The sequence below is a fragment of the Vibrio sp. Hal054 genome (assembly GCF_037162405.1).
Taxonomy (GTDB): domain Bacteria; phylum Pseudomonadota; class Gammaproteobacteria; order Enterobacterales; family Vibrionaceae; genus Vibrio; species Vibrio diazotrophicus.
Genome location: NZ_JARLUT010000001.1, coordinates 1,153,431 through 1,268,773 on the forward strand (window position 1 = coordinate 1,153,431; position 115,343 = coordinate 1,268,773).

Below are 115,343 nucleotides of genomic sequence, written 5' to 3' on the forward strand. Positions count from 1 at the left end.
TTCTAGCTTGTAGGTTCTGAATAACAAAGTCTAAAGAAGAAGGGCTCGGTGCTATACCGAGCCCTTCTTCTTTATAAAGAGAGTTTATTCTGCGCTCACTTCGACTTCATAAGAGGTGAACTTACGAATGTTGATAACACCCGTATCCAAAATGAGGTACTGGCCCTTTATACCTTGCAGTACGCCGCGAACAACCGGTTCTTTATCAAAGTTATGCGAGGTGATCTTGCTTGGAAACACTTCTACAGGGTATTGAATCTCGGTGATTTGAGCGTTGACCTCTTCGACGGCATCGTCACCGAATCGCTGTTTAATCTCTGCGAGCTTTTCTTCAACCAGCGGACGCAGCTTAGCAAACTGTTCCTCTAAAGGGAGCGGGGCACCATTGCCTTTTAAGAGTGTACGCCAGTTTGTTTTGTCGGCGATGTGCTTAGCCAGTTCTACTTCAACCAAGCCAGAGATGTGGCGAGTTTTAACCTTATAGATAGGCAGGCCTTGAGTCGCCCCTTGATCTATCCAGCGGGTTGGAATTTGCGTATGGCGCGTGATGCCCACCTTTATGCTTGACGTGTTTGATAAGTAAACATAATGGTCAACCATGCAATGGTCTTGTGCCCAATCTGGTTCACGGCAGGTGCCTTGATCAAAATGGCAAGTTTCCGGCTTCATAATACACATGTCGCAGCTCGCCAGTTTAGTCATACACACATAGCAATGACCTTGCGAATAGCTTTTTTTGGTTTTCTTACCGCATGAACAACAGAAAATATTGCCAGTGTGCTTTAGCGTGATGGGTTTATTGATGAACGGATTCAGGTCGACAAAACCTTCGCCGACAGGCAATTGATAGTGGACATTTTCGCCCAGTTGAGCGCGCATTTTGTTTAATACGCCCGATGCGATGACAGACATGACATTACTCGTGTTTTATTAGTTTGCGCCAACTGTAACAAAAAAAGTGGCAACAATAAATAATGGCGGGAAAAAACCAAGAATTGTCAGCTAAAAGCTATTGCGAGTCGTTGTGTGTCGGGTGTTCTGTCTGTTCTTCAACCATCTGATCTTGTGGTGTTGAGTCTGTGGTCTTTTCAGAATTTGTCGTTGCTTCTTCTAATTCAGTGGTTGGCTCTGACTCAATAATAATTGGTTCTTTAGGGCCTAAGAACTTAGGTTGAGTGTTGAAAATGTAGAGATCGAAAAATGCTTTGGTGCGCGCAAAGACTTCTCGAGTACGAGTCTTAATTCCAGAATGATTAACAGGGTCTGACACTGCAAGGCAGGTGGCATTGATGTCGTGATACTGAGCTATAAACAGAGCACGCTCACAATGGAAGCGTTGTGTGATAATCAAGAAATTATCCGTATCAAAAATACGTTTTGCGCGAACTATGGAATCTAAGGTTCTAAACCCAGCGTAATCCAAGAAAATACTGCCATCAGGTATACCCGCTTTGAGCAAATCCCGTTTCATTGTCCAAGGTTCATTGTAGGAACGGTGCGCATTGTCGCCACTGAGTAAGAAGCGATTTACTTTACCCATATCATAGAGTGAGATAGCTGCATTGATACGGTGTGAATAGTACTCGTTAAGCGTTTTGCCTAGATACTTACTGGTGCCCAAAACCACAGCTACCTGAAATTCAGGAACCTGTGTGATATCGCTGATGATATGGTCTTCACTTCTCAAGCTTACCCAGCGATCGATTCCATAAATGGAGAGTGCGCTTAAGATAATCAAGACAGAGAGAAGTCGTAGACCACGCTTAAGTAACGACATGCCTTTAAACTTATCGTTTTTACATTTACGCATGCGCATACTGAGCGAATTCGATTTTAGATGTGACGATGTTTTTGAGCCCATAATCCAATTACAACGAAACTGCCTGTGACTAAACAAAACATCATGCCCTGTTCTAAGTTTGCGAGTGTCCGAGTTAAGTAAGGGCTAGCTTTGATGATGATTAATCCGTAACCAAACGCATTGACTAAGATAAAGGCGACAGTTCTAAAAATAAAGTGCTGATTACGCATAACACGGCGTAATAAAGCATTAATCTCACCACCGAGCATCACCAGTAAGCAGGCGATTAAGGCAACGGAAATGTCACTCAGATACGGGGCAATATAATGTCCGGCAGGTGCGAAGAAACTTAACATAGGTATTTACCAAACAGAAGATTATTTATTGGGTGAATGGTTGTGTTATACAAAAAGCCCCCGCATTTGGGTTTGTGGGGGCTTAGGTCTGTCGAATTAGAACGCAGTGCGCTTGTAGCGGCGGTATGTTGGTTGCCAGAAATGGTTTTCGATAGCCAGTTCTAGAGCTTCATCCGTAATTTCTAGTGCTACACCTTGCTCAATGGCTTTTTTCGCCACCGCAAAGGCAATTTTCTTCGATACAGAATGGATAGCTTCCAAAGGCGGTAGCAATGGACCATGACCATTAATCGCTAGCGGTGAACACGTTGCTAACGCACGGCTTGATTCCATCAGCATTGCATCTGTTACACGTTTTGCGCCCACAGCAAGAACACCAAGACCAATACCTGGGAAGATGTAGCTGTTGTTACACTGTGCAATTGGGTAAGTTTTACCTTCATGAACCACAGGATCAAATGGGCTACCTGTTGCTACTAGGGCTTCACCATTTGTCCAACGAATAATGTCGTTTGGTGTCGCTTCTACGCGGCTTGTTGGATTCGAAAGCGGGAACACAATCGGACGAGGGCAGTGAAGGTGCATCTCTTTAATCACTTCTTCACTGAACAAGCCTGGTGCGCCAGAAACACCAACAAGAACAGTTGGCTTAGCATTACGAACCACTTCAAGTAATGAATAGCCGTTGTTTTCTGAAACCCAGTCTTTAGTGTTTGATTTTTTCTGAACAAGTCGTTGTTGGAAGTCCAGCAGATTAGGCATACCTTCTTCCAGTAGGCCCCAACGGTCCACCATGTAAACTTGTGAACGAGCTTGCTGATCGGAAATACCTTCAGAAACCATTTGAGCAATGATGGCTTCCGCGATGCCACAACCGGCAGAACCTGCGCCAAGGAAAGTGATACGTTGTTCACATAGTTGTGTTCCAGCCGCTTTACAAGCCGCTAGCAGAGAACCAACAGTAATGGCCGCAGTACCTTGAATATCATCATTGAAGCAGCAGATACGATTTTTATAACGCTCAAGCAGAGGCATCGCGTTTTTCTGCGCAAAATCTTCAAACTGGATAAGCGCATCAGGCCAGCGGTGTTGAACAGCCTGAATGAACTCGTCGACAAACTGATCGTATTCCGCACCCGTAATACGAGGATGACGCCAACCCATGTACATAGGGTCTGCTAAACGTTGTGGATTGTTCGTACCCACATCAAGCACGATCGGCAAAGTGTAAGCCGGACTGATACCGCCACAAGCTGTGTACAGAGATAGTTTACCGATTGGAATACCCATACCGCCGATGCCTTGGTCGCCCAAACCTAGGATACGTTCACCATCGGTAACAACGATGACTTTCACGTTGTGGTTTGCAGCGTTGTTAAGTAGGTCATCAATACGATCACGGTTAGAGTAAGAAATGAATAGGCCACGACCACGACGATAGATATTAGAGAAATTTTCACATGCAGCGCCAACGGTCGGCGTGTAGATGATTGGCATCATCTCTGAAATGTGGTTTTGCACTAAGCGGTAAAAGAGCGTCTCGTTTGTGTCTTGAATGTTGCGCAGATAGATGTGCTTATCCATATCGTTGTCAAAGCTACAATATTGCTGGTAGGCACGAACCACTTGTTCCTGTATTGTTTCGGTTGTTTCAGGCAGTAGCCCTTCTAGATTGAACTGTGCACGTTCTTCCGCTGAGAAACCGCTACCTTTATTTAGTAGAGGTGTGCTCAATAGAGCAGGCCCAGCATATGAAATATACAGAGGGCGTTTGTCGTTATTCATTTTTGGCCTATGGATTTATGTGAAAAGGTTGACACAAAAATGATAACGGCTTGGTGACTGTCTTGTAAATAGACAACCGCTAGACTTCAGAACATTATGCTGCTTTATTCGAGGACGGGATGACGCGAATCGTTATTGGTGCGTCGATGTTAAGCTGCGATTAGAATCTATATTCATCTAAATACATTCATCCATTATTTCTTTTTTCTTGTTATTTATTATGCCATTACTTCCCATTCAGCCTTTAAAATCCGCCTTTTTAACCACGCTTAGCCAATCACCTGTCATTGTTGAAGCAGAAACGGGTTCAGGCAAGTCAACGTGTTTGCCTCTTTGGGCTGCAGAACAAGGCAGAGTACTCGTTATCGAGCCACGCAGAATTGCGTGTACCTCTCTGGCGGAATATTTGGCGTTACAGCGTCAAGAGCGAATCGGGGAAAGCATTGGTTATTCCATAAAGCTGGAAAATCGCTGTAGCGAAGAATCTCAGGTGGTTTTTGTTACCCCCGGTGTGGCATTACGTTGGTTTGCTGAAGACAAGCTGGCGAGCTTTGATATTGTCATGGTGGATGAATTTCATGAAAGACGCTGGGACACAGATTTACTTGTAGCCTTACTTAAACAGCAACAAAGAATCCGATTAATTGTTACCTCGGCAACCCTAGAGGGGGAGCGTTTAGCGGATTATTTAGGTGCAGTCAGGCTAAAAGCCGAAGGGCGAGTTTATGATGTTGCGGTCGAGTACAGAGCCGCTGATTCAAGGCAGTTACCTGACGCTCGTTACCTTGCTGATCGCGTAAAGCAAGAAGTGACAGAGGTACTGACAAGAACCAGCGCAGATATTTTGGTTTTTCTTCCCGGACGTAAAGAAATTCAGCAATGCCAGCAAATGCTCAGCAATATTGAAAATATTCTGGTCGCTCCGCTGCATGCTTCTGTTTCTGATAAAGAGCGCAACCTCGCTCTCACCCCGCAAAATCAGCAAAAAGTGGTGCTGGCGACCAACGTTGCTGAAACCTCACTGACTATCCCCAATATTGGAGCCGTAATTGATAGCGGATTAGAACGCAGAAATGTGCAGCGTAACGGGCGAACCACACTCACCCTAAAACAGATTTCACAAGCAAGCGCCAAACAGAGAAGCGGTCGTGCAGGACGAGTGATGAATGGTATCTCTATTCGTCTTTATGGGCAGCATGCGGCGCTGGAGGCAGTAACACCTCCCTCTATGCAGCGAGAAGAGCTGGTGGAACCTATGCTGGCCGCAGCGAGCTGTGGTCATCGTCTATCGGATTTACATTTTCTAGAGCCGTTACCCGAAAAAACGCGAGTACAAGCAACGAATATTCTCACAGGCATGAAAGCGATCGATGAGCATGGCAACATTACGGAGCATGGTGTTCAGATAGCGCCGCTTCCGGTGGATGCCCTTTATGCCGATCTGGTTGCGCGTATAGATTCCAAGCCTTTAAAAGAGGCGATGATCGATCTCGCTGCCGCGCTTTCCGTTCCGGCTTCGGTTTATAAACTCTCTTCGAACGAAGAGGCTGTAGAAAAGCTCAATCAAGAAGAACCTCAATGCTGTGACGGTCAATTGTTGATTCAACTGGTTCGAGGAAAAGAGTATTCGGCGGTTAACCTTGATCTTGAAGCATTAAAAGAGGCTCAAGGATTGTCTGAGCAAATGAGAGAGATCTACGGACTACCGCAACTAGAAGTGGCTTCTCGATATCAACATCATGCGTTGACTCAAGCGATTGCAGCGCTTCACCCTGAGTTGGTGTTTGTGCGTAGAGAGCGACGGAAAGAAGCACTGGCTAATGGACAAATGGAAGTGCTGATCGGCCGAAATAGTCGATTTTCCTTTAAAGCCGAAGCTGCATTGGTGCTTGACCAGCACAGTTTGCCCGGGCGGGGAGTGAAGCAGACCCTGACACTAGCTACAGTGATGATGCCTGTTTCTTTTGATTTGATAGAAGAACTGCAACTTGGGCATTGGACGCAGGTGGAAGCTAGCCTTGATAATGGTGTGCTGATGTCTGAGCAACAGCTTATTTATGCTGGTCGCGTAATCAAGTCTAAAAGCGTAGAAGCCAGTGGCGAGTTTGCCATTCAATCGATCGTAAACGCCGTTATAGCTGAAAAGTGTTTTGCTGGATTTGCGAAGCAGCGTACAGCCGAGATTGAACTATGGAAAATCTATGTTGAACTGGGGTTGGATGAAAAGACGAAAAACCATGATGACCTGACTTTTACCACATGGTTTGAACAGCAATTGACGGCTTTAGGTATTTGCTCACTTGAAGAGTTGGTCATGTTCAGTGGCGACGATTTCCTGTTTGAAGGTATACCATATTGGGAAAAAGAAGAGTTCGCCGATTTATATCCGCTCGAAATAACCCTAAGTGATATCCAACTTAAGGTTGAGTATTTTGTGCAACGAAAACTGGTGTGCGTCATCTATCAAGGTGGCTTACGCAAAGGCGATCCAAAACGCTGGGAGTTACCTCGTTGGTCCGGTTATCGGGTTCAATATCGCAAAGCCAGCAGAGTCGTAGATATCCGCTGAATATATTTCAAACCTAAAATATTAATCATTAAGGCATAGGTTGTTGAACGCTATAACTACTTTTTGTTGCCAGTTTGGTTTTTATATATCAGCGGCCTTGAAAATATGGGCATAAAAGAACGTTTTTTTATATCGTATTGCTATAAAGTTAGGGATGTCTAATATTGATAACACTGTGTTGCCAATCATGTCGGGGAACAGAATGGATAAATCACAACGAATTCGCGCAGTGTTTGATTACACCACTTTTTTAGGAACCTCAAGTTCTAAGAAATGGGCCTTTTCTGAAGCGCTGAAATCGTTTGCTCCGGTTTTTGGTACGGTCTGGAATGAATCTGTAAAAGAAAGAATGAGCCCCGAAGACAGGCTTTGGGAAATAGCTCTTAATCGCTTATCGAGTAACCACAGCGATGAGTCCAATCTCATTGAGCTGGTGAAGCTAGCGAAACGCGAAGGAATTGAAGAAATTAAACTTGTTATGCCATATGCATTAGATGAACAACAGATTGAGTCTATCCAATCTCACTGTGAAGCTCATATTAAAGCGGGCAAGCAAGACGAGTTTATTATCACTCTGTGATAAATTATTCAGAAATAAAAAGGGCGCTTAACTAATTAGTTTCTTTTGGAAACTGGTAGTTAAGCGCCCTTTTTGCTGATCAGAGGACTAATCAATCAGACCATATTGCTCGTCAAGAATCTTGATGATCTCTTGCTTTGGATTGTCACTTAGCTCGATTTTGTGGCCGACAACTTTCTCAGCTATACCCAAGTAAGTGCGTGAAATATCCATTAGCGCTTCTAGTGGTAAAGCATTGTCACGTGCCAGTGCTTCACGCTCAGGCATACGATCTTTGTTGAGAAGGATATCTGGGTCAGGGAAGTAGTTTAGCAGGAACTGGCGGAAGCCTTCTTTCGAGTTTTCAACAATGTTGCCTTGCAAGTACTGCGCTTCATCCCAGATGCGTGATGAGTCTGGCGTACCCACTTCATCCATGTAGATCAGTTTTTCTGCGCCGTTAGCATCGGTGACATAACCAAATTCAAATTTGGTATCAACGAAAATCTGGCCGATTTCTTTTAGTGCCTGACTAATCACACCGAAGCCTTCTTTAAGAAGTTTTTCGTATAGTGCAATGTCTTCGGCTTTACTGAAATTGAACGCCGCGAAGTTGTCTTCGATATTTTTACGAGTGATGTTCACGTCGTCTGCTTCAGGAACTCCCGGAATGCCTTTAAGGATGCCTTTGGTTGAAGGTGTCATTAGCAGTTCAGGAAGTGCTTTGTCTTTTTCTAAACCTTCAGGAAGCTCAATACCGCAGAACTCGCGTTCGCCTTTTGCGTACGCACGCCACATGGAACCTGTGATGTATTGACGACAAATTGCTTCAATCTTAATTGGCTTAGCTTTTTGAACAATCCAAACAAATGGGTGTGGGATATCCAGAATATGGCTATCTGCTAGACCGTTGTCTTTGAAAAGTTTGAACCAGTGGTTAGAGATCGCATTCAGTGCCGCGCCTTTACCCGGAACGCCTGCAATACCGCCTTCAGCATGCCAGATACAATCGAACGCCGAGATACGGTCGCTGATCACCATGATGGCAAGTGGTGCATCTTCAGCGACATCATAGCCTTTCTCTTTGATAAGGCGACGGCTGTCTTCTTCAGTTAGCCAGTACACAGAGCGAACTTTACCGCTATGAACAGGCTGATGGGTACGAATTGGGAGATCGTCATTGACGGCAAGAACTTGGTCAGCAAGGCTCATGGAGACATTCCTATCTTATTTCAAACGTCATATACCCATCCTACTTATAGACTGGCGCAATGGCAGAGCTAAGAGATTCGGGTATAGAAAGAAGATATCTAAGCACGGTGAGATATCAATTACTGCGCGCATCATACCAGAACTATTTTATGTCGCCATATAAAAAGCAAACGTTTGCTTAAATATCTTTTTGTTCGTAGATATGGTGTAAAAATAGAGTCATACAAACATGCGCAAAATGAAATGCTAGAGAGTGGGGATGTAAAATATTCAGTGAAAAAGCAGAAAAAGCCCTCTCATCGAGAGGGCAAAAGGCAGTTATAGAGATTAGTGAAATTGTGGTGTTGCAGGTTCTAGGAAAAACACTTCACAACGGTATTCTGTTGCTATTTGTTTGAGTAGTTTCTGGCTAACGATATCGATGTTACCAGAGGCAACCACGGCACTCGCGTTACCCGATTGGATGGCCTTCATCACAATGGTGATTTCTGATTGCGATTGCGATGGCTTCATATGAATAATTCTACTGCAATGTATTTGGTGAGCTGCTAGCTCGTGATACTGAGGACGTGGGCACTCACCCGTAAACAGGATCCATTGTTTGTGCTCGGATAGACTTGAAAGGCGAACAAACATATCTGCAGCTTGCGTAGCTGAAAATGAATGATGTTTACTCGTTGGATTTCCAAAGCGAGTTACGTTTGATTCAACACCGAATGATTTGTTAACTAGCAATTCACTATTTAGCATAACACTGTCCTTTTATACATGCTGTACGTGTATACAGTAGTATTAAACCAAATACTGATCAAGAAGAAATTTGTGTTTTTGTGGGAAATTTGAGCAAAAAGTTATGATTGATTTTGTAACTTATTGATAAGTAAATGTGGTTTAAGTGAGTAGAGTTTGGCGACTGGTCAATCGTACATTCAAATTCTGCGGAAGTTAGTGACAGCTGTTAGTCTTACGAATTCTGTACAGGATTAATCGCTGGATCGCTATTTTTATCAAGAAGTTGGAGTCGCGACTATTCAGCGGTTTTATATGCTGTACAGTCATATTTCCCTGAGTCATCAAGATTTAAAGAATTTTCCTACGAGAGCCTCTATAGGCTGGCCTGCCTTGTTTCATTAAACTTGCTGTTGTAATCATTGAGTCGAAGCAGCGAATGAAAGTTGTCCAGCGTTTTTATCATCTCATCTTATTTTTATGTTTGTTGGCCAAGCTAACAGGCAATGCTGTTGCGGCTGACAAATCTACTTATAGTATCGCTATCAGTACTGAAGATATTATTGCTGAAACTCTTTTAGAAAGAGTTGCTCAGGAACTGTCTGTAAATTTCGAGCTGGTCCGTTTTGCTGAATATGCACCAAGATTAGATGCCGTTATTTCTGGTGAGGTTGATTTTGCTTCCAGCGTTACCTATACCGATGAGCGAGCAAAGAACCTGATATTTTCAGCACCAACCAACCTCGAATACACTTATCTTTTTAGTTCAACAAAAACCAATATTAAGGATATTTCAACGCTCGCTGTTCCCAGTGGAACAGTGTTTGCCGAGTTAATGCGAACGCAAAACCCAAATCTTCAGGTTGTTGAGTTCAACACGATCGCTGAAGCCAAAGATTTACTCTTCAGTGGTAAGGTGGAAGGTGTTGTCGATTCAGCGGCTCAATTGAGATTTATGGCATTAGCGGGTATGAATGCCCAACTGCTCAACTATCAATTTCCGTTAAAGCCAGTTTCTCTAGTGACAGCGAAACCTGAGAACATCGAACTGCTAAAAAAAATGGAGCAGTATTTACACCAGCCAGAACGGCAACGCCTAATCAGGACTACTGCTGAGAACTATCAGTTTGAGGTTCAACGCCAAGCGTTACGGAAACGAGTGCTATTTAGTGGTGTTGATTTAAGCCGCCCATTTAAAGTTATTGTCGAGGATTACCGCCGTTATGGCGTACAAAATGACAACGGAAAGGTCATTGGGATTGCCGCTGATGTAATCTTTGAAGCATGTCAGCTTATGCGTCTTGAGTGTGATGTTCAAACCGCTACAGAAGGCGATTGGCAATCCATGTATGAAAGCTTGCGAAGTGGAGAGATAGATATTCTATCGCCGATAGCAATAGTTCCGGGACGGGAAGAACTGGTTCATATCAGTGACCGTTTTTATAAAACAGAAAGCATTGTTGTTAAGCGTAATGGCTATAAAGACGGTGTCTATCGTACCGTTTCTGAACTCATCTCTGAAAGAATAGGGGTGATTAAAGGCGGAATGACGGCAAAGGTTCTTCACCGAAGGCTTCCACACAAGTCATTCCGCACTTATACAACCGCGAAGGAGCAACTGAAAGCGCTGTTGGCCAATGAAGTGGATTATATTGCCATGCCTCGTTTGACTTACAACGAATTGGTTCGCGACACTCGAACAATTCTCCCTATTGTAGAAGATCATACGATAGGCACTGTCTTCAGTTATGGAATTGGCATTGCTTTCAGAAAGAATGATGAAGGTGAAAAACTTTCTGAACTATTCAATGAAGCTATTCGACTCATTGATATGAATAACGTCATAAAAAAATACGATTACCAACCAGATTGGCAACAGACTCTGTTCAGTCAAAAAAAGTTCACTAAGCAGAGTCAGCAACTCTTTCTAGTAATAACGCTGACATTAGTTGTCCTTTCGTACATATGGCATAAACAGTCGATCACAGACAGTTTAACCAAGCTGAAGAATCGTTTGGCTTTATATAAAAAATACAAACATGGTTTGTACCCTGGTCAGATTTTGGTTTATTTCGATGTAAACAAATTTAAAACGGTAAATGATACCTACGGTCATACCGTAGGAGACGAGGTGCTCAAGAAAATCTCTGAAAATATACGTCATTATTGGAACTGTGACAGCTATCGTATCGGTGGTGATGAATTTATTTTAATCGGCAGAATTCGCGAACAAGATATTGAACGAATGTTGTCAAATATTGGTTGCTTTGAGTTTACTGACCATAGTTGCCGAAAATTTAATGTGACAATCTCTTACGGTTATTATTTGTCTAGCAATGATGGTTTATTACTTGATGACTGTATTCATATCGCTGACATCCAAATGTATAAAGCCAAGATGGCTTGAATCTATAAAAATAAGGCAGTCGATGTTTAAGTTTCAATATATTTTATCGCTTGTTATTTTCTTGTGTTCATTAGGAGCGTTAGCAAATAATGAAAGCAGCTATTTAGTAGCAACGGAAACCGATGATGTTATGACAAAGATATTGTTTGATTCGGTATCTAAGAAAAATAATATACATTTTGAATATATAGAATTTGAAAATTTCTCTGATGCATTAGAAGCTGTTGAGCTAGGTTATGTCGATTTTCTTTCGAATGTTACTTATATACCAGAAAGAGCTAGAGCTTTAGATTTTTCTCTGCCGATCGGTATTGAATATATTTATCTCTTTACTTTAGGTAGCGTTGAACTTGATAAAATTTCCATACTGGCTGTACCTGAAGGTACCACAATTAGGAACACCATTGCGGAAGATTTTCCCAATTTAAAATTTGTTGAATTTCATAGCATTGACGAAGCAATTGCTATGTTGCAGTCCCGACAGGTTGATGGGGTCGTTGATGCGATAAACCAGTTAGAAAAGATGATGTTGTCTGGTGTGGATGAACGATTATTCAATGATCATCTCTCTCTACATCCAGTATCAGTTGTTACCCCAAAAGGAAAACATCAGCAATTGCTGCGCCTTATTGAAGCTCATGCGCACACTACAGATTTTCAAAAACTGTTGCGAGAGTCGATTGACAACTATCAATTGTCTGTACGCAAGCAAGCTCTGCGTAAGCAAGTAATCCAAAGTGGTGTCAATGTATTAGAGCCGCTTAAAATAAAGCTAGAAAACATGCCATTATTTGCTAACTATCATACTGACGGCAACGTTGATGGTATTGCTGCTGACATATTGTTCGAAGCCTGTGATGTACTACAGATTGACTGTCAGCTTGTCAGTCAGGCTGATGAATCTTGGGCAAGTATGTACGGCAGTTTAAAAGATCAGACTATTGATGTTTTGTCACCGCTTGCAATTACAGATAAACGTAAGGAACTGTTCTATTTCAGCGAAGGGTATTACAGTCCAGAAGCGATTCTAGTTAAACGTAAACATTATAATGACGGAGTGTATCGTTCTATTTCCGAAATGTTCATTGAAAGAATCGGTGTGGTAGAAGGCAACTTTCTGGCTTCAACTCTTAATCAAATGTTGCCGGAGAAAAAGTTTATATACTATAAGACTCAAGATGACTTATTAAACGGTTTACTGAAAAATGAAGTAGACTATATTGCAATAATTAGAGCAACACTTAATGATAAGTTGCGTCGTTCGAAAAATGTTCTTTCTATTATCGAAGATAAAGATGTGGGTGTTTTCTATTCCTACAACTTGGGTTTTGGGTTCCAGAAAAATGAGAAAGGTAAAAAGTTAGCCGAGCTGTTTTCCAAAGCAATAAATTTGATCGATGTTAAAGGTACGATTGAAAAATATGATTATCCGCCAGATTGGTATACAACGATACAAACACAAAAGAAAATAAGAAGAAATAGTGTTGTTCGGTTTATTTTTATTATTTCTGTTTTAATCAGTGTGGTTTTTATTTTTCATCGACGTTCGATTACTGATGAATTAACACGATTGAGGAACAGACTGGCTCTCTACAAGAAATATGGCAACGTGTTTCCTAAGAATAAAGTTCTTGTCTACTTGGACATCAACAAGTTTAAACTCATTAACGACACTTATGGTCATAGTGTTGGCGATAAGGTACTTAAGCAGCTTGGTAGCAACATTAAACGCTTATGGAAAGGGGATGCATACCGAATCGGTGGGGATGAGTTTGTGTTGATCACCCGCGTTGATGTGCAACAGGCCGAACAAATGCTCGAGAACATTAAGCAGTTTACATTTTCTAACAGCGGTACTGGTGTTGAGTTATTAGTGAGTGTTTCAACGGGGATGGCTTTTGAATTTGAGAAAAACCTTCCCCTCGATGATGTGTTAAATATTGCAGACCAGTCTATGTATCATTCTAAGCACAAATTTCGTCATGCCAATAGAAGTTAATCATTTATAAACTCACAGGGAGTGGGGCTGTTGTCGCTCCCTCATTGCTTGTTCTGCGATGTTGAATTGTCTTACATCCATACGTGCAAAGTCATTGCAACGCTCACATGAATGATGGGCTTTGCCATCTACATATTCGTGTTTTGTCAGTAGTAAACTTGGTCTTTTGCACCAGTCACACACGCCTTCAATAGTAAACATTTCTTCTCCTTACTGGTAATTAAAAGACTCGTCACTCAACTTCTCATTAAGTATGAGAGAGAGAGGACAAGGCTCTTAGCTGTTAGGCGCTAATTTCGCGCGGATTATGCCACAGTTAATTGAATAAGGTTAATGAAATGTTGTCATATTGAGAGTGTTATCGATTGCAAAATCTAAGTATTTAAAAGGGCTGGAGATATTTCTCGATTCTAGTTGTAACTAATTGTTAACTTTATTTAGGATGGTTTTGAGAGCGCCATTTAAGCGCTTCATCTCTTCGTCGCTACCTTTCATATCTGGATGGTAGATCTTGGATAACTGCTTATAGCGAACCTTAATGGCTTTCTCATCAGGTACTTGACTCGGATGATAGCCAAACACAGCGCAGGCAAGTTGAAACTTCTGATCTTGATTTGAGTTCGCTTGGTTTTTTTGTGACCGCTTTAATTCCTGATAAAGAACTTCAAGTTGCCTTTTTTGCTTCTTAATCACGGCGATATTGTCGGCTAGCTTTTGCTCTAGCTGTTGTTGCTCTGTTAACTGGTCTGACGCATCTGCCTCATGCTTTTGTCTTTTTTGGCGCTGATAGAGTGAGGTAACAAGCATTAGTAGAGCAATCGACGCCAGTATCACGACATAAACCCAATTCAGTTTATCTAAGTCTAAACGGGAAGGCGTAGGAAGTGTTTCTTGCTGAGAATTTGCTTCGTTGTCGAGCTGATCAATCGCAGATACCTGTTTTGCTCTTTGCTGGTTGAACTTATCTTCCAATATTTGACTGTATGCTAGCTCGGCTTCAGGAAGTGATTCGGCGGCTGTACGAAACCAAATCTCTGCCATCTGTTGTGACGTCGGGGAGTTTTTTATAGCCTGATACTGATACTGATACTGATACTGCTTGCCTAACTCAAATTGCGCCTTAGCGTTCCCTTGCGTAGCCAGTTTGGTTAGCCAGTAGATGCCTTCAGCAGTATTGGTTTCAGTGCCTTGCCCTCGTAAATACATCTTAGCCAGTTGATGCATTGCTTGAGGCTGATTTCTTTCAGAGGATTGTTGAAACCAGTAAAAGGCTTCGCTTAGATTTTGAGGAATCCCTTCACCAGATTGGTAGCGAAGGGCTAACTGATATTGTGCCACCGCATCGTTATTGCTGGCTTTACTCAATAACTCAGCTATTTGAGGATCCGATGATGTATCTGCATACGAGGAGAAAGCCCAGCAGAGAGAAACAAGCCCTATTAGCAATCGATTCAAGATGACCTTCCGTGTTCTACTTCAGAGAATATACTCTTCCTACTTGAAGCTGCAGCTGTGTTGCCTACGTTCGTTCACCCCAATCACATAATTTATCTATGCTCATGGGGATTCACTCACTTGTCGCCTACCTGCAACTCCAAGTAGTTTGAGTAAAATCCCAGCCTTAAAGCTGGGATTTAAACTAAGTCTATCTTAACGCTAGTCGTTGACGAGTTAAACGGAGTTATCTTTTAAAGCAAATCAAACTCCGTTTTCTGTTGTATGGGCTCTTCAAACGACGGTTTATTTCAACGGTAGAATCTGGATCTCTACGCGGCGGTTACATGAACGACCTTGCACAGTGCTATTTGAGCAAAGCGGGTAACGCTCACCGTTTCCACGAGCAATAGCTCGACCAGTAGCAACACCTTGTGAAACTAGGAATGAACGAACAGATTCAGCACGGCGTTCAGATAGAATTTGGTTGGTATTATCACCGCCAGTGCTATCTGTGTGACCATCAATAACAAGGCTTGTATCAGGGTATTCAACAAGGATACGAGCAACACCACGAAGTGTGTTGTGGATACTTGAATCAAGTTGGTAGGAGTTGGTAGAGAAACCGATACCGTTTTCCAGACGAAGAAGCAGTTGGTTTTCGCCCACACGTTCTACTTGTACGCCTGAATTTAAAAGTTCTTGACGAAGCGCCGCTTCCTGCTGATCAAAGTAGTAACCAACACCACCACCAACAGCTGCACCGCCTGCAGCACCAATAAGTGCGTATTTGCGACGCTCTTTTGCGTCATCGCCGGTCGCTAAACCTGCAGCTGCTCCAGCTAGAGCACCGAGTAAAGCACCTTTGGTCGCAGAGTTCGTTTCTGTTTCACCGGTTGTCGCGTTTTGGCGTTGAGTTGCCTGACAGCCAGATAATGCAATTGCCACTGCTAGGGCCAATGTAATTTTTTTCAAGGTATCTACTCCATGTCTTGTTTTTTTTGCCGCATGCATCAGACGAAATTCGAAGGAGAAGATCAACTAGGAAAAGTCTGATTTGACGTAGGACTGACGAAAAACTTTCAACGAAAGGTCTACTTCAATAGTTTAGGTGCTTGTGCACCATTTATCGGGCGATTGACAGAAACTCTGCGACCTTTTTTTAAACCTACTTCATAATCCGCAGTCAGGTTTTTCATTGCCTCACGCAGCTGTTGCTTGAACGTTTCGCGGTCAACGTTCTTAAATTCCTTATCAATGTAGTCGTTGATTTTGTTTGCAGAGTCTTCATCCGGCGATATGACAGGAAGTTTTTCCAGCGCACCTTCAATCCATCCAGAAACAAAAGAACTGACACGTCTATTTACTTCAAGTGTCGATGTCCCGCTGCCGGCAAAGCTGTTGCGGAATTGTCCTGTATGTTCGTTCATTTCTCTGTAAACAATATCAAAAGCAAATGCGGCGAAGATGGCTCTATCGGCTTCACCAATGAACTCTACGCGTTTTAAACCTTTGTGATTGATAAGCACAGCTTCTACACCAAACTTAGTATTGATACCACGAATGATGCGTAATATACCTGAGCTGATAGAGGCGGGCAGTAAGTGGCTAGACTGTGTTTTACCCAGTTTAATGAATTCAATATCATCTTTATCAAGACCATATTTCAGCATTAAACGGTGCGCCATTTTTATCGCATTGGCGGCTTCGTTTACGTTTGCTGAGTTTCCAAGCTCTAAACACTTGGCAATTTTTTTCAGGGCTTTCTTTTTATCAATCGACATTCAAAAACTTTAGGGTCTGTTGACCTATTACCGAGATTAGAAAAGTCCGATATTTTAACGTTTTTGCAGCATTAGGGGAAGGGAAGAAGCCACCTTTGTGGGTGGCAACTAATACTATAAGCCTAGTTCGTCCAACAGGTCTGATGCAATGTCATCCTCTTGCTTATCTTCTTTCTTTGCCGTTAAACCTTTCTGAGTACTTTCAAGAATAGAATCTGGACTTTCGTCTTCGGCCATTTCGAAGTCTTCAAGTTGGATAAACTCTGTTTTATCCATGGCGAGTTCTAAGTAGAAAATGTTGTTTTTCTCAGTAGAGAAAGTCACTCGTCTCACTTGAGGTCTGTCGAGGTTGGTATCGACAGATAGAATAACCTGCTTATTCAAAGACAACATTTTTGGTTGGTTCTGGGTGATGTTGGTTTGTAGCTCTTTGCGGATCTTGTTGGTGAAGTCACCAACCAACTGGTTCATCAGTTCGCCCAGAACGTCACCCACTTCGTCAGAAGTGTGCAGAATAGCCAGTTCTTCTTCAGGCATACCCATGCTACGCATGTAGTTTGTGTAAACCTCAAGGGCAGCTTTTGCGGTAAAGTTGATAACGACTAGTCCCGAAAAGCCACCATCAAATAGCACAAAACAACCAAAATCTGGTTTAAGAGAGGTTTTGTTGATTTTCTGCACCATCGCCGAATAGTTGATGTTGGAGTCGGTTGCGGAAGTAAGAACTGAAGAGACGGATTGACACAGCTTTAGCAAGATATCTTCCGTGGTTACGATTTTGTTTTTTCTCATGGTGTATCCGTAAAGGCCAATCGGCCTTGGTAATGCATAACAACTTTTTAGCCCAGCTTTTTGGCAAACGTTTGCACAGCTGTAACTTTATGTTTTCAAGCGAATCGAATTTGAACAGTTAGAAAAATGTATTTGATTCGCTCTGTCAACGAGATTCTGATTTGATCACCTTTTCAAATGTTGTAAAGTGACCGAATTCATATAATTAACCTATAAACCCATAGCTGATTGGATCAGCGACTTACGGGCAGGAAGCAAATGTTACCAAGACTTCACTTTCAATCTGATGTCGATCCGGTTGTATTAACGTTTTTACATGAACTAGAAGCTGCTGGTTTTACCGGCGATATCGAAACTCAATATTCTAGCCGTTTGGCAGTAGCCACTGATAACAGTGTATACCAACAACTTCCCCAAGCTGTGATTTTGCCTAAATCTACGGAAGATGTGGCCCTAATCGGTAAGATGAGTGCTAAACCTGAATTTGAAAGAGTGACTTTTTCGCCACGTGGTGGTGGCACGGGTACTAACGGTCAGGCTCTGACTAAAGGTATCGTGGTCGATCTTTCTCGTTACATGAATCAGATTCTTGAAATCAATGCTGAAGAAGGCTGGGTTCGTGTTCAAAGCGGTGTGATTAAAGACCAGCTCAATGATGCTGTTCGTCCATACGGCTTTTTCTTCTCACCCGATCTTTCCACCAGTAACCGCGCAACGATAGGCGGTATGGTCAACACTGACGCTTCTGGTCAGGGTTCATTGAAATACGGTAAAACCTCTGATCACGTTTTGTCTCTGCAAGCGGTTTTCGCTGATGGTTCGATTCTTGAAACTGACATGTCACATGGCACGCCAGATGAAGGTAACTATGCTTATCAAGCGATGCAGGTGACGGAAGCGGTATGTCGTAATAAGCGCCAGCAGATTGTTGACAAGTTTCCTCCTCTTAACCGTTTTCTCACTGGTTATGACCTGAAAAATGCCATCGATGAAGAATCGGGAGAGTTCAATATCACTCGCGTTCTTTGTGGTGCGGAAGGTTCTTTGGCGTTCATCACTGAAGCCAAACTTAATCTGACTCGTATTCCTAAAGCACGTACCTTAGTGAACGTGAAATACGACAGCTTTGATTCTGCCTTACGTAATGCGCCTCTTATGGTCGAAGCGGATGCGTTATCTGTTGAAACGGTCGATTCTAAGGTTCTTAACCTTGCCAAAGAAGATATCGTTTGGCACAGCGTCAGTGACCTTATCACGGACGTTCCGGGTAAAGAGATGCAAGGCATCAATATCGTTGAATTCGCAGATCAGGACGAAGCAACGGTAGATTCTTTAGTGGCAAAGCTTACAGCAAGTCTTGATGAAGCTTTGGCTAATCAGCAAGGCGGCATTATCGGCTACCAAGTGTGCACGGATTTAGCCAGCATCAACCGTATCTATAACATGCGCAAGAAAGCGGTAGGTCTGTTGGGTGCAGCGAAAGGGCGAGCTAAACCAGTACCGTTTACCGAAGATACCTGTGTTCCGCCTGAAAACTTAGCGGACTTCATTGCTGAATTCAGAGAACTATTGGATTCGAAGCAACTTGCTTACGGCATGTTTGGTCACGTCGATGCGGGTGTATTACACGTTCGTCCTGCATTGGATCTTTGCGATCCGAAGCAAGAGCTGATGATGCACGAAATCTCTGATGAAGTGGTCAAGCTGGTGGCGAAATATGGCGGTTTGATGTGGGGCGAACACGGAAAAGGCTTCCGTTCTGAGTACGGTCCGGCATTCTTTGGTGAAGAACTGTTTACCGAACTGCGCCGCGTGAAAGAAGCCTTCGACCCGCACAATAAGATGAATCCGGGCAAAATCTGTACGCCGCTCAACACCAATTTTGAATTGGTCAAAGTGTCAGACAGAAAACGTGGTTATTACGATCGTCAAATTGATGTTCAAGTGCGTGACAGCTTTAAACAAGCGATGGAATGTAATGGCAACGGCTTGTGTTTCAACTACGAAACCAGCTCACCTATGTGTCCGTCAATGAAAGTCACGGCGGATCGTCGTCACTCGCCGAAAGGTCGTGCGGGTCTGGTGCGTGAATGGCTGCGTCAGCTTACAGAGCAGGGTATTGATATTCTGGATCTGGAAAATCAAACACTGTCCAAGACGGCCAGCATCAAAACCATGATTGACCGAATTCGCAATCGCATCAACCAACGTCACGAATATGACTTCTCGCACGAAGTCTATGAAGCGATGAATGGCTGTTTGGCGTGTAAAGCGTGTGCAAGCCAGTGTCCAATCAAAGTTGATGTTCCTAGTTTCCGTTCACGTTTCTTAAATATCTATCACTCACGCTATCAGCGTCCGGTGAAAGATTATTTGGTGGCAAATATCGAAACCATGTTACCGCTGATGGGCAAAGCACCAAAGCTGGTTAATGGTGTTTTGGAACAAAAATGGGTTCAAAGCCTAACCGCAAAAACGGTTGGCTATGTGGATGCGCCATTACTGACTGTTCCTACGCTTGCACAGCGTACACGTCGTCACCCAGTTGCTACTTTTGATATGCAGTATTTGGCTGGTATCTCTAAAGATGAGCGTGAGCAACATGTCATCATCGTTCAAGACCCATTCACCAGTTATTACGATGCTGAAGTGGTAGAAGACTTCATCGCATTAGCCATTAAACTGGGTAAGAAGCCGGTGTTGTTACCGTTCAAGCCAAACGGCAAAGCGCAACATATCAAGGGCTTCTTGAAGCAGTTTAAAGCAACGGCAGAAAGTACAGCGGCTTTCCTAGAGAAGGTGGCGGATCTTGAAATTCCGATGGTTGGCGTTGATCCGGCTTTGGTACTTTGCTATCGCGATGAATACGCAGAAGTGCTTGGCGACAAGCGTGGCGATTTCTCTGTGTTAACGGTTCATGAGTGGATGAAACCGCGTCTGTCTGAGTTTGCTACTACAGACAGCACCAACGGCGAAGCTTGGTATTTACTCGCGCACTGTACCGAAAAAACCAAGTTACCGAACGCTGAAAAAGAGTGGGGCGAAATTTTTGCTCACTTTGGCGGACTGTTAAAAACAGTACCTGTTGGTTGTTGTGGTATGGCGGGTACGTTTGGTCATGAGCTTGATAAGCTGCAAATGTCGAAAGATATTTACGGGCTAAGCTGGAAACCAAGTTTAGAAAAACTGCCAAAAGAACGCTGCTTGATCACGGGCTACTCTTGCCGCAGTCAGGTAAAGCGTTTTGAGCACATTAAGCCTAAACATCCGTTACAGGCGTTATTAGAGTTAATCTAGTTCTGAATATGAATAGTTAAGCCCGACATTGTCGGGCTTAACTTTATCTATCATTATTAGACGACTAAGTTTATCAATTGAATATGTGCTAATGGAGAAAACCAATGCATCGACTGGAACTCAAAATTCCGCCAGTAGCCGTGTTTTTGATTGCTATGGTACTGATTAATCGCTTTGCCCATATCTTCACATTTGCTCATATTCCATTGCCCTATGTCGGCGTAGTCTGGAGTATCTGTTTTGTGCTTTCGGGTTTTATTGGTATTGCTGGTATCTATGAGTTTCGTAAAGCGAAAACAACGGTAAACCCGACAAAACCCCATCAAGCCACGAGCATAGTAGAAAGCGGTATCTTTCACTATTCACGCAATCCTATGTATTTAGGGTTGTTGCTGCTGTTGATTGGTTTTGCTTACTGGCAACAGAATGGTTTGAGTTTGCTTACCTGTGTTGGGTTCGTTTGGTATATGAATCGCTTTCAGATAGAGCCTGAGGAGCGCACCTTGACGCAGATTTTTGGTCAGCCTTATGTTGACTATAAAACCCGTGTCCGTCGCTGGATATAAAGCCAATCTGCTTGTGAGATAAATAAAAAGCCCCACTCAATGGAGTAGGGCTCAGTTATTCTTTAGGACGATTTAAGCTGCAAGCTGAGCTAAAAAGGTCTCTTTGCGTTCGTTAAAGCGATTCACTAGATCGTCAATTTCACTTTGTTCGTAAGGTTTCAGGCCACTTGCAACCATGCGTTTCACGCCGTGACCGACAACCACACCTTCTTCTTTAAATGCGAAAGTCATTGTCACTACGCCGCGCTTACCATCCACATCGAAAGTTGCGCCAGTGTATTCTACTTCTGGGTGTGTCAGGTCTAGACGATCAAATTCTACTTCCATGCTTTCATAGATAACCAAGGGACGCTGAGGGTTAATCATCATCTGTTGTTCTTCCATCAAAGGCACCATGATATGAGGGAAGTTCATACCAGAGAACTGAACGTAATTAGTAACAACGTGTTCAATGAATGCTGGATTGTGGCTAACTTCACCTTCTCGGCTCATGTGCAGATATTCTTTACCTGCTTCATCAACCACGGCGCTCTCTTTTTCGCACTTGTTTTCAATGTGCAGAGCAATACCGTCGTTCACCATGCCAGAAAACTTAAAGCGCATCTTTTTGCTGATGCCTTCTTTTTGTAGCAACACTGCGAATAGGAGATCACCCGGTACACAGAAGCGTTTGCTGTCTTCATCGTGAATAGGGTTGTAGTCACCCGCCACTTTTTTCGCGAAATGGCTAGCTTGTTCGCGAGTGAATTGGAATTGTTTATCTTGGCTTGAGAAGTATGGTGTTAGAAACATAATTTACGCTATTTCACAAAAACTGCGTGGATTATAACTGCTAAAGTTTTTTTAATGGTCCAATCAGTCAAATTAGGTGCAGATCAGTTAAAAAAAGAGCCCCGAAGGGCTCTAGTTACCAGTTTAGATTATTGAAGACTTGGCAAAATATTTGCTGGCATCAGGTGGTTGTGAACCGCCAGTTCAAGCAACGTATTCGCTTGTTCAATATCTGGTGAGAAGTAACGGTCTTTATCGTAGAACGGTACTTTATCACGCAGGATTTGCTTCGCTTCTTCAACGCGAGCTGAAGATTTATTCGGTGCGCGGAAATCCAAACCTTGAGCCGACGATAAGTATTCAACCGCCAAGATACCGCGAGTGTTTTCACTCATATCGCGTAGGCGGCGACCAGCAAAGGTAGCCATAGAGACGTGGTCTTCTTGGTTTGCTGAGGTTGGCAAACTGTCTACAGATGCTGGGTGAGCCAGTGTTTTGTTCTCACTAGCTAGTGCTGCTGCAGTAACCTGCGCAATCATAAAGCCGGAGTTTACACCGCCGTTATCGACTAGGAACGGAGGCAGTTTGCTCAGTGCGCTGTCGATAAGCAGAGCCATACGACGTTCTGACAAGCTACCAATTTCAGCGATAGCAAGCGCTAAGTTATCTGCTGCCATTGCCACAGGCTCAGCGTGGAAGTTACCACCAGAGATGATGTCGCCATCTTCTGCAAATACCAATGGGTTGTCTGAAACAGAGTTTGCTTCCGTTTGCAGAATATCTGCCGCGTTACGGATTTGAGTTAAGCATGCACCCATCACCTGAGGCTGGCAACGCAGTGAATATGGGTCCTGAACCTTTTCACATGAAGTATGTGACTGACCAATTTCACTGGTTTCATCCAGCAAGTGACGGTATGCCGCTGCTGCGTCAATTTGACCTTGGTGACCGCGTACTTCGTGGATACGGTGATCAAAAGGACGACGGCTGCCGAGTGCGGCTTCAACTGACATCGCACCACATACGGTTGCGGAGGCAAACAAGTCTTCTGCCATAAATAGGCCTTCAAGCGCAAACGCTGTTGATGCTTGAGTACCATTGAGCAGAGCAAGACCTTCTTTTGGAGCAAGAGTGATTGGAGACAAACCAGCAAGCTTCAGTGCTTCTAAGCCCGAGATAATTTCACCATTATGACGCGCTTGACCTTCGCCAAGAAGAACTGTGCTCATATGAGCCAGAGGTGCTAGGTCACCGGATGCACCGACAGAACCTTTTTTAGGAACACATGGGTAAACTTGGTGGTTAACCAGCGTCATCAGTGCTTCTAGAACTTCTAAACGAATACCAGAAAAACCACGCGCTAAGCTGTTGATTTTCAGAACCATCATCAGGCGAACGGTTTCGTCTGACATGAATTTCCCAATACCTGCTGCGTGAGACAGAACAATACTTCTTTGTAGTGTTTCTAAATCTTCAGGGGCAATTTTGGTGTTTGCTAGCAAACCAAAACCTGTGTTGATGCCGTAAACAGTGCGACCTTCAGCAATCACTTGTTCAACCACTTTAGTGCTGCGCTCGATAGCTGGAATTGCTTCTGGATCAAGAGAAAGAATCACAGGAGAACGGCTAACGTTACGCAGTTGGTTTAGCGTTAGAGTGCCCGGTTTAATGACTAAATTTAACATTTATGATGTCCTTACTTCAGTTTAGCCAGCTCTTCATTGAGCATTGGTAGGTCAAGTTTTTGCTCTTTTGCACAGCGTTTTGCGATATCGTAACCGGCATCTGCGTGACGCATAACACCCGTTGCTGGGTCGTTGTGAAGAACGCGAGCGATACGCTCAGAAGCGTCTTGAGTACCGTCACAACAAATCACCATACCAGAATGTTGAGAGAAACCCATGCCTACGCCACCACCGTGGTGCAGAGAAACCCAAGTTGCGCCGCCTGCCGTGTTAAGCAGTGCGTTCAGTAGTGGCCAGTCAGAAACAGCATCTGAACCATCCATCATACCTTCGGTTTCACGGTTTGGACTTGCTACTGAACCTGAGTCTAGATGGTCACGACCAATGACGATAGGGGCTTTAAGTTCGCCATTCTTAACCATTTCGTTAAATGCCTGACCTAGACGCTCACGATCTTTCAGACCAACCCAACAGATACGTGCTGGTAGACCTTGGAAGCTGATGCGCTCACGAGCCATATCCAGCCAGTTGTGTAGATGAGGGTTATCTGGGATCAACTCTTTTACTTTTTGGTCTGTTTTGTAGATATCTTCTGGGTCACCAGATAGTGCCGCCCAACGGAATGGACCAATACCTTCACAGAATAGTGGGCGGATATAAGCTGGTACAAAACCTGGGAAGTCGAATGCGTTTTCTACGCCTTCTTCTAATGCCATTTGACGGATGTTGTTGCCGTAGTCCAGAGTCGCAGCGCCGCGAGCTTGTAGCTCAAGCATTGCACGTACTTGTACCGCCATTGATGCTTTTGCTGCTTTCACTACTTTTGCTTCGTCGCTGTTACGCATTTCAGCAGCGTATTCCATGCTCCAACCTTGTGGTAGGTAGCCATTTAGCGGGTCGTGTGCAGACGTTTGGTCTGTTACTACGTCTGGCGTGATGTTGCGATCAACCAACTCTTGGAAAATATCCGCAGCGTTACCTAGTAGACCGACAGATACTGGCTCATCAGATTCGTTGATGATCGCTAATGCTTCATCTAGGCTTGTTGCTTTCTTATCAACGTAACGTGTACGTAGTCGGTAATCGATACGTGATTCATCACATTCAACAGCGATCATAGAGAAACCCGCCATGGTCGCCGCTAGAGGCTGAGCGCCACCCATACCGCCAAGACCGCCAGTCAGAACCCAACGACCTTTTGCTTCGCCGTTGAAGTGCTTCTTAGCAACCGCAACGAAAGTCTCGTAAGTACCTTGGACGATGCCTTGTGAACCGATGTAGATCCAAGAACCTGCGGTCATTTGTCCGTACATCATCAAGCCTTCTTTATCCAGCTTGTTGAAGTGCTCCCAGTTTGCCCAGTGAGGAACAAGGTTTGAGTTTGCAATCAGTACGCGTGGGGCATTTTTGTGTGTAGGGAACACACCCACAGGTTTACCAGACTGAACAACCAGAGTTTGGTCTTCTTCTAGGCGCTCTAGAACTTCAACGATTTTGTCGTAACATTCCCAGTTACGCGCAGCGCGGCCGATACCACCATAAACCACAAGTGCATGTGGGTGTTCGGCTACATCTGGGTCTAAGTTGTTCATCAACATACGAAGCGGCGCTTCAGTTAACCAAGATTTTGCACGAAGTGTTGTTCCGTGTGGTGCACGAATAGTGCGGCTAGTATCAAGACGTGAACCTTGGTTTTGGTGCTGCGTCATGTGAGACTCCTTTTCATCATTAATCGATTTGGCCTTTTGAGTGCCAAACATCATTTGGTTTAAGCTCGGTTTCCGTAGAGCTTGAGTAAATCGTTTCTCTGCGTAAGCTGAGATTTAACTGCGTAGCGGTGAGGGTTTAGCCACTACGCGCAAAAAATTTGTTTAGAGTTAGTCGTTGCAGATTGCTCCATCCACGATACGAGCGTACAAGCGTGGTACGCCCACTTGGTAGCTGAGATCTGCTGGATGGTCGATGTTCCAGATGGATAGGTCAGCGTCGAAACCAACAGAAACCTGACCGCGAGAATCGCCATAACCCAGAGCTTTTGCTGCATGGCAAGTTACACCACGCAAACTCTCTTCTGGTGTTAGTCCAAACAGAGTGCAGCCCATGTTCATCATCAGAGTTAAGTCTGCAAAGGGAGAGGTGCCCGGATTGATATCCGTAGCTAAAGCCATAGGAACCTTATGTTGGCGAAGCAGTTCAATTGGTGGCTTTTGCGTTTCACGTAGGAAATAGAATGCGCCAGGAAGCAGCATTGCAACTGTCCCCGATTGTGCCAATGCCTCTACACCCTGTTCATCAAGATATTCAATATGGTCTGCAGATAAGCCGTTATAGCGAGCAGTCAACGCTGTGCCGCCGAGGTTAGAAAGCTGCTCTGTGTGACCTTTCACATTTAAGCCATGCTCGATAGCGCAGCGGAATACTTTTTCGGTCTGCTCTAGATTAAAGCCAATTGACTCACAGAACACATCCACGCTGGTGGCGAGCTCTTGCTCTGCAACCAGAGGGATTATCTTTTGGCAGATATGCTCGATGTAATCGTCTGGGCGATCTTTATATTCAGGAGGGAGTGCGTGAGCCGCTAGTAACGTTGTTGTGATTTTTACTCGACGATGCTGCTCAAGCTCTTTTGCCGCTTTCAGCATCTTAATTTCATCTTCCAGTGTCAGGCCATAGCCAGATTTCACTTCAACGGAAGTGACACCGCTTTGCAGCAGTCCGTCTAATCTTGGCAGAGCCGTTTCCACTAACTGGCAAATTGAAGCTTTACGTGTGGCGTTAACGGTAGAAAGAATACCGCCACCTTGCGCTGCGATGGTCTGGTAAGGCACGCCTTGCAGACGCATTTCGAATTCATTGGCGCGATTACCTTCAAAGATAAGGTGGGTATGAGCATCAATAAGCCCCGGAGTAACCAGCTTACCTGTGCAATCAACGACAAAGTTATGTGTGGTATCTACGCTTTGATTGGTAATGGCTTCAATACGCCCGTTCTTAATGACGATCGTTTTAGGCTGACTAGGTTGGTAGCCTTCGGTTCCAGCTTCCATGCTGACAATGCGAGCGTTAGTTAAAACGAGTTCCATAACATTCCTACTTCTTTAGACGACCGTTATCGAGTGGGTCGTAACGTATTGCAGTTTTATTTGTATGTTTAAATGTATATACAATTAATAGTGCAATTAAACGTTTTTATCAAGAAGAATGTTGTGAAAATGTGAGAATTTTATTTCTCGTTTAATAAAACCTTTGACGTGAGTTTATATTTTGAACCCGGATGGTAGAGCAGTGCAGAGCTAACCAACTTGTCTTCACTCCATGTGCGACGGTTAAGAAGTAAACATGGTTCGTTGCTGCTCAATTCCAGAGAGGCTTTGATGTGGCTATCAGGAACGATAGCTTCAACGGTGTGCTCAATAGCGCTTAACGGACAGTTCGCTGACAGGTATTGGTTAGGAGTGATTTGCGAAAAATCCTGTTCGAGATAATTCGGCGCATAACGGCTGTTTACCCAACGGATTTCAAGTTGCAATGGTGTGTCATTGGCGTAATGCAGAATTTCACTGTAGAACACATTACTACCGACCATAATACCGAGCTTTATCGCGACATTTTCATCAGCAACGATGGCACGTTGTTGTAAAACCTTACTGTGGTATTGCTTACCACGGCTCAACACTTCGTCAGCAATATTGCGGATATCTAACAGTGGCGACTCTGCTTTCTCTTCAGGCACACAAACAAAAGTACCTAGGCGAGGGCGGCGTTGCAGTTTGCCATCAGACACCAAATCTCGGATCGCTTTATTCACTGTCATACGGCTGACATTAAATTGCTCGGTCAGTTCAAGTTCAGTGCTGATGCGGTGACCAACAGGCCAGTGACCAGAATTAATCTTGTCGAGAATATAGTGTTTGATCTGTGTATAAAGTGGTGATGAAGACATGCTGCGCTCAAAGTTTAATTGAATATACAAATACTTTACGACTTAAAAGAAAAATGCAATGGCAGATTTTCTCTTTATGCAATTGAAGTAAATAAATTTTTATTTATGTGATAGGGCACAAAGTATCATCTAATTGTATACTCCTTCAATTGTTTGTTTTTGTTGCCGTCCTGCTTAACTTTGTTCTATCAAGCTGGATGAGTCACTCCTTTTGCGCTAGAGATAAGTTATGCAATTTCCTACAACAATGACATTTTTCGCCCGTTTTGAAGCCGATATTCTCTCAGGCAAAAAAGTGATTACTATTCGTGATGAAAGTGAAAAAGACTATCAACCCGGCTCAGTGGTTGACGTAAGCACATTGGAAGAGGGGCGTTGGTTCTGCCGTTTAAAGATTCAGTCTGTGGAACCCGTACTGTTTTCTGATCTCAATGAATTTCATGCTGAGCAGGAGAACATGACTTTGCCTCAGTTAAAGCAAGTGATTAACGATATCTATCCGGGCATTGAATCGCTGTACGTGATCCAGTATGAGCTAGTGGCATAATGCGCTCACTGTTACAGAGATAAAAAAACGCCAACCCTAGGGTTGGCGTTTGACACTTGAAGATACGGATATTGCGATTAATCGCGTTTCCACATCATATGACAAGCTTTATGGTCTGGATCGAGGCTGATGAGCATTCGTGCGAATACGTCATCCAGTTCATCATTGTCTTCATTGACGAGGCCAATACGGACTTCCGCGTAAGTTTCTTTATCAAATTCAAAACCTACTTGTTCTACCCAGTCGTCGCCAATTTCTACGACTTCTGCTGCACCGCGATCATCAAATTGAGCGGTGAACAGAATCACATCAACGGGTTCCAGATTGTCTGGAGCCATCTCTAAGAAAATGTCGTATGCAGCTTCGATTGCGTCGTCTAATGAGATCAATTCAGACATATTACGCTCGGCTCATGAACTTACGTTCAGTCGTGTTGATAACAACGCGCTCGCCACTAGCGATGTATTCTGGAACTTGAACAGTTAAACCAGTAGCAAAACGTGCTGGTTTAGAACGAGCTGAAGCTGAAGCACCTTTGATTGAAGGGTCAGTTTCTTCGATAACCATTTCAACAGAAGAAGGCAGTTCGATAGCAACAGGTTTGCCATCAACAAGCACAACTTGCATACCTTGAATTTCTTCAGTGATGAACAAGCACTCTTCTTCGATGTCTGCTTTCTTGAAGTTGAATTGAGAGTAATCTTCATTGTCCATGAAGATGTACTCGTCGCCATCAACGTAAGAGAAAGAGATGTTACGTTTGTTCATATCAACGGTATCTAGGAAGTCGTCTGACTTGTAACGCTCATCAACACGAGCGCCAGTGTTTAGATCTGTACAACGTAGTTTGTAGATCTTAGAACCACCACGGCCACCCGGTGTTGTTACTTCGATATCTTTGATTAGTAATGTTTTGCCGTTTGATACGATCGCAAAACCTTTTTTAAGTTCACTTGCCTTTGGCATGGAGTCTTATCCTTCGTTTTTCGTTTCGGCGCATTATACATATAGCCAAGCTAGAAAAGGAATATCTGACGGCAACTTGAGATGAGAATAATGCATTAAATTTGTATTTCACGCTTCACAAAGTGTCTAAGCTATTGATTCACGCCCGTGCTTAAGGGAACATAAACGGCCTCTTCACTCTATGGAGCTAACACTCGTTCATGACGCTTATGGTTATTGACCCTAAACAGCCTTTTCAACCAGAGTTCCAACCCGCTGTTGACGACTTAGTTCGTTTCTTACGCGCGGGAGTGGGGGACGCATTGCACAGTATCTACCTGTACGGCAGTGTTGCGAGGAAAACAGCAGTGGCGGGTCAGTCAAATATGGACGTGGTGATTGTTACCAAACGACCTTTTGAAGATCGCAAAGTGACTCTGCTTAATACGATTCGCTGGCGATTCCAAAAGAGCTTCCCATTTATAAGCGATGTCAATATCAAGACGGCTCTGGTCGATGAGATTGCCACCTTAGACAGCATTTTTACTTGGGGTTTTATGCTCAGACATTGCTGTGTCTGTGTTTACGGCGACAACTTGGCAGAATGTTTTGGCGATTTTGAACCGAGCTGGGAAATCGCCAAGCACTGGAATATGGATATCTCGGATTGGGTTCCTGCACTTCGCGCCAAAATAGTGAAAGCCAATACACCTCAAGAGCAGTTAAAAGCACAAAAGCAGATGGCGAAAAAACTGCTGAGAGCCAGCTACTCTCTTGTTATGTACAAAGATAAGAAGTGGTTTGATGATCCTGTCGAGTGTGGTCAGAACTTCCTCCGCTACCATCCCGAAATGAAGCTAGAAGTTGACCGCTTAGGTCTGCTATTGAAAGATCGAGTTATTCCTAAACGATCGGTGATTGGCTTGCTGGATAGCTTTGGACCTTGGTTGGTTCAGCAGTATCAAAAAACCGAATTTCGCATCGGTTAGTGATTCGATTAAAAATAAATTTCTCAATATAACGAACTAATACGATAGTTAATTTTTTGCTGTGCTAACTTTAGAGAGTAGGGGTTGGTGGAGCAGTTGTATGCCAGTTAGTCTCAAAGAAAAGCCAAGTTATCTGTTCGGTCGTGTACTGAAATATGGGCATTCTTCTATGCATGCCATCCGACAAGGTATGATTTGGTTAATTCCCTGTTTGATGCTCTCTTCGCTCGCTCTTTTTGTCGCTTGTATCGCTGAGTTCTACATCGGAAGTCGTCCGTCATGGGTACAAGCTTTCTATGACATGAACAGCGCGGTCGGTGATGTCTTTCCCTATCTGATGACGGCAACGATATCTTACTTGCTTGCAATGCAGTGGCGAATTCCCAGACCACCGATGGCTTTGTTGAGCATTCTTTATCTGGTGATTAGCGCTTCGTTGATCAAAACCGATAGCACGCTTGAAATGCTCTATATTGTTATGGCAATCGTGACGCCGCTATACGCTATCCCTTTGATTGCCTATCTGTTTTCTCTCAAAGCTTTGCATGTTACTTCATCAGAAAGCGCTGGTGCCATGGTGAAGGAATCGCTAAACCTTGTGCTGCCTGCAATCATTACCTTGGCGATGGTGATACTGGTGAACTTTGTCATTCTCAAAGGACTGTCGCTTTTTTCTTTCGATCATCTGCTTACCTTCGATTATGCCAATAATCCTTATATCTTTGGCTCCGTGTTTGCAGTGTTAAATTCAACCTTGTGGTTTTTGGGTATTCATGGCTATTACGCCTTACTGCCCATGGTTGAGTTGTTACAACAAGCCAGCGACTTAACTTATTCCACGGTAGCGGCAGGAGGCACTGCGCCTTATGTGATGAACCTGTCGTTTATGGGCACATTTGTATTTATTGGCGGAAGTGGCTCGACCTTGTCTTTGGTGGTTGCTCTACTGTTGTTTTCCAGACAAAAAACACTGCGTCTTATCGCAATAGCGAGCATCCCCATAGGTTTAATCAACGTGAATGAGATTCTGCTATTTGGTTTACCCATCACCTTTAACCCTCGTCTGTTTTTACCATTTTTATTAGCGCCGTTGGCGAATGTCATCATTGGTTTAACCGCGGTTAACCTTGGTTGGGTACCAATTCCTTCGGTCTCTGTACCTTTTAATGCTCCAGTTTTGGTCAATGCACTGATCGCCACTCACGGTGATTGGCACTCTGTGGCTTTACAGGCCCTTAATCTTGCGGTGGGAATTTTGATTTATCTGCCTGCGGTAAAAGCGACCAATAAAGTGTTAGGGGAACGAGAGATTCGTATTGCCTCACTCGACACCACCTATATGCGTCGTCAGGAAGAAGCGAAAACGTTGACGGATGATCCTATCGTTCTTGCTCAGCAAAAAGAGCACCATCAAGCGCGTGTGGAAAAGCAAATTCAGAATATGAGCCAAAAAGAGTTTTGCTTGGAGTATCAACCTCAGGTTGCAAAACATAATGGTGCAGTAGTCGGTTGTGAGGCGCTGGTAAGAGCGATGGATGACCAAGGAAATCTGTTACCACCGAGCAGTTTTCTTCCTTGGTTAGAAAGCGCTGGGTTAATGAAAGATATGGACTTGTGGGTATTCAAAAGAGTGGCAAAAGACATCATGCATTGGAACCAATTGGGTATCTCTGTGCCTGTGAGCGTTAATATTACTCCTGATACACTCGTCGATGATGAATATCTGGGGAAAATTATCACCGCGATTGGTGACGTCAGTAATCGGATTCACGTTGAAATTACCGAAGAGACATTACTCGTAGACGAACGGGCGTTACAACGTGCATTGGAGCGTCTGCACGCTATGAAAGTGAAAATCTATATTGATGATTTTGGCACAGGTTTTTCATCACTCAGCTACCTAAACCGATTTGATATCGATGCGATCAAAATTGACCGCTCGTTTGTGCTGGCGTTGGACACGCATAGAGGGCGAAAGGTCTTTGCCAGCTTACAATCTGTTGCCACAGAGCTTGATTTAGCGGTTGTGGTTGAAGGGGTAGAAACGCAGCAGCAATTGGATGCCATTGCCGATCACCCGAACTTATCCATTCAAGGCTGGTTGTTCAGCCGTTCTTTGAAGCCTGAGGATTTTATCAACTACGTACAAACCTCTCCTCCCAAAACACAAGCCTAGCAAGTCAGTTAGAAGAGTCCTAACTGCGGCAGACTAATGGCTTCAAACTGCAAACCGACAAAGGGCAAAATTGCATCCGCGACAGGCTTTAGCTGCTTATCAATGTAGTGCTGATAATCAATGCGGCTTTTTAGATACTCTTTTGGCTCAGGGCCGTTGAGTGTCATCAGATATTCAATTCTTCCACGGTTTTGATACTGCAATGGGCGTCCTAGCTGTGCGTTGATTTCATCAGCCATACGGGCTGCACGCACTTGAGGCGGTACGTTTTTCTGATACTCATGCAGCTTTCTGCGCAAACGCTTCTGATAGACCAGTTCATCATCAAATTTACCCGCAAGGGTATCTTCAACGACTTGGCGAACATAGCTGTCAGGGCTTTCACCGTGGAAAATCATTGAATACAAGGTGTGCTGAAAACGTTGTGCGAGTGGCGTCCAATCGGTTCTGGCACTCTCAAGTCCTTTGAATACCATTCGCTCTTGCTCACCTTCGCCAATCAGGCCAGCATAGCGTTTTTTAGAGCCAGTCTCTGAGCCTCGGATCGTTGGCATCAAAAATTTGCGATAGTGAGTTTCGTATTCGATTTCCAATTTAGAGGTAAGCGCATAATTCTGTTTTAAATGCGATGTCCACCACTGGTTGATATGAGCGACCAGCTTTTTACCGATTTCGCCCGCATCAGCTTGGCTGTGTTCATGCCCAAGTGAGACAAAGGTTGAGTCGGTATCGCCATAAATCACTTGGTAACCTTGCTCTTCAACCAAAACCTTGGTCTGTTTCATGATTTCATGACCGCGCATGGTAATGCTGGAAGCAAGTCGAGTATCGAAGAAGCGGCAACCGGAAGAACCCAATACCCCATAGAAAGAGTTCATAATGATTTTAATCGCTTGAGAAAATGCTTTGTCGTTGTTCTTCTTGGCGATATCTCGGGCAGCCCAGAGGTTTTCAATCATCTGCGGAAGAAAATGTTTGCTGCGGTGGAACTGACCACCACGAAAACCCGGTACAGCTTGGTCATCGCCATTACCTATTTCCAATTTTAAACCTTCGATTAAACCTAATGGGTCGATTAGGAATGAGCGAATAATCGATGGATATAGACTTTTAAAATCCAGCACCAGCACAGAGTCATATAACCCTGGCAGGGAATCCATAACATAGCCGCCCGGACTTGCTAACCAGTTTTCTGAATGTAAGTTTGGTGCGGCGTAGCCAGCACGATGTAGCTGTGGAAGATATAAGTTGGTAAATGCGGCAACAGAACCACCGATGCGATCCAATTCAACGCCAGTCAGTTTTGAGCGCTCAATAGCGAAATCGAGTAGGTGAGTGTGCTGGAAAATCTTATTCACCAGCACGCAGTCTTGTAAGTTGTATTTTGCTAGTGAAGGCTTGTCGTGCCGATACATACGGTTAATTTCATCCATACGATCGTGAACATTGTGAATGTCTTTGCCTTCGCCAAGCAGTTCCTGAGAAACCGATTCTAGCGACCAAGAACGAAACTGATACGTGGCGGTTTTCAGCGTATCTATACCATCCAAGACCACACGTCCAGGTATAGTAATAAACCCTTGTTGAGTTTGGCTCGCGCTGCGGAAAAAGCTCGGCTGATTGCCTCTGCCGAGCATCAGCTTCATGTTGTGCCACTCCGCTCGCTTGTGCAGCAGTCGAAAGTCAAAATCGATAACACTCCAGCCGACAATAACGTCTGGATCATATTGTTCAAACCAAGCACACAATGCTTGCAGCAACTCGTATTCGCTTGATATCCACTGAATATTGGTTTCTGCATCTTGCGGTTCGCCGATCATAATAACTCGGCTATCCATCGGGCTATCTAGACCAATGGAATAGAGAATGCCTTTCTCCGAACACTCTAAATCCAAAGAAACCACTTTCAGTTTTGGCGTGTAATCTCCCGCTTTACACTTGGCGTTAAGGACTCTCTGATAGTTCGGGTAGCGTGTGAAATCACCGGTAAAGGTAATGCCGCCTTGGATGAATCGTTCCATCAGAAAACGATCAGCCAGTTTGATATCCGACTCAAGAATCAGGATGTCTGCTTGTTCAAACAGTGTCTTTAAGGCATTGGCTTGTAGAATGGTGTCGCAATAGCAGGCCGCTAGCGGTTGTTGTTCAAACGACAGCATTTCAAGGTTACGAATGTTTGCGGAGAGTTTGTTTGCTGCAAGAAGTTGCTTTGCCTGCTCTACAGACGTTTGCTCAAGAAAAAACACCGGCTTTTCATCTTTGATGATTAATTGAGTCGGCCCTGAGTCCGTAGCAAGCCAAAGCTCGATGTGAGTTTTACCTTGTATGTCTCGTGATTGCCTTGTAAGCAGAAAGCCTTGCTGAATAGTCAAATGGTTGTTCCGAGCGAGAGAGTGAGCTTGCGGTTTATCTTGGTGGGCATAATAGCAAAAAGTTAACTAAATAGCAGAATCGATACATCTTGCTTAAAACGTATGCGATAAGGTAACGATCTCTTGAACAGAACAAGAGCTTGCTCAAACTTCCTATAAAAGTCACTTTTAATGTAAGAATACCCTGATATGTTTGTCTGGTTGTTCAAAGAGTTGATATTTTTATAAATTCTCAATTTGTGGCAATGCCTATAAATAAGTGCTTGCTAAAGTTTGGGTTTGAGCACATATTCAGTGTGAGAAAAAATCCAATTTTAAGTTAGACTAGGCAGCCAAGCTGTTATCCACTACCTCGGTGGGTGCAGAGCCAAATAGATAAGTGTGGAGATACAAGAGTGATTAGTGTTTTCCTTGTAGATGATCACGAGCTGGTTCGCACAGGGATACGACGTATTATTGAAGACGTCCGTGGAATGAACATAGCAGGGGAAGCTGATAGCGGTGAAGAAGCGGTAAAATGGTGTCGTAACAACCATGCTGATGTCGTGTTAATGGATATGAACATGCCGGGCATTGGTGGGTTAGAGGCTACCAAGAAAATTTTACGCGTGAATCCAGACGTAAAAATCATCGTATTAACAGTACATACTGAAAACCCGTTCCCAACAAAAGTCATGCAGGCTGGGGCAGCGGGCTATTTAACAAAAGGTGCCGCTCCAGACGAAATGGTTAACGCTATTCGTGTTGTGAACAGTGGCCAACGTTATATCTCTCCAGAAATAGCGCAGCAAATGGCTTTAAGTCAATTTTCACCTGCTTCTGAAAACCCATTTGCCGATTTGTCTGAACGTGAACTTCAGATCATGATGATGATCACCAAAGGACAAAAAGTTACCGATATTTCTGAGCAGTTGAATCTGAGTCCAAAAACGGTCAACAGTTACCGCTATCGCTTGTTTGCCAAGCTGGATATCGGTGGTGATGTAGAGTTGACTCACTTAGCTATTCGACATGGAATGCTAGACACAGAGAAACTCTAGTGTCAGAAGTGTTCGACTCGGTCTCTTTTCTAAAGACAGTAACTGATCAGCCCGGCGTTTATCGTATGTATAACGCCGATGCTGATGTTATTTATGTCGGTAAAGCCAAAGACCTTAAAAAACGCCTTTCCAGTTATTTCCGTAAAAAAATCGACAGTGAAAAAACGCGTGCTCTGGTCAGTAACATTGCCAAGATTGACGTAACGGTTACTCATACCGAAACGGAAGCGCTGATCCTCGAACATAACTACATCAAGCAGTATTTACCGAAATACAACGTATTACTGCGTGATGATAAGTCATACCCTTATATTTTTATCAGCGGACACAAACACCCGCGTTTGTCACTGCATCGTGGTGCTAAAAAGCGCAAAGGTGAATACTTCGGTCCTTATCCTGATGCTGGAGCAGTGCGCGAAACATTGCACCTGATTCAGAAAATATTTCCAGTACGCCAATGTGAAGATACGGTTTATAGCAACCGAACCCGTCCATGCTTGATGTATCAGATTGGCCGCTGTGCTGGCCCGTGCGTAAAAAGCATTATTTCCGATCAAGAGTATGCTGAGCTAGTGGATTATGTCCGTTACTTTCTGCAAGGGAAGGATAAACAGGTTCTCGAAATTCTTATCGAGAAGATGGAAAACGCCAGCCAACAGTTACGGTTTGAGCAGGCGGCAAAATATCGCGATCAGATTCAGGCTATCCGCCGTGTTCAAGAACAGCAGTTTGTTTCTGAAGACAGCATGGATGATATGGATGTGCTGGGTTTTGCGCAGGAAAATGGCATCGCCTGTATTCATATCTTAATGATTCGTCAGGGGAAAATTCTCGGTAGTCGCAGCCACTTCCCCAAAATTCCAAACAATACTTCTCAAGAGGAAGTGTTTGAGAGTTTTCTCAGTCAGTACTACTTGAATCACAATGAAGCGCGGACGATACCAACTCGAATCATCCTCAATGAAGGTCTGTTAGAAGATTCTGTTCCTTTGCGCGAGGCATTACAGCAAGTTGCAGGCAGAAAGATCACTTTCCATGTGAATCCTACTGGAACACGAGCCCGTTATTTGAAATTGTCGAATACCAATGCGTTAACGGCGATTACGACCAAGATTAACCACAAGATGACGATCAACCAGCGCTTTAAAGCGCTGCAAGAAGAACTCGACATGGATAACATCAGCCGTATGGAGTGTTTTGATATTTCCCATACCATGGGTGAGAGTACCATTGCGTCTTGCGTTGTGTTTAACCATGAAGGGCCTCTGAAACAGGAATATCGTCGTTACAACATCACGGGTATTACCGGTGGTGATGACTATGCCGCGATGGGGCAGGTGTTAGAACGTCGATATTCAAAACAGCTAGATGTTGAAAAAATTCCCGACATTATATTTATTGATGGTGGCAAAGGTCAGCTTAACCGTGCCCATGAAGTAATTGCTAAGTGTTGGGAAGATTGGCCCAAACGCCCAAGGCTGATTGGTATTGCCAAAGGTGTTACCCGTAAACCGGGGCTTGAGACGCTGATTACCGTTGATGGCGATGAATTCAATATGCCGAGTGATGCGCCTGCGCTGCATTTAATTCAGCATATTCGCGACGAAAGCCATAACCATGCTATCGCCGGACACAGAGCGAAACGAGGCAAAACTCGCCGCACCAGTGCGTTAGAAGGTATTGAAGGGGTAGGTCCAAAACGTCGCCAAGCTTTGCTCAAATATATGGGTGGGCTTCAAGAGTTGAAACGAGCAACTGTCGAAGAAATTGCCAAAGTGCCAGGAATCAGTAATTCTTTGGCAGAAAATATTTATCAGGCATTGAAACAATAACGAAAATACATCACCATTAAGCGGCAGCCGACAAGAGCCTTATAATATGCGTTTTAATATTCCCAACATTCTGTCTTTACTACGACTTTTTCTGATCCCAGTATTTGTTGTCGTGTTCTATCTTCCGTATCAATGGGCTCCTTTTGCTGCTGCAATGGTGTTCTGGGTAGCTGGTTTTACTGACTGGCTTGATGGGATGTTGGCACGTAAACTAGGTCAAACTTCGCGTTTCGGCGCATTTATTGACCCAGTGGCCGATAAAGTACTTGTAGCAACAGCTTTAATTTTAATTACTGAGTACTACCACAATATCTGGATTACCATTCCGGCAGTGACCATGATCGCCCGTGAAATCATTATTTCCGCGTTGCGTGAATGGATGGCAGAAATAGGCAAGCGCGCAAGTGTCGCTGTTTCTTGGATTGGTAAAGTAAAGACCTTAACGCAAATGTTTGCCCTCTGGGTACTTATCTGGCGCTACGATGACTGGATGGTTTGGTTAGGTTACGGTGCACTGTATATTGCAACTTTCTTAACTTACTGGTCGATGGCGCAATATTTGATGGCTGCCAAAGACGATCTTCTCGACGAAGAAAACCACTAGACAGATAGAAACGGGCGTAAGCCCGTTTTTTTATTCTCGGCGTTTTAGCTTTCGTTGTATCAGGGGATGCAAGCGCTAGTTTCGTGGTTGTCTATTTCAGTTATCTCGTGGAAAACATAAGCTTTTTTGCTAACAAATTGACCAATTTGGTGCTTTTTGAACGCAAAATAGACAAACGATTTAAAATCAAAAAAATTGTGTTGACTCATTCCATCGAATCCGTAGAATGCATCCCGTACTCAAGAGGAACGCTAGATTAAAGCGAGTTTCTTGAAGTCGAAGGCGCGTTAGCAGAGTGGTTATGCACCGGATTGCAAATCCGTGTACATCGGTTCGATTCCGGTACGCGCCTCCATTGCGACACTAGCTCAGTTGGTAGAGCGCAACCTTGCCAAGGTTGAGGTCACGAGTTCGAACCTCGTGTGTCGCTCCAAATTAAATTGATATGGCATAACGCGGTATCAAGATGGCAAAAGTCATCAAAAAGAATTGTGTGCCCTGGTGGTGAAATTGGTAGACACAAGGGATTTAAAATCCCTCGACTTTCGAGTCGTGCCGGTTCAAGTCCGGCCCGGGGCACCATACAAATTGCGACACTAGCTCAGTTGGTAGAGCGCAACCTTGCCAAGGTTGAGGTCACGAGTTCGAACCTCGTGTGTCGCTCCAGAATAAGAAAGCCTCGATTGTTTCGAGGTTTTTTTATGCCTAAAATTCAGAGTCGACAATCTCATTTAGTAGAGCGCAAACCTTGCCAAGGTTGAGGTCACGCCTATTAGTTCAAAAGAACGGGAACCTCGTGTGTCGCTACAGAATAAAAAAGCCTCGATTATTTCGAGGTTTTTTTATGCTTAATATTCAGAGTCCACAATCTCATTTGGTAGAGCGCAACCTTGCCAAGGTTGAGGTCACGCCTATTAGTTCAAAAGAATGGGAACCTCGTGTGTCGCTCCAGAATAAAAGAACCTCGATTAATTCGAGGTTTTTTATGTCTGAAATTTATCATCAAATTTAACTGTCAGGCTTTAAGCGATATATATTGCCGCTGTCGGTAGTGAAATAGATCCAGCCGTCAGGGGAAAGTTTGATATCTCTGATTCGCTCTTGCAGATCTTCCAGCAATCTCTCTTCTTTAATCGCTGATTGGTTCTCATCCATGGTTATCACATTGATGTGTGTGAGCTTTAAGGCTCCGGTTAAGAGTTTGCCGTTGAGTTTAGGGTAGCGATCGCCTCGGTAGAGTAATAAACCACTCGGAGCGATGGACGGAATATAAACCTTGGCGGGTGATTCAATACCTTCCGCTTCTTTGCTTTCGCCCACATCCAATGGCCCCCAATACTCCTTACCATAAGAGGTTTTTGCCCAGCCGTAGTTAGCCCCTTTCTTAATGAGGTTAATTTCATCACCACCGCGAGGGCCGTGTTCAATTTCCCATAAGTGTTGAGTCTGTGGATCAAAGAACAAGCCTTGAGGATTTCGGTGTCCATAACTCCAGATCTCTGGGCGTGTATTTTTGACTCCGACAAACGGGTTATCCTGAGGAACCGTACCATCTAGATTGAGACGAAGAATGCTTCCTGCGTGGGTAGAAAGATCCTGACCATTGGATCTTTTACCTCGATCACCCACGGTGAAAAGCAAATGCTTATCAATAAAACTGATCCGGCTGCCAAAATGTCGGGAAGTGTCTGAGTTTGAAGTGGTGACTAACAAATCATTCCACTGGGTCACGTTATCGCCATTGAATTTTGCTATGGCTAATGTGGTATCCGCACCAGTATTCGTTCGTTTACTGTAAGTGAAGTAAAACGTTTGGGGATCATAAGGCGAAAGGGCAATATCAAGCAGACCGCCTTGTCCTTGCGCTGCAACATCTTCAATTTGAAGCAATTCCGTCTTTGTCCCTTTGCTCAAATCAACGAGCAAAATTTTCCCATTTCGTTCGGTCACAAAGGCTTGGCTTTCATTTAAGAAACTGACGCTCCACGGAACCAGTAATCCTTCCATCACCTTTTCCGCTCGATATTGTGCCTGAGCTGTAATGGAAATTACGCAGAGTAATAGAAGCCAAAATCTTTTTTTCATCAAACGTGCTCTTATCTTTTGTTAATACCTGAAAAAGCATAGCTAGGAATGGAAAGAGATGCTTAGTGTGGCGACGTCGAATTTGTGTGTAGGTATTTCAAATCTGTCGTATCAAGCAGATAACAGTGAATCAATCTGTGCTTCAAATACAAAATTTTAAACACTGCTTAACGTATAGTGCTTAACTATAAGACGTTAACATTACATATTTTATGGATATATGAGTGTGAGTATTTCTCACTGGATAAAGGAACAGAAATATAGATGAAGTCGTTTGAGTGGGATAAGCATTTTGAAACAGGACTCAGCGAAGTTGACGAACAACACTTGTATTTGGTCGGGTTTGTTAATCAATACGGAGATCTGCTGTCAGAGAATAACGTGTCAACGGATGATGTGCGTAAGGCGTTGTTTGAATTAGCTCGCTATGCCGAGTTTCATTTCAAAGAAGAAGAACAATTGATGCGCAATGTCGGCATAGCCGAAGAGCATCTCAATGAACATATTCAGGTTCATCGCTCTTTTATGCTTGAGATTAATAGCATGCAAGCTTTTATCGCAGACGATGATCATCGCCCGGCTGTTCTGCTACTCGAATTCCTTATTCATTGGCTGGCTTATCATATTTTAGGCATCGATCAGTGTATGGCTCGACAGGTGAAAGCGATTGAAGCAGGAGAAGATCCTTTCGAAGCCTATAAGCGAGAACAACGCGAAAGAGATGCGGCAATTGAACCACTCCTTAATGCGTTGAATGGTTTGTTTCAGCAAGTGTCTGCTCGTAACAAGGAGCTGGTGCGTTTGAACCAGTCACTTGAAGATAAAGTTGAAGAGCGTACTCGTCAGTTGCATCGTGCCAACAAACAGCTGGAAAAGCTTTCTTTAACGGACAGCCTGACTTCTTTGCCCAATCGCCGACAAGCGATGCAGCAGCTCCAAGAGTTTTGGTTACGCTCGGTAGAGGAGGGTAACAACCTTACCTGTATGATGATTGACGCGGATCATTTCAAACAAGTCAATGATACTTGGGGGCATGATGCAGGGGATTCTGTGTTGATAGCGCTTTCCCGCTGTCTAAAACAGCGATTTCGCAACGATGATATTGTTTGCCGCTTAGGGGGGATGAGTTCTTTGTTATCTGTCCTAATACCGACCTAGAGGGTGGGTTGTATATTGCACAGCAAGTATTGGCGGAGATTAATCAACTTAAAGTGTCAGTTGGTGAAGACAATTGGCAAGGCAGTATCAGTGTGGGTGTAGCTCAGTGTGATTCAGACATGAAGGAATACACAGCGCTAATGAGCCTTGCAGATAAAGCTCTTTACAAAGCCAAGCAGCATGGACGAAATCAAGTCTGTTTCGCAAAATTTGAAAGCATTTAAATTGGGGTCAGCAGACCCTAATTTTATGGGTTAAATAAGCCTGACATTTCATGAATCGAACATTCCTCATTTTTGTCTAACTTCTAACAAATTTTCTTGTTTAATATTTAAACGAAAGTGCAGCTGAAGCGTATTTCAATTTGGCTTTGACGCCAGCTTTCGATACTATGTACAGCTATTTGAGATATCCCAAGAAACCCATTCGGTAACTCTTTGTGGCTCCCTTTTTTGGAGTCGAAGGAACCCTTTTGGGCTCCTTATGGAAACTGCTAATCAGCAGACGAGGAAACGATGCAACATCTACAAGAGATTATTGCTAATGCGACAACAGCGATTGAAGCTGCGTCGTCGTTAGTTGCACTTGATGAAGTGCGTGTTCAGTATCTGGGTAAGAAAGGTGAACTAACGGTTCAACTTCAAAGCCTAGGTAAGCTACCACCTGAAGAACGTCGTACAGCTGGCCAAGAAATCAACGTGGCTAAAGCAGAAGTTCAAAAAGCGATCGCATTGCGTAAAGACGCTCTGCAAAGCGCAGAACTAGAAGCTAAGCTAGCGGCAGAAACTATCGATGTGACACTACCTGGTCGTCGTATTGAAAATGGCGGTCTTCACCCAGTGACTCGCACTGTCGAGCGTATTGAGAAGTTCTTCGGCGAACTAGGCTTTAGCACTGAGTCTGGTCCTGAAATCGAAGATGCATTCCATAACTTTGATGCGCTTAATATTGCAGAAGATCACCCAGCTCGTACTGACCACGATACATTCTTCTTCAACCCAGATTTGATGTTGCGTACTCACACTTCAGGTGTACAAATCCGTACGATGGAAAATGGTAAGCCACCATTCCGTTTCATCGCTCCGGGCCGTGTATACCGTAATGACTACGACCAAACACATACGCCAATGTTCCACCAAGTGGAAGGTATGTTGGTTGATGAGAACGTAAACTTCGCTCAGCTAAAAGGCATCTTGAACGATTTCCTATGCAATTTCTTCGAAGAAGAAGTTGAAGTCCGTTTCCGTCCTTCATACTTCCCATTCACTGAACCTTCAGCAGAAGTTGACGTGAAAGGCAAAAACGGCAAATGGCTAGAAGTACTAGGTTGTGGCATGGTTCACCCTAACGTACTGCGCAGTGTTGGTATCGACCCTGAAAAATACTCTGGTTTCGCATTCGGTATGGGCGTAGAGCGTTTAACTATGCTTCGTTACGGCGTTAACGACCTACGAGCGTTCTTCGAAAACGATCTTCGTTTCCTTAAACAGTTCAAGTAATTCAAGGGTAAATACACAATGAAATTCAGCGAATCATGGCTTCGTGAGTGGGTAAACCCAGCGGTTACTACTGACGAACTAACGCACCAAATCACTATGGCTGGTCTAGAAGTCGATGACGTACTTCCAGTGGCTGGCGAATTCACTGGCGTAAAAGTCGGTTACGTTGTTGAGTGTGGTCAGCATCCAGATGCTGACAAACTGCGCGTGACTAAAGTTGACGTTGGTGAAGAAGAACTTTTAGACATCGTTTGTGGCGCACCAAACTGCCGTCAAGGCCTTAAAGTTGCTGTTGCAACTGTAGGTGCTGTACTTCCGGGCGATTTCAAAATCAAAAAAGCAAAACTACGTGGTCAACCTTCGCACGGCATGCTTTGTTCATTCTCTGAGCTAGGTATCGACGTTGAGTCAGAAGGCATCATGGAGTTGGCGGAAGATGCGGTTATCGGCACTGATTTCCGTCAGTTCCTAAGCCTAGATGACGTAACGGTTGATGTTGACCTGACTGCAAACCGCGCTGACTGTTTCAGCATTCGTGGTATGGCTCGTGAAGTCGGTGTTCTAAACCGCGCAGACGTCACTGAACCTTCAGTAGCACCAGTTGCACCTTCAATCGATGATGTTGTTTCAATTGAAGTGAAAGCACCTGCGGCATGTCCACGTTACCTTGGTCGTGTAATCAAGAACGTAAACGTACAAGCTGAAACACCACTTTGGATGCAAGAAAAGCTACGTCGTTGTGGTATTCGTTCAATCGATCCAGTTGTAGACATCACAAACTACATTCTTCTAGAGCAAGGTCAGCCAATGCACGCATTCGACCTAGCGAAAGTTGAAGGTGGTATTGTGGTTCGTCTTGCTGAGCAAGGCGAAAAGCTAACTCTACTAGACGGCACAGAAGCTGAATTAAACGCTAACACACTGGTTGTTGCTGACCACAAACAAGCGCTAGCTATTGCTGGTATCTTCGGTGGTGAAGGTTCTGGTGTAAATGCTGAGACTAAAGACGTTCTGCTAGAATGTGCATTCTTTGCTCCAGACCATATCCGTGGTCGTGCTCGTAGCTACGGTCTGCACACTGATTCTTCAATGCGTTTTGAACGTGGTGTGGATTTCGCACTACAAGTAAACGCAATGGAACGTGCAACTCAGCTTCTTGTTGAAATCTGTGGTGGTGAAGTAGCACCTGTTGTTGCTGTTGAGTCTGAAGCAGACCTACCTAAGCCAAATACAGTAACACTGCGTCGCACTAAATTGGATAGCCTGTTAGGCCACCACATTGCGGATGCAGAAGTGGTTGAGATTCTAGAGCGTCTTGGTATGTCTGTTGAAGCAACAGAAGCAGGTTGGACTGCAACAGCACCAACATGGCGTTTTGATATTGCGATTGAGCAGGATTTGATTGAAGAAGTTGGCCGTATCTACGGTTACAACAAGATTCCAAACCAAGCGCCGATTGCAGCACTAAATATGAACGCTCAAAATGAAGCGAACCTTCCGCTTAAGCGTGTTCGTGACCTTCTTGTTGACCGTGGTTATCACGAAGCAATCACATACAGCTTCGTTGAACCTGAGCAACAAAAACTGATCGTTAACGATGTTGAACCTCTAATTCTGCCATTCCCAATTTCTGCGGACATGTCAGCAATGCGTTTAGGCCTTATCCAAGGTCTGCTAAACACTGTGGTTCACAACCAAAAACGTCAACAACCACGTGTTCGTCTGTTCGAATATGGTCTGCGTTTCATCCCATGTGAGACAGCAGAAAACGGCATGCGCCAAGAGCCGATGCTTGCAGGTGTTATTGCGGGTACTCGCGGTGAAGAACACTGGGGTATGGAAACAGCAACGGTTGATTTCTTCGATCTGAAAGGCGATCTAGAAGCGATTCTTGAGCTTTCTGCGAACGAAAAAGCGTACAGCTTTGTTGCGACTCGCCATCCAGCGCTTCACCCAGGTCAATCTGCTGCAATTATCGTTGATGGCAAACAAGTTGGTGTGATTGGTACTGTTCACCCAGAGCTTGAACGCAAGTTTGGTCTGAATGGTCGCACAGTTGTGTTCGAAATCGAGTGGAATGCAATTAACTCTCGTGTGATTCCTGAAGCAGCTTCAGTTTCGAAGTTCCCTTCAAACCGTCGTGATATCGCAGTCGTTGTTGACGAAAACATTGCTTCTGGCGATATCGTAGCGGCATGTTATGCCTCTGGTGGTGAACTTCTTAAAGATGCAAAACTGTTCGACGTATACGTAGGTAAAGGTGTTGAAGAAGGTAAGAAGAGCCTTGCTATCGCACTGACGCTGCAATCTGTTGAACGTACGCTAGAAGAAGCGGATATTGCTGCAGCAGTAGAAGCTATTGTTAAAGCGGTATCTGAGCAGTTTGGCGCGAGTCTACGCGACTAATAAGCACTGAAGCAGTTCACGCATTAAAAGCAGGTTATATAACCTGCTTTTTTTCGCCGCTATGATGAGAAACTGACGTGAAATTGTCTCCAGTTTAGGAAAAATGTAATTTATTGATAAATAGCTAAATTGTTCTGGTGTGGCTGAAAAATTTTTTAAAATCACACAATAAGATGAAAATTCTTTAAATTTAAATTATTTAAGGGTTTTAATGTTGTTTTTGTTTTTCATTATCGGTTTTATAGTTTTAAATTATGCTTATATAGGTATTATATGTGTGTGATTTAATGCTGTTGGAAGTTAAGCTTAAATAAAAAAGTTGGCGAAAATCATAAGCTTGGCATACACTTTTCTCGTAAAGCCGATATGTCGTTGATTGGCTAAGCAAAATTGCTCTGGCGCTGTCGTTAGACAGCAAGGTTTAACATAGCTTTGAGGGAAGTTTTATGGCGCTCACAAAGGCCGAATTGGCTGAAAACCTGTTCGAAAAACTCGGGTTTAGCAAACGGGATGCCAAGGAAACGGTTGAAGTGTTTTTTGAAGAAATTCGTAAAGCACTAGAAAGTGGCGAACAGGTAAAACTCTCCGGTTTTGGTAATTTTGATTTACGAGACAAGAATGAACGTCCTGGTCGAAATCCAAAAACGGGTGAAGACATTCCGATTACCGCTCGACGAGTTGTTACGTTCCGTCCGGGGCAAAAATTAAAAGCCCGCGTAGAGAACATAAAAGTCGCGAAATAGTCGCCAGTATTAGACCACGCCATATCGCGTGGTCTTTTGTTTTTATGAAGTGTTATATGAAGTTTCAACCACCCCTGACGGTGGTTGATGTTTTTATGCTGCTTGAATATGTGTGGTGATATAAGGCTGCCAAGCCTGTTGGTAGAGGTTTTTCGATTCACTACGCATACGTTTAATCTTGGCTGTTTCGAGTGAGGTTAGTGGACGTTGTTCGCGTTTTGCTACACGCTCAATGTGCTGGATTTGTTCATAAAGCTTATGTTCTGCACCATTTTTCACATCTGCAATCGCTTTTAAGTGAAACTGCACTTCCGCAATAATACCCGTCTTAGGTAACTCGATCAGAATATTCAAATCACGATAGCCAGAAGGGGCAGGTGATTTAAAACGATTCTTCACTTTGACAATGGTGGCTTCTTTACTCAGTGACTCATAGGCATCCATAAGGCTGGATACATCGTTCGCGACAATGGTTGCTCGCGCTAAATCAGTGATTCGTGCAGCATTACCATCAAGTTCGGTCATCACTTTTTCTTTGGCTCTGTGGGCGGATTTCACTCCTGCAAAGTAGGCTTCGGTGGATGTTAATAGCGCGGTACTTTTACATAAGGTTTCGAGTTCTGCCTGCGCATAGTGTGACTTGCTGTAGAGGATATCGAAGTCGTTATAGGGTTGATATATGGCTTCTTTCGAAGTGGCAATAGAATACAAGCCGCTTAAGCTGTGTTTAAAGCGCTTAGAGGTGAGTTGATTTTCAAATTCACCGCCTTGTGCCTCTGCTGGCATGGTAGGGGGCACAGCCGCGAATGCCGGTGCTCGGCTCAATACTAGAAGCATTAGGGCCGCAGTACGTAGGAACTGGCTCATTCACTCTCCTTGATTTGTGCTGAAAAATCAAAAGTGGCATTTAAGGGCGCGTTTTTCAGATAGCAAATTTCAAGAAGCTGTAATAATCAAATGGGGCTGTAAGCTTTGAATTCAATGCAGTTTGCCGACTCAATATGGTTATTGTCTATCAGTTCACATTTTTAGCGTGTGTAGGTAAGAGCATTGATGAGCACTTATAGTTCCTTACCCGGTTGTAAATGAATGTTTCTGATTATGCGAAATGAGATTTGACTATCTCTGTGAATGAGAAATGGTTACCCTTATGGGCCGAATAAAACCAAACACATTTAGAGAGCGTTGATGAAAGATCCAGAATTCTGGCATAGCAAATGGGCGTCCAATCAAATTGGTTTCCACCTTGATGACGTGAATCCGTTATTGATAGAACACTGGCACAGAACAGAGCCAAAAAGAGAAGAAAAAATCTTTGTTCCTTTATGTGGTAAAAGTGAAGACTTAGTGTGGTTGGCGACAAAGCATAATCAAGTGCATGGCGTAGAGCTAAGCTCTATTGCAGTTCGTTCTTTTTTTGCTGAGCATTTCTATACTCCGTTAGTGATTCAACTGAATGCGCACCATGAGTTATATCAGTTTGATGAGCTATCAATTTATACCGGCGACTATTTCACAGCACCTGTAGAGACATACGATATTGTTTACGATAGAGCTGCGCTTGTTGCTCTGCCAGAAGAGATGCGTAAAGAGTATGTAGAACGACTCAAGTCGTTGTTAAATCCGGGTGGACGCATTCTGCTCGTCACATTGGATTACGAACAACACGAAATGGCTGGGCCTCCTTTCAGTGTTCCTCAAGAGGAAATAGAGCAATTGTTTGCAGAGTTCTCTGTTGAAAGGTTGCATCAGGACAGTGCCAATGCACAGCATCCTAAAAGAGCCAAAAAAGGTTTATCGCGATTTGCAGAAGAGGTTTGGTTGATCAACAGCTGAACCCTGAAACAAAAATAACCCAGCAATGCTGGGTTATTTTTTAGCGCTTAGCCTTCACCGAGAGTGGTGTTGATGGCTTCAGGCGTTTGGATTAGTAAATAATCTTCACGGCTTTCGCGCATTCTAATGCTTTGTCTACCGCTTCGGTTGTATCTTTACCACGAGCAAGTGCAACACCTAAGCGACGACGACCATCAATGTCTGGTTTGCCAAACAGGCGGATTTGAGATTGAGGTACAGACAGCGCTTCACCAATACCATCGAAGCGAATGTTGGTTGACGTACCTTGGCCAAGAATCGCAACTGAAGCCGATGGGCCATATTGGGTAATTTGACCAATAGGCATACCAGTAAATGCACGAACGTGTAGCGCAAACTCAGAAGCATCTTGAGACATCAAGGTAACTAAACCGGTGTCGTGCGGGCGAGGCGAGACTTCGTTAAAGATAACGTGGTCACCTTTGACAAACAGTTCAACACCGAAGATACCGTATCCGCCGAGCGCATTAACAATTTGCTCTGCCACATATTCTGCTGCTTTAAGAGCGTTTTCAGACATCGCTTGTGGCTGCCATGATTCACGATAGTCACCATCTTCCTGACGGTGGCCTATTGGCGCACAGAAGTGAACACCGTCTACAGCGCGTACGGTTAATAAAGTAATTTCGTAATCGAAATCGATGAAGCCTTCAACGATAACGCGACCAGCGCCAGTGCGACCACCTTCTTGCGAATATTTCCACGCAGTCTCAATGTCTGCTTCCGTTTTAATGACGCTCTGGCCTTTGCCTGAAGAGCTCATGACAGGTTTACAGACACATGGAATACCCACATGTTTAACCGCAGCAACGAAATCCTCGTAGTTATCAGCAAACTTAAACGGAGAAGTCGGCAGAGAAAGTTCTTCAGCGGCGAGGCGACGAATACCTTCACGGTTCATGGTAAGACGAGCCGCTCTCGCTGTCGGAACTACATTCAAGCCTTGTGCTTCGAGTTCAACCAACTTTTGAGTTGCGATAGCTTCAATTTCAGGAACTACGTAGTCAGGCTTTTCTAGTTCGATGATCTTTTGAAGTGCTTCACCATCAAGCATGTTAAGAACATGGCTGCGATGAGCGACTTGCATTGCCGGGGCATCAGCATAGCGGTCGCATGCAATTACTTCCAGACCTAAGCGTTGACATTCAATCGCTACTTCTTTGCCGAGTTCACCAGAGCCAAGTAAAAGTACACGGGTTGCATTATCACGTGTAGCAGTCCCAAACATAGTTATTCCTTTTTAATTTTGTAGTAGTAACTAAAAACTGCCGTCATCATACTGGAATATCTCGCAAAAGCAAACGTTTGCGCTGCTTTCGTCTGATAGGCAGTTTATCGCATCACAAACCGCTCTGAATGAAAGTTTTGCTTGCTAAGTCCTAAACCTAAAAGCCTATTTTTCAGTGCGTTACCAAAACTGATCGGTCCACAAAAACTGACACTGGCTTGGGACAAATCAATGTGTTGAGCGACTCTGTCAGCACACAGAAATTCGTTGTGGCTAGCGGTATAGATATGCAGTTTCACATAGGGTAGTTTGCTCACTAATTTTTCCAGCAACTTAACAAAGTATGTTTGGTCATCATTGTCCCGACAGTAGAACAGGTCGATGTGTCTGCTGGTTGAATGAGGCAGGTGAGCCAAATAGTGTAGCCACGCTATGAAAGGTACGATAGCGATACCAGCACCAATCCAAACTTGGTTTGATGATTTTGGTATTTGGAATCGACCATAGCCACCTTCGACAGCAACTGCTCTGCCCACCGACAAAGAGTCATAGAGCGCATGAGTGTAGTCACCGAGATCTTTGATCGCGAACTCTATCTCTTGGTTGTGGGAATCGTAATTAAGCACCGAAAACGGGTGTGGAGATTCGCCATCATTGAAGTTGAGATAAGCAAACTGTCCTGCACGATACTTCATCATTTCGTTGAGCTTTATTTTTACATGCAACACCCGAGATTGGCTTGCTTGATCATGAATGCGTTGAATAGCAGTCACTTGACCATTGACTATGCGAGCACGCCCAATTGAACCTGTTAACGAAACAAACGCACAGATAGAACCTACAATTGCGGCTAGCCAAATCACCGAGTTAAGGCCAGCTGAACTCCATTGATAATCAAGCAAAAACACACTATGAAACGATCCTGCGAGGAAAATAGCGCCACCTAGTTTATGTGTAAAACGGAATTTCCGATAACTGATCGCTTGGATAAGACTGATGGCGACAAACGCGAGAAAGACATAAAAAGTGTATTCGCCAACCACTTTTGCCCAGTGGGTCCAATTAATACCTTCAGCAAGTTGTCCTAGACGTTGCCTTTTCTGTTGACCTTCAATGAGTTCTAGGCTGACCAACCATTTCGCTGATTTAACTAATACCCAATGTATTACCATAGTGACAAGCGCACCAATGCCCATCTGTTTATGAATGGCGTAGCCTTTATCTAGTCCATGTACATATTCTTCTACACTAGGAATACGCATCGCCAGCAGCATTGCCACTGCCATATAAGCAAAGCCAAGTGCGCCTGTAAGCATGGTGAGTTGATGACGCCAGAAGAAGTAATTGGCATCGGGTTGCCATGTAAGCCATACGGATGGAAGCCATAACAGTATGATGAGTAGCGTGATTTTTTTCATGACAATTATTCCACGTGTTTCTTATGGTTTAATTGTAGTTCTGCGGCTTCGGCTAGGACATCGACTTTATCTAGTTTTACTTTGGTTGACCTAAGTTTACATATCGCATTCTCTATAGTGAGAAGGCAAAAATGAGTAACAGAGGCAGGGTGAAAATACTGAGGAAATTACCAAACAACACCATTGAGGCGACGTTGGTTGCTTCAATCTTGTATCGCTCCGCAAACAGATAGTTCATGACTGCTGGTGGAAGCATAGTGAATAACACCATCATTTTTAACTGCATGGGCGGTAAAGGAATGAAGTAGTAAATACAGCTAAATGCGATAGCACCAGTAAACAGTGATTGAGCGGTAGAGATCAGTCCCACTTTGAAGCCAGCCATTTTCATATTGGTCATCTGTGCGCCTAATGACAGTAACATCACAGGCACTGCAGCCTGACCAAGTAGCTTTGTTGCTTCATATAGCGGTTCCCAGACATGAGTTCCTGACAAGTTAAGGCACATGGCAACAGTAGCAGCGATAAACACAGGAGCCGTAAAGATCTGCTTAAATGAACCTCCTTTACTTAATACTGCAAGCCCGATACTGATGTGTAAACAGGCAGAAACAACAAATAGCAGCACCGCAGAAGAAAGAGCTTGCTGGCCGAATGCGTAGGTGAAGAGAGGGATGGCTAAGTTACCGCTGTTTCTAAACATATGCAGTGGAGCCCATGCTTTAAAGTTCCAACCACCAAGTTTGCATATCGGAATCATAAGCAAGCCGGGAATGAGCACGGATATTAAAGATGCATAAATCAGGGGAAGCTCTGAGCTGCTAAGTGGCATGGTGGACAATGAAGAGAATACTAATGCTGGAACAAAGGCATCCATATTGATTCTGTTAATCGGGCGGAAATCAGGTTTGAGCCAACGACCAATGAGATAGCCAATAATGACCAGTGCCATTACAGGGAAAAGTATCCGAACGACTTGTTCAAACATAGGTATCCTTACGAGTGTTTGACACGAAGAAAGTCCAAATTATCAGTCTATTAACCAATCGTCATTGGCGTAGACGTCAATCTGTGCGCTTCGTATATAAATGATGAAAAGTACGGCGGTACAGAGTTGAACAAGCTAAATGGTCGGCATAGGAGTATGTAAACGATGGTTTACACAGCAAATTAATACTCAAAAGGAGGTATTGGTTCCAAATATTGATGAGATTTATAATTTATTTCATTTTGTAATTAGACATATATCATTAAATTCTTATGTGATATGTGTTATTTGTATCGCAAATAATAATTTGAGAGTTGATGCGCTCCTTGAATAAATCATCCCGCTTACGCTTTGTTACGCTACACACGAAAACTGCATTTTTATTTGCAGTTGGACTGGCTAGCATCATTTTCAGCAGTCTTTTTCTTACCCGTTATTTCTTTTTATACAGTCTGAATGAACTAGAAAATATTGAGATCCACAGGGCGAGCTCACAAGCCTATGCTGTTATTGATTCGTTAAGTGTTAGGCAGGAAGAAGCTTCCCATGACTGGGCATATTGGAGTGAGACTTATGATTTGCTCACTCAGTCTGATACTGGTTTTGAAGAACGCAACTTGTATATGGATAGCCTTGACTCATTAGGGCTCGACTTCATGTCATTCATTAATAGTCGGCATGAGTATGTAGCAGGCCTTGGGCGGGATATTGAAGATGCCAAAGCATTCACGCAAACATTGCTACAAGATAAGGGCATTGCTCAACATCTCGATAAAATGAAACGCGTTCTCGACAGCGGGAAAAGCGGTACTTATGGATTAATCCGTGAGGGTGACGATATCTGGGTGGTTAGTATTACTCCCGTGCGTAACGGAACCAGCGAATCAGAATTTGCCGGATGGATGTTGTGGGGGCAGAATTTGCCGGATGGATGTTGTGGGGGCAGCATTTGTCTGACCGTTTCCCTTCTGACTTTGTTGGCATCTTAACGGCTCAGAACTCAATCATTACCGATCTTGATGAGATTAAGCATCTTGATGAACACATTCATGAAGAAGGTATAGATGAGCACGATGATATAGATGTTTTTCGAACAGATTCAGAGCTTTACCACTATACATCGTTAAGCGATATCTATGGTGAAGAGATCGCTGCTTTAAAATCTCGTGAGTCGCGTACCTACTATCAAAAAGGTGAATCGGTCTTTTACTATCTCATCTTTGCTATTAGCGTGGTTACAACGCTGGTTTCTATCGTTATTTTCATTTTGTTCAGGAACAACGTAGGTAAGCGATTCAGCTACTTTGAACAGGACATAAAAGCCCTGATATCAAGCGATGAAGTGAACCTTGAAGGCCATCGGGATGAGTTTGAACGCATCACGACCTTAGTACAGTTTTTGGCTAACAACTCCTCAAAAACAGAAGGCAAACTAAAAGATACGCTGCAAAAATTCGAAGCGCTATACCACAGTCAAACACTGGGTATGGTGCTTGTGGTCGATCAAATGATCGCTGACGTGAACCAAGCATTGTTAGATTTGCTTGGCTATCAGCGTAGTGATTTGGTTGGTCAGCATGTAGAAACGCTGTGTGCTCACAGTAGTGATTCTATTTGCAGCGCTGAACAGTTATTCATCAATTTGAGTCAGGGCTTACGTCAGTTTGAAGCAGGACTTAACAACAGTTATGGCGAAACCGTTCACTGTGTGATTGAAGCAACTCAGTTTGAGCAAGATGACAAGATGGCGGTTATGTTGTCGATAAAAGATATCAGTGAGCAGAAACAGCAAGCGGTATTAATCGACTCCCTCACTCATCGAGATTCGGCAACGGGATTATTGAATCGTCCGACTGTTATTAATCTTATTAAGGGCTTTTTCCAAAGTTCAGATCAAGAACAGAACTACTCGATCGTTTATTTCAACGCGTCAAGGCTTAAAGAAATCGATGAAGTTTACGGACATCTGGTTCATGACAGTGTTTTAAAACACCTTGCTGATAACTTGCTGATTCGATTTGGTGACGAGTTCACAGGGCGTATCAGTGAAAATGAATTCTTAGTATGGTGCGTAGAAAAGGATTATCGACAGCTGGAAAGAATGGCAAACCGGTTGCTAGAAAGTTATTCATCAAAGATAAGTGTTTCTGGTTTTGAGTTCGATATTGGCTTAAAAGCGGTGTTTGTTCGTTCTTCTTCGAGTTTTGCTAACTTTGAAGATTTCAGCTATGTCGGCCTTTACGCCCTGACAGAAATGAAATTTACAGGCAAAAGGGAGCTTGTGACGGTTGATGAGAGTCTGATTAAAAGATCACAAGAGTCACTCGCTTTGAATCGCGACATTATGAAAGCGCTAAAAAGTGGCGAAATTGTTGCGCACTATCAACCTATTGTTCACGCAAGTACTGGACAGGTTGTCGGTTTCGAAGCGCTGGCTAGATGGCGTCATCCAACATTAGGAATGGTCTCTCCTGGGCTGTTTGTCCCGCTGGCGGAGCAACGCCGATTAATTGTTGAGCTCGGTGAAGTGATCCTAGAGCAGGCGTGCGAGTTTATCAGGGATATGCAGCAAAAGAGCACCAGTTCTTCGCAAAACAGAATGAGTATTCATGTCAATTTGTCGACCCCTCATTTCCACCATAAGAGCTTGGTGGAAACCTTGGTCAATCTGATAGAGAAATACCAACTGTTGCCGGGGCAACTGGTACTGGAGCTAACAGAAAGTATTTTGTTGGGTGCTGAAGATGAGATCGTTGAACGTATGGAAGCGATCAAATCTTTGGGTGTTCAACTGGCGCTCGACGACTTTGGTACAGGCTACTCGTCATTCAGTTCACTGTGTAACTTCCCGCTTGATATCATCAAGCTTGATAAGTCTTATATTGATAATTTGGATGTCAACGACAAAGCAAAAACCTTAGTCAGGAACATCATTCACATGTCGCAGGAGCTCGGTATGACAACCGTGGCTGAAGGGGTTGAAACGGCTTCACAGCTTCGTAAGCTCAATGTCTGGAACGTGGATGAAATTCAGGGTTATTACTTCTTCAAACCTATGGATAAACACCAAGCTTTAGAAAAATTTGCGAAATAGGTGATTAGAAAAAGCAGGTGAGCAGAAAAAGTCGCTGACAACAAAAAAGCCAGACAAGAGTCTGGCTTTTACATGACTAAGCCACTGTTAAAGTGCGATGTAGCTTAGTGGCAAAGATGAACTCAGTGATGCAAGCGTTGCTTGAGTATCGACAAAGTGGCTTACGCTACCTTTCTCAAGCTCAGCCAGAGTGGCCGCTTCAATGTTGTCGAAAGATTCGCCAGCCATTCTCATCTGAATTAAAGCGACTTGAAGTGGCGGTAAGCTTGGGTTAAACGCCGCGTTTTCAGCATATGCACCCAAATAAGTTTTACCGGACGATGATTTCAATGCCACACCACTTAAGTTTTCAGAGTAAGGGGCATAGCTGCTGTTGAGTGCCGCTACGGCCGATTGCATCAGTGGCTCCAAGTCTTCTCCGTTGTAACCGTGATCGTTTTTGTGCATCAGGACTTGCGTGATACCTAGATCGGCAGGACCAAAGGATTCCGGTAAGTAGTATTGCAGAGAGTTGGCATCACGTTTTGGTAACTGAATCATCAAGCTTTTAGAGGTGGTAAGTTCGTTCATGAATTGACGACAGTGACCGCAAGGACTGTAGTTCACAGTGATATCACTGATACCTTCCTCACCCTTCATCCAAGCATGGCTGATAGCTGCTTGTTCTGCGTGAATGGTTTGTCCCATCTGAACTTTTGAGAATTCCATGTTGCCGCCGAAATAGATGCGGCCAGACAATCCACGAGCTAGAGCTCCAACATAAAATTTCGAAATAGGTACGTAAGCATATGCTGCCGCAAGAGGCAGTAATTCAATACGAAGGTCTGCGTCACTCATTCCTGTAACGGAAAGTAGTTGCTTAAATTGGTCAGGAGATAGAGTAGCGTCAAAATCATCAGCTAATACGATTGGCGATAAAAACTCCGCCATCGGTCGTTGCATGTCTGCTAATGCCTGTTCAATACGGCCTTTCATAGATATTCCTAATTAATACATTGAGCTTTAGTTTAGGGGAATACACTAGATTTACTGCGATCAAAATCTCATTATTAGATGCAACGTATTACATGTTTACATAATTAGAGTGATGTCACACATGAGAGGCTAGGTAAGGAAGAATTTGGCTCAGACTCTATAGGAAATACAGTCTAAGCCTAAATTAGATAGAGATGACAATGAGTTAGTGAACAAACCAAAGTACAAAAGCAAATAAGCTAGGCGCTAGAACTGAGGTTATGACACCACAGACGACCAGAGCGAGCGAACTAAAAGCCGCGTCTTTCTGATCTTTTTCTGCACAAGTCGCTGTGCCGAGGGCGTGGGAGACATTACCCATGGTTAATCCTCGAGCAATAGGATGCGTGATATTCAGTAAGTTATAAATTGGGTACGCCACAATGGCGCCAAATACACCGACCAGCAGTACCATGATGGCTGCAATTGCCGGTTCTCCACCTAAATTGTTTGCGACTTCCATCGCTATCGGTGTGGTGACAGATTTACCCATGAGTGCTGCAATTAAAGCGATATCAACATTCATTAATGCGGCAATGATCCCTGTTGTCAGCATAGAAAGCACGCTTCCCACACCACAGGCAAGCATGATGATTTTCCAATTTGCACGAATCTGAGGAAGCTGTTCATACAAAGGGTAAGCTAAAGCAACGACGGCAGGCTGAAGCATATAGTTCACCCATAGGTTGTCTAGCTCGTAAGTCTCGTAGGGGACTTTTAGCAACATGAGCACAGGTATAATAATACCAATGCTTATCAACAGTGGATTGGCAAACGGTGAATTCAGTTTGCGAGCGATCCATCTAGAAACAAAGAACACCGCTATAGTGACTAGCAACCACATCATTTGCCTCCTTTTTTCAAAATGCGATCAAGAGAGAAGGCTAGGATCACAAGCACTAACGTAGTGCCACCGATGGCGCTAGCTAAGATAGACCAGATGTTGTTTACCAATATGTCGAAGTGCACCATTAGACCGACACTGGTCGGGATGAAAAGCAGAACCATATAGCGAATGAATAAGCTCGCACTTGGTTTCACCCAAGAAGAAGGTAGGAGTCCGCTCGACATGAGTCCAAACAGGATCAACATACCAATAATGCTGCCAGGAATAGAAATACCTAACCAAGATTGAAGATTATTACCTGCCAGCAAACAGAGAAATATCATTCCCATTGATACCAGGTATTTAAGTGCGGTTTGAGCCATGAAACGTTGTTGCCATTTATATGTATAGAAAAACCTAGGGGTTAGCCTCTAGGAAACGAGTTTTGAGACGTATTGATAGACGGATTTTAAAATAGCAATTTTCTTTTCGTCACTCTCATGCTCATGAACTAAGTTTTCTAAATTGAGCATGTAATCTTCAATTCGCGACTCATAAAAATCACGGCAGTGATTCGCCCAGCGACGCTGTTCATTTTCATCCAGTGTCCATGGGAAGTGACGGGCACGATAACGGAATAATAAAGGTTCAATTCTCTTGTCCGCAAAAGTGATATCCAGTGCTGCCAAATTTTCTGGTGGTGTACCGCGGATAATTTCCATCGACGCTTTATCCGCCGGAGAGAAGAAACCGTCGTACAACTGCGTATCTACATCGGCGCTCTGTTCATATTCACGCTCAATCGAAAACAGAGAAACTAGCTTTTCTCTGATCTCTGGATGCTGGCGAATCAGTGCTAAGTTCGCTAAACACTGTTCGCGATTGATGCCTATTTTGTCTGCATTTTCGGCGGTAAGCGTTTTTGCAGGTGCAAGAATAGGGCACTTGTTGAGATGAACCAATTTGACAGGGACAGGCAGTTCGTCCGGAGCGAGTTCATCACGTTTGGTATAAAGACGCGTATGCAATTCTTCACTGGAAAGCTCTAGTAATGGCTGAGGATCTTTGGCTAAGTCAGCCACAATCACAGCATTTTGATTGGTTGGATGCCAAGCAATAGGAACAATCCAACTGGTGTATTGGCATTCTCTGCCTAACATTCCGGAGACATGCATTAGTGGTGTCATATTGACGATATCCACCAACTCATTGAGTTTGCGCTTATGGCGCATAGTAAAGAAATAATCAAATAGCTTTGGTTGTGCGGCTTTGACTTTCTTAGCCAGTTCGATAGTGGCGATCACGTCAGCCATCGCATCATGCGCATTTTCGTGTTCAATACCATTGGCTTTTGACAGATGTTCAAGTTTGAAGCTGGTAAATCCTTCTTCGTTTTCAGGCCAAACAATGCCTTCAGGACGAAGGGCATGGCAAGCACGCATCACATCGAGTAAGTCCCAACGTGAATTGCCGTTCTGCCAGCTCCAAGAATACGGATCGAAAAAGTTGCGATAGCAAGTATAACGCGTGACTTCGTCATCGAAGCGAATGCTGTTGTAACCAAGGCTGGTGGTATTAGGCTGAGAAAGTTCGTGATGAATACGAGCAATGAACTCTGGCTCTGGTAGACCTTGAGCCATCGCCTTTTGTGGCGTGATACCCGTTATTAGCGCTGCCTCTGGTGCAGGTAAATAATCGCTAGGTAGTTGGCAGTAGATAACTAATGGTTCACCGATAATATTAAAATCCATATCGGTACGTACGCCAGCAAACTGACTAGGACGATCTTTCGCTGGGTTAGTGCCCCAAGTTTCATAATCGAAGAAGAAGTAAGCTGGCGAGTTTTCCTGCTGCATGTGTGATTACCAAATCGCTGAAAGATTTACAGGTATTAGAACATCCCCCATACGACTAAGCAATCACCATGGCGTGTCGCAACCGTTTGTTCAGTAACTTATCTCATCGTCTGGCTAACTATTGGGCAAGTTATGGTCTGATCTTAACCGTACTTTTCCAGCATGTGTCGCATGGCGATGCTATCGAGCACGGTCACATGCTTTGAATCTGTATCGAATAAGCTGTAAAGCATGCTTCTTGCTACAGCTTCTGCACTTATTGGGACGAGATTTCTCAGTTTTCCAAACAACAGGTATCTGCCGACGCTCATAAATTTTTGTAGCAGAACCTCATCTGGGCGAGTGATTGTTCTCTGGCCTACTAAAGGGCCCGGCCTGACGAATGTGACATGTGAAAAGCCGATTTGACGAATGGTTTCTTCCATTCGACCTTTGCAGCGTAAATAGTGGGAGCGAGATCTTGGATGCGCGCCGTAACTAGAAACAACCGCTAACCTTTCAACTCCGAGCAATTTCATTTGCTGAGCGACATGACAAACGAGTTCGAAATCGATTTTTTCCAATCCTTGCTTTGAACCAGCCAGTTTTAACGTCGTGCCCAGTGCGATGATCCCCAATGTTGGGCGACTGTTTGAGTTTTCCCAATGTTTTATGTTCAGTTCTGCATCTATAAGCTGGGTTAACTTACCATTTGCTGTTGAGAGAGACTCTGGCGCAAGTGGCTTTCTGCTCAAGGTAAAAATATGTTCAAGTGCGTGCTCATTTAAAGCAATGTCTAGACAAGATGAACCGACTAAACCTGATGCTCCCGCGATAATGAGAACGGGTTTGTTTGTTGCTGTAAAAGGGGCGTCTTTCATCGTTGCTTCCCAGTTGTTTAATGTCATGCTGTGAAATTAAGCTAATTACTCGACAATATACAAGTATTTCATTTATTGGCGCTTTGTAGGTTTGGCGTCGGATGGATTTTGTGAGTAGACTGCGTCATCTCTTTTGAAATTTAAGCATTGTTCAAGGAATCAATAATGTTAGATCTATCGTTTAACGATGCAATTTGGCACCGTATTAATCAAAAAACCAAACCACTAGGTGCTTTAGGGCAATTAGAGCAAGTTGCTCATCAACTGGCGTTAATTCAAAGTCAGGGGCAGCAACAAGCGGTTGAACATATTGCGATTCAACAGCCAACGGTATTGGTATTTGCCGGTGACCATGGCATTGCGGATGAAGGGGTCAGTATTGCTCCTAGCGCTGTAACACAACAGATGGTACTGAACTTTTTGGCGGGTGGTGCTGCTATCAATTGTTTCTGCCGAGCGAATAATGTGGCAATGAAAGTCATTGATACAGGGATATTGTTGCCAGTGGATGCGCAGCATCCTGATTTTATTGTTCAACGTTTAGGTGTTCGCACCGAGAATTTTGCTAACCAGCCAGCTATGTCGTTAGAGCAAGTTGAGCAAGGATTAGATCACGGTCAGTCACTGGTTGAAAGTGTGATTGATGCTGGCAGCAACTTAGTGATGTTCGGTGAGATGGGCATTGCTAATACTTCAAGTGCTGCCGCTCTGTTAGCCAGCTTGTCTGATTTGCCTGTTGAAGAGTGTGTTGGTAAAGGCACGGGTATTTCTGATCAGCAGCTTGAGAAAAAGTATCAACTGGTCGCGAAAGGCGTAGAACGCTCTAAAGGCAAGGGCGTGAAAGAGGTGCTTGCCGAGGTTGGTGGATACGAGATCGTTCAAATGGTAGGCGCATTTTTAGGTGCTTATCGTAAGCGTACACCTGTGCTCGTTGATGGGTTTATTGTCACGGTCGCCGCTTATGTTGCCACGCTTATTGAACCAAAGTGTCGAGACTATATGATATTTGCGCACTGTTCTGACGAATCGGGGCATAAAAAGGTACTGAACTTATTAGAAGCAACGCCTCTGTTGAACCTACATTTGAGACTCGGTGAAGGTACAGGCGCGGTTCTTGCGGTTCCACTCATTAAGGCGGCAGCCGAGTTTTACAACAACATGGCGAGTTTTGCTGAGGCAGGAGTGACAGTGTAATGCTGACCAGACTCAAATATCAGTTTGAACTGTTTCTTTTGGCGCTCAGTTTCTTTTCTCGAATTCCTGTGCCCGCCAATTTGCCTTATAGCAGTGAAAGGATGAATCAGTCTGGCCGATATTTTGCGCTGGTTGGAATACTTCTTGGGGCAATTTGCGCTGGTTTTTATGCTTTAGTTGATCTGCTTTTGACACCTGAAATCAGCATTTTTTTGACCATGGTGCTGAGCTTGATGCTGACGGGAGCCTTCCATGAAGATGGACTTGCCGATATGGCGGATGGTGTAGGTGGAGGAATGACGGTAGAGCGTCGTTTAAGCATCATGAAAGATAGCCGGATCGGCACTTATGGTTCGGCCGCGTTAATAATGGCTCTGTTGGGTAAATATGTGTTGCTGGTTGCGGCCAGCGACATTATTTCCCTTATCCCCATTTGGTTGGTGGGCTACACGTTAAGCCGCGCTGTCGCGTCGTCCTTCATCTTCAATACGCCCTATGTGTCCGACAGTGATACTAGCAAAAGTAAACCGTTAGCTCATAAACAGAGCTACAACGAATTGGCTGTGGTTGTCATCACTGGTTTAGCGCCTTGCGTGTTGTTAGATGGTTATTTGACTCTGGCTCTTATTGCTTTAGCGGTTGTTTTTCGTCAGCTATTCAGACGTTGGTTGATCTGCCGACTTGGAGGGTTTACCGGTGACTGTCTGGGGGCTGCACAACAGCTCATGGAATTGATGATCTATCTTGTGGTTGTAGTTTTTGCGCAAAATGGTTTACCCGTTTTAGGAGCTGAGTGGTGACAGTACGCTTGATACTTGGTGGGGCAAGAAGCGGAAAATCCAGTTTTGCTGAGCAATTAGCAAAGAGCAAAGTGCGTTTTGATAGTACAAAAGCGTTGCACTACGTAGCGACAGCGATCGCATTTGATGAGGAGATGGAGACCCGAATACAACATCACCAAAATCAGCGCGGAAATGGCTGGATTGAACATGAATGCCCTTACGAATTGGCGAAAACTCTTGAGCAGTTATCTAGTGATGATGTAGTGCTGGTGGACTGCCTGACACTTTGGTTGAATAACGTGATTTACAATCATGGTCAAATGCGCGATTCGAAACAATTAGCCCCAGTAATCAAGCATCTTATTGATGTGTTAAAACAGAGTCGGGCAGATATTACGTTGGTATCCAATGAAGTCGGCATGGGGCTAACACCTGAAGGTGAGGTATCGCGCCTATTTATTGAACATGCAGGTTTGATGAATCAATGGATTGGAGAGATCTCTTCTGAGGTGATTTTCGTCGCCGCTGGTTTAGCAAAAGTACTAAAGGGACCAAACTCAGAGTTGTAAACTGCGGTGTGTGATAAAAGAAAATCCAAAATTGAGATTTAAGACAAGCGTTTCAACGAATTGGAACTGATAGGGTATAGAGTCTCAATAACAGTTAGGATAGAATTCGCCTTCAATGTCATTCAGTTAATAGTCGAACAGGTTATAAAAGTACAGCAGGCATATTTCATTTTATATTGAAGTTCAGCTCAATAAGTGAGATCGCTTCAACATAAATTGTTTGCTCAATTCTTTAACATACCGCTGTGCAATAAAGGAGTAGCGCATGACGAAGTCTCTATTTCGCCAATCTTTTCTCTTCGACAGTCTAGATCTTGAACAATCCGTAAAGTGTACAGCGGTGACTACACCGGCAGGCGTCACTCTCAAATTGCTTCAACGCGGTATTTTAGAAGTTGTGCCAGCTAAACACGACGACGATACCAAAAACATCGTTATTTCTTGTGGTATTCATGGCGACGAAACGGCTCCAATGGAGCTTATCGATAAACTCGTGAATGATATTTTGAGTGGCTTCCAGACGGTAAACGAAAGATGTTTATTCATCATCGCGAATCCTGAAGCAACCAAGCTGCATAAACGTTCATTGGATGAAGATTTGAATCATCTGTTTGACGAAAAAGCCCACGAAGAAAGCAAAGAACTAGCCATAGCAGATAACCTTAAACTGGTGATTAAGGATTTCTATGCTGAGAGCGATGTAAAGTCTCGCTGGCATTTAGATCTGCATTGCGCTTTTCGTGATTCAAAACATTATTCATTTGCGGTCAGCCCTAAATCGCGTCATCCAGTGCGCAGTAAAGAGCTATTGGATTTTGTCGAGAATGGTCACATTGATGCAGTGATGTTCTCTAATGCGCCAGCAAGTACTTTTAGTTGGTACAGTGCGGAAACCTACGCTGCACAAGCCATGATGATTGAACTCGGTCGTGTCGCTGAAATCGGCTCTAACGATTTACAGTGCCTAACGGCATTTGATTTGTCGCTACGTGATTTGGTTTCCAGAAGCCAATCTGAGCATTTGCCTAGAAAGGCTACGATGTACCGCGTGAGCCGAACGATTGTTCGTATTCATGACGACTTTGATTTCTTGTTTGACGATAATATCTCCAACTTTACGAGCTTTATGCATGGCGAAGTTTTTGGTCATGATGGCGATAAACCACTGATGGCGAAGAATGAAGAGGAAGCGATTGTGTTTCCGAATCGATATGCCGCGGTGGGCGAACGGGCTGCACTTATGGTGTGTAAAGTAAAAATTCGTTATGAAGACGGTCAAGCGGTATACGATTAACAGGTTTATTGCTGGTCTTCTATATTGAAGCTTTATATTTGAATGGCTTAACGGTAAGGTTAAGCCATTCTTTTTTGAACCGTTATTTTTACATGAACGTCTATGGATTTTAGTCAACTCATGCTGCTTAAGCAGCGGCGCTGGATACGAGCAGGCTATCTTTTGCTCGCATTGTTAGCATTAGCCAGCGTGGTCTATCTGATGGTTGGTGAAATCTTTATCTCGCCTTTCAGTTCATTTGATGCACTCGAAACTCGTTTGGTGTTTGATTTACGTTTGCCAAGGCTTTTCGCAGCCATGATGATTGGCGCTGCACTAGCGGTTTCCGGTGCAACTCTTCAAGTGTTACTTGGTAATGTGTTGGCAGAGCCGGGGATTATTGGTATCTCTGGCGGTGCAAGCGTTGCGATGGTTATCCTGCTGTTCTTCTTCCCAGCTATTGCTAGCCCTGAAGCTTTTATGATTTCTGCAATTATAGGGGCTCTGATCTTTACTTTATTGCTGGTGTTTATCGCCAACGCAATGAGGCTTACAACAACCCGACTGCTTTTGGTGGGTGTTGCGTTGGGTATCTTGTCTGGTTCCGTCGTCACATGGGCATTTTATTTCAGTGATGAACTGAGCTTACGTCAACTTATGTATTGGCTTATGGGGAGTATTGGCGGTGCTAGTTGGTATCAACACACTCTTACTCTTATCGCATTGCCTGTCATGGGATGGTTGCTTTATCAGGGATCCGTATTGGATAAACTGATGCTTGGAGAAACCCATGCAAAACAGCTAGGTGTAGATGTAGTCAGCATTCGCTGGAAACTGATCATCGCCGTATCCGTTTTAGTGGGCGCTGCGGTTGCCCTAGGAGGCGTGATAGGCTTTGTTGGCTTGGTGGTACCCCATCTACTGCGTTTAGCCCTAGGCTCTGAAAACCGCATGCTATTGCCTCTGAGTGCTGTCAGCGGTGCTCTTCTGATGGTACTGGCCGATATTGTTGCGCGCTTGGCTCTGGATTCTGCTGAGCTACCATTAGGCGTTGTCACTACCACTATTGGCGCACCCATTTTTATTTGGATGCTGGTAAGAAATCATGATTCGCGTTAATAGCCTGCACGTTAAAGAGCGTTTACTGCCTTTGTCATTCCAATGCCAAGCAGGAGAAATACTTCATGTTGTTGGTCCTAATGGCAGTGGTAAAAGCACGCTTCTCTCTGCATTAGCGGGAGTGATTGACTGTGCAGGAGATGTTTTACTCGGCGATTTTGATATCAAGAAAAACTCTTTGAGTGAGTTGGCTTTGCGCAGAGCTTACCTATCTCAGAGTGAGAAGCCCGCTTTTAATCTCGATGTCTTCCAATACCTCGCGTTATCTCTCCCTACTAATAGCTTATTGCATGACTCAAAAGTTAAAGAAGCGGTGAAGCTGTTTACTCATATATTGAAGATTGACGATAAGCTTCACCGCTCAATTCATCAGTTGTCTGGTGGAGAATGGCAACGAGTTCGACTCGCAGGTAGCTGCCTGCAAGTTTGGCCAGCTATCAATCCTTATTCTCAGCTACTTATTCTTGATGAACCGGGTGCACCATTAGATATCGCCCAAGAAGGGATGCTTTATCAATTGATTGCGAAAATGGCGCATGAGGGATTGGCTGTTGTTATGGCGAACCACGATTTGAACCGAAGCTTGCAGAACGCAAACAAAGTATTGCTGCTTGAGCAAGGTGTCGTACAGAGTATCGGTGAGCCGACAGAAGTCTTAAGTGAAGATAATTTACGTAATGTGTTTAACACTTCTGTGAGATGTGTCTCTCTTGATGGCAAACCATATTTAGTTTTCGATTAGTTTTGGTGCATTGAGCACAAATCTGGGTCAGGTTTCAAAAGGTCTTGTGTACTAACTTATTGTTTATATTAAGAGTGAAAGATTAATTTCTTTAAATATCAATGAGTTATTGTTTATTTAAAAGTTGGCACACTATTAGCATTAATAAGAGTGATACATTCTCGTTCTTGTTAGGCTTTTTATAGTCTCATTAGCCACCTTGCTCCCAAGGTGGCCTTTTTTTATCTGCGATTCCGCGAGCCTAAAGGCAGCTGACATTCAAAAAGCAGTTAAGAACTATTGAGTTAGAGCTTCTAGGTTTGCTGGACGGTAATAAACGGACTTTAGGACTTTACCTTGACGAATAGTTTTGCTTTCAGACACGAAGTCTTCTGCACATTTCGCGATGAGATAATCGCCTTTTTGTACCGCCATTAGTTTAATACCTTGCTCAGCGTAGAACGCTTCTGTATCGCCATATTCTTTTTCGTTGCGACAAACTTTGCTCATGTTCGAGCTATGAACCTCATCCCAACAAGGAAGGAAATCAATACCACGATTGACCGCAACATTCAGTAGTAGGTCGATCAAGTAGCTGATGGCGATGTTGTCATTGATATTGCGATGACCAAGGTGCACGAGGCGACCCATAAGTACATACACACTGTCCACAATCGCATCCGCTTGTTCAGTTTTGCTGTCTGCTTCAGCCAGTTCGGTTAGTTCTTCGATGGCTAATGAGGTATGAAGGGTATCTGCTTTTGCATCTAAGCTTGCTGGGTCCGCTACTGGTAAGTCAAAAGTGCTACGGAATTCGTTGATGTCGCGGTATAGATGATCGTAAATTTCTTGTGTCAGCTTAGATAAATGCATGGGTTCAATCCAGTTGAAAATAAACAGGTCGTCATAGTACCAAAGCTCGTACTACAAATACAAAACAAGACGCTAATCGCGTCTTGTTTAAGTGGTCATGAATTGGCTATGCCAATTCACTTAAAGATACATTTTTGCCAGTTCTGAAGGCTCAAGTTCTTTTCCGTCTAAAGTTTGGTTCCAGTTAGTGCCAACAAGAACGCCGTCTTCATCAAGAGTGATCAGCCAATCTTCAACGAAAATATCCAGTGGGATCTCTAGAACTTCGAAGTCTGCCCATTCTTCAACATTGTGCAGCTCAGCGTCTTCTTTTGAAGACCAGAAAGGCATTACTTCGCTTTCTTCAAATTCTGTTGATTCACAAGATAACCAACCTTCTTCATTACGCAAACCCCAAACCAGTTGGTTTTCTTGGGTTTCTTTGATGAAAAGTTCTAGGTTAGCTTGAACATCTGCTGTTAATTTGCTCATTTTATTTTCTCATTAAGAATGATGCACGAAGGGTAGCACTTTGAGGCATTTTTTCCCATTAAGATTTGGATAACTCACAATAAAAAGGCGGCTAATCGCCCGCCTTTACTGATATGTAGGTTTATTTAGGCAGTGCCGTAAATATGCTCCACTCTTTGACGATTGCACCTTTGTAGCCAACCACCGTCGCTGTCACTCGACGATTTAGTGCATGAGCAACTTGTGTATCACCATGAGAAGCAAGTTCAGTGTCGCCGAAACCAACAATTCTCACTCTGTTGCGCTCAACACCGTAGCGTAGTAATTGAGCTTCTACTGCTTCAGAACGTCGTTTAGATAAGTTGAGATTATGTTCTTGGCTACCGACTTTACTTGCATGACCTTTGATTTCGATAGAAGCCGAAGGGTAGGTGTTTAGGAATTCCGCCATTTGACGAATCTGACTAACAAACACCGGCGGAATATCACTAGAATCATTAGCAAATAGGATGTGTAAGCTTTGTAGCTTCGACGTTTTAACAAAGGTACCACATCCATCATTATCGATTTCCGATAGTGAAGGGGTATCTGGGCAAAGATCTCGAGCGTTGATTACTCCATCGTTATCATCGTCTTCAAGATCTGCGACTTGATTGATCTGCGGTAGAGCAATGTAATCATATTCATCGCTAGCTACATTTTCTTCAGCATAAGCGAACATCGCAGCGCTTAAGGTCGCTGTAAGAATAACAAATGTGCCTTTCATCTTAGTATTTCACCTTCTCTGTCCATTCCGGAGCGACATCAACTCGCAATGCATCTAGTAAATTACCTGTAGCGTTCATAACGCGATACTTTGCATATTGCTCAGCGTATTTCGCATCCAAATAGTCTTTACGGGCTTCAAACAGTTCATTTTCTGTATTGAGTAAGTCAAGAAGCGTACGTTGACCAATCAGATACTGTTTGCGATATGAAGCAACGGTTTGGGAAGTTGAATCCACATGGTCAGCTAAAAATTCTTTTTGCTGCAGCGTCAGATCGAGAGCGCTCCATGACAAACGTAAGCCTTCCTCTACGGCACGGAATGTATTTTCACGTAAATCTTTTGCTTTATTGAGTTGATAAGCGGCGCTTTCGGATTGGTCACTATCGCTACCACCATTGAAAATGTTATAGCGTAATCTCACCATTGCACTGAGTTCATCACCACTGCCTTCCTTACCTCCCGCATCGTCATACCAACGTTGAGATGCTTCCAACGAAATAGTTGGATAGTAGGGCGCTTTTGACTGTTTATATTGAAAACGAGCTGCGTCTACATCTGTTTGCGCCACTTTAATGACTGGATGTTCATCGAATGCTTTTTTCAGAGCGTCATCAATAGTGTAAGGAATTGCAGTACTGTCCGCTCGAGGAAAGGTTAAACCTAAAGGCTCTTGACCAACTAAACGGCGAAATTGAGTATGCGTATCGTACAAATTGTTTTGTGCCGCAAGTAAGTTACCCATTGCTTTAGCGATGCGAGCTTCAACTTGAGTTACATCGGCGATAGACCCTACACCAGAATCAGCACGTTTTTTTATATCACGATAGATTTCTTTATGCGTTGCCAGGTTTTTTTCTGAAAGTACGAGAATTTCGTAAGCTTTGGTCGCTTCAAGATAAACATCAGTGACTTCTAGTGCTTTATTAGAAGCATCAGCAAGAAGTTGGTAGCGGTCTGATTCTGCTTCAGCAGCTGTACGATCCATATCATTTAATGTTGATGAGCCATCCCAAATAAGTTGATTAAGAGTGAGGGCTGCATCTTTACGAGTCATATCTGTATCAGGATTACCAGTAGACGAGGCGGGATTTATACCTTCGTATCCAATACCAGCATCGAGGTCGATTTTAGGTAAATATGCCCCAGAAGAAGCATTTGAATCAGATAAGCGACTTTTATATTGGTTAAACGCACTTTTCAATTCAGGGTTTGCAGCAAGAGTCAATGACACAGCTTGTTCAAGTGTCTGTGCAGACACGGATCCTGCGAGCACTAAAGAGCAGAAAAGTGTTTTAGTTGGTAACCCTTTCAAGATGAACTCCATCAAAAATGACATGTACAACGGACACCGAGTCTAAGGCAAAAGGAGTCTCATTGATAAGACGAGTACTTAGATGTGTCAAAAATGTGACTAAAAATGTGATGAATATAGGTTTTTTGCATAGTTTTAGGTTGATGTATAACAAATGCTTTATGTAACACATTAATGAATAAGTATTTTCTGTATGTAATGCGGTAAGAAAAACCTTACACAAAGGCTATCATGAAATGTGATGTTAATTCATGGAATTATTTGTCGTAAAAATAAGAAATGTCAATAAAATGTTATTTTGATGCAATTTTCACCTTTGTTAGACGGTTTAACGATGATATCGTAAGTCAGATTTTTCCCACAAAATATTCGGGGTTATATCGAATATTAGACGGTTAAATATATAACTGTTTGTAACGTGTATTTTTGAGGCTTATATGGCAAAAGGTTCTTTATTTTCAATCGCAAGTCTTGCTGTAAATCAAATGATTGTGATTGACAAAAATGGCGATATAAAAATAGCGACGATTGGCGAAAAATTGCCAGAAGGATCAGTTGTCATCCAAAGAGGAGATGAAGCTACTACTCAACTCGTTGATCAAAACAATGAGCTTCAAGATGTTACAGATGATGTTGCGCAGTTACTTGCAGCCTTAGAAGAAGGTCAAGACCCTACTCAACTTGATGAAGAATTAGCTCCTGCTGCGGGTGGGAGTAATGGTTCCGCACCTACTGATAGTGCGAGCATTGACCGTGTGGGTTCAGAAATTATTGCTAGTACAAATTTCAGTACAACTGGATTTGAATCATTAGGTTTTTCTCAAACTCAAAGCCTCGCCTTAATCAATCTTAATCGTTCAAACTCGAATGTTATTACAGAAGCCGCAGACAGAAACTCAGATCCAAAAGCCCAAAATGACACTATCTCAGTAGATGAAGACACTTCAGTAACCATTGATGTATTAAGCAACGACTCAGACAAAGATGGCGATACGTTAACCATCGTTTCTGCAACAGTTCCTCAAGAACAAGGATCTGTTGAAATCGTTGGCGGCAAACTCGTATTCACTCCAGCGGAAAACTACAACGGCCAAGCGAACATCGAATACACCATTAGTGACGGTCAAGGTGGTTTGGATACCGCTAAAGTTACGGTGACGGTCAATCCAGTAAACGATGCACCAGTAGCGTACGCAGACAGTCAGACAACGAACGAAGACACGGTACTGAATGAGCAAGTACCGGAAGCGACGGACGTGGATGGCACCATTAACGTCAACGGCTACGCACTGGTAGAGGGCGTTGGAGAAGGCAACGGTCATTTGGTGTTCAATCCGGATGGCAGTTACAGCTTCACGCCGGGCAGCGATTTTGACAGTTTGTCGGTGGGTGACAGTCGTGAGGTGAGCTTCACGTACACGGCGAGCGATAACGACAATGGCGTGAGTGAGCCGAAGACCATCACGATCACTGTGACGGGCACCAACGACATTCCGGTGGCGTACGCAGACAGTCAGACAACGAACGAAGACACGGTACTGAATGAGCAAGTACCGGAAGCGACGGACGTGGATGGCACCATTAACGTCAACGGCTACGCACTGGTAGAGGGCGTTGGTGAAGGCAACGGTCATTTGGTGTTCAATCCGGATGGCAGTTACAGCTTCACGCCGGGCAGCGATTTTGACAGTTTGTCGGTGGGTGACAGTCGTGAGGTGAGCTTCACGTACACGGCGAGCGATAACGACAATGGCGTGAGTGAGCCGAAGACCATCACGATCACTGTGACGGGCACCAACGACATTCCGGTGGCGTACGCAGACAGTCAGACAACGAACGAAGACACGGTACTGAATGAGCAAGTACCGGAAGCGACGGACGTGGATGGCACCATTAACGTCAACGGCTACGCACTGGTAGAGGGCGTTGGAGAAGGCAACGGTCATTTGGTGTTCAATCCGGATGGCAGTTACAGCTTCACGCCGGGCAGCGATTTTGACAGTTTGTCGGTGGGTGACAGTCGTGAGGTGAGCTTCACGTACACGGCGAGCGATAACGACAATGGCGTGAGTGAGCCGAAGACCATCACGATCACTGTGACGGGCACCAACGACATTCCGGTGGCGTACGCAGACAGTCAGACAACGAACGAAGACACGGTACTGAATGAGCAAGTACCGGAAGCGACGGACGTGGATGGCACCATTAACGTCAACGGCTACGCACTGGTAGAGGGCGTTGGTGAAGGCAACGGTCATTTGGTGTTCAATCCGGATGGCAGTTACAGCTTCACGCCGGGCAGCGATTTTGACAGTTTGTCGGTGGGTGACAGCCGTGAGGTGAGCTTCACGTACACGGCGAGCGATAACGACAATGGCGTGAGTGAGCCGAAGACCATCACGATCACTGTGACGGGCACCAACGACATTCCGGTGGCGTACGCAGACAGTCAGACAACGAACGAAGACACGGTACTGAATGAGCAAGTACCGGAAGCGACGGACGTGGATGGCACCATTAACGTCAACGGCTACGCACTGGTAGAGGGCGTTGGAGAAGGCAACGGTCATTTGGTGTTCAATCCGGATGGCAGTTACAGCTTCACGCCGGGCAGCGATTTTGACAGTTTGTCGGTGGGTGACAGCCGTGAGGTGAGCTTCACGTACACGGCGAGCGATAACGACAATGGCGTGAGTGAGCCGAAGACCATCACGATCACTGTGACGGGCACCAACGACATTCCGGTGGCGTACGCAGACAGTCAGACAACGAACGAAGACACGGTACTGAATGAGCAAGTACCGGAAGCGACGGACGTGGATGGCACCATTAACGTCAACGGCTACGCACTGGTAGAGGGCGTTGGTGAAGGCAACGGTCATTTGGTGTTCAATCCGGATGGCAGTTACAGCTTCACGCCGGGCAGCGATTTTGACAGTTTGTCGGTGGGTGACAGCCGTGAGGTGAGCTTCACGTACACGGCGAGCGATAACGACAATGGCGTGAGTGAGCCGAAGACCATCACGATCACTGTGACGGGCACCAACGACATTCCGGTGGCGTACGCAGACAGTCAGACAACGAACGAAGACACGGTACTGAATGAGCAAGTACCGGAAGCGACGGACGTGGATGGCACCATTAACGTCAACGGCTACGCACTGGTAGAGGGCGTTGGTGAAGGCAACGGTCATTTGGTGTTCAATCCGGATGGCAGTTACAGCTTCACGCCGGGCAGCGATTTTGACAGTTTGTCGGTGGGTGACAGCCGTGAGGTGAGCTTCACGTACACGGCGAGCGATAACGACAATGGCGTGAGTGAGCCGAAGACCATCACGATCACTGTGACGGGTACCAACGACATTCCGGTGGCGTACGCAGACAGTCAGACAACGAACGAAGACACGGTACTGAATGAGCAAGTACCGGAAGCGACGGACGTGGATGGCACCATTAACGTCAACGGCTACGCACTGGTAGAGGGCGTTGGAGAAGGCAACGGTCATTTGGTGTTCAATCCGGATGGCAGTTACAGCTTCACGCCGGGCAGCGATTTTGACAGTTTGTCGGTGGGTGACAGTCGTGAGGTGAGCTTCACGTACACGGCGAGCGATAACGACAATGGCGTGAGTGAGCCGAAGACCATCACGATCACTGTGACGGGCACCAACGACATTCCGGTGGCGTACGCAGACAGTCAGACAACGAACGAAGACACGGTACTGAATGAGCAAGTACCGGAAGCGACGGACGTGGATGGCACCATTAACGTCAACGGCTACGCACTGGTAGAGGGCGTTGGTGAAGGCAACGGTCATTTGGTGTTCAATCCGGATGGCAGTTACAGCTTCACGCCGGGCAGCGATTTTGACAGTTTGTCGGTGGGTGACAGTCGTGAGGTGAGCTTCACGTACACGGCGAGCGATAACGACAATGGCGTGAGTGAGCCGAAGACCATCACGATCACTGTGACGGGTACCAACGACATTCCGGTGGCGTACGCAGACAGTCAGACAACGAACGAAGACACGGTACTGAATGAGCAAGTACCGGAAGCTACGGACGTGGATGGCACCATTAACGTCAACGGCTACGCACTGGTAGAGGGCGTTGGTGAAGGCAACGGTCATTTGGTGTTCAATCCGGATGGCAGTTACAGCTTCACGCCGGGCAGCGATTTTGACAGTTTGTCGGTGGGTGACAGCCGTGAGGTGAGCTTCACGTACACGGCGAGCGATAACGACAATGGCGTGAGTGAGCCGAAGACCATCACGATCACTGTGACGGGCACCAACGACATTCCGGTGGCGTACGCAGACAGTCAGACAACGAACGAAGACACGGTACTGAATGAGCAAGTACCGGAAGCGACGGACGTGGATGGCACCATTAACGTCAACGGCTACGCACTGGTAGAGGGCGTTGGTGAAGGCAACGGTCATTTGGTGTTCAATCCGGATGGCAGTTACAGCTTCACGCCGGGCAGCGATTTTGACAGTTTGTCGGTGGGTGACAGCCGTGAGGTGAGCTTCACGTACACGGCGAGCGATAACGACAATGGCGTGAGTGAGCCGAAGACCATCACGATCACTGTGACGGGCACCAACGACATTCCGGTGGCGTACGCAGACAGTCAGACAACGAACGAAGACACGGTACTGAATGAGCAAGTACCGGAAGCGACGGACGTGGATGGCACCATTAACGTCAACGGCTACGCACTGGTAGAGGGCGTTGGTGAAGGCAACGGTCATTTGGTGTTCAATCCGGATGGCAGTTACAGCTTCACGCCGGGCAGCGATTTTGACAGTTTGTCGGTGGGTGACAGCCGTGAGGTGAGCTTCACGTACACGGCGAGCGATAACGACAATGGCGTGAGTGAGCCGAAGACCATCACGATCACTGTGACGGGCACCAACGACATTCCGGTGGCGTACGCAGACAGTCAGACAACGAACGAAGACACGGTACTGAATGAGCAAGTACCGGAAGCGACGGACGTGGATGGCACCATTAACGTCAACGGCTACGCACTGGTAGAGGGCGTTGGTGAAGGCAACGGTCATTTGGTGTTCAATCCGGATGGCAGTTACAGCTTCACGCCGGGCAGCGATTTTGACAGTTTGTCGGTGGGTGACAGCCGTGAGGTGAGCTTCACGTACACGGCGAGCGATAACGACAATGGCGTGAGTGAGCCGAAGACCATCACGATCACTGTGACGGGCACCAACGACATTCCGGTGGCGTACGCAGACAGTCAGACAACGAACGAAGACACGGTACTGAATGAGCAAGTACCGGAAGCGACGGACGTGGATGGCACCATTAACGTCAACGGCTACGCACTGGTAGAGGGCGTTGGAGAAGGCAACGGTCATTTGGTGTTCAATCCGGATGGCAGTTACAGCTTCACGCCGGGCAGCGATTTTGACAGTTTGTCGGTGGGTGACAGTCGTGAGGTGAGCTTCACGTACACGGCGAGCGATAACGACAATGGCGTGAGTGAGCCGAAGACCATCACGATCACTGTGACGGGCACCAACGACATTCCGGTGGCGTACGCAGACAGTCAGACAACGAACGAAGACACGGTACTGAATGAGCAAGTACCGGAAGCGACGGACGTGGATGGCACCATTAACGTCAACGGCTACGCACTGGTAGAGGGCGTTGGTGAAGGCAACGGTCATTTGGTGTTCAATCCGGATGGCAGTTACAGCTTCACGCCGGGCAGCGATTTTGACAGTTTGTCGGTGGGTGACAGTCGTGAGGTGAGCTTCACGTACACGGCGAGCGATAACGACAATGGCGTGAGTGAGCCGAAGACCATCACGATCACTGTGACGGGTACCAACGACATTCCGGTGGCGTACGCAGACAGTCAGACAACGAACGAAGACACGGTACTGAATGAGCAAGTACCGGAAGCGACGGACGTGGATGGCACCATTAACGTCAACGGCTACGCACTGGTAGAGGGCGTTGGTGAAGGCAACGGTCATTTGGTGTTCAATCCGGATGGCAGTTACAGCTTCACGCCGGGCAGCGATTTTGACAGTTTGTCGGTGGGTGACAGCCGTGAGGTGAGCTTCACGTACACGGCGAGCGATAACGACAATGGCGTGAGTGAGCCGAAGACCATCACGATCACTGTGACGGGCACCAACGACATTCCGGTGGCGTACGCAGACAGTCAGACAACGAACGAAGACACGGTACTGAATGAGCAAGTACCGGAAGCGACGGACGTGGATGGCACCATTAACGTCAACGGCTACGCACTGGTAGAGGGCGTTGGAGAAGGCAACGGTCATTTGGTGTTCAATCCGGATGGCAGTTACAGCTTCACGCCGGGCAGCGATTTTGACAGTTTGTCGGTGGGTGACAGCCGTGAGGTGAGCTTCACGTACACGGCGAGCGATAACGACAATGGCGTGAGTGAGCCGAAGACCATCACGATCACTGTGACGGGCACCAACGACATTCCGGTGGCGTACGCAGACAGTCAGACAACGAACGAAGACACGGTACTGAATGAGCAAGTACCGGAAGCGACGGACGTGGATGGCACCATTAACGTCAACGGCTACGCACTGGTAGAGGGCGTTGGTGAAGGCAACGGTCATTTGGTGTTCAATCCGGATGGCAGTTACAGCTTCACGCCGGGCAGCGATTTTGACAGTTTGTCGGTGGGTGACAGCCGTGAGGTGAGCTTCACGTACACGGCGAGCGATAACGACAATGGCGTGAGTGAGCCGAAGACCATCACGATCACTGTGACGGGCACCAACGACATTCCGGTGGCGTACGCAGACAGTCAGACAACGAACGAAGACACGGTACTGAATGAGCAAGTACCGGAAGCGACGGACGTGGATGGCACCATTAACGTCAACGGCTACGCACTGGTAGAGGGCGTTGGAGAAGGCAACGGTCATTTGGTGTTCAATCCGGATGGCAGTTACAGCTTCACGCCGGGCAGCGATTTTGACAGTTTGTCGGTGGGTGACAGTCGTGAGGTGAGCTTCACGTACACGGCGAGCGATAACGACAATGGCGTGAGTGAGCCGAAGACCATCACGATCACTGTGACGGGCACCAACGACATTCCGGTGGCGTACGCAGACAGTCAGACAACGAACGAAGACACGGTACTGAATGAGCAAGTACCGGAAGCGACGGACGTGGATGGCACCATTAACGTCAACGGCTACGCACTGGTAGAGGGCGTTGGTGAAGGCAACGGTCATTTGGTGTTCAATCCGGATGGCAGTTACAGCTTCACGCCGGGCAGCGATTTTGACAGTTTGTCGGTGGGTGACAGCCGTGAGGTGAGCTTCACGTACACGGCGAGCGATAACGACAATGGCGTGAGTGAGCCGAAGACCATCACGATCACTGTGACGGGCACCAACGACATTCCGGTGGCGTACGCAGACAGTCAGACAACGAACGAAGACACGGTACTGAATGAGCAAGTACCGGAAGCGACGGACGTGGATGGCACCATTAACGTCAACGGCTACGCACTGGTAGAGGGCGTTGGAGAAGGCAACGGTCATTTGGTGTTCAATCCGGATGGCAGTTACAGCTTCACGCCGGGCAGCGATTTTGACAGTTTGTCGGTGGGTGACAGTCGTGAGGTGAGCTTCACGTACACGGCGAGCGATAACGACAATGGCGTGAGTGAGCCGAAGACCATCACGATCACTGTGACGGGCACCAACGACATTCCGGTGGCGTACGCAGACAGTCAGACAACGAACGAAGACACGGTACTGAATGAGCAAGTACCGGAAGCGACGGACGTGGATGGCACCATTAACGTCAACGGCTACGCACTGGTAGAGGGCGTTGGTGAAGGCAACGGTCATTTGGTGTTCAATCCGGATGGCAGTTACAGCTTCACGCCGGGCAGCGATTTTGACAGTTTGTCGGTGGGTGACAGCCGTGAGGTGAGCTTCACGTACACGGCGAGCGATAACGACAATGGCGTGAGTGAGCCGAAGACCATCACGATCACTGTGACGGGTACCAACGACATTCCGGTGGCGTACGCAGACAGTCAGACAACGAACGAAGACACGGTACTGAATGAGCAAGTACCGGAAGCGACGGACGTGGATGGCACCATTAACGTCAACGGCTACGCACTGGTAGAGGGCGTTGGAGAAGGCAACGGTCATTTGGTGTTCAATCCGGATGGCAGTTACAGCTTCACGCCGGGCAGCGATTTTGACAGTTTGTCGGTGGGTGACAGCCGTGAGGTGAGCTTCACGTACACGGCGAGCGATAACGACAATGGCGTGAGTGAGCCGAAGACCATCACGATCACTGTGACGGGCACCAACGACATTCCGGTGGCGTACGCAGACAGTCAGACAACGAACGAAGACACGGTACTGAATGAGCAAGTACCGGAAGCGACGGACGTGGATGGCACCATTAACGTCAACGGCTACGCACTGGTAGAGGGCGTTGGTGAAGGCAACGGTCATTTGGTGTTCAATCCGGATGGCAGTTACAGCTTCACGCCGGGCAGCGATTTTGACAGTTTGTCGGTGGGTGACAGTCGTGAGGTGAGCTTCACGTACACGGCGAGCGATAACGACAATGGCGTGAGTGAGCCGAAGACCATCACGATCACTGTGACGGGCACCAACGACATTCCGGTGGCGTACGCAGACAGTCAGACAACGAACGAAGACACGGTACTGAATGAGCAAGTACCGGAAGCGACGGACGTGGATGGCACCATTAACGTCAACGGCTACGCACTGGTAGAGGGCGTTGGAGAAGGCAACGGTCATTTGGTGTTCAATCCGGATGGCAGTTACAGCTTCACGCCGGGCAGCGATTTTGACAGTTTGTCGGTGGGTGACAGTCGTGAGGTGAGCTTCACGTACACGGCGAGCGATAACGACAATGGCGTGAGTGAGCCGAAGACCATCACGATCACTGTGACGGGTACCAACGACATTCCGGTGGCGTACGCAGACAGTCAGACAACGAACGAAGACACGGTACTGAATGAGCAAGTACCGGAAGCGACGGACGTGGATGGCACCATTAACGTCAACGGCTACGCACTGGTAGAGGGCGTTGGAGAAGGCAACGGTCATTTGGTGTTCAATCCGGATGGCAGTTACAGCTTCACGCCGGGCAGCGATTTTGACAGTTTGTCGGTGGGTGACAGTCGTGAGGTGAGCTTCACGTACACGGCGAGCGATAACGACAATGGCGTGAGTGAGCCGAAGACCATCACGATCACTGTGACGGGTACCAACGACGTGCCTATAGCAGTAGACGACATCTACTCATCTTCTCAAGAGACAGTACTGTTTACTGAATCTTTTGAGGAAATGGTTTCGTTATCATCCGGTCGTTGGACAATTCTGTCTAACGAGGAATTAGAAGCAACCAGTGCATGGCAGTCAAGCCGTGGTTTAGAAATTCAAACTGATGGTGTGGTAACTAATGCTAGTGATGGCAACTATTATGCAGAGCTGGATGCTAATGTTAATACTTCAATAAAGACAACAATTGATACCACTGGACAAGACAGTGTTCGAGTAGAGTTTGACTACAACCCTCGTCATGATGGTAATTCGTCTTCAAATATGACATTTGCTGTTGGAACAGTTTTAGTATTTGTTTCTGCTGACGGTACTGTTAGTGCATCTCATGATGGAGTTTCTGTTGCAATCCAGGGACCAGATAATAATGGTTGGTACCATATCAGCGGAACTTTTCCAATATCGGAAGATGGTAGTACAGATTTGATTCTATCCGGTTCAGGTAAAAGTGATAGCTATGGTGCACTGGTAGATAATATTGTTGTAACTGGTGTTATAGATGCTGATCTAGTGACAACTGAGGACACAGCTTTAACGATTGATGTCGCTGAATTGTTAGCAAATGACTCTGACCCAGATGGTGATGCGATCTCAATTACATCGGTTTCAGCGACTTCTCAACATAACGGTACGGTCACTTTAGTGAACGGCACTATTGTTTATCAGCCAAACAGTAATTTTAGTGGTGTAGATAGCTTTACCTACACAATAAGTGACGGTAAGGGCGGTGTTGATACAGCTACTGTTACAGTGAAAGTGACTCCTGAAAATGATTCACCTGTCACTGAATCTGATGTTTCATTGGTTAATGAAGGCTCAACAATATCAGTTGAACAAAGCGTATTGCTAAATGATTCGGATGCAGACAAAGATTCATTAACTGTTGTTGGAGTAGCAAAAGATTCAAGCGGAAATGGCGAAGTAACTGCGGATCCTGATGATGGCAGTTTTACAATCGTGACTAGTTTAGGTGGTATTGTTGTTATGCAATCTAACGGTACATATACCTATACCGCTCCAGTTTTAGACCACAGTAATTCAGAGACGATTCAAGACAGTTTTACTTATTTAGCAAGTGATGGTGTAGATACTTCAGCTTGGACAACGGTTACGGTTGACGTTGTTGATACAGGAATAACAGCTATAGATGACTATGTCGAGATTGCTGAAGATACTAATTCTGTTGTTGGCAATGTCCTTACTAATGATCTTCAACCTGATACAGATCCTGATGCTGTAGTAACATCCGTCACCTATAACGGCGAAAAACACAGCATGCCTGAATCTGGTGTTCTTACGATAGATGCAGAAACAGGAACGTTAGTTATTAATAGTAATGGTAGTTATACCTTTGTTGCTGCTGAAAGTAAGCCTTCCACGATAAGTATTGCTCCCAAGGACCTATCCGATAGTTCAGTCGTTTTAGTTTATGGCACTAAGTCTTCACAAAGTTTGATTGATAGCGATGGGAAAATAGTCCAATACAGTGAAAGCTTAAAAAACAACGTTACATCTACTTCTGGTCTAGGGGTTTCTAGCAAATCGAATAATCATGGCGATAGTCAAATCGACGTTGGTGAGTCTTTAATTGTTAAATTTAACTCATCAGTTAGCGCAGCTATTTTTGATTTGATAAATGTTCAGCAGGGCAACTCCAAAGGTACAGATGGTTCAATATTGATCACTGTTTACGACAGCTCAGGTAAAGTTGATTCGAGTGCAATCATTAGTTTCACAGATAACGACACAGTTGTTGTTACTGGTGATGATATTGGTTACGTTGTATTTGGTGCCTCTGATTCTGATACTAAGTATCGCTTAGGTGACAATATTGAAGTCACTTACGAGAACAACAACACAGCCGAAGAAGTGTTCACTTATACCGTAAAAGATGGCGATGGGGATTCATCAAGTGCTCAACTTACGATTAACGGTATTGATACTGTTAACGAAACCCCAGAAATTACCTTCTCTTCAGGGGCAGATAACGTGGTTGTTTCGGAAGAAGGCTTGTCTGCTCTGAGTGCTAACCCAGATTCTGAAGGCACATCTGACACAACTAACGATTCTATTGCTCAAGGTACATTTGCTGTAAGTGATGTTGACACAGATAGTAGCGATCTGTCGGTCTCTCTGACTGCTCCAAATGTGGATTTATACTCCAACAATGTCGTCATTGAATGGTCAACTGAAAATGGAAATCTAGTCGGTAAAGCTGGTAATGAAACCATACTGGTAATCAGCCTATCTCAGGATTCTTCGAACCCTAGTTCATACAGCTACACTGTCACTTTGTTGGGTTCATTAGATCACGCAGATAAAACAGCAGAAGATACTTTGTCTTTTGATGTTGGTATAGAAGTCTCTGATGGCACAAATACAGTCAAAGATTCCATTACAGTGACAATAGAAGACGATTCTCCAGACGTTCCAGTAAATATCGTTGTCGATGCAGTTGAACATAATGAAACAACCACGGTTTCGTTGGGAGACTTCAACTTTACTCAACGACCAAATGATTCAGGTTGTCACAACAATAATGCGTATACATTTATTGATACAAACTCAGGAAACTCAGTCTTTGTATATGCAATTGGTTTGTTTGGAACTCATCATCATGAAGAGTTAACCTTCTCCAATGACAGTGGTATGGGCGTCAAATCGTCATCATTCTTTGGAATCATTAACGACAGAACTGATGGTGAAATTGATTATCAGTATGGTAAATCAGAAAAGATAGTCATGGAGTTAGGTAACAAAGTCGCCTATGGAATGCAGGTAGGTTTGGCTGAGTTCTACTCCAATGAGGGTGAGAAAGGTAAGATCATCTTCTTGTTAGATGGCAAAGTTGTACAGGAAGAAGACCTGATTGCTACTCATAGTAATGGCAATTATTCGGCTAGCTTTAATGTTGCATCTGGTTTCGATGAAGTACGATTTGAAGCGGTAACAAACGATAACGGTTGTTATGCAGACAACAGTGATTACTCAATTAAATCTGTGTCGTTTGAAAGTTTAATTGTCGATCCTGTAATTGCGACCGATGAAGGAACTATTACCGCTGATTTTGGTGCCGATGGCGCTGGTGTAATTACGTTAACAGGTGTAGCCGATACAAATATTAAAACGGCGGATGGTTTACCTGTAACCCTGGGGTCTACTGATGTTGTGGATGGGGTAAAAACTCAAGTCTGGGTAGATAGCCATAGCGATAAGGTTTTTGAAATAGAACTTAATTCGAGCACAGGTGAGTGGTCTTATAGACAGTTTGCTGAACTGGCAAAGGGTGATTCCGTTGAGATAACCTATGATGTCGTTGATGCAGATGGAGATATCGTATCGTCTACTTCACCAAATACCGGAACAGACAACGATTTCACATCTGGATTAAAAGGTGAGTTCTATAACGTAGGTTATCAACTTGGCACTATTGCTCAAGCTGTCTACGTAACCGAACATCAGAACGCTAACGCTACGTTTACTTCTTCTGAAATCAGTTACATTGGGCAGGACTGGGATGATCTTGGTGATTACGATTCGAGAAACGAGTCCACGAATCTAGAATCATGGTTGGGTGATGATGCTCAATCAGTAGAGTTTAAGAACAAGACAGATTCAAACGATGCTGTGGTTCGTCTTACTGGTGGTGTTGCGCTAGATGCGGGAACATATTCAATAAAAGTAAATGCAGATGACGGCTATCGAATCATCATTGATGGGCGTACTGTTGCCTCTTTTGATTCGAACACGTCTGTGAGGTCTGAAGAATTTACTTTTAGTGTTGATGAAAATGGTATTCACCAAATTGAAGTTATCTATTGGGACCAAGGTGGAGCGTATGTCCTGGAGGTTTCTCTAAATAATGGTTCTGGTTATGACCTGCTTGGTAGTGAGGCATATCCAACTTATTCAGGCTATAACGTAGAAGTTACCGATTACGTTGACTCAGTAGGCACAAGCAACAACGATCATCTAGTGGGTACCGCAGCTAATGATCATATTGAAGGTTTAGGTGCTCAAGACCATTTGTTTGGTGGTGCTGGTGATGACTGGCTGGAAGGTGGAGAGGGTGATGATCTCTTGTTCGGAGGCAGTGGTAAGGACATCTTAGATGGCGGCTCAGGTCAGGATTCTCTGTCAGGCGGATCTGGTAATGACAAGCTTTATGGCCAACAAGGTGATGATTCATTGTCGGGAGAATCTGGTAGTGATTATCTAGATGGTGGGCAAGGCCAAGATTACCTCTATGGTGGTTTGGGCAAAGACATTCTTGTTGGTGGTGACGGTGATGACAAGCTCTTTGGTGATGAGGGTGATGATGTTCTCATTGGCGGCAGCGGGCATGACCAATTAACAGGTGGAGCCGGTAGCGATGTATTTGTTATAGAAGGCTCAAATAGCTCAGATACGATTATGGATTTTAACGTCCAAGAAGATATTGTTGATATTTCAGAACTTCTTAATATTGATAGCTCTAGTGATCATGATGCAATCCAAGCCTATCTAGACTCAGAGAGTTCTTCATTATCCATTACCGCTAATGGGGATGGTTCCGCGACCATCAGTGTTGCTGACCAGAACAATGCTTTTCACTCAGCAGGCAGTTTCGGTGCGGACTCGCACATTGTGTCGGGTGATATCGTATCTGTTCTGTTTAACAATCAAGAGTACACTCTAAAAGTGGACTAGCCCTTTAGCTAAATGTGAAAAGGCCGGAGTATATCTCCGGCCTTTCTATATCTATCGAACAAATCAAAACAAATAAGGAAATAACTTCTTCCGTTCTTCTGGGCTGAGGTTACTTACTCGCTCAATATTGATATCCGGAATATCTTCTGGATTTGGATAGTGCTTAAGTACCTTCTCCATGCTCTCTTCACGAATAAGGTGAAAGATTGGGTATGGCGAACGGTTAGTCAGGTTCTCAGCGTCTTCTGGATCGGTTCCTGCAAAATAGTAATCAGGATGGAAAGTCGCAACCTGGAAAACACCTTCCCAATCTTGCTGCTTGATCAGTGCTTCAACCCAATCAATAAAAAAGTTGTAGTCAACAAAGTCATTGAGCATATTCGGAACCACAACGAGAGTGGTTTCAAGCTCGCGGGGCTCTTTGGTATCTAATTCTAGTAACTGTTCTAGGATATCTTGCAGCAAGTTCTCTTCGCTAGCCGCTTCACTGACGAAAATTTTAATTTGCTTGTTGCGTTGTGGTTTGGCGGCAAAAGGGCAGAGGTTTAGCCCTATTACCACGTCATTCAACCATTGATTAACTTGTTGAGTGATAGTTTGATTATCAGTTGCTGAGCTCATATTTCTGTGTCGGTGCTATTATTTGCCGCAAGCATAACACAGTTTAGTGGGTTGAATTGAGCACCACTGATTGCCCTGTTATTGGGGTGCGTGCTGTCTGGCTTAGTTTCCAACATAAGACAAACATCAAAGCATAGATAACCAAGCCTGCCGCGGCAACCATAGCCCATCCACCGTGCTGCCAAAAATAGAGCAAGTAGAATCCACCCAAACTACCACCGATATAATAATGAGAAAGATATAAAGCGGTTGCGGTCGCTTTTGCTTCGGTCGCTTTTTGACTTACCCAAGCATAAGCCAGAGTATGAGTGAAGAACGCCCCAAAGCTAATCAACATCAAGCCAATAAGCATCATAGGAATGGAATCGATAATCGCCACGATCATGCCGCTAAGACTGATAAAACCGCCAGCGACCATACCTGAAATAGGAGAGAAGCGTTTGCTCCAGTTGGAGGTTAATTTCGAGCTCAAGGTGCCAGCCAAGTAACAAACGAAGATCAGTGATGCTAAACCAATAGGCAGGTTATAAGGTTCACTCACCAGTCTGAAACCCATAACCGAATAAAGATTGACGAATAAAGCGAAGTTAGCACCACCGATGAGCATCGCAAACCAAAGTGTTTTGTTTGATAGGTGTTTTACCAACGCACGATTGTGGTGGAAGAAAAGGCCGCGCTGTGGTTTGAAATTCTTCTGAACAGGTAACAGAATTAAAACCAAAACCGCACCCAGCAAAGTAAAGATAGCAGCGATAATAAGGGCTTGTTGCCAGCCCAAAGCATCGGTCAGCAAACCACCGAATATACGTCCGCTGATCCCACCTAATGAATTCGCCGCAATATATCCGCCGATAGCTTTGCTAAATGCTTGAGGTGAAAGTTCTTCCACCATATAGGCAACGGCGACAGAGGCAAAGGCCGCCAATGCGACGCCAAGAAGTGCTCTTGCTGCAACCATCACCCAAAATTCGCCGCTGATTAACATCACTAGGCTGATAAAAGGCATTGCGAATAAACCGAGCAGCATGACTCTTCGACGTCCTATCGCTTCTGAGGTAATAGCCCAAGGCACTAAACAGACGGAAAGTGCGAACGTGGAAGCAGCAAACAGCCAGTTGATCTGCGTTTCAGATACCGCAAAGTGCTTAGCCATATAGGGAAGCATGGGTTGAAACAGATAGAGATTGCAGAATACGAGGAATGAGCCAAATGCGAGAGCAAAAGTAACTTTCTTGTACTGCGGACTTTGTAATTCGATCATAGTGCTCTCAACAAACCATTAGGTGAGTAAAACTGGAAGACGATCACAAATTATCAGTGAAAAAGAAATTAATAAAATATATTAAAACTATAATCGCGATATAAATAATTTATAGATAACTGCTCGCTGATATTATGGAAACTCGTCACCTTAAATATTTTGTCGAAGTCGCACAGCATCAAAGCTTCACCCATGCTGCAAGTGCTTTGCACATTGCTCAACCGGCCTTAAGTATTGCGATTAAGAAGTTTGAACAACAATTGGGCGTCACTTTATTTAGGCGTGATGAAAGAAAGGTCAGTCTTACTCATGAAGGTGAAGTGCTGCTTGAACACGCGTTAAGGATATTACGACAACTGGAAGACGCGCAGCTGGCCGTAGATGAGCTAAAAGGTTTAGTGAAGGGAGAAGTGCGGCTTGGTACACCCAGTATGATGGGCTCGTACTTCTTTCCCGAAATCATCATGGCATTTAAGAGTTACTTTCCCAACTTAAAGATGACCATGGTAGAGGCGGGTACTCAGTCGATTCGCAAAATGCTGCTCAATGGTGAGCTCGACATTGGCGTTATCCTTAATCACGATCTTCCGCCAGATCTTGAAGTTGACCCTCTTTTGTCTTCGCAAATGGTTGCTGTGGTGGGTAAAGAACACGAGCTTGCCGAGAAGAAAAAAATTGAATTTAAAGAATTTTTTGACCATGAACTGGTGATGTTTAAGCCGGGGTATTTCCACCGTGACTTCATAGACAACACGTGTAAAGAACACAAGCTAACAGCCAATATATCGTTTGAAACCAACTTATTGCCCATGATTCTTAGCATTTTGAAACATGAGTACGCGATTACCGCGTTACTAGAGTTGGTGACTGACCACGAATCAGAAATTCGGGCGATACCGTTTAATCCGCCCGTCTATTTAGATTTGGCACTAGCTTGGAGAAAAGAAGGTTACTTGTCCAATGCGGACAGAACCTTTATAGAGTTCGTGAAAAAATACGTTTAGGTCTTTAATGCACAGTAAGCGTTAGCCTTTTCCATACATACGGTCGAAATTGTTCGGGTTCCAGCCAATCATTACACGATCGCCAATTTTCAGCACCGGCACACTACGAGCACCCATAGCGTCGAGTTCTTTACGCCCACGTTCCATTTTTGCGTTACATAAGCGGTATTTTATCCCTTTAGAATCAAGGTATCGTTGTGCGTCTTTGCAATGTGGGCATTTGTCTTTGACGTATAAAACAACTCGTTTCATGGTATTCGCTCTGCTCGTAAAGTGGCTTAGTTAAGGTGGCGTAGGAAAGCGGCAAAGTTTACCGATACACAGATAATGATGCAAACCTATCTCTGCATTGACGATAGTCTAATGCCCGAATCTTCACCAAATTTCCGCAACTGTGGAGGCTTTATTTTAAAGCTTACAACTCACTTAAATCAGAAAGAAGAAGTAAAGGAAATAGATGAACGACAGCAGCGTCGCTGTGATAGTCGGATAAATGATATAGGTTTCGTATTTGGTGGTTTGCATGAAGCAAAGACCGGTCAATATGACGTTGTATAAAACAAGTAGAAGACTTATCGAAGTGCCGCTATTGATAGTTAAATGGGTTAACTGGAAAAGAAAGGTAGCCAGTAAAAAATAATCAACAACAATGAGCCATAAAAGCGCTTTTTTAAGATTGGCTTTTTCACAGCTCTCGTTGTTATGTCGATCCATGGTGTACTCAGTAAAGTTATAAGACGCTTAAAAAGATCACCCTCTTGGTTTGTGATTAGGGCCAGAGGGTGATGATATGTTTAAGATTTTTGGAGATTTCTGTTTGTGCTATCAACTTCTACAGGGTAGTTAATTGCTTCCTGACGCAAGACAGGTTGATTAAAGTCGGCTTTGTCCTTCGCCTTTTCAAGCTCATTGTCTTCGCTTTTAAACAGTGTTTCCAATACTAGTGATGCGGTTGTAGTGAGGATAAACAGCTCAATTCGGCGGTTTTCACTGCCATTAGGATTTTCAGGATTAAGTAGCGCTCGATTTGACATCCCGGTCACTTGTAACACGCGTTCTTCCGGCATGCCTCCAGCAACTAAAGTTTGACGAGCGATATTGGCTCGATTCGCTGATAGTTCCCAGTTGGTGTTATGACTAAATGCGCGCTTAAAAGCAACAGAGTCAGTGTGTCCACTGATAATCAAAGAGTTTTTCACGCGTTGAAATATCGGAGCCAGAGCCAACAGTAAATCTTCAAAGTACGGTGTTAATTCTGTACCTCCACGATCAAACATATGTTGTCGGAAGTCATCTTGTAGAACGATGCGTAAACCTTGTGGTGTGACGGAAACGAACACATTACCTTCGGCATTTATCTGTTTGATCATGTTTTCGATCACTTTAGCGAGCAATGCCAACTCTTCTTGAGTATCGAAGGTTCCATCAATCAATGAATCAGATTCAGGTCCTTCACCGTCGCCACTATAAAACGAAGTAACAGTATGATTGGAATCTGCTTTGCTTGGCACTGTCGATGAATTGGTTTCCAAATCAATAGGAGACAAACTTTGTGACGTGTCAAAAGGGTTTCCAGCGCTTTCAAAAATGCTGGCTTTCGCGATTTGAGCGACGATAGCTTGTCTTTCTTTCTCGTTGGAAACCTGCATGATCCACAGTACAAGGAATAGCGCCATTAAGGCGATCATGAAATCTGCGAACGCAACTTTCCAGGCTCCTCCGTGGTATTCATCGTGTTCATGCGCCTTAGCGCGTTTGAACACTATATGCTCCTTTTGCATTATACCTCCTGCTCAGTGAGCCATTTTTCCATTTCATTGAACGTTGGCTTGATGTCTAACTGAATGTGTTTACGGCCAGCGTCAATCGAAAGTAGCGTAGGTTTTTTTGCAACGTATGCCACAAGGCTTGCCCGAATGCATTCGAAAGCAGACATATTGCGTTTAACTCTTTGAGCCATGGCATTACTTAGTGGGTCTAAGCAGCAGTAACAACCAAAAATACCGATAAAGGTGCCAACAAGTGCAGCTGCAACATGATGTCCGATAAGGGCGATAGAACCGTCAATTGATTGCATTGTAATAATAATGCCGCCTACCGCCGCCAAAATACCAAATCCCGGTAAAGCTTCGGCTGTACGTTGAATCGATCTTGATGGCACCATTAAATCCGCCTGAACTGCGTCTATTTCCTGTTCGAGTAATCCTTCAAGCTCATGAGGTGACATCTGTCCCATTGCCATAAGACGAAGGTTGTCTGCAATGAAGGCGACGACTCTATAGTCTTGAGCAATACGGGGATAGCGAGAAAATATGGCACTGCTCTGCGGGTTTTCAATATGTTGGTCCAGAGATTTAAATCCGCTGGTACGTACAGTCTCCAGAAGAATCTGTAGTAAAGCCATCAGCTCCATGTAGTACTTCTGTTCGTCTTTGGGTTGACGCAAAATCATACGCAACTGAAGACGTATTTCCTTAATCACATGAGGCGGATTACCAATGATAATTGAACCTAAAGCTGCACCAATAATGATAAGGAATTCAGCCGGTTGCCAAATAGCAATTAGGCTGCCGCCAGCCCACATATAGCCGCCAAATACACATAATAAAATAATGACGGCGCCAAGAAACTTTTGCATAAGTGACTCCTAAGAAGACAAATGATGATTGAGTTGGTTGAGCGCCTGTTTGTGTAACTGACAAACACGGGCCGGTGTTAAATCGAGTACGAGCGCAATTTCGTTAAGGTTAAGTTCATGTTGATAAAACAGCGTTAGCAGTAGTTGGTCGCGTTTATTAAGCTGTTCTACTGATCGTTCCAAGCTTCGACGAGTATGTTCATGTGAAATGCTGTCGTAGCCGTCTTCGGAAAAATGCTCAACGCCGTTTTCAATCAGTTGATCGAGGCTTTGCATTTCACCTGCAACTAACGCATTTAGACGATAATGATAGTCTTCCCCGTTGGTTCCCAAGGCCTGAATAATCTCACTTTCAGACGGTTGTCTTCCGAGTTTTCTCGTTAAGTCACGAGTAATATCATTAAGTTGGTGTGCATCTTGTCGTGTCTTTCTTGAGCGCCAGTCTAGCCGACGAAGTTCATCCAGAATCGCTCCTCGGATACGGCATACGGCGAACGCAGGAAAGTTGGGGTCTTCAATGTCACCATAGCGGCGTCCTGCTTCGAGCAAGCCGATTAACCCGATTTGTTGCATATCTTCGACACTGCAATGGGTATTGGCATGAACGCGTAATTGGTTAGAAACCCTTTTCACTAGATGTTGATATTGATTGAGTAGGTAATTTTCATCAATGGCAACAGCAGGAGTGTTTATGTCTTCTGAGTGACTGTAAGCGTCTTGATACTGCATGTCCAACATACGTTCCGACCTTACTGCACGACAAATTTAGTAAGAAGTACATCGTCGATGTTATGAAGAATATCTGTTTTATCAAAAGCTGAAAGAACGGACTGTTTCACTTCGTTCTGCAGTTTGTCGATGATGCCGTCTTGCTGAATGTCCTCATAGGTTTTATCACTAAACAGTTTGATCATTGAGTTGTGAACAACAGGCATATAATCATTTATGTTTTCAATGGCTTCCGGGTATCTGGTTTCCACGGCAATTTCAAGCATAAGGAAATGATTTTGTTTTTCCCCTTTAATACTGAGTACTACTTTCTCTAGCGAACGAAAGCTTGGAGCTTGAGCACCTTCTGGCGAGTTGTAGGTTAGAAAAGACAATGGGGATTGAGCAAACCAGTTATTTGATTCGCCATTGTTCGGGGATTTTAGATACATAATACCGCCAAAAACGATACCACCTGTAACGAGCATGTTAGTGACAAGTAGCATGATAAACATTGTGATAATTTGTTTTTTGGACATAACTATTTCCTAGGATATTCGCTTTAGGCTTGTGCACTGAGCCAATGTTCAGACGTTGGTGTATAGTCTTGGTCTGAAGAGGTTTCTTTCGCTTTATAAATTCTGCTGTTTTGCTCTTCAAAGCTTTGACTTTGTTGTTGATTGCGTTGATCTGAGCCGACGTTGACATCAACATTGACGAAATTTTGTTCCTGAAGTTCAGCACGTAAACGATCCGAAACCTGCATCAGGGCTTCTCGTGTCGCTGCGTTATTCGCATTGATTTGTACACTTAGACGATCCCCTTCTATTCGAACGACCAAATCCAGTTTTCCAAGATCCGGTGGGTCGAGACGAATCTTAGCTTCCTGAAGGTTTTGCTGTGCTTGTAGCGTGACACGATCATGCAGTACCTGAAGCATTTGCTCGCCCCATTTACCCGCTTGAGTATCAATGCGTAAGGTCGCCCATTCAGGTCGGTTTTCACCTGCTGTTAAGTTTGTAGTAGATGAAGAGTGTAGGGGGGCTGATTGTGCTGTTGGAGATAGCGGTGAGGCTCCTATGTTACTGAGCTCACTGTTGATTGCACTGACAAGTTTGATGTCTGCAATAGGCGTATTTGATGTCCTACCGTTAACTTCTGGGTTTGTTAACGGAGTTTGCAATACACTCGCGCTTGTAACTTGATCCGCGTTTGTAGCTTGGGGAACTGATATCTGGTTGTTTAATGTGCCAGCTTCAGCCCCTGTTATATTTCTGCCTTGAGTATATTGTCCATTGGCAAAATTAAACCCAGATACAATTACACCTTGTGCTTGTGCGTTGCTTCTGGATTCAGGTTTGTTCATCTCTTGCACAATATTAACTGTAGGCGGAACCAACATGTTTAACTCTTGCTGAGTATCGTCACTGACTTGTTGCTCGTCTGACGCTGTGGCGTGTGGATGATCATCCACAGCAAGCTTATGTTCCGTTTTGGACAATGCGGAATTAAATGGAATTTGAACAAGAGTAAAGACTTCAGAGTTCGCTTGCCCATCGCTATTAAAACTACGCGCCTGGTGTACTGATTTAGTAAAAGAGGCATTCTCTTTTACAGGTGATGTTGCTTGTTGAGTTGTGGTTAGTCCTTGCAAAAACTAGTCCTCCATTGACATCGCTAACTGATAGGCCAAAGTGCCTTCCTGTTGCTCGTTAACCTTGGACATTTGAGCTTCCAATTTTGAACTCGCTTCTTTTAGAGCGTGATAAGCCGCTTTATGTGCAGCTTTTACATCAGCAACATGCGGGGCAATACGTGGATCTGTTAGAGAGTCTCTGCCCGCACTTAAAAGTTCACTAAGCTCAGAATCGTAGCGGGCAATAGCACGCCAATCCTGCATCTTTGTTGCTATGGTTATCCGTTGAGTCAGAAAGCGGAAACGCTCCGCTGAAACCTTACGCATGTTGCCCAAAATTAACCCATCCTTCTCTAATGTTGCCCATCACAGTTTCAACATTGGTTAAGCGTTGCACGTCTTTCTGTACGCTTGCTTGATACAGCTCGATTTGGCAGAAGTCGTATAACTGATGTAGGTTTTCAGCGAGCTCGCCGCCGTTCTCCATGTCGAGAGCACTGTCTAAACCAATTAAAATGTTCATACATTTGCTTATGCCTGCGCCTTTGGCCGCTAAACGCCCCTCAGCTAGGTGGCCACGGATGCGTTCTACTTCATCGAGTAGACCGTCGATAAGCATAACGACTAACTGGTGTGGAGTTGCTGCTGCGGCTTGAGCGTTTAAGTCCACTTGTTGGTATGAGTCATAACCAGAATCCATTAACATAAAGTCTCTCCTAGATCAGACTTAGCCGAACATCGACATTGTCTGATTCATTTGGGTAATAATTTGGTTCATTTGGGTATATTGTTTTAGGTAGCGGTTATAAGACATCTCATATTTTCGTTCTAAGGCTTCTTGTCTATCGCTGATACGATCGAGAGTTTGGCGTAACGCGTCTTTACGTGATGAAAACATACCTGTTGAAAACTGGAGATAGGGCTCCATCATTTCATCGATAGAATCTAAAAGATTACCGTCACCATTGAAGAAGGTGTTCAAAGCCTGACTATTGGTCGTCTGAGCTTCTTTGAACTTGTCGCTATCAATACTCATACTTCCATCACGACTGATTTCAATGCCAAGATCAGCGAGGCGTATTCCAGAAAATTGCTCACGTATAATCGTTTTGAGCTGAGTTTCTATGGAACGAACGGTTGAATCTCCTGCGAGTACACCACGGGCAGTATCTTCACCACCGATTGTGGTGTATTTGTCTATGGTCGACATTAAGCTGTTATAAGCTTTGATAATCGAATTCATCTGTTCAGTAGTGCCTTCCTGATCCGGCGCAACTGTCATCGATATTGGCGTCTCACCCGATGTTTGTGCTTTAGATACCGTGATATCGACACCATCAACAACGTTTTCGAAAGTGTTGCTACTACTGGTTAACTGGAGACCGGATCCTTGGGCACCAGCCCAAATGATCGCATCTTGTGGTGCGGTAATTTCTGTCAGATTAGCGAAAGCATTTTCGAACCATGCTTGGCCTGTACCTGAAGCACTAACATTAATCGCGTTGTTAATGCCGGTTTCTTCACTGGAAAGCATAAAGTAGGTTTGGCCGTTCGAGCGTACCAACGTGGCGTTAACGCCGGGGTTGCTACTATCACTGTTAATCGCAGTGACGAGTTCCGCCATGGTTGATACACCGTCACTATTACTATCAATAGTGGATAGGTCTAAAGACATAGTTTCGCCATTGATACTAAAATCGAGCGTTCCTGTTGAAGGCACTACAGTGCTAGCATCTAAGTTAACTGGCATATCGGCGGAAACTTGGTGAGCCGTTGCAATTTGTTCAACAAAAAACTGGTAACTGCCTGAAAGTGCGGTAGCGTCAGCTGTCGCAGAAAGATAACCATCAGAAGAGGCGGTCGCACTATTTTTTACGATGCTGCTAGTCGAACTGTTTATTTCATTAATAGCGGTGCGAAAATCTCTGAGAGCCGTTTCAATCTTGCCCAGTGCTGTCAGTTGAGATTGATACTGAGTGTTCTGTGTATCATAACGAGTTTGAAATGCCTGCACGTCGTAGGTCGCAAGCTGTGTTGCCATAGTTATTGGATCTATCGAACTCATTTGTTTTCTCCCTGATATCAGTCTGAGTGCTACTTATATCTGGCTATACATATCTGATTTGAATAAACGTACATTTCAAGATGCGTGCCAGTTAAATTATTTATATAAAACAAATAGATAGGTGTGATAATTAAGAAAGGCGGAAGCTCTGTTTCCATAGGATGAGTTCCGCTTTTCCACTTAAAATCACATGCTATTCAATAACGTTAGGCGACATAGTCTTGAATAAAATTAAATGCAACGTGGTGAAACGTAAGTCGGCGAGTGAAAAATAAAAAAACCTCCCATAAAGGGAGGTTTTATTAAGGTATATCGTTGAGCAATTAGCGTAGTAGAGAAACTGCCATGCCTGGAATTTGGTTAGTTTGGGACAGTACCGTTGTACCCGCTTGCATCAACATTTGGTTCTTAGTCATGTTTGAAGATTCTGCAGCGAAGTCTGCATCCATGATACGACCTTTAGCTGCTGTTGTATTTTCAGAAACGTTCGCTAAGTTGTTGACTGTATGTTCTAAACGGTTGATGTTTGCACCCAATGTACCGCGTAGGTTACTGATTGTGTCGAACATGCCTTCCATAACAGTAATTTCGCCATTCGCACCAGCTTGAGTAGTTAAAGCACCTAAACCAGTGATTGCTGTTTCGATTGCTGTAATACCAGTTGATGCATCAACTTGTAGTGTTTCTGCTGCAGACGCACCGATTTGGAATTGAAGAGTTGCATTGCTACCCATAATGCCGTCAGTGGTGTTAAGCAGGTGTGTACCTGAACCGTAAGTTGTTTGATCGATGATACGTGTCATTTCGGTAGCAAGTTGTTGGTATTCTGCATCCAGTGCAGTTTGCTCTGTACCACCATCGGCATACGTACCGTTAGCTGCTTGAGTTGCTAGATCTTTCATACGGTAAGCGATGTTAGATAGTTCATCTAAAGCACCGTCAGCAGTTTCGAGCATAGAGATTGCGTCTTGAGAGTTACGCATTGCAACCGACATACCACGAGTCTGAGCTTCTAGTTTAGTTGCAATAGCCAAGCCTGCAGCGTCATCAGCTGCAGAGTTGATGCGATAACCTGTGCTTAAACGTTCTAGCGCAGTATTAAGTAGGTTGTTCGTACCGCTGATCGTGTTTTGCGCAACGAGTGAAGCATAGTTAGTTTGCATTGATAAAGCCATGTTCGATTCCTCAAGTGGTTTCAATATGTTATTGGGTTCGGGATACTTCCCTGTTCACTAATTAGAGGCGGATGATCGAGTGAGAAAATTAATTTAAAATTAAGAAAAATTAAGAAAATTTTAAAAGTGATTAAAATTCAATGGTTTATGCGGCTTCTTGGCGAAGGTTATTATTAAGGTTATTCAGATTATTTTGATTCCCCCTTTACTAACAACTGATGTTATCAGTGATGCGGAAAGTGTAGGGGGAATAGAGGCAGACTGTAACTTTGCTAATTAAATGTAACGTCGTTAATTAATAGGTATCATTATCCGCATCGCTAAAGTTTCTAAATGACATAGACATTGGGATATCGCTGAAGTAACCAAAATAGTAACTGGCGCCAAGCAACTTATATTGGTTTAGTTCTATTTTGCTGGAAACTCTACCTGCTACCCATTTGTAACGTGATTGTCGAAGGAAACGTGCGATTGGCAAAAAAGCTTGCCTATCTTCTTTATTTTCCAATGACACGGCAAGTTTGATCATGTCTGGTTTGAACAGCGCTACTTGTTCGAATTGGTCACATGGAGCATAGAGCTCAAACCAAACCGCATACGCAGTCTTTTGAACTTGTTTTACTAATTCCTGAAGTTCATCAGGAGAGGTTAATGGAAAGTCTACCTGTATTGACGGCACTATGTGCGCAAATGTCTGCTGATGATGCTCAAGAGCTTGTTCGATAAATAGTTTACCTTCTGGCCACAGTATTGTTTCACCTTTAATAGGGACGACGACATTACTGATGAGATCCGGGTGAAAAGTTTCTAATTGGAATTTGGTTTGACGAAGCGCTAGGTAAAGGCTGTACAAGTCTAGGCAGTACGCCATTTTCTCTGATAATTGAAACTGATAAACACTCTGTTCGCCATGGCTACCAAATCGCAAAGTTAGGTGTTGAAACTCAACTTCACCAGTATTCGCTTCGCGGATTGCCTGACAGGCGTGACGAATATCGTTGTGTTTGAATGCTTCAAATACCAAAGCGTCGTCATTGGTGATGACGTTGTTTTCGATAAGATCGCTGAGATATTGGAACAGCGTCTGAAAAGAAAATAGCTTAACCAAGGTTACCTACCACACTTATCTGTTTGTTTTCTGGAATCTCATTGTATGACAGCACAGCTAGCCCATGCGCGAACGTTCTTGCGTATCTTGCAACTAACGGTCTTAATTGCGGCATAACCAGCAGAATAGAAGGAATACCTTGCTGTTTCATTTGTTGCCTAATGAGAGGTAAATTCTGTTGGAATTGTCCCAGAATGTTAGGTTCAACAGGAAAACTATCTAGCATCACGGTGCCGCGAGCTTGAGCCTGTTGCAAAGAAGTCATGAGCATTTGCTCCAGTTCATCAGATAATGCATAGACTTTAATTTCCTGTTTTTGACCTGCTAAAAGGTTAATCAAAGTCCGGCGTAATGCACAGCGAATGTCGGCGGCCAATAAGATTGGATCTTTTGTATTTTCACAAGACTCAAGCATGGTGTTCGCAATGGTTCGAATATCTTTCAGGGGAACCTGATCTAACAAAAGTTGACGATAAACTTTGAGTTGTTGCGCAGGGCGCAAGGCCGCAGCGAGTGCTTCAGCGAGTTTCGGTGCTTGAACGGTTAAACGCTGATTCATCGCGTCTACATCATCATGATTAAACAGCTCAGCAAGGTTGGTTTTCATAACTTTACTAATATGCGTAGCAACGACTGTCGCATCATCGACTACCTGATAACCCATATTAAGTGCCCGAGCTTTTTGCTTATGTTCTATCCATACCGCTGGTAACTGATAGGCAGGATCGCTACCGATGATACCGTCGATCTCACCGTAGGTTTCTCCTACCGCAATTGCCATCAAGCGTTCTGGTTCTATAAAACCTTCTTCTATCGTTTCTCCGTTTAGGGAAATAGTGTACTGATTCGGTTTAAGATTGAGGTTATCTCTAATGCCCACTTCTGGAAGCAGGAACCCGACTTGCTCTGATAAATTACGGCGTACGCCTCTGATTCGTTGCGTTAGGGGCGCGCCTTGTTCTTTATTGATTAGATGAACGAGTCGATAACCGAGGGAAAGCCCTAAAGTCTGCACGTGAGGTATATCTTCCCAGCTTAGCGGTGTGTCTTCTTCCTGTCGCATTGCTTTTGCAAGGGCAGTCACTTCTTCAAGCTGCGAGTCTTCAACCGGCAGTTTGCTCTGACGCCATCCGGCAAAAGCGACAACAACAGCAAAAGTGAAGAAAGCTAAGTGTGGCATACCTGGAACAATACCGATAACAAACATAATGCACGCTACGGTATAAAGCGTCGAAGGTGTCGCGAGCAACTGCTTGTGCATTGTTTGCGACATATCGTTATCGCTATCGTTAATGCGCGTAACAATAATCGCTGCTGACGTTGCTAATAGAAGAGATGGGATCTGAGCAACTAAACCGTCACCTATGGTAAGTAGAGCATAAGTTTTAAAGGCTTCGGCTGCTGCCATACCGTGTTCAAATACACCAATAGCGACACCGCCAATAATGTTTATGAACAAGATCATCAATCCAGCGATAGCATCACCACGGACAAACTTAGATGCACCGTCCATTGAGCCGTGGAAATCTGCTTCATTCGCTACTTCTCGGCGGCGTTGACGAGCGGACTCTTGATCGATCAACCCTGCATTCATATCAGCATCTATTGCCATCTGTTTGCCAGGTAAAGCATCTAGTGTGAATCGAGCAGAAACTTCAGAAATTCGTTCTCCACCTTTGGTAATGACGACAAAGTTAATGATCATTAGGATGATAAAGACCACCATACCAACGACATAGTTTCCGCCGATTACCACTTCACCAAATGCTTGAATGACTTTACCTGCAGACTCGGCACCATTATGTCCTTCAAGCAGTACAATCCGCGTAGATGCTACGTTTAGAGTCAAACGTAGTAGGGTTGCGACAAGCAATATGGTTGGAAATATGGAAAAGTCCAACGGACGTTTTGCCGTTGTACTCACTAATAAAACCAGAATCGCAAGCACGATATTGAAAGTGAACAAAGAGTCCAACAGCAAAGGCGGTAAGGGCAGGATAACCATTGCCAATATCATCAGTAAAACGATTGGAATACCAATATAAGATTTACTTGTACTTTGTAGTTGTTTTAACCGGTTTAACATCGGTACAGTCCTTATTACTGATTAATGCTGCAAGTTCTTGGGAATGGAAAAATGAGGGAGTGGCATCGGTTCTTCCCCTTTACCATTGCGAAAAGATTTCAACTGCAACACGTACGTCAAAATGTGTGCTACCGCGATATAAAGCTGGCTTGGAACAGCCTGTTCAATGGCGGTTGTATAGTAAATTGAACGAGTTAACGGAGGAGAGTTAATGATTTCTACGTTATTTTCTCTAGCAATACGCTGAATATGCATTGCGGTCTCATCAATACCTTTAGCGACCACGAAAGGGGCATCGGATAAAGAGAGATCGTATTTTAGTGCAACGGCATAGTGTGTCGGGTTGACGATTACTACATCAGCCTTTGGTACCATTTTATCGGCACGGCGTCGGGCAAATTGTTGTTGGATTTGGCGAATACGTTGTTTAACTTCTGGACGACCTTCATTGCTTTTATATTCTTCCTTCAATTCCTGCTTGGTCATCTTGAGTTCTTTCATATGCTCCCATCTTTGGTAGGGAATATCGACCAGTCCAAAAAGCAATAACACGCCCCCCATTAAAAGAAGACCGTCAAACAGGATACTCATTATTAATTTCACACCCTGATTGAGAGGGAGTTGCTGCATTCCCAATAGAGACTGAAGATTTGAGTCCATATACCAATACAATGCGAAAGAGATAACCACGACTTTCAGCGTGGATTTGAGAAGCTCGACCAATGAGCGGGTAGAGAACATCCGCTTAATTCCAGTTAAAGGATTAAGCTTACTCAGTTTGGGTAACATGTTCGCAGGACGAAACAGCCATCCTCCGAGAACCATGTTGGAGCCTGCGGCTGTAACAACAATGACTACAAACATAGGAATTAATAGTTCGACTAAAATACCTAAGCTGTGCATCAACTTTTCAATCATCGTGATTGGGTTTTCAAGATCTTGATGAGTGAGAGACATGTTGTAGCGAAACACACCCGTAATGGTGTGCCAAATCGTGGGGAGTTGTGCTGAGAAATAGAAAGCCACAGCGAGAAAAATAAGCGCGGTGGTAAATTCTTTGGCTCGAGGTATTTGGCCTTGTTCTCTGGCTTTTTTGACCTTTTGGGGTGACGCTTTTTCGGTTTTATCCTGAGAAGACGATTCGCTCATGCTCTTCCCACCATAAATTGATTTAGAAAACGTAATGTGTCATGAACTAATCCTGTGTAGCTGCCGGGTATACCGCTAACGGATAGCAATACGGTGAATAGCCCCAATAGCATTGTCATTGGAAAACCGAGAGCGTAAACATTGAGGCTTGGCGCTGCTCGGTTCATTACACCAAAGCTAATGTTCGCCAGAAGCATAGCGACGATTGCCGGCAGGGCGAGAGCGAGAGCTGCCGAAAACATCCAGCCAAATACGGAGATAAGTGTTTTTACCGATAAGATTGTAATGCCCGAACCAACGGGCCAAACCTCAAAACTTTGAATTAAGATATCGATAACCAAAAGGTGCCCTTCGAGAGCTAAGAATAATAGAGTGGAAAAAATGAGAAAAATTCGGCTAAGAATAGGTACCGACATTCCATTCACAGGGTCATTCATAACAGCCATACCAAGTCCCATTTGTAGAGAGACAATTTGACCAAGCATGGTAAAAACCGTGAACAGCATATGAATGATTAATCCAAACAATAAGCCCCAAACGGCTTGCTCAAATGCAAGAAAAAGTGACGTCATCGAAAAAAGTTCCACTTCTGGCATTGTTGGCATAAGAGGAGCTGTTATCACAGTAATGGAAAGTGCAAGTAGTGTTCTTATCCACACAGGAATAAGCAAATCACCAAAAATTGGCATTGAAATAAACGCTGCGCCAATCCGGAAAAACGGCCACCAAAGTTGACCTAACCAACTGGATATTTCGCTGAAACTCAACTCCATTAGCCAAGCATTCCGGGTATATTGAGGAACAGGTAATCAAACAACTCCATAATTTGGCGTATCATCCAATGGCCAGCAAATATTACCATTAACATAGTCACGATGAGTCGGGGAAGAAAACTGAGTGTCTGTTCGTTAATCTGAGTTGCGGCCTGAAAAACAGCAACGCCTAGTCCCACAATTAAGCCAGGAACAACCAATACAGCGACAATTAGGATGATCAACCAAACGGCTTGAGAAATGAGGGTTACGACGTACTCAGGAGTCATTTATTAATCCTCAATTTATGGAGCGAAACTGGCGGAAAGAGTACCGACGGTCATTGCCCATCCATCCACGAGAACGAAAATAATTAGCTTAAATGGTAATGAAACTATAAGTGGGGATAGCATCATCATACCCATTGCCATCAATACACTGGCAATCACCAGATCAATGACCAAGAAAGGAATAAACAGCATAAATCCTATCTGAAAAGCAGTTTTCAACTCACTGATAACAAAAGCGGGCAGTACAACAGCAAAAGAAATGTCTTCTACGTTCTGATCTAACGGTTCATTAGCGATACGAAGCATTTGCTCAAGAGAGCTTTGATGTGTTTGAGCAAGCATAAAATGTCGTACAGGTTTTTCAGCAACAGAGAATGCTTGCATTAAGGTTATCTCACCTTGGTCGTAAGGCTTAAATGCGTGTTCATATACGTCAGTCCAGACAGGGCGCATTATGAGGATGGTAAGCGCGAGCGCTATACCAACTAATACACGATTGGGAGGGCTTTGTTGCAGACCAAGAGCCTGACGCAAAATAGCAAGCACAACAATAATACGCGTAAAGCTGGTGGCCATCATAATAAAGGCCGGTATAAAACTTAGCGCTGTCATCAACAACAGAATCTGCAGTTTTACACTGTATTCCTGTTGAGTATTGCCGTCAGTGACACTGAACATAGTAAGACCGTTTTCTGCTGCAAGCGTTGGCATCGATAACAATGACAGCAACAACACCATTATGCTTAAGCGGTATAAAGAAAGCGGCTTATTCATTTTTATAACCTGAGATTAACCAACGGATGTTAAAGCTGAATCAATCACGTCAATGAGACGCAGACCATACTTCTCATTTACGATAACGACTTCCGCATGGCCCAGTAATGAACCGTTCACTTTTACGTCTAAAGGCTCGCCATTTAGCTTATCCAATTCAATGACAGAGCCTTCACCCGCTTTCATTAAATCGCCTAAAGAAAGTTCTTTACTGGCAACCTCTAACGTTACGGTTACGGGAATATTTTTGAAAAAACTTAAATCCCTTTCGCTTTTGGGTGCTTCTTCATTTACAGCACTTTCTTCAGATTCATCGAGGTGAAATTGACCAAAATTCAGGTCATCGTCATCGAAGTTCAAAGCGTCCAAAGAGTCACTCATTTGTTAGGAATCCTTATCTTGGTTCAAAATTAAAACTAATTGCCCGTCTTGTTCTGCAACTCGACCTGTAAAGAGATTGGCATTGCCTATACTGACAGGAGGGGATGACAACAGATCGATGGGAAGTATGTCTTGCGGCGATAAACTTAATACTTCGCTTAGAGTCATGGTTTTCTTGCTCAAAAGAACATTGAGTCTCACTGGCGTAGTTTTTAGCGATTCATAAAACTGAGGCTTTAAGTTTTCGTTTGACTGCAAATCAAGCTGGTTGATCAGCGTTTGAACCAGACGATTATCAAAGAATACAGCCAGCTCACCGTTATGTTCACCACTAGTCACACTCAAATTGGCCTTAATGCCTGTACCGAAAGCCACATCTTCTCCGCTGGTTCGCCACATTTCTTTTGGGGCTACCCATTGACTGATTAACTTGCCTATACGGTCTTGAAGACGTTTGTCACTACTAGTAATTACGGTTTGTTTACGTTCAATATCTGTGCCATAAAAACGGTCAGAAAATCTAATTAATGATTTGTCATCTAGATTGATAAATAAAGAGCCACCGCTTTCATGACTGTACTGAGAAACCGTTTTCATATTGAAGGATAAATTGCTTAGTTCGAGTATTTCAACGGACTTGATATTAATATCTATATATGGGCCACTCAGCCAAGATTGAAGTTCTGTAATTAGGCCATTGGTTGAGTCATTTATGATTTTTGCTAACTTTTCTCGGACGATATGAATTGGTTTGCCTAGTAATTCTACATTTAAAGGTTTTACATCGGTATTTAAATTTTCAATTAGTTCTGACATTTATATTTTACCGTTTCATGACAATTCATTTTTAGTCGTATTGAGCAGCATTCTAATCAATAAAACTAATATTTTTTTACCTATAAAAATCATATTTGTGATATTTATTCCAAAATGAATCTTGTGATGTTTTTCACTTATTTTTGGTGGTTAATTATTGATTTGATTGTGCAAATTCTGGGCGATTAATAATCTTTGGTTATCAATTTTTAGTGGGTTTTTGAATTAAGTTGTTGTAAATAAATGGATTGATGGCGGGGGTTTAGATGGTTCCTAGTACAAAAACATACATAACAACGGCTTATGTTACGGCTGTTAAGGTTTCTAGGTGTTATGTATGGTTCGTTGTCTCTCCTAAGTTTTGCATGTCTAATAAAATAAAATTACGAGTATTTTATGAGAGGTAAAATGTGCATTTGTTCCAGTTTTTAATTTAAGTTTGAGTTAAATATATAAAGCTTTTGAAATATGGAAATCTTTATGTAAATTGTTTTTTTCTAATGAAATGTGTGTCAGAGTAGTGTCGGTTAAAGTTTTGAACGGCTATTTTTGGATGTTTGTAAAATGTTTCGCTCAGTTGTTTTATTTTTAATGGTAGTTTCATCGTTCGAATCTTATGCGAATGAAAAAATTGAAGTGCCAATGGATATGTCTTCTTGGATCTATAAAGAGGAACCAACGGCTTGCAATTTAATTCATGCGGAAGTTCCGCAGGGGAAGTTTTATTTCCGCTCTGAGACAAATAATCAGGTTACATTTGAATATGAATTGGCGAATACATTGAATGTTTGGAAAACAGCGGAACTATCTTTGTTGGAGCCTCCTTGGTCAGAACTGCATAAAGTCACTGAAATGAGTCAGGGATATAAGCGGGGAACATCTCACTTTTTATTTCGAGATCATATAAGTGAAACTCTAAAGTCAGCCGAACAAGGAAAGTGGTTGCAGCTTTCACTTCATGACAACCCTCGTTCAAAACGACTCGATATCATTGTTCCGACCATTCGGGCTCAATCTCCTATTGCTGAGTTTATCGAATGTAAGAATCGTCTGCCTTCAATGACGTATTCCGATGCGAAAGATACATTTATTTATTATCGAAGTGGCCAAAAAACACTGAGTCAAAACCAGCGTGCGCAGCTAAGCGCGTTGGCAGAATACATCCACTGGGACGCTTTGGTTACCAAGGTATTGATCGACGGCTATACAGACAGTGTCGGATCAAGGTTGGGTAACATTCAAATTTCAAAAGAACGTGCAGAAGAAGTGGCACAGTATTTGGATAAATTAGGTATAGGTAAAGAAAACATGCAGATACGAGCACATGGTTCCCGGTATCCGATGATGACTAACGACACAGAAAAGGGGCGTTCCAAAAACCGCCGCGTAATGATTCGCATCGTTAGAAATAACGAGACTGTTGTTAAAACACTCACCCAACACCAAGTAACCAGTGAAGGTCAGTAATGTCTACGTTAGATATATTATTAGTCGAGCCGAATGAGCTTTTGGCTCAATCTGTTATAGAAGTGTTGACTGACGCTGGTTATAACGTACGTCATGAACGCACAGGCCGAAACGCTCTACTACAGAGTCCGGCTTCAATTACAATCGTTAGCTCCAATTTATGTGATATTTCAGTACACGATTGGGTTGCATGCCATCAGAAGCAAAGTCGCTCTGGGGTTGCCATCGCGATTGTAGAACAAGATCAAGGTGTTTTGGCTGCCGAAACCATGAAGGCTGGCGCGACAGACTATTTGTTACGTCCGTTTGAATCCAATCAGCTTCTTAACCTAATTCATAGAGTTGAAGCTCTCAAAAAACCAATGGCTAACATTGTTGCAGAATCTTGGCGTAGTAAACAGGTTCTGCAGCTAGCTCACAGAGCAGCTTGTACAAACGCTAGTGTATTGATTACTGGTGAATCTGGTACAGGTAAAGAGGTTCTCGCTCGCTATGTTCATGAGCAATCATCAAGATCAAACGGGGCATTTGTTGGCGTTAACTGTGCTGCAATACCCGAATCAATGCTAGAAGCGGTTCTATTTGGTCACGTAAAAGGTGCGTTCACAGGTGCGTTGGCGTCGCAAAGTGGTAAATTCGAAGAGGCTAACGGAGGAACCATACTGCTGGACGAAATTGGAGAAATGTCCCCAGCAGTTCAGGCTAAACTTCTACGTGTACTTCAGGAGCGTGAAGTAGAAAGAGTGGGCAGTCACAAGGCTATCAAACTTGATATCCGTGTGATAGCTGCAACCAATAAAGATCTTCGAGAAGCCGTACAAAAGGGGCAGTTTCGCGAGGACTTATACTACCGCTTAGACGTATTACCTTTACATTGGCCTCCGCTACGTGAACGTAAAGAGGACATACTTCCAATTAGTCAGTTCTTTATCAAAAAATATCAGGAAGCAAGTTCTTGCTTTCTTTCTCAAGACGCCAAAATAGCGCTCAGTCAATACGACTGGCCAGGCAACATACGCGAACTTGAAAATGTAATTCAACGTGCGTTAGTCATGCGTCACGGAGACTATATTACTGCGCAGGATCTCATGCTTCCCGTTGAAGTCAGTTCAATAAACCATAGTTCTACATCAGATCAAACGTTTGGTCACGTTGAAGCAAAAAGACAGGCTGAGTACCAATACATATTAGAAAAGTTACGTCAGTTCGGTGGCAACCGAACCAAGACAGCTAGCGCGTTAGGGGTTTCAACCCGAGCATTACGATACAAATTGGCGGCAATGAGAGATCAAGGTATTGATCTTCAGTCAATACTTGGCTCAGCGGCATAAAAGGAGAATAGAAATGGCAGATTTACCTTTTGGGAATGTAATGTCAGCCGAGCAATTGATGCTCACGAAAATGGATGCAATGCGAATACAAGCCTCTCCAGAGTTTTTCGTGACTGCTAACCCTGTTGATATTCATACCGTAAATGAACCTATGTCGTTTTCAACTGCAATGACGGATGTACTTAACAAAGTTAATGATCATCAGTCGCTTGCAAGTAGCAAGATGACGGCGGTAGAAACCGGAGAAAGTGATGATCTGGTGGGCGCAATGATTGCGAGCCAGAAAGCGAGTCTGTCATTCAATGCATTATTGCAGGTACGCAATAAAGTGGTTGGTTCATTTGAAGATATTATGAAAATGCCGGTGTAAAACATGTCTGAACTTCAAACTCAAACGGCTGGTGCGCTTAGCCTCAGTTCTAATCAGCCAAGAGCCTCTTCAGCGAAAGGAATGGACGACTTTGGTAATAAGCTAAAACAGCTATGGTCAAGTAGTCAGCGGAATTTAGTATTGTCTGCGGTGCTGGCGGCCATTGTTGCGGCTTTAATTGTTGTTGCGTTGTGGAGTTCATCACAAGGCTTTCGCCCTTTATACGGGCACAACGAGCAATTCGATGTAGGTGAAGTTGTATCGGTACTGGAAGCTGAAGGTATTGATTACCGTTTGCAGGACCAAAACGGACAAGTTTTGGTCTCTGAAGATGAAGTAGCACGAGCGCGTATGCTATTAGCTGCTAAAGGTATTAAAGCTAAACTTCCTACTGGCCTTGATTCACTTAAAGAGGACAGTTCATTAGGAACGAGCCAGTTTATGGAAACGGCTCGATATCGTCACGGATTAGAAGGTGAATTGGTTAGGACAATTATTGCATTAAATGCCGTTTCTAATGCTCGTGTTCATTTAGCGATTCCTCGCCAAACATTGTTTGTGCGTCAACAAGGTGAAGCACCATCAGCCTCTGTCATGGTTGAGTTAAAACCTGGGTCAGATTTAAAACCAGAGCAGGTTGAAGCCATTGTGAATCTGGTCGTTGGTAGCGTCATCGGCATGAAACCGGAATCGGTGTCTGTTATTGATCAATATGGTCGTTTACTAAGTGCTGACGTCGGTTCTACTGAATCTGGCAAAGTAAATGCTAAATATCTTGAGTACCAGAGAAACGTGGAACAGCAGATCATCAAACGTGCTGCAGACATGTTGACGCCTATATTGGGTTCAAGCAACTTTCGTGTTCAGGTCGCTGCGGATATGGATTTTAGCCGGGTAGAGGAAACTCAAGAAATCCTAGATAACAATCCAGTCGTCAGTAACGAACATACAGTTCATGATAATTCGATTGATCAGATCGCTCTTGGTGTGCCAGGGTCGTTAAGTAACCAACCTCCGGTTACGGGTGAACAACCCACTCAGGACAGTCAAAACACAAATGCACGTGCAGAAATTAAACGCCAGTATGCTGTGGGTTCAAGTGTAAGAAGAACACAGTTTCAACAGGGACAGATTAAGAAACTCAATGTATCTGTATTGTTGAATTCTGTGGTAGCTCCAGATGGGAGTGCTTGGACTAATCAAGAAAAATCAGAGCTTTCTGAAATGATTATGGAAGCGGTTGGCATCAATGCTGAGCGCGGCGATAGCTTTAGTTTAAATAGTTTTAACTTTACACCAATAGAGATTGAAGCTCCGCCAGAAATACCTTGGTGGCAGGACCCAACCATTCAACAACCGCTACGTTACGTTATAGGTGGAATGTTAGGTTTGGCCATGATTATGTTTGTTCTACGACCATTGGTTATGCACCTAACCGGAGCAGACCGACGTAATCTGGAACTTGAAGTACCTTCATTGCTAGATGAACCGTCTTACGAAGATGTACAAACTAAGTCTGATCGTGAATATGAAGAAAATCTCAATCGACGATTAGCAGAAAAAGGCATTAGTACATCCAATGGATTAGATGTGAGTAGTGAACTATTACCACCTCCAGGTTCTCCATTAGAAATCCAATTGAAGCATCTGCAGCTTATCGCGAATGAAGAGCCGCAGCGTGTCGCCGAGATATTGAAACAGTGGGTAAATGTGAATGAGCACAGCACAGTCAATGCAGAACCAAGAGCTTGAATACGTAGAGCAAACAGCGTTAGTGCTGTTGGGGATGGGTGAAGACGCCGCAGCCAAAGTGCTACGTCATTTCTCTCGAGACGAAACACAACGTGTCACTCGCGCTATGGCGAAGTTGAGTGGTATTAAAAGCGAAAAAGCGAAAAATGTTATACAGAAGTTTTTCGAAGATTTTCGCCAGCACAGTGGTATACGTGGTGCATCGAAAGATTACTTGTCTAATACTCTTCGTAAAGCGTTGGGTAACGATTTAGCCAAGGGATTATTAAATGATCTTTATGGTGATGAGATTCGCAACAATATGCAGCGTCTGCAATGGGTAGATTCCGAGATACTTGCCCGTTTTATTGCAAACGAACACCCACAAATGCAAGCCATATTCCTTGCCTATTTGCCACCAGAGAGTTCTTCTGCGGTTTTAAAAAATTTACCTCAGGATTACCACGATGAATTATTGTTCCGAATTGCACGAATACAAGATATTGACCATCAGGTGGCTGGTGATTTGAACGAACTGATTGAGCGTTGTATTGAGCAAATCTCAGTGACGCAAAGCGCACCTTTGTCAGGCGTTAAGCAAGTCGCTGACATCATTAACCGTTTTGATGGTGATAGAGCGTCATTGATGGAGATGCTTCGTTTACACGACGAAGATGTGGTTAATGAAATTGAACAAAATATGTTTGATTTCATGGTATTGGGGCGTCAAAGCGAAGACACCATGGATCGTCTGGTTCAACAAATACCGATGGAACTTTGGGCGGCCGCACTTAAAGGCGCTGAAATTACGTTGCAGCAAGCGATTAAGCGTTCCATGCCTCAACGTATGATTAAGACACTCGAAGATGAGATGCAAGTGCGTGGAGCGATTCCTCGCAGTCGTGTAGAAAGTGCTCGTCAGGAAATTATGCAGACTGTTCGTGAACTCAATGAAATGAATGAGATTGATCTGCAGCTCTATCAGGAACCGACGGTGGAGTAAGTCATGAATAAAAAAAGATCATGCGCCTTCCTTCCGATAGCTATCGGGTTCATCGTTTTCCACCGCTGGCACAGCCAATACAGGGAAATGATGAATTCGTTTCTGAGAAAGAAACTCAAGGTTTGAAAGCAGATGTACAACAACAGCTAGAAGTAGGCTTTCAGCAGGGTCTGCAGCAAGGCTTTGATGAAGGCTTACGACAAGGAATTGAACAGGGAAAACAGCAGGGTGCAGTTGAAGGTCAGAAAGAGGGCTTTCAGAAAGGATTTCTTAACGGTGAGCAGTCAGGAAAAAAACTGTTTGCAGAAGCAGCTAAGCCAGTTAATGAGATATTGAAATCATTATCGCAGTGGCAGATTGAGCAGGAGCAGCAACAGCGCCACATTATTTGCGAACTGGTACAAAAAGTCGCCCAGCAAGTTATTCGTGCAGAACTCACGTTAATGCCGCAACAAATTCTGTCATTGGTTGATGAAACGCTACAAGCGATGCCAGGTAAACCTCAAAGTGTCGTTATACATTTAAATCCTCAAGATTTGGAGCGCATCAAGCAGGTGAGTACTGAACTACCAGACGATTGGAAGCTGATTGCCAATAAAGACTTACCCGTTGGAGGTTGTCATTTGGTGACTGATGACGCCGAAGCAGACGTCAGTTGCGACTCGAGGTTAGAGTCATGCATGGACAACGTGAAACAGCACTTACTTGAAGAATCGTCTGAATCTGAGAACCAATATGAGCAATAATGTTCGAACTCATAGTTTTTTATCAGAACGTCTTAATGATGCAATTGCTTCTCTAGATGCCATACCTGTGGCACGAGTTACTGGAAGATTGGTCAAAGTTAATGGATTAATGCTCCAAGCGGTCGGTTGCCGTTTTAAATTGGAGCAACGTTGCATGGTTGAGACCGCTGAAGGAAGCATGATTGAGGCTCAGGTTGTGGGTTTTGATCATAACGTGGCTTATTTAATGCCCATAAGACGCCTTGGTGGATTGTTCGCAGGAGCGAAAGTTGTCCCTTTGGAAGGGGACAGCACTGTTCAAATGAGCAATCAATGGCTTGGACGTGTCGTAAATGGCTTGGGTGAAGCGCTTGATGGTGGACCTGAGTTACGTGGTGGTGAACGAATCTCTTTAGAGGCAAATCCGATCAACCCGTTAAAACGTAGGCCTGTTGATACGCCATTAGATGTTGGCGTGAAAACAATTAACGGACTTCTAACCGTCGGTAAAGGACAACGTATTGGTTTGATGGCTGGCAGTGGCGTTGGTAAAAGTGTTTTATTAGGCATGATCTCTCAAAACACTCAGGCTGATGTTATTGTCGTTGGCCTTATTGGTGAGAGGGGAAGGGAGGTTCGTGAGTTTATTGAGCGAAATCTTACCGAAGAAGCCCGTCAAAAAGCGATTATTATCGCTGCTCCTGCTGATGAATCACCACTCATGAGATTACGTGCAACATTACTTTGTCACCGTGCTGCTGAATATTTTAGGGATAAGGGCAAAGATGTACTTCTGATGATGGATTCGTTAACGCGATACGCCATGGCACAAAGGGAAATATCACTCTCTTTAGGTGAACCGCCGGCGTCTCGAGGATATCCACCTTCTGTTTTTAGCGTACTGCCACAATTGCTAGAACGCGCTGGTAACAGTGAAAATCAGGAAGGCAGCTTAACGGCTATTTATACCGTCTTGGCAGAAGGAGATGACCAGCAAGACCCTGTGGTCGATTCTGCTAGAGCTATTCTTGATGGGCATGTGGTGCTTTCTCGCCAATTGGCGGAACAAGGCCATTACCCTGCAATTGATGTCAATGCGTCAATCAGTCGGTGTATGTCATCCTGTACCCAAGAGGCGCACCAAACCGTAGCAAATCAATTCCGTCAGTTATATTCGAATTATCTGCAAGTTAAAGAACTATTGCCTCTTGGTGGATATCAACCCGGACAAGATCCCGACTTAGATCGTGCTGTTGCTATGTACCCGAGTTTAAGCGCTTATCTGCAGCAGTCAGCTCACGAGTCGGTGAGTTATGAGGAAAGTTTGACACAATTAGCGACTCTGTTTCAGGGGCGCTGATTCTATAAATTTTGAGATTGTTTAGGTAAGCGGTTATGAAAAATAAAATCCGGGCAGTTGGCAAATTGCAGCAAGTAGAGGAACAAAAACGTGACCGTATTGGCCAGCGACTGGATTCAATGCGTCAACAGCATCAGCATTTAACACATCAGCTGGAACTTTTAAGCCACTTAAAATCGGCCACAGGTCAGTCAACCTTTAGTGCTTTGACACTTAACAGCGCAATATTAATGAACTTAAATCGTGTAGATATCATGCTGCACAAAATGCTACGTCACCATGAAGAAGAGCAAGCGGTGATGGAAGCGGAATGTAATTCTGTACAGGAAGTTTTAGAGCATAAACATGCGCGTGTGAAAGGATTAGAACAAGTGTTAGATCGCTGGAAGAAAAAGCAAAGTTATGAAAAAGCGCGCAAAGAGCAAAAACACATAGAAGATATTATAAACTCACGCCTTCGTTACAAAACTCTGTAATGTTAACTTCATTTTGATTGCCAAGTACTGATTGCTCACCATTCAACGAGAATGTGTACAAATCATCATTGATCATTTAATCAGATTACACTCATTACAACTGAATGAGAGGTGGCAGAGGTTGCAGGTTAATAATAGGCTGAGCATTTAGCTGATTATTAGAGCTAAACAACATAAGTGGTTGAAATGAGTTTTGGTTTATCGAAGAAACAGTAACCAGATTTGCGAGCGCATAAAAACGGTGAACATACTGGATGGTTTCTTGTGGCAAACGTAATTTTTGGAACTCGTTACTGCCAGCTTGCTTTATTGCTCTCTCTACACGTCCTTCTCCGGCATTGTATGCGGCTAGTGTCAGCGTTAAGTTCCCGTCAAACTTTTTGTAAAGAAACTTCAGATAACGTAGTGCTGCGCCAGTACTGGCAGAAATATTTAGCCGTTGATCATTCGGGGTAGTGGTGAGGCCGAAACGTTGCGCAGTCGCGGGCATTAATTGCCATAATCCACGCGCACCTGCATGTGATATCGCCTGTGCGTTGTATGAAGATTCAAGCATGGGTAATAAGACCAATTGTTTAGGTAACGAATAATGTTCCAATTGGCCTAGAATAAGTTCGGTAATAGGTTGATGAGCCTGTATGCGTGAATGTATCTGGTTTTTATATGGCAGCAAAAGAAGCTGTTGATTCTCCACTTCTTTGGTAAAGGTTTGTGCCATACACACGCTACTACTGAATAACAGGGTTAATCCAGTCGCTATCAGACGCCTTTTATTTAACGATAACCTACGCTTGTTTATCATAATGCTTCGGTTAGTCGCTCTTCGTATGTAACAGACGTCTGAGTAAGTTCGGTTAAAAGCTCATGGAAAGCTGCAGAACTTTGCCCGTTTTCTTGATTGAGCTTGCGACATTGTTCTATCACAGAATTAAGCGATTTCCACTGAGTGGCGAATCGACCTCTTACGCTTTCTGGTAATGCATTTAAAATACGAACCACGGATTGAGAGTTATTGGGTAACCCTAAACTTCTTAGACATTGAGTTCGTTGTGATGCGTTTTTATTTAATCGATTGAGTAAAGGAACTTGCTGTTTAAGGTTTTTCGCCAGTTCATCTCCTTTAAACTCAAGATACAGTAATCTTTGCTCTATGATGAGCGTATGAAGCAGACCATAAAGTTTTAGATCTTCACTAATTGTTGCCATAAAAGCCTGAATGTGTTGCCCACGGTTACTTGACATGAGGACTCCTTATTACTCGTGTCCTGTGTGAAACTGCATCATAGCCTGAGACAAAGCTTTGCTATCCAGTTCAAGTTTGCCATTCGCGAGAGCTTCACGGACTCGTGCTACTTTTTCGATATCCACATCTGAAAGTGCAGCCATTGCCATTTGTGCTTTTTCCAAGGCAACCGTATTGGCGTTCATTTCAGGTTCACTTGTTTTGGGCTGTAGACTTGATTCAATTGGCTTTTTAGCTTGTTGCAGCGTTGGCTGCTGGACATGAGCGCCCGAAACTTTATCGATTTTCATGCTTTGACTCTTGGCTTAAATTTCGTTGTTACTATTAGTAGGCGACAACGGTTTTTAATTCATTAAATAAAAAACGAAAATTTTTAAATTTAGAATTGTGTTTGAACTTGGTTTAATCCAGTGACTACAGCGTGAATTACAGTATGAGATGAACTATTTTGCACTTCTATTTGCTCTCCTAATCCACCATCTTCTAATGCGACACCTTGTGTCGATGCATTAACCCCGTGTTTTGATGCGATGATGATAACTTCATTACCTTTGGTAACGATTGGGGGAGCAGTCACAAGAGTGGGTTCTAAAATTTGTCCGACACGCATACGACGCGTCGCTTGTTTGCCAATCGCATCGGATAGTTTGGTAAAGAAATCATCTTGATGCGTCAGAGTTCGCATTTCCATTTTAAGCATTGAAGCATCAATTTTTTGATCTCGGGACAAAGGCGTACTCACCACAACGACGGGGAGTGATAACGAAGCTTTTATGGTGACGTTTATGCTCCAACTAGAGTTATCGTCATAACAATCAACAGACCGTTTTAAATTGCCAACCGGAAGTAATTGGTTGTCTTGACCAGAAATAACCAGAGGGGTTTCACAAACTTTGAGATGTTTAACTGAGCCAGGAATCCACACCTGCCATTGAGGTTGAAAATTCTGCCACTCTCTTTGTTTCGCTAATAGCGCGACTTCTTTATCAAGATGGTTTTCTATGACCTGCTGTAACGCCTGTTCTGTCATGTTGTTTGCTTGGGTGGCGCCACTCACGATGAGCAAGCTTATTAAGATTAGAAACTTATTGAAAATAGAGGAAATATACACTTCCTCCTTCCTGTGATTTGCTTCCGATGGGCGGAAGTTACTCTTCCTTGCTTTAATATAAGTCATTGAATTTAATTAATAATTTATGTGGCATGCATCTTGTTATATGTATCTGAAGTGTAAGGCAATCAGCAAGGACAATAGCATGGCTATTTCATTTGAAACCGCGTTAGGCGTACATCCCGATGCGCTTAACTTTCGCGTTCAGCGTACCAAAGTTCTCGCGGGTAACCTAGCGAATGTTGACACTCCGGGATATTTGGCAAAGGACTTGAGTTTTACCACCGTCATGGATTCTGTTAGTAAGTTGGGCGTTGATCCTTCGATCCCCTCTCTTCGTGTTGAGAGCCAATATTCGATTCCTTATCAGAATAGTAAAAATGGTAATACCGTCGAACTGGGTGTGGAACAAGGCAAGTTTGCTCAGAACAACATGGATTTTCAAACAAGCCTGACGTTTCTCAATATGAAATTTCAGGGCTTAGCTAAAGCAATTGAAGGACGCTAATCATGTCATTTACTGATATTTATTCGATAGCAGGTTCGGCAATGAATGCGCAGACTGTTCGCTTGAATACAGTTGCCAGTAACTTGGCGAATGCGGACGCAGTATCTGCAAACCCCAATGATGCTTATAAAGCTTTGAAGCCAGTCTTTGCGACTGTCTATAACAAGACTCAACTCACCGCCAGCCATAATGATTACCCGAGTGCAGAAGTTCGCATTGTTGATGTCGTTCAAGCGCAGGGACAAGCAGAAAAACGTTTTGAGCCTAATAGTCCATTGGCTGATATAGACGGTTATGTCTACTACCCAGACATCGATGTTGTGGCAGAAATGGCTGACATGATGTCAGCAACACGCAGTTTTGAAACCAATGTTGAAGTACTCACCAACGTAAAAAGTATGCAGCAAGGGCTGTTGAAACTAGGGCAGGGTAGCTAATGACAATTGCAAGCTATACAGCACTTTCTGGTGACACTACAGGTAGTGCAACAATGACAAATCCAAGCGTGAGTAGTAACTCTCTGGACGCTAACAGCGCTACGTCACTTGAAAATGAGTTTATCAGTTTGATGGTTGCTCAGATCCAAAATCAGGATCCGCTAAACCCAATGGATGGTACTGAATATGTTGGTCAGTTAGCCCAGTTTTCTCAAGTTCAAAGTATGGAAAACATGTCCAGCGTACTGCAGAACAACACCGTCTTGCTGGATAACATGCAGGTGCTATCGACCGCAGGGTTAGTAGGGCAGACCGTTTATATATCAGGTAATGAGTTTGAGCTTGATGAAAATCCACAGAAAGGAAAAGTCGAGCTCAATTACGCTTCTAGCCAACTTAACTTAATCGTTACAGACCAGTATGGAGAAACAGTGAAAGTGCCACTGGGTGCTCATCCTGCTGGTGAAGTTGAATTTTCAATAGACCCTGAAGCGTTAGGACTAACCGCCGGTAAATATAACGTTACCGTGCAAGTACAAGATGGCCTGCCAACACCGAATGTGTTGCTGGCTGGTGAAGTGGAACAAATTCGTATCCCCGCTTCAGGCGGCTCTGCAATGGTCAATGTCGCCGGTGTAGGTAGCGTACCTTTTTATCAAATTACTCAATTTGGCGCTTAACGCCTTATAAGGAAACTGAGGTTATTTATGAGTTTTAATATTGCTCTTAGTGGCTTGGATGCAACCAATACTGAACTAAACACAATCAGCCATAACATTGCCAACGCGTCAACGTATGGGTTTAAGGGTGCAAGGACTGAATTTGCAGCTGTTTATAATGGATTACAGCCAGGTGGCGTAGAGGTTGCAGCCACATCACAGGATTTTGATACAAATGGATCTGTAACAAACACTGGCCGAGCAATGGATTTGGCGATTAACGGCGGTGGTTTCTTTGTGACACAAGATTCTGCTGGCCAGATTCAATATACGCGTTCTGGTGTCTTCGGAACCGATAAGAACAACAATGTTGTTAGTAATACGGGTGCTGCGCTACAGGGTTACAGCGTAGATGCCAATAACACACTTATGAGCGGGTCTGTTGGTGATATAAAAATTCGCACATCTTCATTGGCGGCGAAGGCGACCGATTCACTTGAATTTGTTTCCAATTTCAACGCCAGTGCAGGCGTAATTGATCAAGCGGTATATCCGTTTGATGTCACCGACCCTAACTCTTTTAACTCTTCATACACTTCCAAAGTTTATGATTCTCTCGGCAACAGCCATACGGTTACACAGTACTTCACCAAAACTGCAGATAATACCTGGGAAGTGAACGTTCAAGTGGATGGTAGCGCTACACCAGTAACAACCCAAGCAGTGACTTTTAATACTGACGGAACATTGTTATCACCTACTGGCTCTTATAACGTTGCTTTCCCTGCCGCGGGTGCTAACGCGATGAGTATTGACATCAGTATGACGGGTAGTACGCAGTTTGGTGCGGAGTTCAGTGTTAGTACCAATAACCCTAACGGCTATACCTCAGGTGAACTCAGTGGTGTGCGTATTGAAGACAACGGCATGGTGTATGCCACATACACAAATGGCGAATCTCAATTACAGGGACAAGTTGTGTTAGCCAACTTTGCTAACCCGCAAGGCTTAGCAAAAGTGAGTGGTACCGCTTGGACGCAAAGTTTCAGTTCAGGTGCTCCGATTATTGGCGTACCGGGTACGGGTACTTTAGGTGATTTATCTGCAGGTGCTCTGGAAGGCTCAAATGTCGATTTGACTGGAGAATTGGTCAGTCTGATGACGGCTCAGCGTAACTATCAGGCGAACGCAAAGACCATCTCAACAGAAGATAAGCTTACTCAGGCGTTGTTCAACGCAATCTAGTTAATGAAGTTCAACAGGATCATAAATGGATAGTTTGCTATACACCGCGACTTCTGGAGCCAGCCGAGTACTTAAAGCTCAGCACGTTCGTTCAAATAACTTATCAAACGCAGATACTTCGGGTTTTCGTGCGGATATGGAACGCGTCAGCAGTGTGCCGCTAAAAGGTTCAGGGTATGACGGACGAACCATGGTTGTAACCAACTCAGCTTCTACGCGTTTTGACAGTGGCGACATCGTTAGAACTGGACGGTCACTTGATGTTGCCATCATGGGAGATGGTTATTTAACCGTTGAATCTCCAGATGGCGGCGAAGCTTATACACGAGCGGGCAACATGGCTGTCGATACCAATGGTGCCTTGAGCATTAACGGGTTTGCAGTTTTAGATGATGGTGGCGCGCCAATTGTCCTGCCTGAATATGAAAAAGTGGAAGTTAGTGAGCGCGGAGTTATTTCTGTCACACCACCTGGAGGCGGCGCTGAAATCAACGTTGGGACACTCAAACTGGTGAACCCGGCGGATGGTCAACTGCAAAAGGAAAGTGACAGTTTATTGCATACCACTGATGGCACGGTGTTAGCGGCAGATGCAACGATACAACTTAATCCTGAACATATTGAAGGAAGTAATGTTTCGGCAATTGACGAGTTACTGAGTGTTATGTCTTTAACTCGTAATTTTGAAATGCAAGTGCGCATGATGAAAACCGCAGAAACATTGGCTCAAGCCGGAAATAAATTAGTAAGCGCGCGATAAATGTCGGCGTTGTAAGGAGAATCTTTAATGCATTCAGCACTATGGGTCAGTAAAACTGGCATGGCGGCTCAAGATACTAAGATGACCGCTATTTCAAACAAT

At 44.2% G+C, this 115,343-nt stretch carries 99 protein-coding genes, 4 tRNA genes and 1 pseudogene (2 of these 104 cut by a window edge); 46 read left to right on the forward strand and 58 right to left on the reverse strand.

Translation table 11 applies throughout. The features are described from left to right. Positions 1-13, forward strand: the 3' portion of a protein-coding gene (locus P4S58_RS05340; protein ID WP_102968830.1) for a cysteine desulfurase-like protein. It extends 1,229 nt beyond the left edge of the window; the window shows 13 of its 1,242 coding nt (coding positions 1,230-1,242); its start codon lies beyond the left edge, outside the window; it ends in the stop codon at positions 11-13. Positions 14-84: 71 nt separating this feature from the next. On the opposite strand, the gene P4S58_RS05345 is transcribed toward P4S58_RS05340, so the two are convergent. The 4 genes from P4S58_RS05345 to P4S58_RS05360 form a co-directional block, all read right to left on the reverse strand. Then, positions 85-912 (reverse strand): DUF2797 domain-containing protein, encoded by an 828-nt coding sequence (locus P4S58_RS05345; protein ID WP_102964375.1) that lies wholly within the window; start codon positions 910-912, stop codon positions 85-87. A gap of 97 nt (positions 913-1,009) precedes the next feature. Next, positions 1,010-1,861 carry a SanA/YdcF family protein gene (locus P4S58_RS05350; protein ID WP_373279137.1) on the reverse strand — a complete coding sequence of 284 codons (852 nt, stop codon included), beginning with the start codon at positions 1,859-1,861 and terminating at the stop codon, positions 1,010-1,012. Next, the gene (locus tag P4S58_RS05355; RefSeq protein WP_042488356.1) at positions 1,834-2,157 is read right to left on the reverse strand and encodes a DUF3392 domain-containing protein; all 324 of its coding nucleotides are present in this window, start codon (positions 2,155-2,157) and stop codon (positions 1,834-1,836) included. Before P4S58_RS05355 ends, P4S58_RS05350 begins: the two co-directional genes overlap by 28 nt. 96 nt (positions 2,158-2,253) lie before the next feature. Beyond that, on the reverse strand, positions 2,254-3,942 hold the full coding sequence (locus P4S58_RS05360; RefSeq protein WP_042488360.1) for an NAD-dependent malic enzyme: 1,689 nt from the start codon (positions 3,940-3,942) through the stop codon (positions 2,254-2,256). A 220-nt stretch (positions 3,943-4,162) separates the two neighbouring features. On the opposite strand from P4S58_RS05360, the gene P4S58_RS05365 reads away from it, so the two are divergent. Together P4S58_RS05365 and P4S58_RS05370 are read left to right on the forward strand one after the other, a co-directional pair. Continuing rightward, positions 4,163-6,511 (forward strand): helicase-related protein, encoded by a 2,349-nt coding sequence (locus P4S58_RS05365; protein ID WP_102964376.1) that lies wholly within the window; start codon positions 4,163-4,165, stop codon positions 6,509-6,511. 202 nt (positions 6,512-6,713) lie between these two features. Continuing rightward, positions 6,714-7,091, forward strand: coding sequence for a transporter (locus P4S58_RS05370; RefSeq protein WP_337163084.1), 378 nt, complete (start codon positions 6,714-6,716; stop codon positions 7,089-7,091). An 87-nt stretch (positions 7,092-7,178) separates the two neighbouring features. On the opposite strand, the gene P4S58_RS05375 is transcribed toward P4S58_RS05370, so the two are convergent. Both P4S58_RS05375 and P4S58_RS05380 read right to left on the reverse strand, forming a co-directional pair. Next, positions 7,179-8,282 (reverse strand): phosphoribosylaminoimidazolesuccinocarboxamide synthase, encoded by a 1,104-nt coding sequence (locus P4S58_RS05375; protein ID WP_042488367.1) that lies wholly within the window; start codon positions 8,280-8,282, stop codon positions 7,179-7,181. A 327-nt stretch (positions 8,283-8,609) separates the two neighbouring features. Beyond that, positions 8,610-8,918, reverse strand: a complete 309-nt coding sequence (locus P4S58_RS05380) for a hypothetical protein (protein ID WP_373279138.1) — start codon at positions 8,916-8,918, stop codon at positions 8,610-8,612. Positions 8,919-9,450: 532 nt separating this feature from the next. Between P4S58_RS05380 and P4S58_RS05385 the strand changes: the two genes are divergently transcribed. Both P4S58_RS05385 and P4S58_RS05390 read left to right on the forward strand, forming a co-directional pair. Then, positions 9,451-11,418, forward strand: coding sequence for a GGDEF domain-containing protein (locus P4S58_RS05385; protein WP_102968832.1), 1,968 nt, complete (start codon positions 9,451-9,453; stop codon positions 11,416-11,418). Positions 11,419-11,440: 22 nt separating this feature from the next. Further along, positions 11,441-13,417, forward strand: coding sequence for a GGDEF domain-containing protein (locus P4S58_RS05390; protein ID WP_180980438.1), 1,977 nt, complete (start codon positions 11,441-11,443; stop codon positions 13,415-13,417). 12 nt (positions 13,418-13,429) lie between these two features. On the opposite strand, the gene P4S58_RS05395 is transcribed toward P4S58_RS05390, so the two are convergent. The 5 genes from P4S58_RS05395 to P4S58_RS05415 form a co-directional block, all read right to left on the reverse strand. Beyond that, the gene (locus P4S58_RS05395; RefSeq protein WP_042488375.1) at positions 13,430-13,618 is read right to left on the reverse strand and encodes a hypothetical protein; all 189 of its coding nucleotides are present in this window, start codon (positions 13,616-13,618) and stop codon (positions 13,430-13,432) included. A gap of 219 nt (positions 13,619-13,837) precedes the next feature. Next, complete coding sequence (locus tag P4S58_RS05400; protein ID WP_337163088.1) at positions 13,838-14,872, reverse strand: J domain-containing protein; 1,035 nt, start codon at positions 14,870-14,872, stop codon at positions 13,838-13,840. Between the two features lie 285 nt (positions 14,873-15,157). Continuing rightward, positions 15,158-15,826, reverse strand: coding sequence for an OmpA family protein (locus P4S58_RS05405; protein WP_337163089.1), 669 nt, complete (start codon positions 15,824-15,826; stop codon positions 15,158-15,160). 119 nt (positions 15,827-15,945) lie between these two features. Further along, positions 15,946-16,629: a DUF2786 domain-containing protein gene (locus P4S58_RS05410; RefSeq protein ID WP_337164517.1), complete on the reverse strand. Its 684-nt coding sequence runs from the start codon at positions 16,627-16,629 to the stop codon at positions 15,946-15,948. A gap of 120 nt (positions 16,630-16,749) precedes the next feature. After that, positions 16,750-17,427, reverse strand: coding sequence for a DUF3334 family protein (locus tag P4S58_RS05415; RefSeq protein WP_337163090.1), 678 nt, complete (start codon positions 17,425-17,427; stop codon positions 16,750-16,752). Between the two features lie 258 nt (positions 17,428-17,685). Here P4S58_RS05415 and ydiJ point away from each other — a divergent pair, with 258 nt between their 5' ends. Both ydiJ and P4S58_RS05425 read left to right on the forward strand, forming a co-directional pair. Beyond that, positions 17,686-20,724, forward strand: a complete 3,039-nt coding sequence (gene ydiJ, locus P4S58_RS05420; protein WP_337163091.1) for a D-2-hydroxyglutarate dehydrogenase YdiJ — start codon at positions 17,686-17,688, stop codon at positions 20,722-20,724. Positions 20,725-20,828: 104 nt separating this feature from the next. After that, positions 20,829-21,290: a methyltransferase family protein gene (locus P4S58_RS05425; protein WP_269350960.1), complete on the forward strand. Its 462-nt coding sequence runs from the start codon at positions 20,829-20,831 to the stop codon at positions 21,288-21,290. A 72-nt stretch (positions 21,291-21,362) separates the two neighbouring features. On the opposite strand, the gene P4S58_RS05430 is transcribed toward P4S58_RS05425, so the two are convergent. From P4S58_RS05430 to hutC, 5 genes are all read right to left on the reverse strand, one after another. Then, positions 21,363-22,082 carry a DUF3581 domain-containing protein gene (locus P4S58_RS05430; RefSeq protein WP_042488394.1) on the reverse strand — a complete coding sequence of 240 codons (720 nt, stop codon included), beginning with the start codon at positions 22,080-22,082 and terminating at the stop codon, positions 21,363-21,365. A 128-nt stretch (positions 22,083-22,210) separates the two neighbouring features. Then, positions 22,211-23,746, reverse strand: coding sequence for a histidine ammonia-lyase (hutH, locus tag P4S58_RS05435; protein ID WP_102967139.1), 1,536 nt, complete (start codon positions 23,744-23,746; stop codon positions 22,211-22,213). An 11-nt stretch (positions 23,747-23,757) separates the two neighbouring features. Continuing rightward, the gene (gene hutU / locus P4S58_RS05440) at positions 23,758-25,455 is read right to left on the reverse strand and encodes a urocanate hydratase (protein WP_337163095.1); all 1,698 of its coding nucleotides are present in this window, start codon (positions 25,453-25,455) and stop codon (positions 23,758-23,760) included. A 168-nt stretch (positions 25,456-25,623) separates the two neighbouring features. Next, on the reverse strand, positions 25,624-26,829 hold the full coding sequence (hutI, locus tag P4S58_RS05445) for an imidazolonepropionase (RefSeq protein WP_337163096.1): 1,206 nt from the start codon (positions 26,827-26,829) through the stop codon (positions 25,624-25,626). 140 nt (positions 26,830-26,969) lie between these two features. Beyond that, positions 26,970-27,689 carry a histidine utilization repressor gene (gene hutC / locus P4S58_RS05450; protein WP_337163097.1) on the reverse strand — a complete coding sequence of 240 codons (720 nt, stop codon included), beginning with the start codon at positions 27,687-27,689 and terminating at the stop codon, positions 26,970-26,972. A 229-nt stretch (positions 27,690-27,918) separates the two neighbouring features. Here hutC and yqfB point away from each other — a divergent pair, with 229 nt between their 5' ends. Beyond that, entirely contained in the window at positions 27,919-28,236 is a 318-nt protein-coding gene (yqfB, locus tag P4S58_RS05455; RefSeq protein ID WP_337163098.1) for a N(4)-acetylcytidine aminohydrolase, read from the forward strand. Positions 28,237-28,313: 77 nt separating this feature from the next. Here the strand turns inward: yqfB and P4S58_RS05460 are convergent, their stop codons facing one another. Continuing rightward, positions 28,314-28,634 carry an HI1450 family dsDNA-mimic protein gene (locus P4S58_RS05460; protein WP_042488411.1) on the reverse strand — a complete coding sequence of 107 codons (321 nt, stop codon included), beginning with the start codon at positions 28,632-28,634 and terminating at the stop codon, positions 28,314-28,316. A 1-nt stretch (position 28,635) separates the two neighbouring features. Continuing rightward, positions 28,636-29,202 (reverse strand): elongation factor P-like protein YeiP, encoded by a 567-nt coding sequence (gene yeiP, locus P4S58_RS05465; protein ID WP_042488415.1) that lies wholly within the window; start codon positions 29,200-29,202, stop codon positions 28,636-28,638. Positions 29,203-29,402: 200 nt separating this feature from the next. Here yeiP and P4S58_RS05470 point away from each other — a divergent pair, with 200 nt between their 5' ends. Continuing rightward, positions 29,403-30,170: a nucleotidyltransferase domain-containing protein gene (locus P4S58_RS05470; protein ID WP_337163100.1), complete on the forward strand. Its 768-nt coding sequence runs from the start codon at positions 29,403-29,405 to the stop codon at positions 30,168-30,170. A gap of 100 nt (positions 30,171-30,270) precedes the next feature. Further along, the gene (locus P4S58_RS05475; RefSeq protein WP_337163101.1) at positions 30,271-32,346 is read left to right on the forward strand and encodes an EAL domain-containing protein; all 2,076 of its coding nucleotides are present in this window, start codon (positions 30,271-30,273) and stop codon (positions 32,344-32,346) included. A gap of 8 nt (positions 32,347-32,354) precedes the next feature. On the opposite strand, the gene P4S58_RS05480 is transcribed toward P4S58_RS05475, so the two are convergent. Beyond that, entirely contained in the window at positions 32,355-34,718 is a 2,364-nt protein-coding gene (locus P4S58_RS05480) for a DNA polymerase II (RefSeq protein WP_337163103.1), read from the reverse strand. Positions 34,719-35,113: 395 nt separating this feature from the next. On the opposite strand from P4S58_RS05480, the gene uvrY reads away from it, so the two are divergent. The 7 genes from uvrY (at position 35,114) to P4S58_RS05515 (ending at position 38,860) form a co-directional block, all read left to right on the forward strand. Next, positions 35,114-35,758, forward strand: coding sequence for a UvrY/SirA/GacA family response regulator transcription factor (gene uvrY / locus P4S58_RS05485; RefSeq protein ID WP_042488427.1), 645 nt, complete (start codon positions 35,114-35,116; stop codon positions 35,756-35,758). Then, positions 35,758-37,590 (forward strand): excinuclease ABC subunit UvrC, encoded by a 1,833-nt coding sequence (gene uvrC, locus P4S58_RS05490; protein ID WP_042488429.1) that lies wholly within the window; start codon positions 35,758-35,760, stop codon positions 37,588-37,590. Before uvrY ends, uvrC begins: the two co-directional genes overlap by 1 nt. 46 nt (positions 37,591-37,636) lie before the next feature. Further along, on the forward strand, positions 37,637-38,194 hold the full coding sequence (gene pgsA / locus P4S58_RS05495; RefSeq protein ID WP_042488433.1) for a CDP-diacylglycerol--glycerol-3-phosphate 3-phosphatidyltransferase: 558 nt from the start codon (positions 37,637-37,639) through the stop codon (positions 38,192-38,194). Positions 38,195-38,475: 281 nt separating this feature from the next. After that, a tRNA-Cys gene (locus P4S58_RS05500) sits at positions 38,476-38,549 on the forward strand. 2 nt (positions 38,550-38,551) lie between these two features. Continuing rightward, positions 38,552-38,627: transfer RNA gene (locus P4S58_RS05505), tRNA-Gly, on the forward strand. A gap of 62 nt (positions 38,628-38,689) precedes the next feature. Then, a tRNA-Leu gene (locus tag P4S58_RS05510) sits at positions 38,690-38,776 on the forward strand. Between the two features lie 8 nt (positions 38,777-38,784). After that, positions 38,785-38,860 (forward strand) — tRNA-Gly (locus P4S58_RS05515). Positions 38,861-39,202: 342 nt separating this feature from the next. Here P4S58_RS05515 and P4S58_RS05520 read toward each other — a convergent pair. Next, positions 39,203-40,279, reverse strand: a complete 1,077-nt coding sequence (locus P4S58_RS05520) for a PQQ-dependent sugar dehydrogenase (protein ID WP_337163104.1) — start codon at positions 40,277-40,279, stop codon at positions 39,203-39,205. A 264-nt stretch (positions 40,280-40,543) separates the two neighbouring features. On the opposite strand from P4S58_RS05520, the pseudogene P4S58_RS05525 reads away from it, so the two are divergent. The 4 genes and pseudogenes from P4S58_RS05525 to ihfA all read left to right on the forward strand — a co-directional run bounded on the left by P4S58_RS05525 (position 40,544) and on the right by ihfA (position 46,085). Then, positions 40,544-41,661, forward strand: a pseudogene (locus P4S58_RS05525) (GGDEF domain-containing protein). Between the two features lie 291 nt (positions 41,662-41,952). Continuing rightward, complete coding sequence (pheS, locus tag P4S58_RS05530; RefSeq protein WP_042488441.1) at positions 41,953-42,936, forward strand: phenylalanine--tRNA ligase subunit alpha; 984 nt, start codon at positions 41,953-41,955, stop codon at positions 42,934-42,936. 18 nt (positions 42,937-42,954) lie between these two features. Continuing rightward, a complete protein-coding gene (pheT, locus tag P4S58_RS05535) occupies positions 42,955-45,342 on the forward strand; it encodes a phenylalanine--tRNA ligase subunit beta (RefSeq protein ID WP_337163107.1) in 2,388 nt (795 codons plus the stop codon). Positions 45,343-45,788: 446 nt separating this feature from the next. Continuing rightward, on the forward strand, positions 45,789-46,085 hold the full coding sequence (ihfA, locus tag P4S58_RS05540; protein ID WP_042488443.1) for an integration host factor subunit alpha: 297 nt from the start codon (positions 45,789-45,791) through the stop codon (positions 46,083-46,085). A gap of 93 nt (positions 46,086-46,178) precedes the next feature. Here the strand turns inward: ihfA and P4S58_RS05545 are convergent, their stop codons facing one another. Further along, a complete protein-coding gene (locus P4S58_RS05545) occupies positions 46,179-46,952 on the reverse strand; it encodes a phosphoribosylglycinamide formyltransferase (protein WP_102964662.1) in 774 nt (257 codons plus the stop codon). Between the two features lie 321 nt (positions 46,953-47,273). Here P4S58_RS05545 and P4S58_RS05550 point away from each other — a divergent pair, with 321 nt between their 5' ends. Continuing rightward, positions 47,274-47,921: a thiopurine S-methyltransferase gene (locus tag P4S58_RS05550; RefSeq protein ID WP_102969096.1), complete on the forward strand. Its 648-nt coding sequence runs from the start codon at positions 47,274-47,276 to the stop codon at positions 47,919-47,921. Positions 47,922-48,012: 91 nt separating this feature from the next. Here the strand turns inward: P4S58_RS05550 and purT are convergent, their stop codons facing one another. From purT to P4S58_RS05565, 3 genes are all read right to left on the reverse strand, one after another. Then, on the reverse strand, positions 48,013-49,188 hold the full coding sequence (gene purT, locus P4S58_RS05555; RefSeq protein WP_337163108.1) for a formate-dependent phosphoribosylglycinamide formyltransferase: 1,176 nt from the start codon (positions 49,186-49,188) through the stop codon (positions 48,013-48,015). 104 nt (positions 49,189-49,292) lie between these two features. After that, positions 49,293-50,606, reverse strand: coding sequence for a ferredoxin reductase family protein (locus tag P4S58_RS05560; protein WP_337163109.1), 1,314 nt, complete (start codon positions 50,604-50,606; stop codon positions 49,293-49,295). Between the two features lie 112 nt (positions 50,607-50,718). Beyond that, complete coding sequence (locus tag P4S58_RS05565) at positions 50,719-51,594, reverse strand: AEC family transporter (RefSeq protein WP_102955645.1); 876 nt, start codon at positions 51,592-51,594, stop codon at positions 50,719-50,721. Between the two features lie 326 nt (positions 51,595-51,920). Here P4S58_RS05565 and P4S58_RS05570 point away from each other — a divergent pair, with 326 nt between their 5' ends. Continuing rightward, on the forward strand, positions 51,921-52,583 hold the full coding sequence (locus P4S58_RS05570; protein ID WP_337163110.1) for a CHASE4 domain-containing protein: 663 nt from the start codon (positions 51,921-51,923) through the stop codon (positions 52,581-52,583). Continuing rightward, positions 52,502-54,688, forward strand: coding sequence for a sensor domain-containing protein (locus tag P4S58_RS05575; RefSeq protein WP_337163112.1), 2,187 nt, complete (start codon positions 52,502-52,504; stop codon positions 54,686-54,688). Before P4S58_RS05570 ends, P4S58_RS05575 begins: the two co-directional genes overlap by 82 nt. 87 nt (positions 54,689-54,775) lie before the next feature. On the opposite strand, the gene cdd is transcribed toward P4S58_RS05575, so the two are convergent. The 5 genes from cdd to P4S58_RS05600 all read right to left on the reverse strand — a co-directional run bounded on the left by cdd (position 54,776) and on the right by P4S58_RS05600 (position 59,244). Then, entirely contained in the window at positions 54,776-55,663 is an 888-nt protein-coding gene (gene cdd, locus P4S58_RS05580; RefSeq protein WP_337163114.1) for a cytidine deaminase, read from the reverse strand. A 205-nt stretch (positions 55,664-55,868) separates the two neighbouring features. After that, complete coding sequence (locus tag P4S58_RS05585) at positions 55,869-56,546, reverse strand: LrgB family protein (RefSeq protein ID WP_269350564.1); 678 nt, start codon at positions 56,544-56,546, stop codon at positions 55,869-55,871. After that, the gene (locus P4S58_RS05590) at positions 56,546-56,911 is read right to left on the reverse strand and encodes a CidA/LrgA family protein (RefSeq protein WP_042488464.1); all 366 of its coding nucleotides are present in this window, start codon (positions 56,909-56,911) and stop codon (positions 56,546-56,548) included. The genes P4S58_RS05585 and P4S58_RS05590 overlap by 1 nt, the downstream gene beginning before the upstream one ends. 48 nt (positions 56,912-56,959) lie before the next feature. Continuing rightward, positions 56,960-58,384, reverse strand: a complete 1,425-nt coding sequence (sbcB, locus tag P4S58_RS05595; protein WP_337163116.1) for an exodeoxyribonuclease I — start codon at positions 58,382-58,384, stop codon at positions 56,960-56,962. A gap of 143 nt (positions 58,385-58,527) precedes the next feature. Then, positions 58,528-59,244, reverse strand: a complete 717-nt coding sequence (locus tag P4S58_RS05600; protein WP_337163117.1) for an NAD(P)H-binding protein — start codon at positions 59,242-59,244, stop codon at positions 58,528-58,530. Between the two features lie 165 nt (positions 59,245-59,409). On the opposite strand from P4S58_RS05600, the gene cobT reads away from it, so the two are divergent. The 6 genes from cobT (at position 59,410) to btuD (ending at position 64,923) form a co-directional block, all read left to right on the forward strand. Then, positions 59,410-60,438 carry a nicotinate-nucleotide--dimethylbenzimidazole phosphoribosyltransferase gene (cobT, locus tag P4S58_RS05605; protein ID WP_337163118.1) on the forward strand — a complete coding sequence of 343 codons (1,029 nt, stop codon included), beginning with the start codon at positions 59,410-59,412 and terminating at the stop codon, positions 60,436-60,438. Then, on the forward strand, positions 60,438-61,238 hold the full coding sequence (locus P4S58_RS05610) for an adenosylcobinamide-GDP ribazoletransferase (RefSeq protein ID WP_337163119.1): 801 nt from the start codon (positions 60,438-60,440) through the stop codon (positions 61,236-61,238). Before cobT ends, P4S58_RS05610 begins: the two co-directional genes overlap by 1 nt. Beyond that, positions 61,235-61,789: a bifunctional adenosylcobinamide kinase/adenosylcobinamide-phosphate guanylyltransferase gene (cobU, locus tag P4S58_RS05615; RefSeq protein ID WP_337163120.1), complete on the forward strand. Its 555-nt coding sequence runs from the start codon at positions 61,235-61,237 to the stop codon at positions 61,787-61,789. The genes P4S58_RS05610 and cobU overlap by 4 nt, the downstream gene beginning before the upstream one ends. A gap of 265 nt (positions 61,790-62,054) precedes the next feature. After that, positions 62,055-63,083 carry a succinylglutamate desuccinylase gene (locus P4S58_RS05620; RefSeq protein ID WP_337163121.1) on the forward strand — a complete coding sequence of 343 codons (1,029 nt, stop codon included), beginning with the start codon at positions 62,055-62,057 and terminating at the stop codon, positions 63,081-63,083. A 102-nt stretch (positions 63,084-63,185) separates the two neighbouring features. Further along, positions 63,186-64,181 (forward strand): vitamin B12 ABC transporter permease BtuC, encoded by a 996-nt coding sequence (gene btuC / locus P4S58_RS05625; RefSeq protein ID WP_102987783.1) that lies wholly within the window; start codon positions 63,186-63,188, stop codon positions 64,179-64,181. After that, a complete protein-coding gene (gene btuD / locus P4S58_RS05630) occupies positions 64,168-64,923 on the forward strand; it encodes a vitamin B12 ABC transporter ATP-binding protein BtuD (protein WP_337163122.1) in 756 nt (251 codons plus the stop codon). The genes btuC and btuD overlap by 14 nt, the downstream gene beginning before the upstream one ends. A 276-nt stretch (positions 64,924-65,199) precedes the next feature. Here the strand turns inward: btuD and P4S58_RS05635 are convergent, their stop codons facing one another. The 4 genes from P4S58_RS05635 to P4S58_RS05650 form a co-directional block, all read right to left on the reverse strand. Further along, complete coding sequence (locus tag P4S58_RS05635; RefSeq protein WP_042488492.1) at positions 65,200-65,775, reverse strand: nucleoside triphosphate pyrophosphohydrolase family protein; 576 nt, start codon at positions 65,773-65,775, stop codon at positions 65,200-65,202. Between the two features lie 120 nt (positions 65,776-65,895). Next, on the reverse strand, positions 65,896-66,246 hold the full coding sequence (locus P4S58_RS05640) for a DUF2750 domain-containing protein (RefSeq protein WP_042488495.1): 351 nt from the start codon (positions 66,244-66,246) through the stop codon (positions 65,896-65,898). 121 nt (positions 66,247-66,367) lie between these two features. Further along, the gene (locus tag P4S58_RS05645; RefSeq protein ID WP_443089007.1) at positions 66,368-66,991 is read right to left on the reverse strand and encodes an OmpA family protein; all 624 of its coding nucleotides are present in this window, start codon (positions 66,989-66,991) and stop codon (positions 66,368-66,370) included. 1 nt (position 66,992) lies between these two features. Continuing rightward, complete coding sequence (locus P4S58_RS05650) at positions 66,993-68,306, reverse strand: TolC family outer membrane protein (RefSeq protein ID WP_180980205.1); 1,314 nt, start codon at positions 68,304-68,306, stop codon at positions 66,993-66,995. A gap of 437 nt (positions 68,307-68,743) precedes the next feature. Here P4S58_RS05650 and P4S58_RS05655 point away from each other — a divergent pair, with 437 nt between their 5' ends. Further along, a complete protein-coding gene (locus P4S58_RS05655) occupies positions 68,744-82,351 on the forward strand; it encodes a tandem-95 repeat protein (protein WP_337163125.1) in 13,608 nt (4,535 codons plus the stop codon). A gap of 63 nt (positions 82,352-82,414) precedes the next feature. Here the strand turns inward: P4S58_RS05655 and P4S58_RS05660 are convergent, their stop codons facing one another. Together P4S58_RS05660 and P4S58_RS05665 are read right to left on the reverse strand one after the other, a co-directional pair. Beyond that, positions 82,415-82,972 carry a DUF1415 domain-containing protein gene (locus tag P4S58_RS05660; RefSeq protein ID WP_337163127.1) on the reverse strand — a complete coding sequence of 186 codons (558 nt, stop codon included), beginning with the start codon at positions 82,970-82,972 and terminating at the stop codon, positions 82,415-82,417. A 43-nt stretch (positions 82,973-83,015) separates the two neighbouring features. Continuing rightward, the gene (locus P4S58_RS05665) at positions 83,016-84,233 is read right to left on the reverse strand and encodes an MFS transporter (RefSeq protein WP_337163129.1); all 1,218 of its coding nucleotides are present in this window, start codon (positions 84,231-84,233) and stop codon (positions 83,016-83,018) included. A 134-nt stretch (positions 84,234-84,367) separates the two neighbouring features. Here P4S58_RS05665 and P4S58_RS05670 point away from each other — a divergent pair, with 134 nt between their 5' ends. Further along, complete coding sequence (locus P4S58_RS05670; RefSeq protein ID WP_337163131.1) at positions 84,368-85,237, forward strand: LysR family transcriptional regulator; 870 nt, start codon at positions 84,368-84,370, stop codon at positions 85,235-85,237. 21 nt (positions 85,238-85,258) lie between these two features. Here P4S58_RS05670 and P4S58_RS05675 read toward each other — a convergent pair whose 3' ends face one another. From P4S58_RS05675 to P4S58_RS05765, 19 genes are all read right to left on the reverse strand, one after another. Then, positions 85,259-85,489, reverse strand: coding sequence for a glutaredoxin family protein (locus P4S58_RS05675; protein ID WP_042488833.1), 231 nt, complete (start codon positions 85,487-85,489; stop codon positions 85,259-85,261). 174 nt (positions 85,490-85,663) lie between these two features. Further along, positions 85,664-85,951, reverse strand: coding sequence for a hypothetical protein (locus P4S58_RS05680; RefSeq protein ID WP_269350531.1), 288 nt, complete (start codon positions 85,949-85,951; stop codon positions 85,664-85,666). Positions 85,952-86,031: 80 nt separating this feature from the next. After that, positions 86,032-87,018, reverse strand: a complete 987-nt coding sequence (locus tag P4S58_RS05685) for a flagellar motor protein MotB (protein ID WP_042488827.1) — start codon at positions 87,016-87,018, stop codon at positions 86,032-86,034. Beyond that, a complete protein-coding gene (gene motA, locus P4S58_RS05690; protein ID WP_042488823.1) occupies positions 87,018-87,875 on the reverse strand; it encodes a flagellar motor stator protein MotA in 858 nt (285 codons plus the stop codon). The genes P4S58_RS05685 and motA overlap by 1 nt, the downstream gene beginning before the upstream one ends. A 9-nt stretch (positions 87,876-87,884) precedes the next feature. Further along, the gene (locus P4S58_RS05695) at positions 87,885-88,613 is read right to left on the reverse strand and encodes a FliA/WhiG family RNA polymerase sigma factor (RefSeq protein ID WP_102967007.1); all 729 of its coding nucleotides are present in this window, start codon (positions 88,611-88,613) and stop codon (positions 87,885-87,887) included. Between the two features lie 11 nt (positions 88,614-88,624). Then, entirely contained in the window at positions 88,625-89,122 is a 498-nt protein-coding gene (locus P4S58_RS05700; RefSeq protein ID WP_102967008.1) for a flagellar basal body-associated FliL family protein, read from the reverse strand. Positions 89,123-89,145: 23 nt separating this feature from the next. Continuing rightward, positions 89,146-90,237, reverse strand: a complete 1,092-nt coding sequence (locus tag P4S58_RS05705) for a flagellar hook-length control protein FliK (RefSeq protein WP_337163135.1) — start codon at positions 90,235-90,237, stop codon at positions 89,146-89,148. A 3-nt stretch (positions 90,238-90,240) separates the two neighbouring features. Then, on the reverse strand, positions 90,241-90,546 hold the full coding sequence (locus tag P4S58_RS05710) for a LafD (protein WP_373279442.1): 306 nt from the start codon (positions 90,544-90,546) through the stop codon (positions 90,241-90,243). Then, positions 90,539-90,925: a flagellar export chaperone FliS gene (fliS, locus tag P4S58_RS05715; protein WP_042488807.1), complete on the reverse strand. Its 387-nt coding sequence runs from the start codon at positions 90,923-90,925 to the stop codon at positions 90,539-90,541. The genes P4S58_RS05710 and fliS overlap by 8 nt, the downstream gene beginning before the upstream one ends. Positions 90,926-90,946: 21 nt before the next feature. Next, positions 90,947-92,284, reverse strand: a complete 1,338-nt coding sequence (fliD, locus tag P4S58_RS05720) for a flagellar filament capping protein FliD (RefSeq protein WP_337163139.1) — start codon at positions 92,282-92,284, stop codon at positions 90,947-90,949. A gap of 323 nt (positions 92,285-92,607) precedes the next feature. Continuing rightward, a complete protein-coding gene (lafA, locus tag P4S58_RS05725; protein ID WP_042488801.1) occupies positions 92,608-93,459 on the reverse strand; it encodes a lateral flagellin LafA in 852 nt (283 codons plus the stop codon). A 295-nt stretch (positions 93,460-93,754) separates the two neighbouring features. Next, complete coding sequence (locus tag P4S58_RS05730; RefSeq protein ID WP_102987250.1) at positions 93,755-94,567, reverse strand: EAL domain-containing protein; 813 nt, start codon at positions 94,565-94,567, stop codon at positions 93,755-93,757. Further along, the gene (locus P4S58_RS05735; protein WP_102967927.1) at positions 94,560-96,653 is read right to left on the reverse strand and encodes a flagellar biosynthesis protein FlhA; all 2,094 of its coding nucleotides are present in this window, start codon (positions 96,651-96,653) and stop codon (positions 94,560-94,562) included. Before P4S58_RS05735 ends, P4S58_RS05730 begins: the two co-directional genes overlap by 8 nt. 21 nt (positions 96,654-96,674) lie before the next feature. Further along, positions 96,675-97,802, reverse strand: a complete 1,128-nt coding sequence (gene flhB, locus P4S58_RS05740; protein WP_042488791.1) for a flagellar biosynthesis protein FlhB — start codon at positions 97,800-97,802, stop codon at positions 96,675-96,677. Then, positions 97,799-98,575, reverse strand: coding sequence for a flagellar biosynthetic protein FliR (fliR, locus tag P4S58_RS05745; RefSeq protein ID WP_102967011.1), 777 nt, complete (start codon positions 98,573-98,575; stop codon positions 97,799-97,801). The genes flhB and fliR overlap by 4 nt, the downstream gene beginning before the upstream one ends. Further along, positions 98,575-98,844, reverse strand: coding sequence for a flagellar biosynthesis protein FliQ (fliQ, locus tag P4S58_RS05750; RefSeq protein WP_042488784.1), 270 nt, complete (start codon positions 98,842-98,844; stop codon positions 98,575-98,577). Before fliQ ends, fliR begins: the two co-directional genes overlap by 1 nt. A gap of 15 nt (positions 98,845-98,859) precedes the next feature. Then, entirely contained in the window at positions 98,860-99,618 is a 759-nt protein-coding gene (fliP, locus tag P4S58_RS05755; protein ID WP_042488780.1) for a flagellar type III secretion system pore protein FliP, read from the reverse strand. Between the two features lie 15 nt (positions 99,619-99,633). Beyond that, positions 99,634-99,999 carry a flagellar motor switch protein FliN gene (gene fliN, locus P4S58_RS05760; protein ID WP_042488777.1) on the reverse strand — a complete coding sequence of 122 codons (366 nt, stop codon included), beginning with the start codon at positions 99,997-99,999 and terminating at the stop codon, positions 99,634-99,636. A gap of 3 nt (positions 100,000-100,002) precedes the next feature. After that, the gene (locus P4S58_RS05765) at positions 100,003-100,815 is read right to left on the reverse strand and encodes a FliM/FliN family flagellar motor switch protein (protein ID WP_269350521.1); all 813 of its coding nucleotides are present in this window, start codon (positions 100,813-100,815) and stop codon (positions 100,003-100,005) included. Positions 100,816-101,379: 564 nt separating this feature from the next. Between P4S58_RS05765 and P4S58_RS05770 the strand changes: the two genes are divergently transcribed. Genes P4S58_RS05770 through fliJ form a run of 8 tightly spaced genes read left to right on the forward strand, consistent with a single transcriptional unit; the run spans position 101,380 to position 109,278 of the window. Beyond that, entirely contained in the window at positions 101,380-102,282 is a 903-nt protein-coding gene (locus P4S58_RS05770) for an OmpA family protein (protein ID WP_269350519.1), read from the forward strand. Further along, positions 102,282-103,613 (forward strand): sigma-54-dependent transcriptional regulator, encoded by a 1,332-nt coding sequence (locus tag P4S58_RS05775; protein ID WP_269350518.1) that lies wholly within the window; start codon positions 102,282-102,284, stop codon positions 103,611-103,613. The genes P4S58_RS05770 and P4S58_RS05775 overlap by 1 nt, the downstream gene beginning before the upstream one ends. A gap of 13 nt (positions 103,614-103,626) precedes the next feature. Continuing rightward, positions 103,627-103,983 carry a flagellar hook-basal body complex protein FliE gene (fliE, locus tag P4S58_RS05780; protein WP_102964044.1) on the forward strand — a complete coding sequence of 119 codons (357 nt, stop codon included), beginning with the start codon at positions 103,627-103,629 and terminating at the stop codon, positions 103,981-103,983. Between the two features lie 3 nt (positions 103,984-103,986). Further along, entirely contained in the window at positions 103,987-105,735 is a 1,749-nt protein-coding gene (fliF, locus tag P4S58_RS05785; RefSeq protein ID WP_337163141.1) for a flagellar basal-body MS-ring/collar protein FliF, read from the forward strand. Next, positions 105,698-106,717 (forward strand): flagellar motor switch protein FliG, encoded by a 1,020-nt coding sequence (locus P4S58_RS05790; protein ID WP_102967016.1) that lies wholly within the window; start codon positions 105,698-105,700, stop codon positions 106,715-106,717. The genes fliF and P4S58_RS05790 overlap by 38 nt, the downstream gene beginning before the upstream one ends. A gap of 20 nt (positions 106,718-106,737) precedes the next feature. Continuing rightward, complete coding sequence (gene fliH, locus P4S58_RS05795; RefSeq protein ID WP_102968020.1) at positions 106,738-107,463, forward strand: flagellar assembly protein FliH; 726 nt, start codon at positions 106,738-106,740, stop codon at positions 107,461-107,463. After that, positions 107,453-108,802, forward strand: coding sequence for a flagellar protein export ATPase FliI (gene fliI / locus P4S58_RS05800; protein WP_042488756.1), 1,350 nt, complete (start codon positions 107,453-107,455; stop codon positions 108,800-108,802). The genes fliH and fliI overlap by 11 nt, the downstream gene beginning before the upstream one ends. Positions 108,803-108,837: 35 nt before the next feature. Further along, the gene (fliJ, locus tag P4S58_RS05805) at positions 108,838-109,278 is read left to right on the forward strand and encodes a flagellar export protein FliJ (RefSeq protein ID WP_102964042.1); all 441 of its coding nucleotides are present in this window, start codon (positions 108,838-108,840) and stop codon (positions 109,276-109,278) included. Positions 109,279-109,372: 94 nt separating this feature from the next. Here fliJ and P4S58_RS05810 read toward each other — a convergent pair whose 3' ends face one another. The 4 genes from P4S58_RS05810 to flgA form a co-directional block, all read right to left on the reverse strand. Then, positions 109,373-109,996, reverse strand: coding sequence for a lytic transglycosylase domain-containing protein (locus P4S58_RS05810; RefSeq protein ID WP_337163142.1), 624 nt, complete (start codon positions 109,994-109,996; stop codon positions 109,373-109,375). Positions 109,997-110,076: 80 nt separating this feature from the next. Further along, positions 110,077-110,520 carry a flagellar export chaperone FlgN gene (flgN, locus tag P4S58_RS05815; protein WP_042488747.1) on the reverse strand — a complete coding sequence of 148 codons (444 nt, stop codon included), beginning with the start codon at positions 110,518-110,520 and terminating at the stop codon, positions 110,077-110,079. 12 nt (positions 110,521-110,532) lie between these two features. Continuing rightward, the gene (gene flgM / locus P4S58_RS05820) at positions 110,533-110,811 is read right to left on the reverse strand and encodes a flagellar biosynthesis anti-sigma factor FlgM (protein ID WP_337163144.1); all 279 of its coding nucleotides are present in this window, start codon (positions 110,809-110,811) and stop codon (positions 110,533-110,535) included. Between the two features lie 89 nt (positions 110,812-110,900). Further along, positions 110,901-111,578 carry a flagellar basal body P-ring formation chaperone FlgA gene (gene flgA, locus P4S58_RS05825; protein WP_258006716.1) on the reverse strand — a complete coding sequence of 226 codons (678 nt, stop codon included), beginning with the start codon at positions 111,576-111,578 and terminating at the stop codon, positions 110,901-110,903. Positions 111,579-111,777: 199 nt separating this feature from the next. Between flgA and flgB the strand changes: the two genes are divergently transcribed. The 6 genes in view from flgB to flgG are tightly spaced (at most 27 nt apart) and all read left to right on the forward strand, a layout consistent with a single transcriptional unit that may run on beyond the window. After that, positions 111,778-112,140, forward strand: a complete 363-nt coding sequence (flgB, locus tag P4S58_RS05830; RefSeq protein WP_102964037.1) for a flagellar basal body rod protein FlgB — start codon at positions 111,778-111,780, stop codon at positions 112,138-112,140. A 2-nt stretch (positions 112,141-112,142) separates the two neighbouring features. After that, positions 112,143-112,577 carry a flagellar basal body rod protein FlgC gene (flgC, locus tag P4S58_RS05835; RefSeq protein ID WP_042488738.1) on the forward strand — a complete coding sequence of 145 codons (435 nt, stop codon included), beginning with the start codon at positions 112,143-112,145 and terminating at the stop codon, positions 112,575-112,577. Further along, positions 112,577-113,257 carry a flagellar hook assembly protein FlgD gene (gene flgD, locus P4S58_RS05840; protein WP_337163149.1) on the forward strand — a complete coding sequence of 227 codons (681 nt, stop codon included), beginning with the start codon at positions 112,577-112,579 and terminating at the stop codon, positions 113,255-113,257. The genes flgC and flgD overlap by 1 nt, the downstream gene beginning before the upstream one ends. A gap of 27 nt (positions 113,258-113,284) precedes the next feature. After that, positions 113,285-114,481, forward strand: coding sequence for a flagellar hook protein FlgE (gene flgE / locus P4S58_RS05845; protein ID WP_337163150.1), 1,197 nt, complete (start codon positions 113,285-113,287; stop codon positions 114,479-114,481). Between the two features lie 25 nt (positions 114,482-114,506). Further along, positions 114,507-115,241 (forward strand): flagellar basal-body rod protein FlgF, encoded by a 735-nt coding sequence (gene flgF, locus P4S58_RS05850; protein WP_102967024.1) that lies wholly within the window; start codon positions 114,507-114,509, stop codon positions 115,239-115,241. A gap of 27 nt (positions 115,242-115,268) precedes the next feature. Next, on the forward strand, positions 115,269-115,343 hold the 5' end (the start) of the coding sequence (gene flgG, locus P4S58_RS05855; protein WP_102964035.1) for a flagellar basal-body rod protein FlgG. Its footprint extends 711 nt past the window's final position; only the first 75 of its 786 coding nucleotides appear in the window; its start codon is at positions 115,269-115,271; the stop codon falls past the right edge of the window.

What these genes read in the sequence shown, in the direction of transcription:
- P4S58_RS05685 (WP_042488827.1), bottom strand. Translation starts at nt 87,018, where the DNA reads ATGCAAAAGGAGCATATAGTGTTCAAACGCGCTAAGGCGCATGAACAC.
- P4S58_RS05460 (WP_042488411.1), bottom strand. Translation starts at nt 28,634, where the DNA reads ATGTCTGAATTGATCTCATTAGACGACGCAATCGAAGCTGCATACGAC.
- P4S58_RS05350 (WP_373279137.1), bottom strand. Translation starts at nt 1,861, where the DNA reads ATGGGCTCAAAAACATCGTCACATCTAAAATCGAATTCGCTCAGTATG.
- fliQ (WP_042488784.1), bottom strand. Translation starts at nt 98,844, where the DNA reads ATGACTCCTGAGTACGTCGTAACCCTCATTTCTCAAGCCGTTTGGTTG.
- P4S58_RS05655 (WP_337163125.1), top strand. Translation starts at nt 68,744, where the DNA reads ATGGCAAAAGGTTCTTTATTTTCAATCGCAAGTCTTGCTGTAAATCAA.
- P4S58_RS05370 (WP_337163084.1), top strand. Translation starts at nt 6,714, where the DNA reads ATGGATAAATCACAACGAATTCGCGCAGTGTTTGATTACACCACTTTT.
- fliF (WP_337163141.1), top strand. Translation starts at nt 103,987, where the DNA reads ATGTCTGAACTTCAAACTCAAACGGCTGGTGCGCTTAGCCTCAGTTCT.
- hutH (WP_102967139.1), bottom strand. Translation starts at nt 23,746, where the DNA reads ATGTTAAATTTAGTCATTAAACCGGGCACTCTAACGCTAAACCAACTG.
- yeiP (WP_042488415.1), bottom strand. Translation starts at nt 29,202, where the DNA reads ATGCCAAAGGCAAGTGAACTTAAAAAAGGTTTTGCGATCGTATCAAAC.
- btuD (WP_337163122.1), top strand. Translation starts at nt 64,168, where the DNA reads ATGATTCGCGTTAATAGCCTGCACGTTAAAGAGCGTTTACTGCCTTTG.
- P4S58_RS05640 (WP_042488495.1), bottom strand. Translation starts at nt 66,246, where the DNA reads ATGAGCAAATTAACAGCAGATGTTCAAGCTAACCTAGAACTTTTCATC.
- P4S58_RS05355 (WP_042488356.1), bottom strand. Translation starts at nt 2,157, where the DNA reads ATGTTAAGTTTCTTCGCACCTGCCGGACATTATATTGCCCCGTATCTG.
- pheS (WP_042488441.1), top strand. Translation starts at nt 41,953, where the DNA reads ATGCAACATCTACAAGAGATTATTGCTAATGCGACAACAGCGATTGAA.
- motA (WP_042488823.1), bottom strand. Translation starts at nt 87,875, where the DNA reads ATGCAAAAGTTTCTTGGCGCCGTCATTATTTTATTATGTGTATTTGGC.
- P4S58_RS05470 (WP_337163100.1), top strand. Translation starts at nt 29,403, where the DNA reads ATGACGCTTATGGTTATTGACCCTAAACAGCCTTTTCAACCAGAGTTC.
- P4S58_RS05585 (WP_269350564.1), bottom strand. Translation starts at nt 56,546, where the DNA reads ATGTGGTTGCTAGTCACTATAGCGGTGTTCTTTGTTTCTAGATGGATC.
- P4S58_RS05810 (WP_337163142.1), bottom strand. Translation starts at nt 109,996, where the DNA reads ATGGCACAAACCTTTACCAAAGAAGTGGAGAATCAACAGCTTCTTTTG.
- yqfB (WP_337163098.1), top strand. Translation starts at nt 27,919, where the DNA reads ATGCAATTTCCTACAACAATGACATTTTTCGCCCGTTTTGAAGCCGAT.
- pgsA (WP_042488433.1), top strand. Translation starts at nt 37,637, where the DNA reads ATGCGTTTTAATATTCCCAACATTCTGTCTTTACTACGACTTTTTCTG.
- P4S58_RS05695 (WP_102967007.1), bottom strand. Translation starts at nt 88,613, where the DNA reads ATGTTGGACATGCAGTATCAAGACGCTTACAGTCACTCAGAAGACATA.
- P4S58_RS05565 (WP_102955645.1), bottom strand. Translation starts at nt 51,594, where the DNA reads ATGTTTGAACAAGTCGTTCGGATACTTTTCCCTGTAATGGCACTGGTC.
- P4S58_RS05365 (WP_102964376.1), top strand. Translation starts at nt 4,163, where the DNA reads ATGCCATTACTTCCCATTCAGCCTTTAAAATCCGCCTTTTTAACCACG.
- fliJ (WP_102964042.1), top strand. Translation starts at nt 108,838, where the DNA reads ATGAAAAATAAAATCCGGGCAGTTGGCAAATTGCAGCAAGTAGAGGAA.
- P4S58_RS05710 (WP_373279442.1), bottom strand. Translation starts at nt 90,546, where the DNA reads ATGCGTAAGGTTTCAGCGGAGCGTTTCCGCTTTCTGACTCAACGGATA.
- flgE (WP_337163150.1), top strand. Translation starts at nt 113,285, where the DNA reads ATGAGTTTTAATATTGCTCTTAGTGGCTTGGATGCAACCAATACTGAA.
- cobT (WP_337163118.1), top strand. Translation starts at nt 59,410, where the DNA reads ATGTTAGATCTATCGTTTAACGATGCAATTTGGCACCGTATTAATCAA.
- P4S58_RS05345 (WP_102964375.1), bottom strand. Translation starts at nt 912, where the DNA reads ATGTCTGTCATCGCATCGGGCGTATTAAACAAAATGCGCGCTCAACTG.
- P4S58_RS05385 (WP_102968832.1), top strand. Translation starts at nt 9,451, where the DNA reads ATGAAAGTTGTCCAGCGTTTTTATCATCTCATCTTATTTTTATGTTTG.
- P4S58_RS05770 (WP_269350519.1), top strand. Translation starts at nt 101,380, where the DNA reads ATGTTTCGCTCAGTTGTTTTATTTTTAATGGTAGTTTCATCGTTCGAA.
- fliR (WP_102967011.1), bottom strand. Translation starts at nt 98,575, where the DNA reads ATGGAGTTGAGTTTCAGCGAAATATCCAGTTGGTTAGGTCAACTTTGG.
- fliP (WP_042488780.1), bottom strand. Translation starts at nt 99,618, where the DNA reads ATGAATAAGCCGCTTTCTTTATACCGCTTAAGCATAATGGTGTTGTTG.
- hutI (WP_337163096.1), bottom strand. Translation starts at nt 26,829, where the DNA reads ATGGAACTCGTTTTAACTAACGCTCGCATTGTCAGCATGGAAGCTGGA.
- P4S58_RS05425 (WP_269350960.1), top strand. Translation starts at nt 20,829, where the DNA reads ATGCATCGACTGGAACTCAAAATTCCGCCAGTAGCCGTGTTTTTGATT.
- P4S58_RS05545 (WP_102964662.1), bottom strand. Translation starts at nt 46,952, where the DNA reads ATGAGCCAGTTCCTACGTACTGCGGCCCTAATGCTTCTAGTATTGAGC.
- P4S58_RS05475 (WP_337163101.1), top strand. Translation starts at nt 30,271, where the DNA reads ATGCCAGTTAGTCTCAAAGAAAAGCCAAGTTATCTGTTCGGTCGTGTA.
- flgB (WP_102964037.1), top strand. Translation starts at nt 111,778, where the DNA reads ATGGCTATTTCATTTGAAACCGCGTTAGGCGTACATCCCGATGCGCTT.
- P4S58_RS05550 (WP_102969096.1), top strand. Translation starts at nt 47,274, where the DNA reads ATGAAAGATCCAGAATTCTGGCATAGCAAATGGGCGTCCAATCAAATT.
- flhB (WP_042488791.1), bottom strand. Translation starts at nt 97,802, where the DNA reads ATGAGCGAATCGTCTTCTCAGGATAAAACCGAAAAAGCGTCACCCCAA.
- flgM (WP_337163144.1), bottom strand. Translation starts at nt 110,811, where the DNA reads ATGAAAATCGATAAAGTTTCGGGCGCTCATGTCCAGCAGCCAACGCTG.
- lafA (WP_042488801.1), bottom strand. Translation starts at nt 93,459, where the DNA reads ATGGCTTTATCAATGCAAACTAACTATGCTTCACTCGTTGCGCAAAAC.
- P4S58_RS05680 (WP_269350531.1), bottom strand. Translation starts at nt 85,951, where the DNA reads ATGGATCGACATAACAACGAGAGCTGTGAAAAAGCCAATCTTAAAAAA.
- fliI (WP_042488756.1), top strand. Translation starts at nt 107,453, where the DNA reads ATGAGCAATAATGTTCGAACTCATAGTTTTTTATCAGAACGTCTTAAT.
- hutU (WP_337163095.1), bottom strand. Translation starts at nt 25,455, where the DNA reads ATGACGCAGCACCAAAACCAAGGTTCACGTCTTGATACTAGCCGCACT.
- fliS (WP_042488807.1), bottom strand. Translation starts at nt 90,925, where the DNA reads ATGTTAATGGATTCTGGTTATGACTCATACCAACAAGTGGACTTAAAC.
- pheT (WP_337163107.1), top strand. Translation starts at nt 42,955, where the DNA reads ATGAAATTCAGCGAATCATGGCTTCGTGAGTGGGTAAACCCAGCGGTT.
- P4S58_RS05645 (WP_443089007.1), bottom strand. Translation starts at nt 66,991, where the DNA reads ATGAAAGGCACATTTGTTATTCTTACAGCGACCTTAAGCGCTGCGATG.
- ydiJ (WP_337163091.1), top strand. Translation starts at nt 17,686, where the DNA reads ATGTTACCAAGACTTCACTTTCAATCTGATGTCGATCCGGTTGTATTA.
- P4S58_RS05775 (WP_269350518.1), top strand. Translation starts at nt 102,282, where the DNA reads ATGTCTACGTTAGATATATTATTAGTCGAGCCGAATGAGCTTTTGGCT.
- hutC (WP_337163097.1), bottom strand. Translation starts at nt 27,689, where the DNA reads ATGTCTTCATCACCACTTTATACACAGATCAAACACTATATTCTCGAC.
- cdd (WP_337163114.1), bottom strand. Translation starts at nt 55,663, where the DNA reads ATGAAAGGCCGTATTGAACAGGCATTAGCAGACATGCAACGACCGATG.
- ihfA (WP_042488443.1), top strand. Translation starts at nt 45,789, where the DNA reads ATGGCGCTCACAAAGGCCGAATTGGCTGAAAACCTGTTCGAAAAACTC.
- flgF (WP_102967024.1), top strand. Translation starts at nt 114,507, where the DNA reads ATGGATAGTTTGCTATACACCGCGACTTCTGGAGCCAGCCGAGTACTT.
- flgN (WP_042488747.1), bottom strand. Translation starts at nt 110,520, where the DNA reads ATGTCAAGTAACCGTGGGCAACACATTCAGGCTTTTATGGCAACAATT.
- fliE (WP_102964044.1), top strand. Translation starts at nt 103,627, where the DNA reads ATGGCAGATTTACCTTTTGGGAATGTAATGTCAGCCGAGCAATTGATG.
- P4S58_RS05520 (WP_337163104.1), bottom strand. Translation starts at nt 40,279, where the DNA reads ATGAAAAAAAGATTTTGGCTTCTATTACTCTGCGTAATTTCCATTACA.
- P4S58_RS05430 (WP_042488394.1), bottom strand. Translation starts at nt 22,082, where the DNA reads ATGTTTCTAACACCATACTTCTCAAGCCAAGATAAACAATTCCAATTC.
- P4S58_RS05360 (WP_042488360.1), bottom strand. Translation starts at nt 3,942, where the DNA reads ATGAATAACGACAAACGCCCTCTGTATATTTCATATGCTGGGCCTGCT.
- P4S58_RS05735 (WP_102967927.1), bottom strand. Translation starts at nt 96,653, where the DNA reads ATGTTAAACCGGTTAAAACAACTACAAAGTACAAGTAAATCTTATATT.
- P4S58_RS05375 (WP_042488367.1), bottom strand. Translation starts at nt 8,282, where the DNA reads ATGAGCCTTGCTGACCAAGTTCTTGCCGTCAATGACGATCTCCCAATT.
- P4S58_RS05600 (WP_337163117.1), bottom strand. Translation starts at nt 59,244, where the DNA reads ATGAAAGACGCCCCTTTTACAGCAACAAACAAACCCGTTCTCATTATC.
- P4S58_RS05560 (WP_337163109.1), bottom strand. Translation starts at nt 50,606, where the DNA reads ATGAAAAAAATCACGCTACTCATCATACTGTTATGGCTTCCATCCGTA.
- P4S58_RS05700 (WP_102967008.1), bottom strand. Translation starts at nt 89,122, where the DNA reads ATGTCCAAAAAACAAATTATCACAATGTTTATCATGCTACTTGTCACT.
- fliN (WP_042488777.1), bottom strand. Translation starts at nt 99,999, where the DNA reads ATGAGTGACTCTTTGGACGCTTTGAACTTCGATGACGATGACCTGAAT.
- flgC (WP_042488738.1), top strand. Translation starts at nt 112,143, where the DNA reads ATGTCATTTACTGATATTTATTCGATAGCAGGTTCGGCAATGAATGCG.
- P4S58_RS05765 (WP_269350521.1), bottom strand. Translation starts at nt 100,815, where the DNA reads ATGTCAGAACTAATTGAAAATTTAAATACCGATGTAAAACCTTTAAAT.
- P4S58_RS05670 (WP_337163131.1), top strand. Translation starts at nt 84,368, where the DNA reads ATGGAAACTCGTCACCTTAAATATTTTGTCGAAGTCGCACAGCATCAA.
- btuC (WP_102987783.1), top strand. Translation starts at nt 63,186, where the DNA reads ATGGATTTTAGTCAACTCATGCTGCTTAAGCAGCGGCGCTGGATACGA.
- fliH (WP_102968020.1), top strand. Translation starts at nt 106,738, where the DNA reads ATGCGCCTTCCTTCCGATAGCTATCGGGTTCATCGTTTTCCACCGCTG.
- P4S58_RS05380 (WP_373279138.1), bottom strand. Translation starts at nt 8,918, where the DNA reads ATGTTTGTTCGCCTTTCAAGTCTATCCGAGCACAAACAATGGATCCTG.
- P4S58_RS05660 (WP_337163127.1), bottom strand. Translation starts at nt 82,972, where the DNA reads ATGAGCTCAGCAACTGATAATCAAACTATCACTCAACAAGTTAATCAA.
- sbcB (WP_337163116.1), bottom strand. Translation starts at nt 58,384, where the DNA reads ATGCAGCAGGAAAACTCGCCAGCTTACTTCTTCTTCGATTATGAAACT.
- P4S58_RS05590 (WP_042488464.1), bottom strand. Translation starts at nt 56,911, where the DNA reads ATGGCTCAAACCGCACTTAAATACCTGGTATCAATGGGAATGATATTT.
- P4S58_RS05635 (WP_042488492.1), bottom strand. Translation starts at nt 65,775, where the DNA reads ATGCATTTATCTAAGCTGACACAAGAAATTTACGATCATCTATACCGC.
- P4S58_RS05790 (WP_102967016.1), top strand. Translation starts at nt 105,698, where the DNA reads ATGAGCACAGCACAGTCAATGCAGAACCAAGAGCTTGAATACGTAGAG.
- P4S58_RS05395 (WP_042488375.1), bottom strand. Translation starts at nt 13,618, where the DNA reads ATGTTTACTATTGAAGGCGTGTGTGACTGGTGCAAAAGACCAAGTTTA.
- flgD (WP_337163149.1), top strand. Translation starts at nt 112,577, where the DNA reads ATGACAATTGCAAGCTATACAGCACTTTCTGGTGACACTACAGGTAGT.
- P4S58_RS05665 (WP_337163129.1), bottom strand. Translation starts at nt 84,233, where the DNA reads ATGATCGAATTACAAAGTCCGCAGTACAAGAAAGTTACTTTTGCTCTC.
- fliD (WP_337163139.1), bottom strand. Translation starts at nt 92,284, where the DNA reads ATGAGTTCGATAGATCCAATAACTATGGCAACACAGCTTGCGACCTAC.
- P4S58_RS05675 (WP_042488833.1), bottom strand. Translation starts at nt 85,489, where the DNA reads ATGAAACGAGTTGTTTTATACGTCAAAGACAAATGCCCACATTGCAAA.
- P4S58_RS05620 (WP_337163121.1), top strand. Translation starts at nt 62,055, where the DNA reads ATGACGAAGTCTCTATTTCGCCAATCTTTTCTCTTCGACAGTCTAGAT.
- P4S58_RS05390 (WP_180980438.1), top strand. Translation starts at nt 11,441, where the DNA reads ATGTTTAAGTTTCAATATATTTTATCGCTTGTTATTTTCTTGTGTTCA.
- purT (WP_337163108.1), bottom strand. Translation starts at nt 49,188, where the DNA reads ATGTTTGGGACTGCTACACGTGATAATGCAACCCGTGTACTTTTACTT.
- P4S58_RS05610 (WP_337163119.1), top strand. Translation starts at nt 60,438, where the DNA reads ATGCTGACCAGACTCAAATATCAGTTTGAACTGTTTCTTTTGGCGCTC.
- P4S58_RS05415 (WP_337163090.1), bottom strand. Translation starts at nt 17,427, where the DNA reads ATGAGAAAAAACAAAATCGTAACCACGGAAGATATCTTGCTAAAGCTG.